This is a genomic window from Streptosporangium sp. G12, from assembly GCF_052983175.1.
On sequence record NZ_JBRIQO010000014.1, the window covers coordinates 111,089 to 226,431 of the forward strand.

Sequence of the window (115,343 nt, forward strand, 5' to 3'; positions counted from 1 at the left end):
TGAGGCCGCTGACCCGGTCCCCCGGAGAGCCGGCCGCGGTCAGCATCAGGACCATCGCGCGGTCGTCCCGTTCGGTGATCATCCGGCAGAGGACGTCGCCGTGGATCCCGGGCACGTCGCGGTCGAGGACCACCACGTCGTAGGCGTTGAGGTCGAGCCTCGCCGCGGCGGCCAGACCGTCGTGGGCGACGTCGACGGCCATGCCCTGATCCCGTAGCCCCTCGGCGAGGATCTCGGCGAGCGGGCGCGCGTCCTCCACCACCAGGATCCTCACGTGGCGACGCCTTCCGGTGCGGGCGCCGGCGGCAGCGATACGGTGACGCGCAGGCCGCCTTCCGGCCGGGCGTGCAGGGCCAGGTCACCGTCGTGCGCGCCGACGACGGCCGCGACGATCGACAGGCCGAGGCCGGTGCCGGTCTCGGAGCCGGTCCGGTCGGCGGCGAGCCGCCGGAAGGGTTCGGTGAGCCGGGCGACCTGCTCCGGGTCGAGAACCGGCCCGTCCGTCTCCACGACCAGCCGCGCCCCGTCGTCCCCGGTCACGGTCGCGAGCCGGATCGAGCCACCGCGCCGGTTGTGGACGACCGCGTTGTCGATCACGTTGTTCACCATGCGGGACAGCAGGGGCGGGCTGCCCCGGGTCCACGCGGTGTCCTGGACGTGCGCCTCGACGGTCAGATCCCTCTCCGCGATGTCCGCCGCGCGGGCGGCCAGTGATTCGGACACCAGGGTGCCGAGCGCGACCGGGACGCGGCCGTGGAGCTCGCCGTGCTGCGCGCGGGCGAGGTCGAGAAAGCCCTCCAGAAGGCTGTCGACCCGGTCGAGTTCGGTGCGCAGCCGGTCGGCGAGCGCCAGCGTCTGCGCCGGTACCGGCACCGGCTTGGCCACGGCCACGTCCAGTGACGCCCTCATGGTCGTCAGCGGTGTCCGCAGTTCGTGGGAGGCGTTGGCGACGAACCGGCGCTGGGCGGCGAAGGACGCCTCCAGGCGTTCCAGCAGCCCGTCGATGGTGTCCGCGAGATCCTTGACCTCGTCGGCGGGGCCCGGCACGGCCAGCCGCTCGTGCAGGTTCTCGGCCGAGATCCGCCGTGTCGCCGCGGTGATCGTCCGCAGGGGGCGCAGGACCCGGCCGGCCACGGCCCTGCCCAGCAGGAACGAGATCACCGCCATCACGACCAGCGCGATCACCGAGCCCACCAGGAGCTGGTGCGACTGAACCGCCTGGACGTCCGAGAGCTGCGCTTCGAGCTGGTGGACGCGCTCCTGGGCGCGGTCGAGGCCGGGCCGCGGAACGGGAGGGGTCTGGCCGGGTACCGGCCGGGTCATGCTGCTCGCGCCGACCAGCAGGTTGGTGAGGGCCAGCAGCCCCAAGCCGGAGAGGAGGAACAGGACAGCGTACAAAATGGTGAAACGCTGCCGTACCGTCCGTCTCGGTGGTGCGGAGCCTCGCGGCTTGCTCATCGAGCCTCTCCCGTTCGCGTGCGGACCTCCAGGATGGGGTGCCCGGCCTAACAGCGGCGTGACAGGGGTGGTTCGGGCCATGTTAGGGCCGGATCCGTAGAACCGGCCGCATGCGAGAAAACCACGAAGACACCACCGAGCCGTCCTTGACCGCACATGTACGCCAGGAGTGGGCGAGGTTCCGCACCCGGGGCCGGGTGATCGCCATGGTGGCCGCGATCCTCGTCACCATCCTGCTCGGACTGCTCCACGCGATCACCCTGGGCAGCGGCACCCACTGCAGCAAGGGCCCGGTGGAGGTTCCCTGTCCCACCGATCCGGTCGGGCCGCACGGCCGGACGGTGAGCGACACGTTCTACTTCGTGCACCGGCCCCTGGGCGAGAACGGCAGCATCACCGTCCGCGTGACGTCCATGACCGGCATCATCACCTATCCGCCGCCCGACCACGACGAGATCGTCCCCGGCCTCGTGCCCTGGGCGAAGGCCGGAGTCATCATCAAGGACGGTGTCGCACAGGGTTCCCCCTACGCGGCGCTGATGCTCACGGGCGCGCACGGCGTGCGGATGCAGCACGACTACGTCCACGACACGGCCGGCCGCGCGGGCGGCGTCTCGGCGGGGACACCGCGCTGGCTGCGCCTGACCCGCGCCGGCGACACCATCACCGGCCACGAGTCGGCCGACGGCACGCGATGGGCGAAGGTCGGCACCGCCCGCCTCGCCGCGCTGCCCGAGACGGTACGGGTCGGGCTCTTCGTCACGTCCCCGGGTGACCTGACGCTCAGACCGGTCGCTCTGGGCGCGAGCCTTCCGGAGTCGCGCTTCACCCAGGCCACCGCCACCTTCGACCACGTCAGCGTGGAGGGCGGCGCGTCCGGCGGCGAATGGAGCCACGGCAGCGTGGGCGAGATGGGACACACCGACTGGGAGAAGCACCACCGGGCGGCCGGGCTCGTCGAGTCGAACGGCGCGTTCACCGTCACCGGAACCGGCGACATCGGGCCGAGCGGCCCCCAGGGCGGCCACCCCGTGGAGAGCGGCCTCGTCGGCCTCGTCATCGGCCTGATCATCGTGCTCGTGGTGGCCGTGCGATTCGTGACCGTCGAGTACCGGCCGGGCGTGACCGGAGGCGCGCCACTCACCGGCCGGACACTGGCGGCGAAGGCCCTCGTGATCGGCGCGGTCACCTTCCTGGCCGGACTGGTCTCCGCGGCGGTCATGGTGACGGCCGGCCCGGCCGTCCTGCGGGCCAACGGCCTCGGTGTCATTCCGGCGTCGGTCCTCACGGGACTGCGGGTCGCCACCGGTGTCGCGGCGCTGCTCGCGATCGCCGCCGTCCTCGCGCTCGCCCTCGGCGCGCTGTTGCGGCGAACCTGGGCGGCGATCCTCGTCGCGATCTCGGTGGTCGTCCTCCCGTACCTCCTGGCGGTCCTGCCGCTCCTGCCCGACGACACGGCCAGGTGGCTGCTGCGCCTCACACCCGCCGCCGGTTTCGCCGTCCAGCAGAGCATCCACGAGTATCCGCAGGTGGTCGCCCATTACGCTCCGTCGGCGGGCTACCACCCCCTCGCCTGGTGGGCCGGGCTCGCCGTGCTCTGCGGCTACACCACGGCCGTCCTCACCCTGGCCGGCCTCCGGCTACACCGGAGCGTTCCGGCAGCACGACCGCGACCACGCTGGAGGTAACGGCCTGCCGGCGCGGGGCGTCCCCACCCGGCGGACGAACCCGGCCGGCGGCACCGCCGCGCCGGCCTCCGGGTGCGGGCCGGGGTCCAAGGAGGGGACGGCCGCGCGGATCCCGGTCCGGCACCGGGTCAGGCCGGAGCCATCCGGGCGACGATCATCCGCCAGAGAGCGAGCTGCAGCAGGGCGAGGAGCACGGTGGAGGGCATCAGGGTCCAGATCCCGGCGCTCTGTCCGACGACGCCGGTCAGCCAGGGAAGCGCCGCGCCACCGATGACCGACACCCCGTTCATGATGCCGATGGCCGTCGGCACCAGCCGGGTCGTGGTCAGATCGGGCACCACCGCCATGGCCGTCGGGAAGATGGGCCCGAGAAAGAAGCCGAGCAGGAAGAAACCGGCGGTGGCCACGACCGCTCCCGGCGCCGCCCAGGTGAGCACCGCGCTCGCCGTCACGCCGGCCAGGCAGGCGTAGGTCATGCCGGCCGCGGTCAGTCCCATCCGGGTGGCGACCGGACTGATCAGGAACCGGCCCAGGGTCAGCCCGAGCCAGTAACCGCTGGAGATGTACCCGGCGGTCAGGCCGGTCTGCGCGTGCTCCTCCACCAGGAAGGTGAACCCCCAGTTGCCCACACTGATCTCCAGGCCGACGTACACGGCGAGGAACACCGAGGCCAGCACCACCGCGGGCGAGCGCATGACGGCGGTCAGCAGACCGCCCCGCTCCGGTTCGGAGTCCTCGGGGACCGTCGGAGGCGCCGGGGCGTCAGGATACGAAGACCCCGCCCTCACGGGGGGCTCGGCCGCGCCGTCACCCGCGGGGGAGCGCCGGGGATAGGCCATCAGGAAGCCGGCCACCAGCGGCAGGCACGCCACCGCCAGTACCAGCCACACAGCCGTCCACGGCAGGAAGGTCAGCATCCAGGCGGCCGTCAACGGGCCGAGCAGCGCGCCGACCCCGAAGAACGCGTGCAGGCGGTTGAGCAGCGTCGTGGCCGAGGGCAGCTCCGCGAGGTAGGCGTTGAGCACCGACTCCAGCACGCCGGTGCCATAGCCGACCAGCAGCTGCACCGCCACGAAGGCCACGAACGGCGGGCGGGTGGCCATGTACAGCGTGGCCATCACGTACAGGCCGCCGCCGACGGCGAGGGCCAGGCGCGTACCGAGGCGCTCGAGCAGCGGACCCGTGGCGGATCCGGCGAGCATGAACCCGGCGGAGGAGGCGAAGAAGGTGATACCGATCGTCGCCATGTCGACGCCGTAGTCGCCGATCAGCGCGGGCAGCAGCACTCCGCCCACACCGGCGTTCAACCCGGCCAGTACGAAGGTCGCGTACGCCAGGACGACCGGTGCCCGCCGCGGGCTGTCAAGGACGGGCACATGCTCTCCAGCGCGGTCATTCGATGCGGATGGCTTCGGAACCGTCCGGTGACGGCCGCTCGCGTTGAAGCCCGGAGCACAACTCGATCATGGTAACCCGGGACCGCCCCGCAGGCCAGATCCTAAAAAACGCCGAAAAATGCCGAAGAGCACCGTCTCCACCACCTTGAAATCCGGCATGAGATCAGACCGGATCACGAGCCGAGGTCTGGCACGAACACCACCGCTGTCATCACCGCCGGCATTCGACCGAGTGGCATTGTCACAACATTTCCTATCTTGCCGAGTGGTACATCTAAGCCAGGATCAAGATCAACCGATCCGGCGCGCGGGCACATCGTCCTCGATGGCCTCGACCACGTCGAGGGGCGTGAGCTCGCTGAGGGACCCGGCCAGGGTGAACCGAGGGCTTGGTGGTCCGCTCCGTAGATCCCTCTCCTGTTGCGGTGTCGAAGGGCGGATCTGGGAGCATTGCGAGATGGCGGACCCGCACATGCACATCAAAGACATCATCATCGACTGTGCCGACCCCGAACGCCTGGCCACGTTCTGGGGAGTGCTCCTTGGAAGACCGATCGCGGGGCGCATGGGCCCGTATGTCTGGCTCGAACGTGAGAACGGCCTGGGAGTGGGTTTCCAGAAGTCCGGCGAGCCGAAGGTCGGCAAGAACCGGGTTCACTTCGACCTCGCGGCGGCGGACCCGCCGGCGGAGCAGCGGCGAGTCGAGTCGTTGGGCGGACGGCGGCTGGAGGGATACGAGGAGGGAGGTTTCCTCGTCATGGCCGACCCCGAGGGAAACGAGTTCTGCATCATCCCCGAGGGCCCGTTCGAGCTTGATGACGAAGGGCGCGCCGACTATCTGGACGATCCCGGCCCGGTCTGAGCGCACCGGTTTCCTCACGCGTTTCAGACGTGCGGAGAACCACTCGCGGTCGACGACCACGGCCCCCGTAAGAGGCGCGCTCCGAGCATTTCGGTGAGTACTGCGACGCAGCATACGGCGCGAGAAGCATGGACGCTGAATGGCTGATCGGGAATGCTTACCCTCCTGGTTCGCAGAGCGGATGGGGAGTCTGGGATGGCGGAAGTTCTCGTCGTGCTCGTAGGCTGGGCGATTTCCGCTGCCGTGTTTTTCTTCATCGTTTACTGGGTGGTGCGGTTGGCGATCCGGCATGAGCGTCGAAGAGTGCCGACGTTACATGAGCGTGTGACGGCCGAGCGCGCGGCTCAACGGCTGGAATGGGCGAAACGCGAGGCTCGGAGGCGGCATGCGGAGCGCGACGAACCATAGTGTCGGCTCGGACTCGCCGGTCACGCGCGAGAACGGCCCCGGGTTCCCCACACAGCGCTTTCCCCGGTGCGGCGGACCGTGGCCCTGCCTCCGTTCGACAGATCACCGCGTGGGAACGACGCTCTTTCCTCGCCCCCTGCACGCGATGGACCACCACCCCTACGAGATCAAACATCCCTCAGGAAGGAACGCACCAGCTCAGTGATCTCTGCGGGAGCGGTCTTCGGCGTCCCGGCGTCGAACGGTGGCTCCGGTGCGTACTCCAACCCGAGCTGGATCGCCATGGCAATGTCCTCGCCGTCCTCGCCCGCCAGCAAGGACGCGAGGTGGAGCGCCATGTCGATGCCGGCCAGCACGCCGCCCGAAGTTATGATCCTGCCGTCCCTGACGAAGCGCTCGTCGACCGGCTGCGCCCCGAACCGCGCGAGCAGGTCGTGGGCCACCCAGTGAGTGGTCGCCCTGACTCCCTCCAGCAGGCCTGCCGCGCCGAGCGTGAGCGAGCCCACGCACACCGAGGTGGTCCACGTGGTGGTCGGGTGCGCCGCCTTCACGTAGCGGATCAACTCCTGATCCGCCGTGCTCCGCTTCACGTCCTTGGTACCCGGCACCACCAGGACATCGGGTCTGGGCAGGTCGGTGAAGGAAGCGGTGGCGGTCAGCGTGACCCCCTCGTCGGCGACGACGCCCGGCCGCTCTGCCACGAAGGTGACCGTCGCACCGGGAACGTTCCGGAGCACGAAGTACGGCCCCAAGGCGTCCATGGCGTCGTAACCCGCGTACAGGGGGATCGCGATGTGCATGTCAGCTCTCCTTGTCATGGAATCTGCGCCGGTACTCTCCCGGTGAGATCTTGAGATGGCGGCGGAAGACGCGATGGAGGGTCTCGGGCGTCCCGAGTCCGACCCGGGCGGCGATCCGGTCGAGCGGCTCATCGGTGCCTTCCAGCAGCCGCCTGGCCGCCGCCGCCCGCGCGTGCTCGACATACCGCGCGGGTGGCATGCCGACCTCGGTCCTGAACACACGTGAGAAGTGGCGGACACTCATGTTCACGCGTCCCGCGAGGACCTCCACCGACAGGTCGGCGTTCAGGCTCTCCTCGATCCACCCCTGCAGGTCGCGCAGAGGCTCACGCTTTGGTGTCCGCGCGCTCAGCGGCGTGCTGAACTGGCTCTGTCCACCTGGTCGCTGCAGGTACACGACCAGCCAGCGAGAGATCTCCCTGGCCAGATCGTGCCCGTGGTCGTAAGCGACGAGGGCGAGAGCGAGGTCGATTCCCGAGGTGACCCCCGCCGAAGTCCACACGTTGCCGTCGCGCACGTAGATACGATCGGCGTCCACCCGCACGTTCGGATGCTCGCGGGCGAGCATGTCCCCCACCGCCCAGTGAGTGGTCACCCGCCGCCCCTCCAGCAGGTCGGCCTCGGCCAGCAGCAACGTGCCCGAGCAGATGGATCCGAACCGGCCTGACTCCCCGGCGAGCCTGCGTACCTCCGGAACCAGTGCCGCCGTGTCGGCGACAACCGTACGGGCCGGGAGACCGCCGACGACCAGCAGCGTGTCGATCGGGCCTTCCACGTTTCGCAGCGGCGTCTCGACGACCACGGTGACGCCGGACAGGGAGCGCACGGCCCCCGCCTCGACAGCCGTGACCTCCACCCGGTAGTCGGCGCTCGGATTCAGCAGTCCGGCCGCGGAGAAGACATCGGCCGGGCCGGCGAGATCGAGCAACTGGAAGCCGTCGAAAAGCATGATGACGACGCGGTGCGACATGTCGTCATACTTGGCCCTGCGCGGTCATGGCCGCAAGGACACATGTCTTGCAGATTCGGCCATGGTGAGGAGCCGCGGACCTCACAGGGCACGCGGGCCAGGTCTACCCGGTGGAGCCGCGGACGACCAGCCGGGTGGGCAGGACCCGCGGGAGAGGGGTGACGCCTTCGTTGATCATCGTGATGACCGCCGCGGCCGCCGCCGTACCGAAGCCCGCCTTGTCCTGGGCCAGGGTCGTCAGCCCCGGCGGCACCAGCGCGGCCAGCTCGATGTCGTCGAACCCGACCAGCGCGATGTCCTCGGGCACCTTCAGCCCCGCCTCGGTCACGGCCCGCAGCGCGCCGATCGCCATCTCGTCGCCCGCGGCGAACACCGCGTCGGGCGGCTCCTCCAGCTCCAGCAGGGCGCGCATCGCGGCCTGACCACTCGACAGGTAGAAGTCGCCCTCGACGACCAGCTCCGGCCGGTGCGCCAGTCCGAGCGCGGCCAGCTCCTCCAGGTAGCCGCGCAACCGCTCCGCGCCCGGTCTGGTGCGGGCCGGGCCGGTGATGGTGGCGATGACCCGGCGTCCGGTCGCGTGCAGGTGACGGACCGCCTCGCGCGCCCCGCCCACGTTGTCGGAGGTCACGTAGGTGGTCCGCGGCCCCTGGACGGGCCGGTCGAGGGAGACGCAGGGCACCTCCGACGCCGCCAGCGGCTGGAGCGAGGGGTCGGCCCTGCCGTTGTCTATGAAGACCACGCCGTCGAGGTTGTGCCTGCGCACGGCGCGGAGAAAGCTGTCGGGCGTGCCGTCCTCGCTGGTGGCGAGCATGAGCAGGTGGTAGCCGCGCTCGCTCAGCGCGGTCTTCAGCCCGATGAGGATTTCCTGGAAGAACGGGTGTCGCCAGCCGGGGCGGCGGTGGTCGGTGTCCCAGATCAGGCCGACCGTGCGGGACCTCTTGGTGGCCAGGGTGCGGGCCGACTCGTTGGGCAGGTATCCGATGCGTGCCGCGGTGCTGAGGATGAGTTCGCGGGTCTGGGCGTTCACCACCTCGGGGTTGTTGAACACGCGGGAGACAGTCGCCGACGACACCCCGCAAAGGCGCGCCAGCTCTCGAATCGTTGCCACGGGCGTACGTTATCGCATCTCGCTGAAACCGGTTTCATGTAACCGGTTGCATGGAAGTTATGTGAGAGCCCGAACCATGTCAACCCACCCCCGTGGATTTCCGCCGCGTGACTTTTCTGTGACTTGACAGAGGGTGCCGGCGATCTGTGAAATGTCCCACTAACAGGCCGATGCCGCACCGTTGCCGCGGGGCTCGGCCTTCTCATCGCATCTCGCAGTCACCATTCCTCTCCCTTCGAAGGAGTCCCAGGTGTCTGCTGGACGAATCCGTCTCGCCGCCGGAGTGCTGGCCGCCGGCATGCTCGCCGCCGGTTGCGGCGGCTCCCCCTCCCCCTCCGCGGGCTCCACGCCGGCCGACGGAAAGATCACCCTGACCCTCAACCTGTTCGGGAACATGGGCTTCAAGGAGCTCTACGCCAAGTACGAGGCGGCTCACCCCAACATCAAGATCGTCGAGAGGACGTCGGCGTACAACGACCACCACCGCAACCTCGCGGCGCACCTGGCCACCCGCAGCGGTACCGCCGACATCGAGGCGATCGACACCGGCTTCGTCGCCCAGTTCAGGAACCAGCCCCAGCACTTCGCCGACCTGCGCCAGCACGGCGCCGACCAGCTCAAGGACCGCTGGCTGCCGTGGAAGTGGGAGGCCTCGCTGGCCAAGTCGGGGGCCCAGATCGGCTACGGCACCGACGTCGGCGGCCTGGCCATGTGCTACCGCCGCGACCTGTTCAAGAAGGCCGGGCTGCCCACCGACCGTGACGAGGTCGCCAAGCTCTGGCCCGACTGGACGTCCTACTTCGAGACCGGCAAGCGCTACACCGCCAAGAAGCCCGAGGGCGCCGCGTTCTTCGACGGCGGCCCCCAGGTGTTCAACGCGATGATCGGCCAGGCCGAGACCGGCTACTACGACACCCAGGACAACGTCGTGGTCGCCACCAACCCGGCCGTCCGCTCCGCCTACGACGAGGTGCTCAAGGCCGTGGCCGACGGCCAGTCGGCCAAGCTCGTCGGCAGCTCGCCCGCCTGGAACACCGGCTTCGCCAAGAGCCAGTTCGCCACCATCGCCTGCCCCGCCTGGATGCTCGCCAAGATCCAGGACCAGGGCAAGGCCTTCGCCGGGCAGTGGGACGTGACCGCCATCCCCGGCGGCGGCGGCAACTGGGGCGGCTCCTACCTGACCGTCCCCGCGCAGAGCAAGCACCTGAAGGAGGCCGTGGAGCTGATCACCTGGCTGACGGCGCCCGAACAGCAGATCGAGGTGTTCACCAAGCACGGCATCCTGCCCTCCACCGTCGCCACCTACGACAAGCCCGAGGTGACCGGGCTCAAGCACGAGTTCTTCAACGACGCGCCGATCGGGCAGATCTTCACCACCGCCGCCCGCAACCTCAAGCCGCAGTACCAGGGCCCGAGGGCCGGCGACATCCAGACCGCCATCCGCGACTCGATCAACCGCGTGGAGGAGGGCAAGCAGGACGGCGCCGAGGCGTGGACGCAGATGCTCGAGGACGTCGAGCGCATCAGCAAGTGACGCGCGTCGATCCGTGAGAGCCGGCGACGGCGGGCGGTCAGGGCCCGCCGTCGTCTTCCTTCCCCCGAGGAGCCGACCGTGACCTCCGCCTTCCCCGAGGAGCCGACCGTGACCTGCGGATCCCCCGAGGAGCCCCGACCGTGACCTCCGTCAGATCAGGGCCCCGGCGCCGCTGGGCCTACCAGCTCGACGTCAAGGGCTCGCCGTACCTCTACATCGCCCCGTTCTTCCTGCTGTTCGGCGTGGTGGGCATGTTCCCGCTGCTGTACACCGCCTACGTCTCCCTCACCGACTGGAACCTGCTGGATCCGGCCCGCGAGTGGGTGGGGCTGGCCAACTACGCCGAGTTGCTGGCCGACGACTACTTCTGGAACGCGCTGTTCAACACCGTCAGCATCTGGCTGTTGTCCACCGTGCCGCAGTTGCTGGCCGCGCTGTTCATCGCGCACATGCTCAACCGCAGGCTGCGTGCCCGCACGCTGTTCCGGATGGGCGTGCTGCTGCCCAACGTGACCTCGATCGTCGCGGTCACGATCATCTTCGCCCAGCTCTTCGGCCGCGACTTCGGCATGGTCAACTGGGCCCTCGGCCTGGTGGGCCTGGATCCGATCGACTGGCAGGCCGGCACGCTCTCCTCGCACGTCGCGATCTCGATGATCGTCATCTGGCGATGGACCGGCTACAACGCCCTCATCTACCTGGCCGCCATGCAGACCATCCCCGAGGACCTGTACGAGGCGGCCCGGCTGGACGGCGCGAGCCAGTTCACCCAGTTCCGGAAGATCACCGTGCCGATGCTCCGCCCCACGATCATCTTCACCGCCGTCGTGTCGACCATCGGCGGCTTCCAGATCATCGCCGAGCCGCTGCTGTTCCAGGCCGGCACCGGCAACCCGACCGGCGGCTCGGACCGCCAGTTCCAGACCGTCGGCCTCTACCTCTACGAGCAGGGCTTCAGCATGTACGAGTTCGGCTACGCCTCGGCGATCGCCTGGACGCTCTGCATGATCATCGTGGTCATGGCGCTCGTCAACTTCGCCATCACGCGCAGGATCAGGAGCAGCTGACATGGCAACCCTCACCGCCGTCCGGCGCGGCCTGAACCCCCGGGCCGTCCGCCGTGGCCTCAATCCCCTGGGGGCGGGGTTCTGGACCTACGCCGCGCTCGTCGCCGTGCTGCTCGGCTCGCTGTTCCCCATCTACTGGTCGCTGATCGTGGCCTCCCACGACAACGACGCCATCGCCAGCGTCCCTCCGGTCCTCACCCCCGGCGGTCACCTGTTCGAGAACATCGCCCGGGTCTTCGACACCACCGCGTTCGGCCAGGCGATGCTCAACTCCTTCCTCGTGTCCGGCTCGGTCACCGTCTCGGTCGTGCTGTTCTCCACGCTGGCCGGCTTCGCCTTCGCCAAGCTGCGCTTCCGCGGGCGCAACGTGCTGCTCGTCATGGCCATCGCCACCACCACCGTGCCGCAGCAGCTCGGCATCATCCCGCTGTACATCCTCATGGCGGAGCTCGGCTGGACCGGCAGGCTCGAGGCGGTGATCGTGCCCGGCCTGGTCACCGCGTTCGGCGTGTTCCTGATGACCCAGTACCTCTCCAGTGCCATCCCCGACGAACTGCTGGAGGCCGGTCGCATCGACGGGTGCAGCACGCTGCGGCTGTTCTGGCACGTCGTGCTGCCCGCCGCCCGGCCGGCCGCCGCCGTGCTCGGCCTGTTCACCTTCATGCAGGCCTGGAACGACTTCTTCTGGCCGCTGGTCGTCCTCACGCCGGAGAACCCGACCGTCCAGGTCGCGCTCTCCAGCCTGGCCAGCGGCTACACCACCGACTACGCACTCGTGCTCACCGGCACCGTGCTCGCGATCGTGCCGATCGTGGCGGTCTTCGCCGCGCTGGGCCGTCAGATCATTGGGGGAATCATGTCAGGAGCGATCAAGGGATGACCCAGGAACGTACCGCCTTTCCCGCCGGCTTCGTGTGGGGGACGGCCACCGCCGCCTACCAGATCGAGGGCGCCGTGGACGCCGACGGGCGTGGGCCCTCGATCTGGGACACGTTCTGCCGCGTCCCCGGCGCGGTGGCCAGGGGCGAGAGCGGCGAGCACGCCTGCGACCATTACCACCGCTGGCGGGAGGACGTGGAACTGATGGACAAGCTCGGCACCGGCGCCTACCGTTTCTCGCTGGCCTGGCCCAGGATCGTGCCCGACGGCGACGGCCGGGTGAACCAGCGCGGCCTCGACTTCTACCGGCGGCTCGCCGACACCCTGTGCGAGCGCGGCATCGAACCGTACGTCACCCTCTACCACTGGGACCTGCCCCAGGCGCTGGAGGACCGCGGCGGCTGGCGCGACCGCGACACCGCCGAGCGCTTCGCCGACTACGCCGAGATCGCGCACGAGGCGCTGGGCGACACGGTGTCACACTGGATCACGCTGAACGAGCCGTACTGCTCGTCCATCGTCGGCTACGCGGAAGGCCGCCACGCACCCGGCGCGCGCGAGGGTCACGGCGCGCTCGCCGCCGCCCACCACCTGCTGCTGGGCCACGGCCTCTCGGTGGCCAGGCTGCGGGCGCGGGCTCAGGCGGGGCAACAGGTCGGCATCACGCTCAACATGTCGCCCACGGTGCCCGCGACCGGTTCGGCGGCCGACGCCGACGCGGCACGCAAGATGGACCTGCTGGTCAACCGGCAGTTCACCGACCCGCTGCTGCTCGGCGCCTACGCGTCCGACATGGCGGAGACCTTCGGCGCCATCAGCGACTTCTCCTTCCGCCGCGAGGGCGACCTGGAGGTCATCGGCGCCCCGCTGGACTTCCTGGGCGTCAACTACTACTACCGCATCCACGCCGCCGCGGCGCCGTACGAGCAGGCGGACCCCGCGCTGCGCTCCGCCTTCGACCTCGGGGTGCGCAGCGTCACCCCGGACGGCGCGGCGACCAGCGGGCTGGGCTGGCCGATGGAGCCGCAGGGGCTCCACCAGACTCTCCTCGGCCTGACCCGGCGCTACCCCGCGCTGCCGCCGATCTTCATCACCGAGAACGGCTACGGCGACGACGGGACTCTCGACGACACCGGTCGCGTCGACTTCCTGCGCGACCACCTGGCCGCCATCCGCACCGCGATGACCGACGGTGTGGACGTGCGCGGCTACTTCTGCTGGTCGCTGCTGGACAACTTCGAGTGGGCCCGCGGGTACGCGGCCCGGTTCGGGCTCGTCCACGTCGACTACGAGACGCAGGTCCGCACCGAGAAGGCGAGCTTCCACTGGCTGCGCGAGTTCATCGGGATACAGGGGTGAAGATCCCGGCACTCGCCTCGGGCGGCCACGCACCGGCCTGAGCACGGGCTGAAGTCGAATCGATCGGGGAATCACCCGCGTTATGCGAAAACGCTCTTTCTGGCCCGACCCATCAAGGGCCGGGCCCACCGTCGCACCTGGGGCTCGGCGATTACGCCGGGTCCGTCGCGGCTGTTACCACCACGCCGTGAAGTGCCACTTGTTGGCCGTCGAATACGTGCAGGATGACACGTTGACCCCTGTCGCCTTGACCGCGGACCTCCAGTAATTGCAGTTACCTGAGTCGGGGTAGCCGCCGTAGAACTTGCTTCCCAGCGCGACGGTCGAGGTCGACGCCGTGCCGGCATGGGCGGTACCCGTCAGGGAGAAAGCCGCTCCGGCGATGGCGATACCGACGATCGCCCTTTTCATAACTCCCATGGTGTGACCCTTTCCGTGGATCCGCGAGAACCTTCCGCTGCCCGTTTATTCTCAACCGGCGATTACCGGCACGCAAGGCCGATCCGGTAATGGAACGTACCATTTGAAGAGATTAACAAATTCGTCCGACGCTTTCGAGTATTTCGAAATCAATGCGATTTCGAACTTTTGACGTCCCGCTTGCGAACGGGAGCCGGTCACCACCTGGGAGGCTCCCCGCCCTGCTCAGGCGTGTGATGGCGGACGCCGGCGCGCGGTGCTGTGCGGCGCTGTCGCTGTACCTCGCCGCCGCACAGGGCTCCGCCTCCACCTGGGTGTTCAGTGGCGAGCGCCCCCGGACGGCGCCCGAGACCTGCCTCCGGTGGCCGGGATGTCGCCGACACGGGGGAGACGACTCCCTCGTGAGAGGGAGCGCTGGGATCGCTCTCCTCGGCGATTACTTTCAGGCCGGAGAAATCCAGGATCGAGGCGTAAGCAAACCACTGAGGAGTCTCCCGGATGAACCCCCGCATCGCATTCGTCGCAGCCCCCCTGCTCGTCATGGCCTATGGAGTGATCCGGATCCTCGACGGACTCGACGGCAGCCGAGGTCCCGGCCTCGCCTGGACCACCGGCCACCTCGCCTTCCTCGCGGCCCTGGCCATGTTCGTCCCCACCTTCCTGCAGATGCGCCGGATGGCGGGGCGAAACACCCTCTCCAATGTGAGCGCCACGATCGGAATCGTCGGCACCCTGGCGCTTTCCGCGCAGTTCGTCATCGACATAGTGGTCGGCCTCCTGTCCGCCGACCGCGCCGGCATGGGCGTCCTCTTCGACCGGATCCAGGCCGCCCCCGGTGTCTCCATCGCCGTCTACGACGGCGGTCCGTTCCTCTTCTACATCGGCCAGCTCGCGCTCGTCGTCCAGCTCGCCGTCACCCGCCGCGTCAAGGTCTGGACGCCCTTCCTGGTCCTGCTCGACCTCCTCCTCCCGTTCGTCGACAAGGACCTCATCCCGCTCGGGGCCGTCCTTCTGCTCGTCTCCTTCGCCCCTCTCGCCGGTCAGGTCTCCCGTACCGCCAAGCCCGTCCCCGCCGTCGCGTGACAGGACGCCAACCGGCGGGCCATCCGGTCCGTCGTTTCGCGTTCCCCGTGTTCGCCGTGCCGGACGGCCGGAAAGAGGAGGCAAGATTGGACGCTGTGTCAGCCTTGCCGTTTTTTGTCCAAGCTCGCAGCTGGTTGAGATCTCTTCCACCCCCATGGCTGGACACAGCGCTCGCCGTACTGGTGATGGGCGTGCAGTTGTGGCCGTTCCTCTCCCGCGAAAACCCGTATGCCGTGCCATGGCACTGGTGGGGATACGCGGTCGTGGTAGCCGCCGCCGTACCGCTGGTGTGGCGACGGCGGGCGCCGGTGGTCGCGCTGGTATGCACCCTCGTCGCGACCTCCCTCTACGACCTCGCGGACGAGGTCCCCTCACAGCCGATCTGGTACGGCGGGCTCATCGCCATGTACACGGTCGCCGCCCACTCCTCGCGCCTGCCCCGCATGATCATGTTCGTCTTCTCGGTCGGCGGGGGCCTGCTCCTGGTCGGCTCCTCGGAGACCGCGCTGCGCGGCGTCGTGCTGTTCGTCGCCGCGTACGCGATCGGCCGCGCCTCCGCCGCCTCCCGCGCATACGCCGCCGCCCTGGAGGAGCAGGCCTCCCGGCTGAAGTACGAGCGCCAGGCCGAGATCGAACGGGCCGCCGAGCGCGAGCGAGCCCGGATCGCCCGCGACATGCACGACATCCTCGCCCACGCGGTCAGCCTCATGGTGGTACAGGCCGAGGCCGGTCCCGTGGTGGTCAGAAGCAACCCGGCCCGCGCCGAGGCCGCCTTCGACGCGATCGCCTCCGCGGGACGCGACGCCATGGTCCAGCTCCGCCGCATGCTGACCGCGCTCAAGGAGGACACGGGGTCGCGCGCGCCGCAACCGACCATCGACGACCTGGCCGAGCTGGCCGACCAGGTCTCCGACGCCGGGCTCGACGTGACCTACTCCACCTCGGGTGAGCCCAGGCCGCTGCTTCCCGACATCGAGGTCGCCGCCTACCGGGTGACCCAGGAAGCCCTCACCAACATCGTCAAGCACGCGGGCGCCACCCGTGCCGACATTCGGCTCCTCTGGCAGGACGGCACACTTATGATCATCATCACCGACGACGGCCGCGGCTCCGGGCCGTCCTTCCCCGCCGGCGGAAACGGTCTCATCGGCATCCGCGAGCGCGCCGCCGCCTTCGGCGGCTCCGCCACCATGGGCCCTCGCCCGGACGGACCGGGTTTCCAGGTGCTCGTACGGCTGCCGCTGGCGCAGGCGGTGACGGCATGACCCTGAGAATCGTGGTGGCCGACGACCAGGAGCTGGTGCGCGCCGGGTTCAGCATGATCCTCGACGCCCAGCCCGACATCGAGGTCGTCGCCGAGGCGAACGACGGTGCCGAGGCCGTCGCGGCGGTCCGTGAGCACCGGCCGGACGTGCTCCTCCTCGACATCCGCATGCCCACGATGAACGGCATCGAAGCGGCCAGGATCGTGTGCGCCGAGACCGACTGCCGGGTGCTCATGCTGACCACGTTCGACCTGGACGACTACGTTTACGACGCGCTACGAGCGGGCGCGAGCGGGTTCCTGCTCAAGGACGTCCGCCGCGACGACCTCGTCCACGCGGTGCGGGTGGTCGCGGCCGGGGAGTCACTGCTCGCGCCTTCCGTCACGAGGAAGCTGATCGCCGACTTCACCTCCAGAGCGGTCACCCGTCCTGTCACCCCATCTGCTGAGCGACTCGCCGTACTCACGGTTCGCGAGCAGGAGACACTTCAGATGATCGCGCGCGGGCTGTCCAACGCGGAGATCGCCGCAGCCATGGTGCTCAGCGAGCACACGGTGAAAACGCACGTCAGCAACGTGCTCACCAAACTCGGGCTGCGTGATCGGGTACAGGCGGTGGTCGCCGCCTACGAGACCGGTCTCGCGGTCCCCGGCGGATCGGCGTGAACGCCGACGACCCGCCGCACCGCTCCGGCCCGAACAGCCGGCAGAAACCGGACGAGCTCGAACGAAGATCAAAAACCGGGTTAGGTCACCCGCGCCTGGCCTGGGTTCTTCGTGTTCCGAGGGTGGTGAAGCCCAGGGGATTCGAGCTCCCCGCTTCCTGCTTGCAAAGGAATGCGAACGCCCACTCCTACGCGGCGCACCATTTCTGCCACCTGCGGCAGGGGTACGGCGAAGTTCGGTCACGGCGTAGGCGTCGACGGCATCCGGGGCCACATCCGTGGCGATGACCGTTGCGGCTTCGGCGCCGTCTTGCAGGATGTGTGCTCGTGCCAGGCGAACTCCGAGCCGGTCCCGCACCCTTTGGAGGGAGAACGGGTCCTGCGCGTGTCGAACTCGAGGTACTCCTCCCGCCCCTCTTCGAAATGCTCAACGATGCCGATCCGGCCGGTGCGCAGGTGAAGCTCGCCTTCCCACATGCGATCCCAGGAGGGAAGCGGGCCGGGCTCGGCGTCCCAGAGTTCGTAGCGGACGTGGATCGGACCACCCCGGCCCGTTTTCCCGCCGGGGGAGACCCCACTGGTGATGTCGACGCCGTTGGGCCCCACCCCTCGAGCTCGGGCGACCAGGGCGGCCGGTCCTCCTCGATCAGCAGGTGCAGGCGCCCGCCGTCCGGCTCGTGGCGGGCGGCGGAGGCCGCGCGGCCGCTCCACTGGAGCAGGTACCGGGGAACCCAGCGATCCTCGTCGAGGCGGTCGGCCTCGAAGGTGTCCTCGAACTCCAGCTCGTAGCCGGCCCACGCCACGCGTTCCCGCCTTCCTGCCGCCGTCTTTCCGGAAAGGACCATACGCTGGGCCGGCCGTCGCGGTCACGGGCAGGCGAAGGGAACCGGCTGGAATCCCCCGGCATCAGTCGTGGGGAGCGCTTGGGTTCAGTGATCGAAGAGCCCTTCGGGGTAGATGGTCTCAGAAGGTGTTCCGGTGGTGTGCATGTTCCACAGGAGGTCGGCCAGCGTGGCGGGGGCGACGGTCTGCCAGTCGGGAACGGGCGCACCGGTTGCCCTCGCGGCCTGCATCTTCTCGTCCATCGCGCTGCCGCCGATGAGGGCGCCGACATAGATCCTGCCGATGTAGACGCCCTTGTCACCAACCTCTGCCTGCAGGGACTGCAGGTAGTTGCGCTGGGCCGCCGTAGCGGGACCGGGGCCGCTCATGTTCGGCACGCCGGCGAGGGCGCTGGCGCCCTGCGCGGTGAGAACGGCTCCCTCACCGCGTTCGAGCATGCGCGGGAGGAACTCCCGCACAAGCGCCAGGGGCGTGTAGACCATCAGGGGCATGAGGTCGGCGAGCTGCCCGGGGGCCGGGTCGGCTGCCGGTGTGAAACCGGCATCGCCACCGGCCGGCCCATAGTAAAGAACATCGAGATGGCCGACGGCAGAGCGGATCTGCTCAGCCAGGGTGGGCACGGCGTCGGTGTCCGAGAGGTCGGCGGTGATGACGTGGGCGATGACGCCGTGGGCGGACAGGTCCTTGGCCAACTGCTCCAGAGGCTCACGGCGGCGGGCGACGAGGACCACGTCGTAGCCCTCGCGCCCGTAGCGGCGGGCAACGGCCTGGCCCAGCCCGGATCCCGCGCCGAACACCGCGATGGACTTGGGCATGCTGTGACCAACGGCCTGGTGCTGCGCGACTGGCCTGAGCCCGCCCGCGAGGACTACGACCGACGCACCCGCATCTTCCTCGACAGCCTCCAGCCGCGCCCTCAAAGCACGTAGACGAACCATGGAAGGCAACGAAATGTAGCTGTACATCTCAGCTGTACGAGCTCGAAGAGACCGCGTTCGCGTCAATGACGGCAGTTGCGCTCTTCTTGCGCGAAGCGCCCCACGTGAAGACCTTCTTGCGGGCCGAATGCATGCCCGGGAAAGAACTCCCGAGCGGAGCGAGGATCATCGGGGCGAGATCCCGTCCAACGAGCGGGCAACGGGTGGGTGGCCTGAGGCCCGCGCCTGCCCGGCCCTTCGACGGTGAAGCCCAGGAGGTTCGAACTCCTGACATCCTGCTTGCGGAGACGCATTCCGATCTTGCTCGACCTGCGAAGACGCGGCCCACAACACTGATCGCGTTCCCCGTGACTCCCCGCTGTTCCCCCTCGTTTATCGCCCCATCGGGCACGCGACGTGCAAGGCCGGCAGACTCGCCATGTGGTCGGGGTCGACGGTCCCTTTCGTCGCATCGGCGATCCTGGCTTCGGGTGCTGAATCCCCGGCCGGGAAGGGCGTGATCCCGAGACCGCCGATCAGGCCGATGCGACCATCACGCTTCCTGACGGCACTCGGCGCCCTGCCACCTTCATGACCCTTGAGACCATCTCCGGGATCATGGATCGCAGGCAGGGTACGGGCGGATGCCTCAACGGCCGGTCTTTCTGGTGCCCGGACCTGGTGATCATTCACAAATCCGGCTTCGTCTCGATGGCTGATGTCGTACAAGTCATGATCGCGACCGGAGAGCTGAAAGCGCGTGCAGTGCGCTGCCGATCGACGACGGTCGGCATCCGGCCTCCCGCCCGGGGCGGAACGTAGGAACGCGGGGTGTCCGGGCCGCCGAACCGCCGTGTTCCGATCTGGTGGCCGGGACGGTTCCATACGGTCCCACCTGGCGGCTTCGCGTGGCCCCGCCTGGAGCCGATCATGATCGCGTGACGTCAGATCCGCCTGTGGACTCGGAGACCGCCGTCCCCGAACCCCTGCCGTGTCGTCGAGCCCTTCGCGGGTGCGTGACCCGGGAGGCGGCGGGCCGAACGCGTGTTCGCCGACCATGCCGCTTGTATGCGGTTCCCATGCGGGAGCTTCCTAGATTGATCCGTGTCGCAGCGTTCGGCTCCCTCGAAGAGAGGAGCCGTCATGAGAGAGAAGGTCAACCGATGCTTCGAACCGTTCGGTCGTTCGCCGACCGATTGCTGGAGAGTCTGGTCCCCGGCACGCAGGCGCAGGCGATGGCGTGCGTCGAGCAGTGGCAACAGTTCACCTGCCCTCCCGTCGGGGGCGTCCCGTACAACACGATAGGCCTGAAGCGGGTCAAGATCTGCAACGGTGTGACGCAGGTGCTGGAGACTCTGCCGTGCGGCACGCCGATCTGCGGCGGGAACAGCTCACCCTACGGGCCCTTCGTTCCCCTCCACCCGTGCCCGCCGTCCACCTGCCCGCCGTTCATGATGTGCTGAGCCGGGCCGCCTCGGCCGGACCCGTCATGTGAGTGACCGCCTCCATCGGGGAGGGACGGGTGCCGCGACTGGCGAAGAGTCGCGGCGCCCCCTCCAGATTAGGGGTTTCCATGGAGTACGTCCTGATCTGCTGCCGGCTTCTGGTCGGTGTGGTCCTCGTGGTCTCGGCGGTGGGCAAGGTGCGCTCCCGCGACGCCTACGCCTCCTTCCGCGCCGCCGCCGGTGAACTGGCACCGCGGCTGCCCCTGGTGCCGAGGGCCCTCGTGCCGCCTGCGGTCGTCGCGGGCGAGCTGGCCGCGGCCGTGCTGCTCGCCGTCCCGTCCACGGCCGGTGCCGGGTTCGTGATCGCGATGGTGCTGCTGGCCGCGTTCACGGTCGCGATCGCGACGGCCGTGCGCCTCCGCCGGCACGTGATCTGCAACTGCTTCGGCCCTTCGTCCACGCCGGTGGGGCCGGGGCGGCTCGTCCACAACGGGGCGCTGCTCGTCGCCTCGCTGGCCGGGGTGGTGCTCTCCTTCGGCACCGCGTCCGCGTCCGTCGCGCTGGAACCGGCCGGTGTCGCGGCGGCGGCGGTCACCGGCCTGGCGGGGGCCGCTCTGGTGCTGCTCGCCGACGACATAACCGAGCTGTTCCGGCCGCTCGTCTGACCGCCGCAGGCGCCGGCGAACGTGTAACCGTGGAACCACTAAGGATGATCATGTTGAATGTCGTTGTGGTGCTCGTCGGCGCAGTCATGGTGCTGTGCGCGCTCGACATCGTTCTCACCGTGGGAGTGGCCCGGAGGCTGCGCGCGCAGGGCGAACTGCTGGCGCGTCAGGCCGCCTCGCTCCCGGCCGGATATCCGCCGCCCGGTGCTCTCCCGCCGGTCATGCGCGAGGCCGGGGATCGGCTGGGCGCCTTCCGTACCGCCGCCGCGGACGGTACGCCTCTCGACGAGGGGTTCTTCGCCAATGCCCCGACCCTCGTGGCGGCGTTCTCCGTCGGGTGCCCCGCCTGCGAGGAACGGCTGCCCGAGTTCATCAGGTTCGCCCCGGCCTTCGCCGGCCGTGAGCGCGTGCTCGCCCTCGTGGTCGGCGCCGACGGCACGGCCGAGAAGGCCACGCTCCTGGAACCGGTGGCCACCGTGGTGGTGGAGAAGACCCACGGCGGGCCGGTATGCGGGTCGCTGGGGGTCAGGGCCTATCCGGCGCTGGCGATCGTCGATCCCGGCGGCGTCGTCCGCGCTTCCGGCACCCTGATCCAGGACGCGGCGGCCGCCCTGGAAACGGTCTGACCCATGCGGAAGATCATCATCGCGTTACGGCTGAGCTGGCAGGCCGGTCCGCTGCTCACCGCCGTCGTCGTCACGCTCACGCTGGCGACCGCGCCGGCACCGGTCGTGACGGCGTGGCTGACCAAACTGGTGCTGGACGACATCACCGCCGGAGCCTCTCCCGGCACGGTCGCGGGGAAAGGCGTCGCGCTCGCCGTCACGATCGTGGTGACCGGTCTGATACCGCACGTCACCCAGTACGCCTCCCGTGAGGTCGAACGCCGCGTCGGGCTGCTGGCCCAGGAACACCTGTTCGTCACGGCCGAGCGCTTCGTGGGCATGGCTCGTTTCGAGGACCCCGTCTTCCTCAACCGGATGCAGATGGCACTGCAGCACGGCGCCACCACCCCTGGGATCATGGTCTCCGCCGCCCTGTCGGTCGTCCGCGCCGTCGTCACCGGTCTGGGCTTCCTGGGGTCGCTGACGGTCATCTCCCCCTGGCTGCCCGCGGTGATCCTCGCCTCGGTCCTGCCGATGCTGGCCGTGGAGCTGTCGATGGCCCGCCGCCGGGCCGGCCTGTCGTGGCGGCTGAGCCCGATCGAACGCCGGGAGATGTTCTTCCGCGATCTGCTGACCAGTGTCCAGGCCGCCAAGGAGATCCGGTTGTTCGCCATCGGCACCTACCTGCGCGAGCTCATGACGGCCCAGCGGCGCCTGTCCAACAGGGAGAACCGCGACATGGACCGCCGCGAGGTCGGCGCCCAGGCGCTGATCGGCCTGGGGAGCGCCGCGGTGTCGGGTGGGACGCTGCTGTGGGCGGTACTCGCCGCCGCCGGCGGCCGGATCAGCGTCGGTGACATCTCGCTGCTGGTCGCCTCGGTGGGCGGCGTGCAGAGCGCGAGCGTGTCACTGGTGCACACCATCGCCCAGTGCCACCGTCAACTACTGCTGTTCGACCACTACCTCCAGGTGGTCGCCACCGAACCCGATCTGCCCGTCGCCCGCTCTCCCAGGGCGATCGCGCCGCTGGCACGCGGGATCGTCTTCCGCGACGTCTGGTTCCGCTACTCTCCCGACCACACCTGGGCGCTGCGCGGCCTCGACCTGACCATCCCCCGCGGCCGGACGGTGGGTCTGGTCGGCCGGAACGGCGCGGGCAAGAGCACCCTGATCAAACTCCTGTGCCGGATGTACGACCCCGAGCGCGGCGCGATCCTGTGGGACGGCGTCGACCTGCGCGAACTGGACCCCGCCGAACTGCGTGCCCGCATCGGCGTGGTCTTCCAGGACTACATGGAGTACGACCTGTCCGCGGCCGAGAACATCGGCCTGGGCGATCTGGAGTACCTGCACGACCGCGAGCGCGTCACCGCCGCGGCCGTCGACGCCGGAGCCCACGAGTTCGTCAGCCGCCTGCCCCGCTCCTACGACACCCTGCTGTCACGGCTGTTCTTCCAGGGAGAGGACACCCCCGAGGACACCTCCGGCGCCATCGGCGTGACCCTGTCGGGAGGCCAGTGGCAGCGGCTGGCCCTGGCCCGCGCGCATCTGCGTACCGGGCACGACCTGATGATCCTGGACGAACCCAGCTCCGGCCTGGACGCCGAGGCCGAGTACGAGATCCACCGCAGGCTGCGGCAGCGCCGGACGGGCCGTACCAACGTGCTGATCTCCCACCGGCTCAACACCGTGCGCGATGCCGACCTGCTGGTCGTGCTCGACGAGGGAACCGTCGTCGAGCACGGCACCCACGAGGAACTGGTGGCCCGCGGCGGCACCTACGCCGACCTGTTCTCCATGCAGGCCGAGGGCTACCTGGAGGTCCTTCCCGGACAGGCCGGTCGGTGACCGCTCCGCTCGCCCTGATCCTCACACCGCTCGCAGCCGGTGCCGCCGCGGTGTTCTGGGCTCGCCGGAACCTCCTGGTGGCGATCATCTCGGGCGCCAGCATGCATCCCACCCACCGGCCCGGCGACAAGGTGCTGGTACGGCGGCTGCCCTCCGACCGGATCCGAACGGGAGACATCGTCGTGGCCGACATCGTGGCCGTCCCGGAGTACGTGGCGGCGCCCTCGTACGGCGGGATCCGGCGCGCCGCGCGTCCCGGCGTGGCCGGAACGGGCAGGCGGCGCGGAGCGGTTCCCCCATGGAAATCCTCTCCCGGCTCCGCCCCCAGCCGGGTCGTCAAAAGGGTCGCCGCCGTCCAGGGGGATCCCGTCCCCGCCTCGGTACCCCGCAGGGCGGGCGAGACCTCGGTCCCCGGCGGGTGCCTCGTCCTTCTCGGTGACAATCCGGGGCAGAGCCTGGACTCCCGCCATTTCGGATACGTGTCCGCGACGGACGTGGTCGGCAAGGTGGTCGGCGCCCTCTCGGCGGCAGGTAGCCGGTGAGGCGTCCGGTCGACGCTCACCGGAACCGCCGTCCGGTCCGCGGGCGATCCCGGCCGGTGCCCGGTCAGGCAGGGTGGCAGCCCATGGCGGGGGCAGCGGAGTTCGCGACGGGCCTCCCGTCGACGGAGAGTCGCCGACGTGGCCACGCGGGGTCGGGACGTGCCGGATCCGGGCCCTCGCTCCGGTGGCGGGAGGAGGGGCCGCGGATGGCGTCGTCGTCCCGGCGAAGGACGGAAAGGTGGAGTTCACGCAGCTCGGCGGAGGGGTCCAGGCCGAGATGATCGCTGAGCGTCGCCGTGGCGGAGGTCCACGCCGAGATCGCTCCCGCTGCGTTGCCGCCGAGATAGTGCGCACGCATCAGGTGTGCCCACGAGGTCTCCCGAAAAGGTGCCGTGGCCAGGATGTCAAGGATCTCGGGAACGAGATCGAGCGTGCGGCCCAGGTCCAACCGGGCTTCCACCAGGCGTTCCCGTACCGTCAGATGCAGTTCGTCGAGGGCGGCGAAGCGGGCTCTCATCTGCTCGGAGGCGGCGCAGTCCTGCCCAGCGGGCCCCTGCCACAGGCCGAGCGACTCCTTGAGCGTCGCCTCGGCCGCGCCGGCGCATCGGGCGCGCAACTCGGCGAAGCCCCGGGCGGCGAGCCGCTTGAATCTGATCGCGTCGACCTCGTCCGGCTCGATGAGCAAGCGGTATCCTCCTCCGCCGCCCCGTAGGGTGATCAAGCGCTCCCGTAGGGAGAACGCCGTCAGCTGGCTCCGTAGCCGGGCCACGTGCAGGCGCAGGTTCTTTCGGGCTGAATCTGGAGATTCATCCCAAAGTGATCTCATCAGCCGCTCCACGGGAACCGATCGCCCCTCGTCGAGGAGAAGGGCCGCGAACACTCCCCTGACCGGCGCCGACCTGATACCGATGGATGTTTCCGCGTTCTCGATCCGAACGCTTCCGAGCAGGCGGAACAGCATTTCTTCAACCCCTCTGGTAATCGATGAAAAGGTTCCCCGCCCGGGGCCGGAAAGGGGGGCGGCCATCCACGCTGACGGTGTGCCCGGGGCGGACCGCCGGCCCGCGGACGTCATGTCGTAAGACGCGGGCGGATGGCGGTTCGCCTATCAGGATGGGGACGCCGCCAGGGAGCGGTCATGAGTAACGATTACTCAATTTCCGGCTGACCCTCGTGCCGTCTCAGGCGTTTCCCCTACATCCTGAAAAGTTCCGGCCATCCAAAATCAGATTATAGTTCGTATATATACGCATTCCTCTGCGGCCGGGTCGGCGCCAGGCCGGAGAAATACATCCGATATCCTGATATTTCTGACATAGCGTCTGAACGGTGCCTGTTACAGAGCCTGCACACCGACGAGTTCGTCCCGGCTGCTGGAGTCGCAGGACTGGCGGAGGTACTACGGGATGAGCCAGGAGAGTTTGCTGGGGCGGTGGCCGCTCATAGGGCGTGCATCGCAACTGGAGAAGTTCGACGAGTCTCTGGAAGACCCTCGGGTCAGAGGCTTCATCGTCTTCGGGCCGAGGGGAGCAGGGAAGTCCCGCCTGATCGAGGAGTGCCTGGAGCGGGCGGAGGGAGCCGGTCGGCGCATCGGCCGCGCGGTGGCCACCGCGGCCGCTGCCTCGATTCCCCTGGGAGCCGTCGCTCATCTACTGCCCGCCGAGGCGGACCTGTCCGACCCGGTCACGGGGTTCGCATCGGTGGCGCGGCTGCTGGCGCGGTCCGGAACGGACCCGGTCCCGATGGTGATCGGAGTGGACGATGTCCACCTGCTCGACGCGACCTCGGTGGTGCTGCTGAGGCAGCTGATGGACGCCGGTGTGATCTTCCTCCTCGGCTCGGTGAGCACCGGGGAGCCGCCCGGCGCGGCGGTGGCGGCGCTGTCGTGCGAGGACTCGGTGCAGCAGATGGACCTTGTCGACTTCAGGCGGCCGCAGGTCGAGGAGCTGCTGGAACGGGTCCTCGGAGGATACGTGGGCAGCAACACGGTCAGCCAGATGTTCATCGCCAGCGGCGGTAATCCGCTCTACCTGCGCGAGCTGGTGATCGGAGCGGTGACCGGCGGGATCCTGACCTGCGACGGCGAGTTGTGGGAGATGACCCCGGGCCGGCTACCGGGGACGCGGCGCCTGACCGATCTCCTGCGCTCCCGGCTCTCCGCCGCGTCGCCCGAGGGCCGTGACGTGCTGGAGGCCCTGGCGCTGTGCGAGCCGCTGTCCGTGGCTCAGCTCACCCTCGACGCCCAGCCCCGTACACTCGACGAGCTCGAACGGGCGGGACTGATCGTCATCGGCCGGGAACGGCGGCGCACCGCCGTCCGGCTGGCGCACCCCCTCTACGGCGAGGTGCTGCGCGCCGACATCACCACGGTCCGGCGCCAGGAAACGCTGCTGCACCGCCTCTCCCTGCTGGAGAAAAGCGGGGCCCGGCGGCGTGAGGACGCGATGCGACTGGCCACCTACCAGCTGGCGGCCACCGGAACGGCGGATCCGGCACTGCTCATGCGGGCCGCGGCCCTGGCCATCCATACACGCGCCTACGCCAATGCGCTCTCCCTCCTGCGCGCCGTACCCGAAGAATGGCACGGCGTTCAATACCGGTTGCTCCTGGGCAAGACGCTGTACGAGACGGGCGAGTTCGGGCAGGCCGAGACCGTGCTGTCGCAGGCGGTCGCGCTGGCCGGCGACGAGCAGGAGACGCTGCTCGTGACGAGCCTGCGGGTGCAGAACCTCATCTGGGGTCTGGGAGCCTCGCAGCGGACGGTCCGCGAGGTCATCGAAGTCGCCCGCCACCGGGTCACAAGCCCTTCCGGCCGCCAGGTCCTCATCGCCACCGAGGCCGCCGGCTGCTTCGCTCTGGGCGAGTTCCCGCGCAGCCTCGCCCTGTGCTCGCGCCTGCCCCTGGACTCCGGGCCCGCACCGGATGTGATGACATGGCTGATCGCCGTGACGACCAGGTCGGCGGCGCTGGCGTTCCTGGGCCGAGGTGAGGAGGCCTTGACCTGGGCCCGACGCGCCACCTCCGTCAGCGCAGCCGTCGACGCCGAGCTGTACTCCATGACCACCCACGAGGCGGCGCACCAGTCCGTCCTCACGCTGGCTCTGGCGGAGACCGGCTGCCTGGCCGAGAGCCGGACAGTGGGCGAGGAGGCCTACCGAACGCTCGCCCAGGGCATGTCGAGCCCCGAACAGAGACTCCTCGCCTTCCAGCTGGGACGTGCCGCGTGGCTGGCGGGCCATCCCGGGCAGGCCCGCCGCTGGTACGCCGAGCTCGTCCGAGCGGCACGCCCCTACACCGCGATCGTCTTGCCGCTGGCACTCTCCGGGCTGGCCGCTTCGGCCGCCCTGCAGGGCGATCTACAGGCGGCCGAAGCGGCCCTGACCGAGTACGACCGGCTGACGTGCGCGGTGCACATGCCCGAAGAGCGGTTGGGAGTGGCCTGGCTGCACGCCGTCCGAGGTGAGCTCTCCCATGCCCGGGCCGTCCTCACCGCGGCGGCGCGGGAGGCCAGGGAACGCGGGCAGATCGCGTTCGAGTCCGTCCTGCTGACCGACCTCGTCCGGCTCGGAGGAGCGTGTGAGGTCGCAGAGCGGCTGGCGGAGATCGCCGAGGCGGTCGACGGCCGGTTCCACCGGGCGCGAGCCGACCTGGCCGCCGCTTGGGCCGAAGGATGCCCCGACCGGCTGCTCGCCGCCGCCGGGGAGATGGAGACCATCGGTGCCGACCTCCTGGCCGCCGAGGCGGCCAGCGTCGCCGCCGGAATCCTGCGGCAGGCCGGTGACTCCCGCCGCGCCCGGGCCGCCGCGCTCCGCGCTCAGTTACTCGCAGCCCGCTGCGAGGGGGCCCGGACTCCCGCCCTCACCACAGGGGGCAGCGGTGCCCGGCTCACCAGGAGGCAGCAGGAGATCGCGCTGCTCGCCTCACAGGGGATGCCCAGCAAGGACGTCGCCGAGCAGTTGGGCATCTCGGCCCGTACCGTCGACAACCATCTACGGCACATCTACGTGGAGTTCGGCATCACCACCCGCCGTGAGCTGGCCACCCACCTCAACGGTGTGGTTCCGTTGGGGCCGCGATCCCGCGGGACGTGACCCGTGTCCGTCTTCGCCGACGAGGGCAAGACCGAACCGGAACCCGCTCTCACCTGAGCTTACGGTCCACGGTGATCCATCGTCGTCCGGCCTCGTCCGTGGTCGTCTTCACCCAGTTGGTCCGGCGGCCTCGAACTGGCGAAGGTCGATGTGGCAGGTGGAGGCCGGCAGCGCCAGCCAGCCACCGGCCGTGAGAAGACGGCGGTGCTCGGCGAACGTCTTCTTGGCGTCGACCAGGTGCGAGACGTACGACAGGTGCCGACGTACCCGTTCCAGCAACTCGGCCGGTGGTGTCGCCTGGTAGGCCATCGCGAGGTCGTCGACGGCCGGCTCCAGCCGGTCAAGCGTTTCGGTGCCCACGTCGCCGGCGGCGACACGACGGGCCGGCTCCAGCGCCTCGATCTCCTCGGCGAAGTGAGGACTGTCCGACGCCGTGCTCTCCGGCTCCTCGCTGAACAGCTCGGCTTCTTCCGCGCCGAACACCCGACAGTAGAGCAGCCGGTGGAACACCTCTTCAGGCGTGAGTCTGGCGATGAAAGTGAAGCAGAACTCTGGCCAGCGGGACTGGCCCCACCACGCATAGTCACTGGTGGCGGCCTTTCTCTTACCGAAAGTGTTCAAGATTCTTACTTCCTTAGGAGGCTGAGTACAGAAATCAGCGGTGGGCGGTGGCTCAGTAGGTGCGGTTGGGCCAGTGCGGGTCCTCCCAGCGAGCGGGGCCGGTGAGACCGAGCAGCCGTACCCGGTGGAGCAGTTCTGCGGGAGCGTTCTGGGCACGGAGCCGGACAGGGGCGTGGCAGATCAGCCAGGCCGTCAACTCGGTACGCGTCTCCTCCTCGTTCCCCCAGTTCCAGCTTTCCCAGGGAAGTTGATCCCCCAGTAAGCGGTACTCCCAGTGCGCCACCGCTTCGGCCAGGTGCTGGTCGGCCACGGCGTGCGTGTGTGCTTCCCAGGTGTGCAGCCATGGGCTGAGCGTGGTGGAGGCTTCTGCACACAGGGCGAGGACCTCGTGCGCGGGCACAGCGGGATCCGGGTCGGTGAGTGTGGGCCCACCAGGCGTGCAGGAATTCCCGCACCGCTGCGGCCTGCTCGGCGGGCCACTGCCACCACTCGCCCAAAGCAAGTGAATACCCGACCTCCTCGATGCCGAACAAGGACTCGGCGCGGCCGCCGGCGAGGGCCGTGGAGAGCTGGGGCAGGATGCGGCGCAGCACGGATGCGTGGTCATCCCAGTCCTCGGCCTGCCAGGCGGCACGCAGACGGTCAGGGCTCAACTCCGCATCCGGCACCTTCAACCGGGCGAGGTCTTCCGCGCCGCCCCAGTGGCACTCGCAGTTCTGCTCGTCGGGACGGGCGGTCATGCCGCGGAAAGTGACGGCCACTCGGTCCAGCGCGGCGTCGAGACGGAGGCGCTCGGGCGTCCGGTCAGGGTTCATCCTGGGTGTTCGCCTTCAAGGACTCCGGGAGCCTGAGCCAGCCGAAGATCGCTACCTTACCGGGCCCATGGTCTGCCCGGCCGCATCGGCATCTCATGGGACCGGACACCCGATCAGCACCTGTACTGATCTTCGAAAGGCTTCAGATCATCAAGACGATGCCGTCGTCGGCGAGTTCTTCGGGGGTGAACACCGCGCTGGTGTCGTCGGCCGGCTCGGCGCTGTAGCCGATACGGCCGGCCGGTTACCAGTTGTCCCAGCCTTGGTAGCCGTACCAGCGGTCCTTCAAATGGCGGTAGCTGCTGTCGGAAGTCTCGACCGGCTCACCGAAGGGCAGCCAGAGGAAGCCCTTGTTGTCGTGCAGGAACCAGTCCTGGGCGCTGAACTCCGCACTGCCGGGCACCTTTTCTCCGGTATCACCATTAAAGTGCTGTTGTCCACCGCACACGTAGTACAGGCCCACCCACTGACAGGGCTCTTCGCGGTCGGGATTTTCGGCAACGGCTTTGGCGTAAGCCTCCATGCTGGGTGCGGAGAGCGTGAAGCGTATCCAGAACGGCGCGTCGGTTATGAGGGCGAGCATGACGCCGCCCGCGACGAACCACGGGATGATCCAGCGGCCGCTGGAGGAGCTTCCCAAGGTTCCCTTGCGCTCGGCCCACACCATTCGAATGGCCCAGTAAGCGAGCAGCAACACACCAACGGGGATCGTGAACAGGAACATCTCGATCCCGTACCAGTACGGGTAGCTGGCCCATGTCAAGACGACGGCTGCCGCGGCTGAGAAAACGACCACGAAGGGCAACCCAGGCGGCTTGCTGATCACGACGTCACCTTAACGCTCATCCCCGCGACACCGGGCAGTCGGAGCGACGGGCCTTGTGCGGCGCCAGGTCGGCGGCGGGCGGGCGGACCGTGGTGATCCCCGAACTGATCATCGAGGACCTGCGGGCGCACGTGAAGGACTCCACCCGGGACGGCGACAACGGGCTGATCCTCGCGGGACCGGATGACGGGCCACTCCGGAACACCGACTTCAACCGCCGCGTCTGGGCTCAGGCTCTCGTGAGCGCGGGCCTTCCGAAGATCCATTTTCGCGACCTGGTCATTCACGCAAACGGCTTCCATGGTGCGAGCGTCTTCTCCGAGCGAGCGGGCGCGGCCCGTTTCGAACCCGCCGGATCGCGAAACCGATCAGCGACATCTGCACGGCCAGCACCGGAACCGCCGACAGCGCCCCGGTGGTGAAGGCTTCCCCCGTCGCGGGCGAGCCACCGCAGTCCAGGACGCCTCCCCGCTCGTACTGCTCACACTGGATGGCACGGATGACAGACGTCGCGACGACCCAGTTCACGAACGCGAGCACCGGCAGCGACATCACCGCGAAGAAAGCGACGCAGCCCGCCCTGCCCTCCCTCGTTGTGTCTGTTCGGGCCGGAACCGGCTCAAGACGCCGCCCCAGGTCCCGTTCCTGTCCCATGGGCGGAGCCAAGCATGGAGGTGTGCTGAAACCGAGGAGAGGAGGTGAAGGTTCTGCACGATCAGGTCTGTCCACGTTGCGTCTCGCATCAATGAGCGGCATCCGCGCAACGTGGCCACCGCCGGCTCGAAGTCCTTCTTGGCCCCCGAGCGGTACCTCCGCAGGCTCTCCTCGGCGTACGGCCCCACCCTGCCCTCGGTGAACGTCACGGACGCGTACCGCACGCCCCGCTTCCTCTGCGTGCCGTTGCGCCGGGCGTCGAAGGGCTCTTGATGCAAGCCTGATGCTTTCGACCGGTTTCCCGGGTTGTGGCTATTTATTGGCTTCGGTTCGACGAACGATCTCGTCAACGACGTGCGCGAGCGGCGCGGTGGCGTCGATTGGGACGCCGTTTTTCGGGATGTCCTCTTTCGTTCGGTGCAACCGCACGATGAGTTCCCTTTCCACCGGCTTGCTGCCCCACTCGTCTTCCGGTCGCTGGTCAAGTCGCTGATTCAGCGTGTCGAGGTCGACCTCCAGGACGAAAACGCCGTCAAACAAATCAATGAAATGAGAAAAATTCCTGGAACCACCGCAGAAGAATGTCATCGCCTCATCCGGGTCGGCGACCAGGGCTCTTACCTTGTCTACCTGCCAAATGTGGTTCTCGTGCGCCAGGCTATCCGTTGGCCTACCTGTTTCCGGATCGCCCTGATAAGCCAACTCGGTGTCACCGTTGATGGCGTGGTAGCCGCGCCGCCGCAACTCTTTGCAGACCGACGTCTTGCCCGTGCAGGAAACTCCTTCGACCAGGTAGTTCCTGATGCCCATCGCCACAGGATAATCGAGGACGTACTCGCCCCCTCGATGTCGTCACCGATCGATTCCGGGCCGCCGACGGCTCGATGTCGCAGCGGTTTCTGTCTCCGCCCGTCCACGTCGAAGTCCTGCGGCCGTGCGGTCATGCTGGAGTCTCCTCTCCCCTCTCATAGAGCCTACGGACTTCCGACGGGAGGGCTCAGAAGTCCAGGCATCGGGGAGCGGCTGGATACCGGCGACGGACCGGCTGTGGTGCGGGTGGACGTGCGTGGTGTGCCATCCGGCACTGTCAGCTTTCACACCGATCGCGGGAAGGTGTACCGCGAATCGTCGCCCGTCGACGGATCAGGGTCCTTGGAGTGGCGTACCAGCGCGGAGGAGTCGGCGTTCGTTCGCATCGAGGTGCGTCATCCCGGCGGGCACATGGCGGCGCTCACCAACCCCATCAACCTGAGCTGAAACGCTGCAATGCCGACGCGCCGTTGGAGCGGGCGGCGGGAGTCTCACCGGCACCGGGATCTGGGCCTCTTCGTGCCCGTGAGGATGGTGGCGCCCAGGAGATTCGAACTTCTGACGTCCTGTTTTCAAAGCAACCCAGGCGGGGGCGGGACCATGGGCTATACCCGCTCCCACCTGGGCTTACGGTCCACGGTGATCCGCCGTTGTCCAGCCTCGTCCGTGATCGTTGTCACTCAATTGCTCACCCAGAGGTCCGGTTTTTGGCATGGCTCAGATACTGAAACCGTTGGTGCCCATCGGGCGTTGCCGTACCGCCGTCGTATTAAGCAGGATCATGGCCACTCAACACGGATGAGACACACCTCACGCTGCTCGTCCAGGACCACGTACGTCGCGAGCCCTGGCTCGCCGAACGCGTGAGTGAGCATGTCGGCCTTGGGGTTGGTCGGGTCTCCCTGCTCATAGCGCTTACAGACTTCCTACGGGATGGCTCGGAAATCCAGGACGTCCCCCACGCGTGGCGATACGGATCCTCCGCCACAGCCAGATCTCAGTGACCATGAACATTTACAGCGAGGTCTCGTCAGAGGAAACGCGCAGGGCACTCAAACGGCTGGGTGAGCAGCTCGGTTCACAGTCACTCCTGCACCAGACAGGCCACTTCTCGATCAGGGAGGTGGCCCTTGGTATGCGACCGGTCGCTATCGCAAGCTGAATCTGTCTGTTGTCATACCTGCTCGCTACGATCAACATGTGTTCGATCTGGATCAGGTTCGCTTGATTCTCTTTCTTCTCCTCCTCATGATCGTTGGATTCGGGATCCGTCACTGGAGAGCAAGGTCCAACGTGGTACGCGTCCACATCGATCTGGGCCTTGTCACTCCTGTCGGAGTACAGGTCCGAGCGCACGACCTCATCGAGGCGGGCAGGTTCACGGACGCCATTGAGCTGATCAGGAAGGAGAGCCAGGTATCTCAAGACGAAGCAGAGGATGTGGCGAAAACCCTGCGAGCCGGGCATGTTCTGCCGGACTTCCCGATGCCCTGGGAAGGTGACCTTCCCACCAGGGTTCGCAACCTGGTCTCCGCCGGCCGCCGGAAGGAGGCCGTGTTCCTTGTACGGAGCAAAGAGGGCATGAGCCAACCCAAGGCTGAAGCGTTCGTCGACTCTCTCCCCTCGGAACCGAGTGCCCCCGCCGGAGGTTGTGTTTCCAGTCGGCACAATGGGCTACTTCGGCATTACCAGGGAGATGAACAGCACGAGGGCTGTGAGGAGAGTGAGGATGATGCCTAAGCCAAACAGGAAACCGGGTCCTCCGAACCCTTTCCTGTTGGGGTCGCTAAGATCAACCACGACGGTTCCGGCAATCACGTCATGTAGGCATTGGCGCTTCGGGCCGACGAATATCCACAGCGCGTCGACCAGGTTGATCAGCACCCCGGAATACGGCGTCAACATGAGGGCTGGGTGGACAAGGGCTCGAATTCCCGCCTGGCTGAGGCCCGGTGGTTCTCCAGTTGTACTGGACACCACCTTCAAGCGGTAAAGTCGCTTGCCGAGCGTCTGGCCCCACAGTGCGTGTTGCAGCCAGAAATAGACAGCCAACAGGACGGTGACCGCGACTTCGATTGGCCAATTGGAATTCCCGGCGTACGGGTTGAGATAACTGATGAGGACCGATTCTTCAGACACCTCGGGGTCTTCAACAAGCAGCGGATAGATTGGCGAGATTGCTATGTAAAAAATCAGGTTATCGATAAGGAGAGCTATAAAACGGTGACGCCTTGCAGCGAGAGTTCGTGTTACCAGGGATGGGGGGGCCGTCGTCATGCCAGTCAGTGTGACGGATGAAACTAGAGCGGCGGGAGATCATGAGGGGCGACGCGGCGCTGGGGTCGGCGGATTCGTTGGGTACGGCGGGTGCGCGGTACGGCTACGGCCCGGGTCGCCGCTGGCCGGGACCGGCGCCCACGCCGCACGCCCGGACGGCGTGCGACAGAGGGCCGGGTACGGCGGCGCGCCGCGCCGCCGCCTTGAACTGGAGGGGGTAGAGATGCTGCTCGGTCCGCCCAAGTCCCGGGCCGGCCGGCGGATCATCGGCCGGGGAGAACGATGGCGGCGAGACGGCCACAGCGGCCTGAGTGAGCTAATGGCCCGTTAATGGCCCGGATGCCTCATACCAGGATCAGGGGATGGGTGTTTTGGCTGTGGAGCCCAGGAGATTCGAACTCCTGACATCCTGCTTGCAAAGACGGATACCGATCTTGCTCAACCTGTGAAGACGCAGCTCACAGCCCTGATCGCGTTCACCGTGACTCCCCGCTGTTCCCCCTCGTTTCCCGTCCCATCGGGCACACGACGGGCACGCCGTACGAGTAAGGGGTGTGTCTAGGACCTGCGCCTGTTTCCAAGCTCCTTCATCTGACGACCCGCATGGTTGATCGTTTTGAGAATGGCTTGGATCTCGTCTCTGCGGAAGCCCATGCGCGTGTGAAGGTCGGCGTCATCTAGGTGGATGCCGTTACAGACCTCGTTGAGCGCGTTGTTGATCAGGGAGACATCGTCGCGGCTCAGAATGACGACAACCTCGTCCTCAGTTATTGCGTTGATCTCCACATCCAAAGCATCGCAGACCTGCCCTACCCGATCTTCTCGGTTGCTATTTCCTCCGGAGCGGCCTTCTTCTCTGGGGCGGACGACGGGAATCGAACCGCGCTGTCAGCTTGGGAAGTCTCTAGCGCACCTGGTCGCTGATCTGGGGAAGCACTGACCTGCGGGGGAGAGGGCCGAGTATCCGTGGTTCCCCGTGAGTCCCCCTTGGTCCCCCTCCTGACGGGCACGCAACGGGCACGAGGAGGGCACGGGGAACAGTTGCCCCTTCATCGCCCTGGTGCCCGGCGGGCTGGGGCTGAGGAACGAAGTCCCAGACCTTCGATCGCCCCCGACCCTGAACGGAGATCAGCCCTCATCAGGCGATCGTGAGGGCTGTACTCGTACTTCAAAGCCCTGACTTCATCGGGTGGAGGCTCCAGCCGGGAGTGCAAACGGCCTTGACCAAGCTCGTCCGGGCGAACACTGTAGAGGCCAGTGATCTCGCCTGGAAGGGACGTGCATGTTTGGTCTGGGCTGGCTCGAAATTTTATTTTTTGTGGTTGTGGCCGTCGCTGTTTTCTTAGTGATGCGAGCTCGACGGCGATAGATGGGGCGGCGGTGCGGCCTCGGTGCGGTGGGTTGGCCGGGTACGGCGGGTGCTGGGTGCGGCGCGCGGCCCTGAGTCCCGCCGTCGGCTGGGACCGGCCCCCAGGCCGCATGCCCGGCCGGCGGGCGGGCGGCGGGCCGTGCGGCGGCGCGCCGCGCCGCCGCCTTGATACCCATAAGAACAATTCGGCAGTTACTCGTGAAGCTGTGAAGATCCGAGTAGACGGGTGCCATCGTGGTGGCGGATGGCCGGCGCCTGGTGCTGATGCATGGCGTCGAGGACGCGGATCGCGAATGCTTCGGATGCGAGTGATGAGACCTCGTCCGCGGTGACCCAGCGGAAGGCGCGGGCTTCGTCGGTTTCGGTGAGGTGGCCGCTGATGACCTTGCAGCGGAAGACCAGGGCGACGATGCCGCGTGTCATGTTCTTGTAGACACCGGTCAAGGTGACGGGCTCGACCGTCAGGCCGGTCTCTTCGTGGATCTCTCGAAGTAGGCCGGTGGTGATGTCCTCGTCGCGTTCGAGGACGCCGCCGGGTGCTTCCCAGTGGTCGTTGTCTCTGCGCTGGGTGAGGAGTGCTCGGCCTTGGTCGTCGATGATCACGCCTGCCACGCTGACGGAGTGCTGCGGGTGGTGATCCATCGGATGTCCTCCGGGGCGGCTGATCGCTATTCTCAAGCTGCGGTACACGTATGTACGAGTTGAGGAGTTGGTCGTGGCCGAGCTGCCGTTGCCGGGTCTGGACCCGACCAGTGATCGGGCTGTCTTTCGGCAGATCGCCGACCACATCAGGCATGCGATCGAGCAGGGCGTCCTGGCCGAAGGTGACAAGGTGCCCTCGGAAGCTCAGCTCATGCAACATTACGGCGTCGCGCGGATGACCATCCGCAACGCACTCCAGGTCCTTCAAAGCGAGGGGCTGACCGTGGCCGAGCACGGACGCGGCGTCTTCGTCCGCTCGCATCCTCCGGTGCGGCGGCTGGCCTCCGACCGGTTCGCTCGTCGTCATCGGGAGCAGGGCAAGGCGGCGTTCATCGCGGAGACCGAAGGGGCCGGCGGCAAGCCGTCCGTCGACTCCATCGAGATCACCGAAGAGCGGGCGTCGGCGGAGGTGGCCGAGAAGCTCGGGATCTCTTCGGAGGATCACGTGATCCGACGCTCACGTCGGTATCTGATCAACGGTCAGCCGGTAGAGACGGCGGTGTCGTACATTCCGGCGGAGATCGCGCGGGATACGCAGATCGCGCAGCCGGACAGTGGTCCGGGTGGGATCTATGCCCGCCTGGAGGAGTTGGGGTTTCGGCTGGATCACTTCGTGGAGGAGATCCGTTCGCGGATGCCGCTGCGTGATGAGGTGCGGGCGCTGAAGCTGGCGCCGGGTGTTCCGGTGTTTCGCCTGGTTCGTACGGCGTATGCCACCGATGGTCGCGCGGTGGAGGTGTGCGACACGGTGATGTCCAGCGATGCCTATGTGCTCTCGTATGAGTTGCCTGCGCGGTAGGACTTGACGTACTCCTCTAGAGGAGTCATAAATGTCTTACGCACTACTCCTCTAGTCGAGCAGACGTCTATTGGAGGCTGATCGATCAGGCGTAGGGATTGAGCTGAGGAGGTCGCACGGCGTGACGGAGCAACCATGCATCTCATGCGGCGGCAAAGGGTGGAAGTACGTCAGCCAGCGACGTGGCCTGATCGGCGGTCTACCGGGGGCGGCCCTGGCTTTCATCCGTGTCCGGGATGACTGCTCGCTGTGTCAGGGACAGAAGGTCAATCCGGCGTCGCTGATGCGGACCGGCACATGAGTCTCCTGCTGCCTACGGGACGGCTGATCCTCGGCGATGCCTGTTCGCCAGTGAGAGCGGCGGATTCTCTGCGGGCGGCGTTGGGACGGTGTGGGATCAATGCCGACGTCAACGACGGTTACGGGCTGGCCGTGGTGTCGGTCTGGACGGGATTGACGGTCTGGTCCGATGGCCTGACCTTCTGGTGGAGTACGGGGCGCTTGGACGCCAGGCGCGGACGGGTGCTGTACGCCTGGCATGCGGCGGAAGAACCTGACCGGGCCGCGCGGCGGGTGGCGTTCCGCTACGCCGATCTTCGGAAGGCTTATCCGCTGCCTGCTGAGAGGGCGGGGGGTCATCGTGCTGACCCTGTCTGATGAGTGCCTCGGGATCAGTCCGCATGTGCTTCTGGTTCAGCGTGATCATGTGCGCCTGGAGTGGCGGAAGCCGAACGGGGCTTTGGGGAGGGCGCAACCGGAGTCCTGGACGTGTGGGTGTCGAGCCACGATCTACGAACTCCATGTTGGTGCCGGCCAGGGGTTCATCAGGCGGACCGTTCGACGCGATGGCGATCATCAGATCCATGACACCCGTCCGTGGAGGATCACTGAAGCTCGGGCTGTTTGGTCGGCGTTGCTGGCTGGGCGGGCTCGGTAGACGAGTGTGGTGGTGCGGTGACTGGTTGCGGAGGGCGCCGGAGGTCTCGCATCACCACACTCCCCACCTGCGAGGGTGCTCGCTTTTCAAGTCGGGAGTTCGCATCTATGCTGACGATAAGTCGAGTAGTTGGGTTGTTAATATGTCTGTTTCCGGCGAGGAGTACGCGCCTCCGAAGTACGCCCAGATCGTTGCGCAGATCCGGCAGAAGATCACGGACGGCACCTATCCGCCCGGTTCCTTGCTGCCCTCGGAGACGCAGCTGATCCGGGAGTTCGCGGTCAGTCGTCCCACTGTGGTGCGAGCACTCCAGGTGTTGCAGCTGCGGGGCTTCATCGATCGGGAGCATGGCAAGGGCTCGTATGTGAAGATGGCGCCCCCGCTGGCTGAGGAGGACTTCTCCCGGCCTGGCCGTGCCGTCTTGGATCGCGCGGAAGCCAACCAGGGCGCTGCGGTACTGGAGGCGGGATCGCGTCCGGCTCCGGCGAACATCGCGGCGACGTTGGCTCTGCCCACCGGGGCGCCGGTCATGATGCGCCGGGTCTTGTTGAGCGACGGTGATCAGCCGTGCGAGTTGGTCACCTTCTGGTGTCCGATCGAGCTGGCCGAGGGAACCGATCTTGGCAAGGCGTTGCCGTTGACGGTGGGCATTCGCCAGCACGTGCAAGCGGTTAAGAGCCTGCGGCTGGATCACGTCATCGAGCGCTTGGCGGCTCGTCACCCTACGGCCGATGAGATCAAGCTGTTGGGGCTGGGCAAGAGTGCGGCGGTCATGGGGGTGACGGCTCGGGTCTTCGCTGGGAACCGTCAGGTCATGGTCATCGAGGTCGCCCTACCGGGGACGCTTCACGAACTGGAAGACACCTACTCTCTGTAGTGTGACGTAGGACACACATCTGAACGGAAACTCGTCTTGTCGAGCACCCGTTCATCAATTAGCTTCAACTCGACAGTACGAGTTAGCGATAGACCGACTAGACAACAGGAGAACACATCATGGCCATCCAAGGCCCCATCCCCGTCAGCTTCGACCAGGTCTTCCCGCACGGCTGCTACATCGTCGGCGACGTCGAGCAGGTCAAGGACTTCACCGCCTCCACCGGCGGACGCACCGTCTACGCCAAGGACAAGACCACCGGCGAACTCGTCTGGCAGGTCGCCGTCATGGACGCAGACCCCACCCTCAAGGCCACCCAGAAAACGGTGGCGGTCAAGATCCTGGCCCCGGTCCAGCCGGTTCCCCCGCCCGCGCTGCCCAACATGCCGTTCGTCCCGGTCGAGTTCGACGGCATGACCGCCACCGCCTACGTCGCTGAGAAGACCGGCCGGCTGGCCTGGTCTCTGCGCGCCAGGGCGATGCGCGCTCCCCGATCCGCTGCGGCCTCGACCAAGCAGAGCGCTGCGGCCTGACACGAAAGCGGGGCCGCTGGAACTGGCATTCCGGCGGCCCCTCGGTTCTCCCTCTCACGCGAACTCAAGGAAGAGGCTCCAGCCTAATGTTCAAAAAACTGCCCGGTGACGAGGCACGCACCCTCGTCACCACGACCCCCGACACTGCTGTGGTGTTTCGCCCGGCCGTGGTGCGGACCCCCGCCATCTTCACCATCACGATCTTCCTGTGGCGTCTGCTGGTCGGGGTGATCCGGCTCGTCTGGCGTCACCCGGTCATCGTGACCCTGCTTGCTGTTCCCGCCGTGCTCGGCCTCCTGTACGGCTGGGAATTCGCCGTCGTTCCGCTCGCCGTGCTCGTCCTGAACACAACCCTCTGGGCGCTGCTGGATCGGGCTTCGTTCCTGCGCTGGGTGGGCTGGCGCCTGCTGGCCTGGTGGCGCCTGGTGTGGATCTACCGCCGTCACTGGCAACCAGTAATGATCATCTCCGGCTTAGGTCGTCACCTCCAGGGCCGCGACTACCTTCCCCACCTCGTCCGCATCCGCTGTACCTCCTGGGCCGACGTGGTCACGGTGAAGATGATCAGCGGCCAATCGGTCAAGGACTGGTCCGACCGCATCGAGAACCTCGCCCACGGCTTCGGCGCCTCCTCCTGCCGGGTGGCCATCGTGCGGGCCGGTCGCCTCCAGCTGACCTTTCCCCGCCGTGACCCGCTGGCCGTCCCGCTGCCGGCGGTTCCGCTCCCGGTGATTGCCTCGGTGGGGCCGGTGGAAATCGGTACATGTGAGGACGGCCATCCGTACCTGCTCAAGGTCCACGGCACACACGTGCTGATCGCGGGCGCGACCGGCGCGGGCAAGGGCTCATTCCTGTGGTCGGCCATCCGTGGCCTCCTCCCGGCGGTCCAGGCGGGCATCGCTGAGGTCTGGGCACTCGATCCCAAGCGAATGGAACTGTCCTACGGACGCGAAATCTTCGCCGACCGCTACGCCGCCGATCCAGCCGCCTGCGCCGATCTGCTGGAAGCAGCCGTGAAGATCATGCAAGAGCGGGCCGACCGCTACGCCGGACTCCAGCGCTCCCACACCCCCACCCTCGATGACCCGTTCGTCCTGGTGCTCGTCGACGAGGTGGCGTTCCTGACCGCCTACCAGTCCGACAAGGGCCTCAAGCTCCGCATTTCCGCTGCGCTGGCGACGCTGACCACCCAAGGCCGTGCGGTCGGGTTCGGCGTGATGGCCGCTCTCCAGGACCCGCGCAAGGAGGTCGTGAACATCCGCAACCTGTTCCCCGACAAGATCGCACTCCGCCTGGACGAGTCGGAACAGGTGGACATGGTCCTCGGCGACGGCGCACGCGACAGGGGAGCGCTGGCCGATCACATCTCACCCATCCCCGAACAGGGCGCGGGCGTCGCCTACGTCCGGCTGGAGACCTCACCCGACCCGATCCGGATCCGCGCGGCCTACGTCTCCGATGCCGACATCAGAGACATGGCGGCCCTAGTCACCAGCGACACCCTGCCGATCGAAATGGACGGGGCGGCCTGATGCGCATCATCCTGCACGCCACCCCCGCCCAGATCGAGGGTCTTCCCTTCCGGCGACTGCGCACCGTTGACGGCTCCGACCTCGCAGAGGTGACGGTGATCGTTGACCTGGACTCCGCGCGGCTGCGCAAACACCCCTACCGCGACACCTACCGGATCTGCGCCGACCTCGTCGACCCGAAGGGGGCCATGTGACCGACACCCTCACTCCCTCCCCGACCGACACCCCTTCAACCGACACCCCGCCGAACGGCGCTGACCGCACCCTTCCCCGCCTCGTCCGCGACACCCTGCCCGTCGCTCTGGACGTGGCCATCGAGGTCGCCAAGCTCAATGGCGTGTGCATCCGCCCCATCGAGATGCGACGCCTGGACACCCACACCGGCCAGAGTGAACCGTTCGACATCCCCTGCGGCACCACGCAGGAAGCCAAGTGCCCGCCGTGCGCCAAACGCAATCAGCAGCTCCGCCGGGCGCAATGCCGGGAAGGCTGGCACCTCGACCACGAACCCGTCGCCGCCCCCCACCCCTCCACCGATGACCAGAAATGGCTGATCGAGTTCCGGGCCGACGTGGAAGCCAAACGGGATGCGGCCGAGAGGAACGGCGAAGAGGTCGCCGACTGGGACGAGGCCATCGCGGGCATCGATGCGGAGATCAACGCCGCCGGGATGCGCGGCAACGTCCTCGGCGGGCGGACAACTCCCAAGCGGTCGCGGTCGACCAGGCGTCGCCAGGATGCACCGGACCTGCCCAAGCGGGCCAAGCAGGACACCACCCTCGGCCGGACCTTCATCGCCCCCGATGGCAAGGTCTACCGGCCGTCGCTGTTCGTCACCCTCACCCTTCCCTCGTACGGCAAGATCCGCTCCGGCCTGGGCGTGCCGGCCGATCCGAGCACCTACGACTACGCGGCGGCTGCCCGTGACGCCCTGCACTTCTCCAAGCTCGTCGACCGCTTCGTGCAGAACCTCCGGCGGGTGGCGGGTTACGACGTGCAGTACTTCGCCACCGTCGAACCACAAAAGCGGCTCGCCCCGCACCTGCACATGGCAATCCGCGGCACCATGCCCCGCGCGGAGATCAAGGCGATTGCCGCCGCGACCTACCACCAAGTGTGGTGGCCATCGGTCACTGAGGTCCGCTTCGACGGGGAGCACCTGCCCATCTGGGCACCACGGGCCGACCTGGGCGAGGGCGCCACCTACCCGGACGGACAGAGCGGCGACTACCTCGACCCCGCTACCGGGGAACTGCTGCCCACCTGGGACGAGGCCCTCGACCAGCTCGACCAAGACGACGAGGCCGAACCCCTGCACGTGCTGCGCTTCGGTGCTCAGGTCGATGTTCAGGGCCTCGTCGCCGGATCACCGGACGCGCACAAGCGCATCGGCTACCTCACCAAGTACCTGACCAAGAGCCTCGGCGACCCCCTCGACCCTGACGACCCCGCCACCGAGAACCCCGCACGCCGTGACCACGCCACCCGGATGGTTGAGGCGCTGCGCTACGAACCCTGCTCGGCCACCTGCCCGAACTGGCTGCGCTACGGCATCCAGCCCAAGGGCGCCAAAGCGGGCATGCTGCCGGGCCGGTGCAAGGGCAAGGCCCACAAGGCCGAACACCTCGGCTACGCCGGACGCCGCGTCCTGGTCTCGCGCAAGTGGTCGAACAAGACCCTGCGCGAGCACAAGGCCGACCGCCGGGCCTGGGTCCTCGACATGCTCGGCCTGCCCGACGACACCGTGACCGACTCCCACCGCTATGTCTGGCGGCCGGTCTCGACCAGCGACCCCAACCGCACCCCTCTGGCCAAACGACTGCTACGCGGGGTCGCCGACCGCCACCGCACCAAGGCACGCCTGGCCGAACTTCAGGCCAGAGCAGACGGCATCCCTGTTCCAACTCTTTCGGCAACTCCGGCCCTGGGGGTGGCGGCATGACCAGGAAGACCAGGCAAGAGCCTGTCTCGCTCCTCCCGGAACTCGCACGGGGCCGGCTGCTCACCGTCGAAGAGGCGGCCGAACGGCTGAACACCTCGGTCCGCTTCCCTCGTCGCCTGATCGAAGAACGTCGTATCGCCTTCATTCACATCGGGCGCAACGTCCGTATCCCCGAAGCGGCTCTTGAGGCGTTCATCGCTGCCGGGCTGGTCGAGCCGATCACCACCACACGTCGCAGGAGGGCCGCGTAATGGCCAGGACAACACCGGCTACTTCTGACGAGGAACCCCGACGTTCGCGTAAGAGGAAGCCTTCCAAGAGGCGCTTCGGACGCGTTCGGCAACTGCCCTCCGGCCGGTTCCAGGCTCGTTACACCGGTCCGGATGGGGTGGACCGCCCCGCACCGGAGACCTTCACCACCAAGACCGACGCTGAGGTCTGGCTGACCAGAAAAGAAGCGGAGATCCTCGATGACGAGTGGATCGATCCTGACGCAGGAAAGATCACGCTAGGGGAGTACGGGCGGGCCTGGATCGACGAGCGGCCGAATCTCCGCCTGCGTACGGTCGAGCTGTACGGTTATCTCCTCCGCGCCCACCTCGTCCCGACCTTCGGCGAGAAGGCACTGAGCGAGATCAAGGACCCGCACATCCGGCGGTGGCGGAAAAAGCTGCTGGACGCGGGGGTCAGTGAGGTCACCGTGGCGAAGGCGTACCGGCTCCTGAAGGCGATTCTCACCACGGCCGTGGATGATCAGCTCATCAAGAGGAACCCCTGCCGGATCAAGGGCGCCGGTCAGGAGAAGTCGCCGGAACGGCCGGTGCTCACGGTGGCCCAGGTCTACGAGCTCGCTGACACCATCGAGCCGCGTTACCGAGCGCTGGTGCTGCTGGGAACTTTCGGCAGTTTGCGGTGGGGGGAGCTGGCCGGCCTTCAGCGCCGAGACCTCGACCTGGACGCCGGGACCGTGCGCGTGGAACGTCAGTTGATGCAGCTCACCGGCAAGGGGCTCGTCTTCACCGAACCCAAGTCGGCGGCGGGCAAGCGGACGGTGGTGATCCCCGAGTTGATCATCGAGGACCTGCGGGCGCACGTGAAGGACTTCACCCAGGACGGCGACAAGGGGCTGATCTTCGCGGGGCCGGATGACGGGCCGCTTCGGAACACCAACTTCAACCGCCGTGTCTGGGCTCAGGCTCTCGTGAACGCGGGCCTTCCGAAGATCCACTTTCACGACCTGCGGCACACCGGAAACACCCTCGCCGCGAACGCCGGGGCATCGATCCGGGAGCTGATGGAGCGCATGGGCCACTCCAGCACGCGGGCCGCGATGGTCTACCAGCACTCGACCGACGAGCGGCAGCGGGAGGTGGCACGGAAGCTCGATGGTCTCGCCCGTGGGGCATTGGCGAAGGGATCGGGCACGCAACGGGCACGGGAGCGGAAGAAGGCCGAATGAAGATCAAAGCCCAGGTTGCGGCAACATGCCTGACCTGGGCTTCTGTCTGTCCGAGAGGGAGTGGAGCCTAGGAGATTCGAACTCCTGACATCCTGCTTGCAAAGCAGGCGCTCTGCCAACTGAGCTAAGGCCCCGAGATTCAAGCCGGTGGCCTGGGGAGACACCCTCGCACACGACCTGCTTCAGTCGTACACGGTAGCAACAGGAACCGCTCCTACGCCACTTGGATCCGCGTGGCGGGGCGGGCTTCAGTGAACGGCGGCGACGACGGGGGGTGCGACCGGCGTGACACCGAGGAGGAGTTCGGGGAGGTCCGCGACGGAGTCGAGAAGGTGGGTGGCTCCGCCGTTGAGGAGACGCTCCTTGCTGTGGACGCCGGTCAGGATGCCGGCCACCACCGAGGCGCCCGCGCGGCGGCCGCAGAGCATGTCGCTCTCGGAGTCACCGGCGACCGCGACCTGGCGGACGTCCTCGACGCCAAGGCGCATGACCGCGGTGAGGACCATGTTGGGCAGGGGGCGACCATGTCCGGCGTCTTCGGGGCACAGGGCGAGGTCGATCTTTTCGGACCAGCTCAGGGTGCTCAGCACGCGGCTGAGCGTGGTGCGGCTGAAGCCGGTGATGAGGCAGACCTTGATGTCGGCACCGCGGAGCTTGTCGAGTGCCTCGACGATCCCGGGCAGCGGGACCAGGCCCGCGCGTGCGATGGCGCCCTCGTAGGAGCGCTCGAAGGTCAGATTGGCCGCCTGGGCCTGGGCCTCGTTGTCCGGGAAGATCCCCCGGAAGACATCGATCGTGGAACATCCCCGGGACCGGTGCACGTGCACCATGGCGCGAGCGTACGCACCGGTCCCGGGGACGATGCCCTGCGTGGCGATCGCCTCGGCGAACGCCCGCTCGACCATGGCGACATCGCCGATCGTGGTGCCTGCCAGATCCAGGCAGACAAGCCTGATGGGTGTTATTCCATCTTGGGCAAGGACCATGAAAGCACCCGAATCGGTAGCCGCGTCTGTCAGTTTTCGCTGCCGGTGGCTTCGGTCCACAGGTCAAGCTCGGCGCGGTCGGCCTGCACCTTGCGCCAGACCAGCAGCCCCCCGAGGGCGACGAGCGCCAGAACGAGCAACTTCTTCACGGTGTGACCCCACTTCTTGAGAAGTCTCACCTGCCGGGGTGAGACAACGCCCGGTTCGAACGGTTCCCTGCAGCCTAGCAAGGGATCGGGCCATGATCCGGTCTGCACGACAAGCCACCAGGGCCGATCCACACCAACCGGGTGATTTTCAGTATCATGCCGCACGGCACGCGTTCCGACGATCACAATCTGCCGTGAGTCTTATCGCGAAACCGTCCTGGTTCTCACGATAACCCCCGTGACGCTCCCGCTTTACCTTCCGGGAAGTTCCGGTCTCCGTCCGGCCGGGAATGATGCCGCCCGCCATGACCACGACCAGCGCATTCGCCGGCTCCGGCCTGATTACGCGGAGCGCGAATGACACAAACCCGCTTGGTATGAAGCTTTTGGGCCCGCCGGGCCTACCGGGCCCGCCGGTCCTGCCGGGCCTACCGGATCGGTGGAGCCTGCAAACAGGGCCGCCGGGCCTGCCGGGCCGGTGGAGCCTCAAGGTCGGAGCGGTCAGGCGCTCTCGACGAGATCGGCATAGTCGGGATGACGGTCGATCCACTCCCGCACGAACCAGCAGAGCGCGACGACCTTCGCGTTCTCCGCGCGGGCCGCGTCCAGCGCCGTACGGACGAGGGCGGACCCCACCCCCCTGCCCTCGTACTCCGGCTGGACCGTGGTGTGCGGGTAGACGATGACCCCGTCACGCCGGATGAACTCCAGTTTCCCCGCCTGCCTGCCGTCCACCTCCACCACGTAGGAATCACCGCCGGGGGAGAGCTTGACGTCCGCCTGCATGGAGGTCCTCCTTCGCCAGGCCGCCGTACGGTCGTACGGCGGTTCCTCGGTCAGCCGATCCCGCGCGGCGTTCATTCCCGGTCCCCGCCTACCCGCTCCCGCACCGGGTGTCCCCGCCGGGCGGCGAGCCGGAGAACCTCGCCGGGGAGCGGGCGGCGGAGGTCTCGGCCGCGAGGAGGTATCCGATCGAACACGCCGGGTAGCCGACTCTCGAGGCACGAAACTCGCAGGCTGTGAAACGTACCGGTAGCCGTCCGATTGAAGGATGATGGGAACAGGTGTCCGGCATGGCCGGCACCCCATGGCGATCAGCCGACCCATCTGTGCCGACACGACAGATGTTGACTGACCTTCATGCGCACCCAGAAGGTGATCGCGATGACAGGTGACGTCGACCACGGTTCACTGCGCATTCTCTTCACCGACCGACCCGCCGGTGTGCACTGCGAGGGAGACATCGACCTCTGCACGCGGCGCGTCCTGGTACGGGCGCTCGCCATGGCCGTGGAACGGACCGATGGCGATCTGTACGCCGACCTCCGCAGAGTCGACTTCGTCGACGTCGGCGGCCTGAGAGTGCTGGCGGAGACGGCGTTCGGGATGGCGGGCGGCCGGAAGTTGATCGTCGAGGGTCTTCGTCCGCACACGCGGCGGATCGTCGAGCTGTGCGGCTGGACAGAGGTGTTCAGCGTGGGTCCGGGCACCGTAACCACAGTGGGATAACGGCTGATTGCTCCTCAGTTGTACCGTAAGGGTTCTCTAGAGGAATTCGGGGGATCGTACGCTGAGAGTGACCAGAACGGCTCTCGGTCCCAAGGGGATCGTGATCGGGCCACCGCCTTCCGGTTCCGGTTCGAGCGCCACGCCCGGCGGCTGCCCCCCGGCCGAGTCTTCCTCCCATCGACTGTCTGCAGAGGTATATCCGTGAGCGCTGCCGTCCGCGTGACCGACGTGTCCGACCCCGCCGTGGAGGAGATGCTTCTTCTGGCCCTGGCCGGCGAGCTCGACTACAGCAACGCCGAGCGGTTCCACCACGACCTGCAGGAGGCCATCGGCCAGGGCCGGCGCGATCTCGTCATCGACCTGACCGATCTGACCTTCTGCGACTCCACGGGGATCCAGAGCTTCCTGACCACCCGCCAGACCGTCCAGGACCGCGGCGGCAGCATCATCCTGGTCAATCTGCACCCCCGCCTCGAGAGGCTCTTCCACCTGACCGGTCTCGCCCAGGCCTTCGGCGTCCAACCCACCGTGGCCGACGCCCTCAAGGTGCTGCGGCCGAGCCGGCCGTCGTAGCGGATCCCGGGCCCCGATCGGCCGTCGCTTCCCAGGAGACGACCGAGCGAACATCTGTTGGCTCAGGCGGTCGTAAGTTGGCAATGAGCGGGCAGGTGTCTAGCATCGTGTAACTCGTCAGCAACGCCCTGATTCTGGAGCAAGTCGGCTCGCCCCCCGGTGACTGCCAGACAAGGCGACCTCAAGGGGGTGTCGTGACCGGCGACCACGGCCAGCAGTGGCCGATCGACGAGGATCTCAGCGCTCTGCGGGATCGTCTCCAATATCATGCCGTTCGAGCCGGCATGCGGGGCGAACGGCTGGACGACCTCCTTCTCGTCACGAACGAGGCGGTCATCAACATCCTGGAGCACGGCGGGGGCAAGGGCACGCTGGCCATCTGGCAGAACGAGACCTATCTGACCGTCGACGTCACCGACACCCTGGGTCTCCTGAGCCGCTGGCACGTCCCCAGCGAACGCCCCACGGGCACCGTGCGAGGGTTCGGCCTGTGGCTGATGAACCAGCTGTGCGACGAGTTCACCATCGAGCAGATGGAGGAGGGGTCGCGCGTCCGCCTGCGCATGCGACTCGGCCTTCCGGCGGCCCGGAGCGGGGCCGCCGGTTCGGCCGACTCCGCGCAGGACGACCTCGACGACCTCAACACATCCAGCACATCCGGCACACCCGGCACACCCGATCCCGTGCGGAGCACCGCCGATTCCGTACGGGAGGATCCCGGCCAGGGCGAGCTCCAGGTTTCGTTCTGAGAGATCCCGGGAGGTCCCGGGGGTTTGACGGCCCTCCCTGATGATCGCCACGTGGTCACCCCGAGCCTCGACCTCGGTCAGGCGTGGCCGGGGAGTGGGACCGCGCGCCGGCGAGCATCCTCGGCGGGCGTGAGGTCGGCGCCCGTGGCGTGGATGAGCTGCGCCCGCGGCGTCCGGCCCCCGGCTTCATCGTGGCGAGACGTGTCACGCGTCATCTTTCCGTCATCGATCCTCTCTCTCCGTACGCAATCCTTGACCGTCCTCTGGCGCAAGGACGATGTACCGGCCGAATGTCCGGGTTAGCCTATTTAGGCAGGTCAGCGCCTTAACAGGTGGTGTCACGGGGGGATGTCTGATGTTCTCCGGAATCGGCCGGGGACATCGTCCCACCCCGGAACCGCACGCCCAGTCCTTCGTGTCCGCCGCTTCTCCCGCCCTTTCGAGGGCTTCGGAACCCTTCGAACCCCACAGAGTCCCCGGCCGCACGCGGAGCCGCCCGCCGGGACAGGCGCCAGGGCCGCCGCCCGCCGGAATCGACCTCGCCGTCCCGGTTCTCTCCGTCTCACTCAGCCGTACGAAGGTTCGGAAGGGATGGTCCGTATGAGGGTCGTCGTCGACCTGGCGCGATGCCAGGGATATGCGCAGTGTGCCTTCCTGGCTCCGGACACGTTCCGGATGCGGGGGGAGGAGGCGCTCATGTTCCACTCCAGTCCGGATGAGGCGCAACGGGACCAGGTCCTGCGCGCGGCGGCGGCCTGCCCGGTCCAGGCGATCCTCGTCGACTGGCTGGACGTGACCGCGATCCTGCCCGCGATGACCACCGGAACGGCGACGTCCGCGACAGCGGCGTCCGGCACGGGGCCAACGGCCGCGACAGCGAACGGAACGGCGACGGCGTGACCAGCGAGCGGAGCGAGGAGATGTTCAGGCGCGAAGGCCGCATCGTCATCGTCGGCGCCTCACTCGCGGGACTGCGGGCCGCGGAGGCGCTCCGTGACGAGGGCTTCACGGGCTCGCTGACCCTCGTCGGGGACGAGGCGTGCGAACCCTATGACCGGCCCCCGCTGTCCAAGCAGGTCCTGACCGGCTGGGTGCCCGCGAACGGCACCGCGCTGCCCCGGCGCCGCGAGATCGGCGCGGAGTGGCTGCTCGGCGTGCCCGCCTCCGCGCTGGACCTCGCGGGCAAGCGGGTCGAGCTCGCGGACGGGCGGGAGATCCCCTTCGACAAGTTGCTGATCGCCACCGGTGTGCGCGCCAGACTTTGGACCGACGAGGCCGAGGCCGCCCTGGACGGCGTGTTCGTGGTACGCACGTGCGACGACTCCGGCCGCCTGCGGGAGCGGCTGGCCGCCGGACCCGGCCGGGTACTCGTCATCGGAGCCGGTTTCGCCGGCTCCGAGATCGCCTCCGTGTGCCGCGAGCGCGACATACCGGTGACCGTCGCCGAGGTCGCCGAGGCCCCGCTGGTGGGAGCGCTCGGAAGCATGATCGGCTCGATCGCCGCGAACCTCCAGCGTGCCCACGGCGTCGATCTGCGCTGCGGCGTCAAGGTCGCGCGGCTGGAGGGAGACGAGCGGGGGCGGGTGCGCCGCGCCCACTTCTCCGACGGCGGCACGGTCGACGCCGACGTGGTGGTGGTCGCGCTCGGCGGGGTGCGTAACACCGAGTGGCTGCGGGACTCGGGGCTTGCCGCCGGTGTCTGGGGCGTGGCCTGCGACTCGGGCTGCCGGGCGTTCGACGTCAACGGCCTGGTCACCGACGACGTCTTCGTCGCCGGGGACGTGGCACGCTGCCCGCACCCGGTCTACGAGTACCGGTTCCTGTCGCTGGAACACTGGGCCAACGCGGTGGAACAGGCCCAGGTCGCGGCCCACAACATGGTCAGTTCCCCGACCGACCGCTGGCCGCACCTGTCCATGCCGGCGTTCTGGTCGACGCAGTTCGGCGTCAACATCAAATCCGTCGGTGTCCCGGTCCTGTCGGACGAGGTCGTCGTGACGCAGGGATCGGTGGAGGAACACCGGTTCGTCGCCGCGTACGGCTACCGCGGCCGGGTCACCGCGGCGGTCAGCTTCGACAACGCCAAGTGGCTCGACCACTACCGGCATCTGATCGAGACGGCGGCGCCCTTCCCGCCTCCCTGCCCAACACCCGACCAGCCCGCCGACATGAGGCCCGTGCCCGCCCACTTCCCCGACCCGGTGATCATCACCCACGGAGCAACGGTGATGGTCACCGGCCACGAGCCGAGCGAGCGGCGCGTGGCGTTCGCACGGCCGGGCGGCTGACCAGGTTCGACCGGCCTCGAACGAGCTTCACCCGGCTTCACGGGGCTCAACCTAGATCAACCGGTCTCGACCGGGTTCGATCGGTTCCGACCAGGGACGGTGGAACTCCGGGCGGCCGGAAGCGGCACAACCGAGGAGAAGCGGTCATGACAGTCACCCAGGCGTCCAGCACTTTCCAGCGGATTCTCGACCATTCCAGCCGGGCCGATCCGTACCCGCTCTACGCCGAACTGCGCAGGACCCCGGTGGCCCGGCAGGAGGACGGCGGCTACGTCGTCAGCACCTACCGGGAGATCACCGCGCTGCTGCACGACCCGCACCTCAGTTCCGACGCGCACAACCTCGACCAGCCGGGGCCCACCCTCGCCATGCGCGGGGACACCCCGGCGTTCATCGGCCTCGACCCGCCACAGCACGACCGGCTGCGCCGCATGGCGATGCGGCACTTCGGCCCCCCGCACTCGCCCACGCTGGTGGACGACCTGCGGCCCGACCTGAACGCCGTCGTCACGCGCCTGATCGACAACCTGGTGAGCAAGGAGGAGATCGACGTCGTCGACGACTTCGCCTACCCCTTCCCCGTCACCGTGATCTGCCATCTGCTCGGCGTACCCCGCGAGGACGAGCCGCGGTTCCACGGCTGGGTCGAGGCGATCGTCGCCATGCTCGACGTCGACCCCGCGACGGACTCCGAGGACCGCATGCGGGAGGGCGTGCGGGCCCGCGAGAGCCTCAGGGCGTACCTCGCCGAGCTTCTGGAGAGCCGCCGCGGCCGGCCCGCGGGCGACGACCTGCTGTCCCGGATGGCCGACGACGACGGGCCCGACGGGCGCATGACGGACGAGGAGATCGTCAGCACCGCCAACCTGCTGCTCATCGCGGGCCACGAGACGACCGTCAACCTGATCACCAACGGCGTGCTGACGCTGCTGCGCCACCCCGACGTGCTGGAGCGCCTGCGCCGCGAACCGGAAATGATCATCCGGACGGTCGAGGAGCTGCTGCGCTACGAGCCTCCGGTGCAGCTCATCCCCTGGCGGGCCGCGTACAGCGACCTCACCGTCGCGGACACCGTCATCCCGAAGGGCTCGCGGATCACGCTCGTGCTCGCCTCCGGCAACCGTGACCCCGCCTACTTCCGCGACCCCGACCGGTTCGACCCCGACCGGCCGGACATCCAGCACCTCGGCTTCGGCGCAGGCGTCCACCTGTGCTTCGGCGCCCCCCTGGCCCGGCTGGAGGCGCAGATCGCGCTGAACGAGCTCTTCCGCAACCTGGAGAGTCCCCGGCTCGTCGCCGACCCGCCCCCGTACCGGCAGAGCGCGGTCCTGCGCGGGCCGCGCCACCTCCTCGTCAGGCAGGAGTGACGGTGCGGACCCGGGCCGGGAGGCAGGGCTCGCGCGTCACCGGGTCCACATCCCGATCCGTACCGGCACCCCGGACGAGGCGTGCAGCACGGGAGCGTGATCCGGGGCGTCGAGCCCTCCCGCCTGGAGCAGGTCCTGGTCCAGGTGGATCAGCCGGGCGTGGCGCAGCGGCCAGTCGGGGTGCTCGATCTGGGCCGTGGCCGTCCTGCCCGCGACCGTGGTGAACAGCCGGTAGCGGGCGGTCAGGAAGTGCGCCAGCTCGTCACGCTCCGGCTCCGCGAGCGGCGGTCCGAACTCCACGACCGCGTCGCAGCGCGCCCCCACGGGCCCCGGCAGGCGCCGGCGGCAGCGGTAGCCGCGCCGCTCGCCGACGGCGCTGACGGCCATCCGGGACCAGAAGTAGGGCAACCGGTACCCGGCCCGCGCGCCGAGCACCGCGAGCAGCCGCCCGGCGTCCAGCGACAGGAACCAGACACCGTCCCGCCCCAGCTCGTCGCGTACGTACGTGCGCACGTTCGTCTCGGGAAACCGCGACAGCCACGGCAGCGCGGGCACGCCGGGCGCCCGTACGTCCTCCATCAGGAAGGTGGTGAGGCCGACCCAGGCCGCGCCGTCGAAGGTGTCGACCGTGAGCCCGGGGGGCAGCAGCCGCTGGATCGCGGCCGGCGGGTACCGCCAGTGCATGAAGGTCATCTCGGACCAGCGGTGGTACATGACCGGGCGGGTGAGGTGGGGGGACGGCGGAGCCTGCATGATCCGCTCCTTCTCGGGTCGCGGCGGCGCCCGGGTGGCGCGTCCGCCACTCATCTTGGCCATGGCGCCGGGTATCGTCCCGCGCGACACCCGGGAGCGGACATCCGTCTTGATTTTCGGCAGAGCCACGACAGAGCCATGATTTCCACGGAACCGCGATTCCGGCGGAACCATGATTTCGACAGATCCGGCATCTCGCCGGAGCCGGAACAGAGCTGAAGAGGCCAACCAATGATCTTCATCGCCGTCAAGTTCACCATCCGTCCCGAGCGCGCCGAGGAGTGGCTCTCGCTCGTCGACGACTTCACCCGGGCCACCCGGGACGAGCCGGGGAACATCTTCTTCGAATGGTCCAGGAGCGTCGACACACCCGGCCAGTTCGTCCTGCTGGAGGCGTTCGCCTCGTCCGCCGCGGGCGCGGCGCACGTGGGTTCGGACCACTTCAAGACCGCGATGGCCTGGATGCCCGAGGTGATCGCGAGCACGCCGGAGATCATCAATGTCGAGACGCCCGGTGAGGGATGGTCGCGGATGGCGGAGCTGACACCGGCCCAGGGCTGAACCATCCAGGGCTGAACCACTCAGAGCCGAGCGCCCCTGAACCGACACCGGTCCAGAGCCGAGCGGCCGTCCGCCCCAACCGTCCGGAAGGCCGGGCTTCACCCCCGGTGCCGCGTCTGTCGCAGGCACCTCCGCCGAGCACCGGGGGCGTCCGGCCCTGGAGACGGTCTAGCTTTCAGAACTCTCCGTAAAACAGTTCTCACAGCGTGCGCAGCGACGCGAGGCCGCGGGTGGTCACGGGATGTAATCGTCCCGGGCCCAGGAGCCCGTCGGCCGGTCACCGCCAGAAGTGGCCGGCGACCGAACACACGGGGGATTCATGCGTACACGGAGGAACGTCACGAAGCGTGAGGCGCCGCGGCCTGGCGTGATCCGCGGGGCCGGGCTGCGGGTGCTGGCAGTGGGGATCTTGATGGCCGCCCCGCCGCTGGCCTTCGCCGGGCCCGCGCTGGCCGACACCAACGTGGCCGTGACCGGAAGCCTGCTGTCCGTCAACGCGGGGAACCTGGCCGACGACATCAGCATCGACATCGACGCCGACGGCTCGCTCCTCATCAGGAACTCCACCGACACGCTCTCCACCGGAGGGACCTGCCAGAAGGTCGACGACAACACGGTCCGCTGCCCCGCCACCGGGATCACCGGCATCCAGGCCAACCTCCAGGGGGGCGCCGACACCCTGCGCAACAACACCGCCCTGTCCATGCGCGCCTTCCTGGGCGCCGGCAGGGACGGCTTCTCCGGCGGCGCGGCCCGCGACATCGTCTCCGGCCAGACCGGCGGCGACACCATGAACGGGAACGACGGCGACGACGTCCTCGAAGGCAACGCGGGCGCCGACTCCGTCGTCGGCGGGGCGGGCAGGGACTTCTGCGCCGCCGAAATCAAGGAGTCCTGCGAGAGCTGACGTCTCGAAGACCGGGGCGGACGGCCTCCGTATCCGTACGTCCTTCGAACGTCCGCCGGGGCGGCTGTCACCATGACGCCCGCATGACGCGGGGAGCCACGATGACAGACCGCCCCGAACCGTGCCTGGAGTTTCCGGTAGCCCGCAGGACACAAATCACTCGCGGACGCGTGGTGGATTAACACCCCAGAAACATATAGAACTGGTTCCACCCCCCGAGTGTGAGGAAAATCACATGAATAAGAAAGGCTCAGTTGGATCCAGTCCCAAAGGCATATCGCGTCGCGGATTCATAAGTGGAACTGGTTCCATACTGGGAATCACGGCCCTCGCGGGTCACACCACCGCGGCGCAGGCGCAATCCGTCACCGCAGCCGCTCCGATCGCCGACGGCGCTCACGTCCCAGCCCTGGTGATCGGCACCGGCTACGGAGGCTCCGTCGCCGCCCTGCGTCTCGCCCAGGCCGGTGTCAGCGTGCACATGATCGAGATGGGCATGGCCTGGGACACCCCGGGCTCCGACGGCAAGATCTTCTGCACCACGACCGCGCCGGACCACCGGTCCTACTGGCTGCGGACCAGGACCAAGGCCCCCCTCAACTACTTCCTCGGCTTCCCGATCGACAGGGACATCACCCGCTACACCGGGATCCTGGACGCCGAGGAGTTCGGCGGCATCACGGTCTACCAGGGCCGCGGAGTCGGCGGCGGGTCGCTGGTCAACGGCGGCATGGCCGTCACCCCCAAGCGCGAGAACTTCAGCGCCGTCCTCCCGTCGGTGAACGCCGACGAGATGTACGACACCTACTACCCGCGCGCCAACGCCGGACTCGGGGTCACCTCCATCGACCCGGCCTGGTTCGACACCACCGCCTGCTACCAGTACAGCCGGGTCGGCAGAAAGCACGCCCAGCGTTCCGGCCTCCCGTTCGTCTTCGTGCCCAACGTGTACGACTGGAACCACATGAAGCAGGAGGCGGCCGGAACCGCCACCAGGTCCGCGCTGGCCGGCGAGATCCTCTACGGCAACAACCACGGCAAGAAGTCGCTGCAGAAGACCTACATCGCCCTGGCCAAGGCCACCGGCAACGTCACCGTCTCACCGCTGCACAGGGTCACCTCGGTCGCCCCGGCGGCCGGTGGCCGCTACACGGTCGTCATCGAGCAGATCAACACCGGCGGCGACACCACGGCCACCAAGACCGTGACCGCGGACAAGGTGTTCTTCGCCGCCGGCAGCGTCGGCACCAGCAAACTGCTGGTCAAGCTGAAGGCCACCGGCGCGCTGCCCGACCTGAACAACGAGATCGGCAAGAACTGGGGTGACAACGGCAACGTCATGTGCGGCCGCGCCAACCACCTGTGGGACCCGACCGGCGGCCTCCAGTCGACCATTCCCTGCTCCGGCATCGACAACTGGGCCGCCGGCGGCGCGTTCGCCGAGGTCGCGCCGCTGCCGGTCGGCATCGAGACCTTCGCCTCGTTCTACCTGTCGATCACCAGGAACCCCAACCGCGCCCAGTTCTCCTGGAACGCCGCGACGGGCAAGGTCGACCTGAACTGGCAGACCTCCTGGAAGCAGCCGTCCATCGACATGGCCAAGACGATCTTCGACAAGATCAACGCCAAGGAGGGGACGATCTACCGGACCGACCTCTTCGGCGTGTACAAGATCTGGGGCGACCACCTCACGTACCACCCCCTCGGCGGCGCGGTCCTGAACAGGGCCACCGACAACTACGGCCGGCTCACCGCCTACCCCGGCCTGTACGTCATCGACGGTTCGCTGATTCCCGGCAACACCACCGTCAACCCGTTCGTCACCATCACGGCGCTCGCCGAACGGAACATCGAGAAGATCATAGCCACCGACCTGTGACGACGATCCGACGAGGCGGCCGGCCCCATCCTCGGCGAGGAGCAGCCGCGTGCCGTGGTGGTTCCGGTTCGATCTCCTCCCCCTCGTGAACGAGGGGGATTCCACCGGTCCGTCCCGGGGGGCAACGGCCTGCCGTCCTCGTCGCACACGTGGATTCGCGTCCCGTCGGCCGGGCATGGACACCCACCTACAACCCCGGGGCAGGTGGGACCAGGCGCCCGGGTCACCTTGAAATCACCGTCCGACACCGCCTAGTACCGCCATGCTCAACCTCACTTTTCGGCCCGCCCGAATGCGCGTCATCGTCGACAAAGAGCGCCCGCATGTGGCTTTTACCTGCTGGTTAATTCGAATATCGCATGATCGCTCCTCAATCGACGCGTAGGTTTCGGTCGGCGTTAACCCTTTCTGGCAGGGCGTTTTGTAGCGTACGGCTCTAACAAACGTCCCTGGCCGGTGCAAGGAGATCTCGGTGAGATTGAGCGGATGACATCAGTGTCTCCCCTGCCGGTTGCCGACCGGCGGACTCATGGATCTCTTGACGTAGTCGCGCCGTAGATCAGCCACGCGCCGACGGGCGTGGTCGGCACGCCCCAGGACGACGCCGACACTCCCGAGCAGGAACGGGACGCGGTCCTGCCCCTCCCAGCGATCAGGCCTGATCTTTTTCTCCCCCATGTACGACTACCTGTCCGAGGAGACGCATGTCCACGGAAACCTTGACGTCTGCCGGCGCGCCCGCAGACGCGTACGGAACTCCGCTGATCGACGCCAAGGGCCTCCTCCCCGGAGCTCGCATCCTGATCAAGGACGAGAGCCGGTACGCCTCCGGCAGCCACAAGGAGCCGGCGGCTCGTGCGGTGGTGGCCCGCGCCGCCGCCGGCGGGTACCGGCGTGTGGTGATCGCGACCTGCGGCAACTACGGTCGCGCGATGGCGATCGCGTGTCAGGCCGCCGGCATGGCCTGCACGGTCGTCCTGCCGGAGGGCTGGAGCGACGGCGGCGCGTGGATGCGCGACGCGGGGGCCCACGTCGTCACGGTGCGCGGCGGCTACGAGGAGGCGGTGGACGCGTCCCGCAGGCTGGCCGAGGAGGAGGGCGCGGTCGACGGCAACGTGGACGGTCCGTACGTGGACGCGGTGTTCGAGGGACACGGCACGGTGGTGCCCGCGCTGCGTGAGGCGCTCGACGCGCCGCCCGCGGCGTTGTGGATCCCGGTGGGCAACGGCACCACGACCATCGCCGTCCATCGTCGGATGCGAGCGCTCGGCTGGCTCAGCGTGATCAACGGCGTGTGCTCCGCGGGCAACAACCCGGTGGTGACCAGCTGGCCGGACGAATACCGCATGCTGCCGCCGGACGCCGTCACGACATCCGATCACAACCAGCCGCTGGTCAACTGGCATGCCCTGCAGGGACCCGAGGCGATGGCCGCCATCGCCGACACCGGCGGCGAGGTGTTCGGGGTGAGGGACGAGGAGTTGATCGAGGCCAAGGCCATGCTCGTCCCGTACGGTGCGAACCCCACCTCAGCCGGAGCCGTCGCCCTCGCCGGGCTGCTCGCGCACGCCCGCATGACGGGCTCGCTGTCCGGAACCCACGTCGTGTTGCTCAGCGGACGTTGACATACCCCGACGACCGCACCTGATCGAGGAAATGATGACCGCAGTCACCCAAGACGGCCCCACGCTGCTCTTCGCACGTACCAAGGTGAACCGGAACGACCAGTGGGTCTTCGTCGCCAAGCTCGCCGCGCTCGCGGTGCTGACGGCAGTGGGGGTGGTCCTCGCGCTGCGCCCGGAGCCGCCGCTGATCGTTCTGGGCGTGGTGATCCTCGCCGCCATGTACACGCACGCCGTCGAGTTACAGCACCAGTGCCTGCACCACTCGGCGTTCCGCAAGTCCTGGCCGCACCGGCTGGTGGGTCTCCCCCTGGGCATTCCCCTGTTGGTCGTCTACAGCCACTACCGTCTACGCCACCTGCAACATCACCGCCATCTCGGCACTCCCCAGGACACCGAGTTCTTCGGCTTCGACATGCGGGCCCCGCTGACCGTGTCGCACCTGGCACGCGGGCTGTTCGACTACCGGCGGCTCGGCACGGTCCTGTGGGAGGTCGTGCTCGCCGCCACGGGACGCTGGACGTACGGGTTCGGGCCGGTCAGCCCCACCATGCGCCGCCGCATCGTCGTCGATCACCTCGTTCTGGGCGGCGCCGTCCTGGTCGCGCTCTGCGTCACCGCGGCCGGGTACGGTGACTACCCGCTGCGGCTGTGGGTGCTGCCGCTCCTCCTCGCCGTTCCGATGCACTTTCTCGTGGAACTGCCCGAGCACGTCCTCTGCGACACCGACAGCACCGACGTGCTGCGCAACACCCGGTCCATCAGGGGAAGCCGGCTGAGCACCTGGTTCACCAACGGCAACAACCTCCACATCGAGCACCACGCCGCGATGAGCGTGCCGATCAGCCAACTGCCCGAGCGGCATGACGAGACCCGGCTCTACGCCCTCCACGTCGAGCGCACCTACATGGACTTCTACCGCACCCTCTGGGCGGCCCTCAGCGGGAAGGGCAAGGCATGAGTGACGTGCGCGTCGCCGGTCCGGCGAAGGCGGAACGACACCCCGGTTCCGCCACCGCGTCGCAGAGCCCGCCCTTCGACGTGCTCGCCGCCATCAGGGAACAGGCGCGCAGGGCGCCCGACGCGCCGGCGCTGATCGACGCGACAGGCCGGACGACGTACGCGGAACTGGTCGCCGAGGTGGACCGCATGGCCGGTGCGCTGGCCGGCTCCGGGGTCGAGCCCGGCGGTCTGGTCGGGCTGTGCCTGCCGCGCGGACGAGCGGCGGTGACCGCGATGATGGCGGTGCTGCGCGCCGGCGCCGGCTACGTGCCGCTCGACCCCGGCTATCCGACGGCGCGACTGGCCCTGATGCTGGAGGACACCCGACCTCGGGTCGTGCTGGTACCGATGGACGCCGATCCGCCCCTGCCTGCCGGCACGCCGGTGCTGCGCCTGGGAGCGGCAGGCCCGGCCACCGCACCACCACCCGCCGACGTCGCCTCCCCGGACGACACCGCCTACGTCATCTTCACCTCCGGCTCCACCGGCCGTCCCAAGGGTGTCGTGGTGCCCCGGCGCGGCTGGTCGCACTTCTGCGGGGCCGCCCGGGACGAGTACGGCATCACGCAGGACGACCGCGTGCTCCAGTTCGCCTCGCTCAGCTTCGACGCGAGCGTTCAGGAGATCTTTCCCGCGCTGACCGCGGGCGCGGCCGTCTTCGTACGCGACGACGACATGATCAGCCGGCCCGACCTGTTCCTGGACGGCTGTGCCGACCTGGGCATCACCGTGCTCCCCATGGCCACGGCTTACTGGAGGGAGCTCGTCTCCGCGATCGACAGGGAAGAAGCGGCGCTGCCGGCGAGCGTTCGCATGGTGATCATCGGCGGGGAGGCCGTACACGCGCGGACCGTCGAGCGCTGGCACGCGCGCGTCCGCCGGCGCGTGCGGCTGCTCAACACCTACGGCCCGACCGAGGCGATCGTCACGGCGACCGCCGCCGATCTGACGACCTGGCACGGTGACGACCCGGTGCCGATCGGCCTTCCACTGCCGGGGGTGACCTGCCGGGTCGTCACGCCGCACGGCGCCGAGGCCGACGACGGCCGGCCGGGCGAGCTGTACATCGGCGGCGCCGCCCTGGCCACCGGCTACCTGCACCGGCCCGAGCTGACCGCGGAGCGGTTCGTCTCCGGGCCGGGAGGATCACCCGAATACCGCACCGGCGACCGCGTGCGACGGCTTCCCGACGGGACGCTGGAGTATCTGGGCCGGTTCGACCGGCAGGTGAAGATCCGCGGTTTCCGGGTGGAGCCTGCCGAGGTGGAAGCCGCGCTGCGCAGGATTCCCGGCATCACCGACGCGGTGGTACTGGTCGACGAGAGCGGCGGGCAGGCGCGGCTGGTGGGACACCTGATCGCGGACATCGGTGGCCCGGACACGGCCGAGGTGCGGCGGCGCCTGCGTGAGGAGGTGCCGCACTACCTCGTGCCGGCCGTGATCTCCCTGCACGCCTCCTTCCCCCTCAACATCCAGGGAAAGGTCGACAGGGCCGCGCTGGCGGCCGTACCGCTCGCATCCGACGGCGTGGCCGTCCGGGAGGCCGGTCCGCAAGACTCGGTCGAGGCGCGCGTCCGCGCGCTGTGGGAGAGCCTGCTCGGCGTCACCGGCATCGGCCCCGACGAGGACTTCTTCGCGCTCGGAGCCGACTCGCTCCACGCCATCCGCATGATCAGCAGGCTCCGCCGGGAGTGCGGGGCGGAGCTGGCGCTCAGCGAGCTGTACGCCGCCCCGACGTTCGCCGAGGTGGTGGCCGCGGTCCGTGCGGCCGACGCGCCGCGGGCTCCCCGCGTCGTCCTGGACACGCCGGAGGAGGGACCGGCCGAGGGCCCTCGGGTGCTGCCGCTCACGGGGCTGCAGCGGACGTTCTGGATGACCGAGCAGTTGAGCGCCGAGCTGCCGGCGTACACCCTCGGCATCCGGTACGGATGGGCCGGTACGGCACGGGCGGACCTGATCGAGGCGTGCCTCGCGGAGCTGGCCCGCCGGCACCCCGCGCTGCGTGCCCGCTTCCCGTTCCAGGACGGGGAACCTGTCATGGTCGTCGACCCCACGGGCACCGTGCCCCTGACCGAGATCGATCTGCGGGACCTGCCACGGGAAGAGCGGGCGTCAGGCGCCGAGCAGGCGCGCCGCCAGGCCGTGCGGGAGCCGATGGACCTCGCGGAAGGCCCGCTGGCCCGCATGGTGCTGCTGCGCACCGGCGGCGACGACGAACTGCTCCTCGTCGTCCACCACCTCTGCTTCGACGGCTGGTCGGCCGGCGTGCTCGCGGACGAGCTGGCGGAGCTGTACCACGACCTGGCGGAAGGCCGCGAGCCGGTCGAGACCCCGCCGGACAAGCTGCTGGAGCTCGGTCTCCGCAAGGAGTCCCGGGCCGCGGACACCTCCCTCGCCGCCTACTGGCGGGACCGGTTCGCCGACGCCGACCTGGACATGGAGCTCCCGGCGGACCGGCCGGCCCCCGCCGTACGATCCTTCGCGGCCGAGCGGGTCTCCCGCAGGCTCTCGCCCGCTCTGCTCGACCGGCTCGGCTCCTGCGGGCGGGAACACCACGCCAGCCTCTTCATGGTGCTGCTGGCCGGAGTGCAGGCCGTGATCGGCAAGTACACCGGGCGCAGTGACGTGACGGTGCTGGCACCGGTCGCCGGGCGCGACGACGTCGACCTGGAGAACCTGGTGGGCGCCGCCCTCAACATCCTGCCGCTGCGCGGCGACGTCGGAGGCGATCCCACCTTCGCCGACCTGCTCTCCCGGGTCCTGGAGTCCGTCGTACGGGACCTGGAGCACCAGGATCTGCCGCTGCCGGACATCATGGCGGCGATCGGCCAGACGCAGGCGGGCAGGGTCAACCGGCTCAGCGGAATCAGCGTGACCGTGCACAACACCCCGGCCCCGCGCCGCCCGCTCATGAGATACGCCGGTGACGAGCCGCCTGCCGCGATGATGGTGGATCTCGCGTTCGGCCTGCACTTCCCGCTGGACGGCCCGGTCCTCACCGTCGACTACGTCACCGAGCTCTTCGACGCCGAACGCGTCGAGGCCCTGGTCGACCACCTGCTCACCCTGTTGCAGGCGGCGGCCGGGGCACCGGCCACGTCGCTGAGTCAGCTGCCCCTGCTCACCCCCGTCGAGCAGCACCGGATCCTGCGGGAGTGGAACGACAACGCGATCCGGCTGCCCGCGGCGGACACCGTCCACGAGCTGTTCGAGCGATGCGCGGCGTCGGCCCCCGACGCACCGGCGCTCACCTCAGGCCCGGCGACCGTGAGCTACGGAGAGCTGAACGAGCGGGCCAACCGGCTCGCGCGGACGCTGCGCCGGCACGGAGTGCGCCCCGGCGTACGCGTGGCGATCTGTCTTGACCGGGGCATCGAGCTCTTCGCCGCGATGTGGGCCGTGCTCAAGGCGGGCGGCGCGTACGTCCCGCTCGATCCCGCCTACCCGCCGGACCGGCTCGCCTACATGGTGGAGGACAGCGGCGCGACCGCTCTCGTCACCAGGTTCGACCTGCCCGCGGCCGGGCCCGCGCCGGAGGGCGTGGCGGTCGTCGCCCTGGACCGGGACGCGGAGCGGATCCTCGCCGAGAGCGGCGAGGACCTGGAGGCGACGGCGGGACCGGCCGACCCCGCCTACGTCATCTACACCTCCGGTTCCACGGGCCGGCCCAAGGGAGTGGTCGTCACCCATGCCAACCTCGTCCACGCGGTGGCCATGTGGCAGGATGCCTACGCCCTCGAGCCGAGCTGGACGTACCAGCAGGCCGCCAGCTTCTCCTTCGACATGTTCGTGGGCGAGACGCTGCGCGCGCTGTGCACCGGAGGCAGGCTCGTGGTCGTGCCGCGCGAGGTGTTGCTCGACCCGGCGGAGCTGTACGCGCTGATGCGCAGGGAACAGGTCGACTCCACGGAGCTGGTGCCCGCCGTGTTGCGGAACCTGCTCGCGCACGTCGAGGCGACCGGGGAGAACCTTGACTTCGTCCGGCTGCTGATCGGCGGCGGTGAGAAGTGGCCGGTGCGGGAGTACCGGCAGGCGCAGCGGCTGGTGGGTCCCGGCAACCGGGTGGTGAACGCCTACGGCGTGACCGAGGTGACGGTGGACAACGTCTACTTCGACGGTGACGTCGCCGGCCTCTCGCCTGACGCGCCGCTGCCGATCGGCCGGCCGTTCCCGAACAACCGCGTCTACGTCCTGGACCCGCACGGCAAGCCCCTTCCCCCCGGCGTGGTCGGCGAGTTGTACCTCGGCGGAGCGGGCGTCGCTCTCGGCTACCACGAGCGGCCCGAACTGACCGCCGAGCGGTTCGTCGCCGACCCGTTCGACGACGAGCCGGAAGCCCGGATGTACCGGACCGGGGACAGCGCCCGCTACCACCGGGACGGGAAGGTCGACTTCCTCGGCCGCCTGGACGACCAGGTCAAGGTCAACGGCTACCGGATCGAGCTGGGCGAGGTGGAGACCGCGCTCGCCGGGCTGCCGGAGGTACTCGCCTCCGCCGCCGCGGTGCACCTGCCACCCTCGGGGATCGCCCAGCTCGTGGGCTACGTGGTGCCGCGACCGGGGAACGAGGTCACCGAGGCCGTGGTCCGCGAGACCCTGTCCACGAGCCTGCCGGTCCACATGGTGCCCACCCGGCTGGTCGTGTTGCCCCGGCTGCCTCTCACTCCCAACGGCAAGCTCGACCGGCGGGCGCTGCCGGCTCCGCCGGACTCGGAGGCGGCCTCTGCCGGCACCACCCCGAGGACGGCCACCGAGCGTCGCGTCGCGGCCATCTGGTCGGAGACGCTGGGCATCGACGAGTTCGGCATCGACGACGCCTTCTTCTCCCTGGGGGGCGACTCCTTCAGCGCGCTGCGGCTCGTCCGGCGCATCGATCCCTCTTTGGCGCTGGTGGAGCTGTACCGGCAGCCCACCGTGCGCGGCCTCGCGACCCTGCTCGACGAGCGGTCGGCGGAGCCTGACGCGAGACCGCGACGACTGCTGCACCGGCTGACCTCGTCCGACGCCGACCAGGCGGCAGGCGGTGTGACGGTGGTGGCGATCCCTTACTCCGGCGGGAGCGCGATCTCCTACCAGCCCCTGGCGGAGGCGCTTCCCGCTCACTGGTCCCTCTACGCGGTCGAGCTTCCCGGCCACGACCAGAGCCGGCCGGACGAGCTTCTGCTGCCCGCCGCCGACGTGGCCGAGCTCGTACTCGCCGAGCTCCGGTCGCTGTCCGGGCCGGTGCTGCTGTACGGTCACTGCCTCGGCAGCGCGGTCACGATCGAGGCCGCCCGGCGGGCCGAGGAGGCCGGCGTCGAGGTGGTCGGTGTCGGTCTCGGTGCGAGCTTCCCCACCGCCCGGCTGCCCGGACGGTTCTTCGACTGGTTCCACAGACTGGTCCCGACCGACCGGTTCACCTCCGACCGGGAGTACGTCTCCTTCCTACGTGCGCGCGGCGGCTTCACCGATCTGGACAGTCCCGAGCAGGAACGGTTCGTGCTGCGCAACGTCCGGCACGACGCCCGAGACGCCGAGGAGTACTTCACCGCCGCCTATCAGGGGGCCGGGCAGGCGCGGCTGCGGGCACCGGTGCTCAGCGTCGTCGGCTCCCGGGACCGCGTCACGGAGCTGTACGAGGAACGCCACCACGAGTGGCGGCACTTCGCCGACACCGTCGAGCTGGCTGTGCTGCCCCGGGCCGGCCACTTCTTCGTGAAGACCCACGCGGAGCCTCTGGCCCGAGCCCTGGTCGAGCACGCCGGACGCCGGCCGGGCGGGGACGCGCCGCGGCAGGAGGTCCAGCGGGAGCCCGTGGACCCGGCACCGGTCCGCGGCCGCGTACCCCGTCAGGCGGCGCCCGGCCTGTCCCGGTTCGCGCTGGTGGCGCTCGGCCAGTTCGTTTCGATGATCGGCAGCAGTCTCAGCACGCTTGTCCTGAGCATCTGGGTCTACCAGCAGACCGGCTCACTCACGGAATTCGCGTTGATCAACGCGATCGGCATGCTGCCGGGAATCGTCGCCGGGCCGGTGGCGGGTGCGGTGGCCGACCGGTGGGATCGCCGGCGCGTCATGCTGGCCGGCGACTCCGCGGCGGCCCTGGCGATGGGAGTCCTCGGCCTGCTGGTGTTCGCCGGCGGGCTGCAGATGTGGCACATCTACCTCGTCGTGTCGGTCGCCTCGGTCGCCGGCGCCTTCCAGCGACCGGCCTACGTGGCCGCGGTGGCGCAGTTGGTGCCGAAACGCTACCTGGGCCACGCCAACGGGATCACCCATCTCGGCATGGGCTTGGGAACGGTGGTCGCACCGATGATCGGCGCCGGCCTGATCGGGGTCATCGGCATCGAGGGCGTCGTTGCGCTGGACGTGCTCAGCTTCCTCGTGGGCGCCTCGACCCTGCTCGCGGTCCGGTTTCCCGACATGCTCTTCCGCCACCGCGACGAAAGCTTCCTCAAGGAGATCACGAATGGCTGGCGTTACATCGTCCAGCGACCGCCCCTCCTCCGCGCGATGCGTTTCTTCGTCGTCCATCACGTCCTTTACATGATCGGTTTCTCTGTCATCGTCCCGATGCTGCTGACCGAACGATCCACCGGAATGCTCGGTGTGGCGCTGGCGGCGGGCGGTCTGGGAGCTCTGTGCGGCAGCCTGGCCATGGGCCTGTGGGGCGGCACTCCCCGCAGGACCACCGGACTGATCATCGCCCTGGGCGTGTCCGGCGTGGGAATGTTCGTCACCGGTATCGAGAGCCCGTACCTTCCCGTGATCGGCCTGTTCACCATCTGGTTCTGCGACTCGATCGCCGAGGGACACTGGCTGGCCCTGGTGCAGGCGAAGGTCGGGCTGGAACTGCAGGGCCGGGTGCTGTCCCTTTTCATGATGACGATGATGATGACGATGCCGCTCGGTTATCTGGTCATGGGGCCCCTGGCCGAGCGTTACGTCCAGCCGCTGCTCGAACCCGGCGGGGCCCTCGCCGGCACGGTCGGCTCCGTGATCGGCACAGGGCCGGGCCGTGGCCTGGCGCTGCTGGTCGTCCTCAGCGGCCTGCTGCAGCTGATCTGGGTGGTCTACGGCTGGCGCGACCGCCGGCTGCGCTTCATGGAGGAACAACTGCCGGACGCCGTGCCGCCCGCGGACCTCGGCAACCTGGACGACCTGCAGCGGGAGGCCGACGCCCGGCTCGCCGCCCGTACCTGACGCGTGGACGAGAGCATGGACGGTGGGAGCTCGCGGCCGGCGTTCTCGCCCCGGCCGTGACTCCGCCTTCTCCTTCGTCCACGGCGAAGCCGGCCGGGCGAGCCGCCTCGAGCACATCGAGACCGACCGGACCGGCATGCGGCCCAAGAGCCTGATCGCCCGGATGGACGACGCCTCCTGACCGTGCCGCCTCGGACGCGGCATGAGCTGCGGCCACGAACCACCCTCTAGAGGACTTCGAGCAGGCGTCCGGCCAGTTCGGCCGCCGAGGCGGGGTTCTGCCCGGTGAGCAGGTTGCGGTCGGCCACCGTGTAGGGCTTCCACATGTCGCCCTTGGTGAAGTCGACCCCGAGCTCGATGAGCTCGTCCTCCAGCAACCAGCGGGCTCTGGGGGCGAGCCCGACCGCGTTCTCCTCCTCGTTGGTGAACGCGGTGACGCGGTAGCCGGCGAAGGGCGACACGCCGTGGATCCTGGTCGCCAGCATCGCGGCCGGGGCGTGGCAGACGATGGCGAGGGGCTTGCCGGAGGCCAGCGCCGCGGTCAGCAAGCGGCCGGCGTCCGCGTCGGCGCACAGGTCTTCCATGGGGCCGTGGCCGCCGGGGAGGTAGACGGCGTCGTAGTCGTCCAGGCGGGCGTCCGCCAGCTCGATCGGTCGCCGCATCACCTCCGCGGAGCGGATGATCTCTTCCAGATCGATCGCCGCCTGCGCGCCTCCGGCCATCTCGGGGCGCAGGCTCATCATGTCCACGTACGGCACCACCCCGTTGGGCGTGGCGACCACGATCTGGTGGCCGGCGTCGGTGAGCGCCTTGTAGGGGGCCGCGAACTCCTCGGCCCAGTATCCCGTCGCGTGCCTGGTGCCGTCCTTGAGCGTCCAGTACGCCGTCCCCGTGATCACGAAAAGGAGCCTCGCCATCGGACAATCGCCTCCCCCGTTATAGGAACCATCCTATGTACGGCTGTGATCGAGGTCACATGAGGGGTTCGCCGGCCGCCGGCCTCGCGGGTCAGGCGGGGATCTCGGCGGTGGCGACCAGGACGGCGCGGCCGAGGATGTGGCTCGCGATGATCCAGCCCAGCCAGCCGGGAGTGGCGTCGGCCGGGACACCGATGGTCTCGACGTCGAGGGCGTGCACCACGATGAAGTAGCGGTCCTGGCCGCCTCCCGCCATCGGGGCCGCGCCCATGAAACGCGCCGCGCGGGTGTCGTTGGGCAGCTGGTAGGCGCCCTCGGGAAGGCCCGAGCCGGTCTCGTCCCCCGCGCCTTCGGGCAGATCGAGCGTGGTGGCGGGGATGTCGGCGACGGCCCAGTGCCAGAACCCGGAGCCGGTCGGCGCGTCCGGGTCCAGCACCGTCACGGCATAGCTCTTCGTCCCCTCGGGTGCGCCGCTCCATGACAGCTGCGGAGAGACGTCCCTGCCGCCCGGGACGCCGGCGTGCATCTGCTCGGCGGGCCAGGGTGCGCCGTCGGTCAGCGTGGTGCTGGTGACGGTGAAGGAGGGCACCTCGGGCAGGCGGGCGAAGGGGTCGTTGAGGTTCACCGCCTTGCTCCTTTCGGCTCCTTTCGGCCATTTCAGCCTAGTGACGCGGCAAAGGCAGAGCGCCACGGCGAGGTAATGCCTTCCCCTCGTCTGCACAGGCGTGCATGACCCGACGGTCGCCGCCGGCATGAAGGCAAACCAGGATTGCCCGCCTTTTTGTCTGTTTCATGGTGTTTAACGCCACTTTGAGGGTGTACGCATGCCTTTACGGCCATCTGATCTGAACAGAATGCGGGAGGCGTCACCATGCGCGCAGCGCGGATGCACGGCTACAAGCAGCCACTGCAGATCGACGAGGTTCCGGTTCCCGAACCGGGCCCGAACGAGGTTCTCATCAAAGTCCGGGCCACGGGGATGTGCCGCAGCGACTTCCAGCTCGTCGACGGCTACTTCCCGCTCGATCTGGAGTTCCCCTACATTCCCGGCCACGAGATAGCGGGCGAGGTCGCTCGGCTCGGCGCGGACGTTCCCGCTTCGGCCGGCCTGTCAGAGGGGGATCTGGTGGTCGTGAACCCCGCCTGGGGCGACGGGACCTGCCGGCAGTGTCACGAAGGCAACGAGCAACTGTGCACCGGCAGCGGGGGGTGGATCGGCTTCGGACCACCCGGAGGCTTCGCCGAGTACGTCACCGCTCCCAGCCGCCATCTCATCCGCGTCGACGCGAACGCGGGCCTGAAGCCCGAGTACCTCGCGCCGCTGGTGGACGCCGGACTGACCCCCTACCGCGGGATGAAGAAGCTCCGCGCCACCGGAAGGCTCGGACCGGGACGCACGGTGGCCGTCAGCGGCATCGGCGGGCTCGGAAGCTACGGCGTGCAGTACGCCCGGCTGCTCGGCGACGGAGCCACCGTGGTCGCCTTCGGCCGCAGCGACGACAAACTCGCGGTGGCCGAGCACAACGGCGCCGACCACGCGATCAACACCCGGGGCAAGGTACCCGACCAGGTACGGGCCGAACTGGTGGAGCTGACCGGCCGCGGCGAGATCGACGGCGCCCTGGACTGCTCCGGAGCCTCACCGTCACTCGAGCTCAACGCCGCGCTCCTGGCCCCCGAAGGAAGCCTCGTGTCGGTGGGCCTGATGGGCCGGCGCGTCGAATTCCCGATATTCCCGTTCGTCTCCGGCGAGAGAACCTTCTCCGGGTCCTTCTGGGGCAACCACAACGACCTCACCGAGGTCCTCGCCTTGGCCGGCCAGGGCCGGATCAAGCACACCGTCACACCGATCGAGCTCGACGACCTCAACGACAGGCTCGACGCGCTGGCCCGAGGCGACGTGATCGGCCGCCAGGTCGTCGTCTTCGGCTGACAACCGACCCATCGTTTCCAAGCGGGCCGCCCCCGGTGCCACCACGAGCCGGAAGTGGACCGCACCCGCCGTTCCAGCCCTCCGGTCAAAGCCCAAGACCCGGGTACCGTCGGCGTGGCCGCGCGCCGACTCTTAAGTATGATCACACCACGCGCTTGGACGAGCCCCGCAAGGCGCGATCACACCCTGGGAACCGGTGCGGAGGTGCGCTACGGGTGAGCGCTGACACGTCCGGGTCGCCGCAAGAGCGAGCCCTCCGCCATGTCACAGCCCTGTCGTCAGGTGGACCACTTGACCCCCACATGCGTGTGACCCTGAACTTCCATCCGGACCGGCTGGTGGGTGGCCGGCTGATTCTGCTCGGACTCGCGGACGACGGCCTCTACCACTCGCAGTTCGTCACGGGCACGAGCAATGGCGGTCTGACCGCTCATCCAGGCGGGGACCGGTGGCGCTGGGAGAGTCGGATCTTCGGCGGCGCATACGACCACGCACCCGCTCACGATCGCCCTGTCTACGGCGCACTGAATTTCCGCGGCAAGCCCATCGGTGCGGCGCCGAGGTTCGGATCCGCCCACTTCAGGCTGACCGAAGAGGCCCTTTCACGAGCCACGTTCTGTTATCCGGACAGTTTCTTCGAACCGTCGGCCTTCGGCGTCGTGTCTCGCATGGCACTCATCGAGTTGGCCGATGCCGATGATTCGGACGCCCTGGACGACTATGTCGAGGCGCAGGTACACGGATCGGTCAGGCTCGACCGTGACGTGGAAGCCCTGGTCCTGGATCCGAGTTATCGCGGAACGGCCGTGCAAGCCGCGGCTCAACGGCTTCCATGCCCCGTTGAATGGCACGCCGGGTTTCGGCTGGCCATTGATCAACTGCGACGCTACCCGGATTACCGCGGGCAGGAATATGTCGATCTGGGTACGGAGATCGCCGTGGACGGTCACCTGGACCCGCGGATCATCGGAGATGCGGCCCGCACGGGCCGCTATGACCCGCAGGCACTCAAAAAGGTCTGGCACTGCCTGGCGCGTTTCGGCTCGCCATTCGACGCGAGCCAGGCGAAGGCTCGTCGCGGTGTCGTCAGCTTGGGAAGTGCATCGAGTACGGCAGGTGAGACGGCTGCTCCGGGCCTTTGACCGGTCGTGAGTGACCGTGATCGCCCCCTCGTCACCCCGGCAGATCCGGTCGACAGTCGCTTGGTGCCACCTGAGCGCGACCATCCATTCGTCGCGTGCCTCGATATCGATGCACCGCAGGAGAACTTCGTCCTCATACCGCCAGGTCGCTGCCCAAGAAACCTGGCGTCGCGCCGCGTGACGCGATGGAAATCCTCGGGCACAGCCGCGTCTCGGTCACGATGGAGATCTACACACATGGGGACGGCGAGAGTCGCCAGGACGCCCTCAAGAAGGTCAACGGACTGTTCGCATGAGGCCGTTGCAGCAAAAAGCCCCGAAGAATGATCACTTCGGGGCGTTCGTCGAAGTGGGGCTACCAGGACTTGAACCTGGGACCTCTTCCTTATCAGGCAAGACGGGCGGGGGCGGGACCATGAGTTACACCCGCTCCCACCTGGGCGTACAGTCCACGGTGATCCACCGACGTCCAGCCTCGTCCGTGGCCGTTGTCACCCAGTTGGTCACTCATCTTGAGATTCAACCTCCGCCCCGGTCGCTTTGGAAGACCTGGCATAGTGGGCCCGTGCGGGCAGAGATGAAGGACTGGCCTGAGCCGGTGTCGACGTGCTGGAACCACTGGATCGCGATCCCCACCGGCGATCAGGCGGGCGTCATGGAAGTCCTAGGCCTGTCATCGCCCAGACCGATCACGTTCACCGAGGCCCAAGAAGTGATCGACACCGATGCGCACGGTGACCTGGATGACCGCCGTCACCTGTCGCGGGTCTTTGTCACCCCTGAAGTGGACGGCTGGACCCTGGTCATCGGAGCCTGGTGCGATCCTTGCGACAGCGAACGCCAAGAGGACGTGCTCAGATTGTGCGAGGCGCTCAGTGCCCGCTACGGAAGGGCCCAGGCCTACTACTACGGCGCGCAAGGAGACGGCTCGGCATGGCTGGTAGCCGAACACGGCAGCGTCGTACGCCGGTACGCGGCAACCGGCGAGCTCGATGACGCACTGCTCACCCTCGGCGAGCCGCTGCCCCAGGAACGGGCACGGCGCTCGGAACTGGGGCTTCCGGCCGACGGAGACCTGCAAGCCGCAAGCAGTGAACAGATCGAGGAATGGACATGGGCCGCCTTCCACCTGGCCCCCGAGATCGCCGCCGCGTACGGCGTCAGCCCGTTTACCTTGACGCGCGAGACAGAGGTCAGGGGAACCGGCGTGCTCGCGCTGACGCCGGACGCGGCCAGCCACGGAATCTAAGGCACGAGAGTCAGGGAACACCGCCCAGTCATCCCACGGTGGTACCGGTGTTGCGGAACCTCATCTCTGCTCTCATGCTGGATCTTCTTCCGTCCTTTTCAGCCGATGTACGGCGAGGCCGCCCCATCGAGAAAGTGCCCGATCCGGAGTCGCTGGGTGTCGTGCATCGACAGCGTGTCAACCTCTTCCCTGCTGACCCAGCGGACGTCGGTCGACTCGTCACTGATCGCGAGCGCTCCGCCGACGACGCGGGCCGTCAGACAGACGTTGAACTGGCGGCGTACCTCCCCATCGCTGTACGCGATGATGTGTCGGGCGTCGGTGTAGAGGCCGACCATGCCGGTCACCTCGACGTCGTAGCCGGTCTCCTCCTTCACCTCCCGTACGGCCGCCTGGGGCACCGACTCGGTGAGGTCCATCCCGCCGCCGGGCAGCGCCCACAGCCCGTTGTCGGTGCGCCGCTGCATGAGGATGCGTCCCTCGTCGTCGACGACCACGGCGGACACTCCCACGACCAGGCTGCTCGAAGTCACTGACGCTCGACCAGGCGGCGTCGGTGCTCAAGGCCGCCGAGGGGGCGATCCTGTACGCCTACGTCGTGGTGTCGCTGCTCATCGGCGCCAGGACCGAGGAGTTACAAGCACTCACCTGGGCGCATGTGGACCTGGACGGCCAGCCGGACGCGGATCCCCCGCTCCCACCGTCGATCATGGTGTGGCGCTCGGTACGAGTCGGGGGAGACACCAAGACCGAGAAGTCCCGGCGAACGCTCGCTCTCCCCAGGCTGTGCGTGGACGCGCTGCACGGGCATCGCGAGCGGCAGGCGCTTGCACGGGAGAAGGCAGGCGACCTGTGGCAGGAAAACGATCTCGTCTTCGCGAGCAAGCACGGGACCGAGCTGGACGCGGCCAACGTCCGCCGGGCCTTTCGGGTGATCCTCAAGAGGACCGATCTCAACGAGGACGAGTGGACTCCTCGGGAGATGCGGCACAGCTTCGTCTCGCTGCTGTCGGACTCCGGCATGGCCCTGGAGAACATCTCCCGCCTGGTCGGTCACAAGGGCACCGTGGTGACGGAGAAGGTCTACCGCAAGCAACTCCGGCCGGTGCTGCTCGATGGGGCCGAGGCGATGGACATGATCTTCCCCATTGAAGTCAAGGGAGCGTAGTCACTCGGAAGATCGAAAAAGGCCACTTCCCTGCCGGGAAATGGCCTCTGAGCTGGGTGGGGCTACCAGGACTTGAACCCTGGGACCTCTTCCTTATCAGGACCATCCCGGCCATGGTCAGGGGCTTACGACCTGCTCCCGAATGGTGCTAGGCGGGTGTGGTCGTGAGCCGTTGTGAGGGGCTGTTGCAGTACTCGTTGCAGTACTGCCCCATCTCCCTGATCCATGTCCTATCGGATCTGCGTCATGTATAGCCTGGCGCACTCCCGTAGCCATGAGGAAGGATTGCGACGTGGATCTTCCGCTGATGGAGTTCGACCCCAGCAGCAACGCTCTGATCACCCCGACTCCTCCAGCGTTGACCGAACCACTGCCGGAGCGGGTCGTGATGTGCTTTTTCCCCGAGGTGGTCGCTGGCCTGGTAGACACCCACGGAGGGCGACACATCGGTGAATTCTCCCGCGAGCTCGGGGGCCACGAGATCTATCAATTGATCCACGATGAGATCCCTGTAGCCGTCTTTCACCCAGGCGTTGGTGCACCGTTGGCTGTTCAGCACTTCGAGAAAGCGATCGCTGCCGGCGGCCGATCCTTCGTCGCCTGTGGCGGTGCGGGGGCCATCCAGCCAGGCCTCGCCCTCGGTCATATCGTTGTCCCAGAAGCCGCCGTGCGAGATGAAGGCACCTCCTATCACTACGCTCCACCCGCGCGGGTCATTCGGGCCGACCCGTCAATGGTGGACACGGCCGTGGCTACCCTCGCTGAACGCGGAATCCCGTGCACTACCGGCACGACCTGGACCACGGATGCTCCCTTCAGGGAAACTTCGGCCCGGGTTCACGCCCGGCGAGACGAAGGCTGCGTCACCGTCGAGATGGAGACCGCAGCTTTCCTAGCCGTCGCCCAGTTCCGGGATGTGCGTTTCGTTCAATACCTCTACGCCGGAGACGACCTCAGCGGTGAAGCCTGGGACCACCGCGGATGGACCATGGCCAACGTGCGTGCCGAACTTCTCCAACTCGCCATCGAGACAGCCGCAAAGCTCTAACCGACCACGGACGTTCGCCTAATGAGCAGGAGTTCCAGTCAATCCCGCGACCAGAGCCAGCGAAATGCCGTAGGTGCACGTAGAAGGGAAATGAACCCCTGACCACCAGTTTGGAAGACTGCGGCGCATGATCGCTTGTCCTGCCTCGACGCATCTCAAAGGCGGTATCGGCTTCCCCTCGGCTCCCCGCCGCTTCCCCTCCTTACGGGCACGTGACGGGCACGCCGGGCACAGTCCTCAGCTCCGTTACTCGGTGGACTGGGGCTGAGGCACGAAGCCCTAGACCGTCGATCGTCCCCAGCCACGCACAAAGATCAGCCATCCTCGGGCGATCGCCAGGGCCGCACTGGTCCACTACCGGGTTTTGGGTTCGATGGCACTGCCGGGGTCGATGGCATGATGGGTGACCGGATGGATTTGCAGCAGACCCCCAGGGTTTTCTGCACTACCGAAGGTTCAGTGCAAAATCCCGCCGGATCGCCTCCATGAGAAGACCCTTGAGGTGTGGCTTTACTCTGGGTCTTCATCGCCCCTACGAAGGGCGCAACCGGCGTCGGCGCTAAGGCCGTGGGCGGCGGAGCCCTTTGCCAGAGGCGAACGATTCCGGCAGCTCCCTAAGTGGTCGCTGTCACCGGATAATCTGCCTGCCGACAGCAAGGCGGATAAGGGGTTAGGGGGCGTCGGGTCATGGGCGTTTGGGACGTTAAAAGCGACGAGGAGCGTGATCACTGGAACTTCATCCCGTTGGCCAGCGTGGGACCGCTCCGGTTTGGGATGAGTTGCGACGAGGTGGTCGAGGCGCTGGACCCAGACCGACCAGGCGTCTCCGACGTCTTTCCGAGCCTGCGAGCGTCCTCTGAGATTCCGTTCACTTACATAGGCGTGACAACCTACTACGCGGACGGGCTGCTGTACTGCGTTGCGATCGACGCGCACAACGGCCCACAGGTCACGCTGGCCGACGCGGCGCTGGTCGGACGTGTGCCCTCTGAGGTGGAGCAGTGGGCGTGGGATTACGCGAAAAGGCACGGGCTGGAGATGCGTTACACACACGCGGCAGATCCGGAGTTGGCGGACCTCGGGTTAATTATCCGCGCCCAGCGGGCGGGCGATGTCGTTCTCAGCCGGCCGGTCTTCCTCCAAGAACGGGCAGAGGTCACGTGGGACTACGTACCCGACAGAGAGTGGTCCCGTTTCTGAAACCGCAGCTCAGAGCTGATGGGGAATACGGGCTGTGGCCCGGGGGTGAACAGTCATCAGCCCCTGCTGAAGGCTTAGGGAGAGCATCGTCGCAAAGTCGGAGACAGGTATACCAGCGCCCTTCGCCATACTTTCAACCGCATGCTTGGTTGTCCGTTCCGCTGCCTTCAAAACGGCGAGCTCTACGACGAATCAGCAGTCTTCGGAGTCCGACTCACGGCCGCAGCTTGACGCCTTACGGCCATCGGATGTCTGTGAGGGGCGGCGGTGCGGCCCCGGTGCGGCGGCTGAGAGTCGAGTGCGGCGTGCGGGTAGTGCGGCGGGCGGCCCGTGGTTCCGCCGCCGTCCGAGACCGGCGCCCACGCCGCACGCTCGGGCGGCGTTCGGGCGGCGGGCCGTGCGGCGGCGCGGCGCGCCGCCGCCTTGACTACTGGCTCAACGACGTTGCCCGTCACTCGATCCGCAAGACCACTTACGCCAAGTACGAGACGATCGTCCGTCTCTACCTCAAGCCGGGGCTCGGCCGGAAGAAGCTCGACAGGCTGACCGTCGCGGAAGTCCAGACGTTCCTCAACGGCAAGATCAATGGGGAGGAGCATGCGATCGGGACCGTCCATGTGATGCGGAACGTCCTCAGCGCGGCCCTGACTCAGGCGATGCGGGAAGAGATCATCTCCCGCAATGTCGCACGTCTGGCGACTCTTCCGGCAATCGACTCCCAGCGTAATCAGCCCTGGACAGCCGACGAGGCAAGGGCCTTCCTTCGGGTCGCGCGCTTCGATCCGCTGTATCCGGCCTTCGTGCTTCTGCTGCTGTACGGCCTGCGCCGGGGTGAAGTCCTGGGGCTTCGCTGGGTAGATGTGGACTTCGACGAGGGACACGTCAACATCCGCCGCCAACTCGTCCGTGTCGGTAAGGAGCTGCACCATGGGCCGGTGAAGACCAGGGCAGGAAACCGCTCGCTGCCTCTCCTCGGTGTCGTCCGTGAAGCCTTGGAGATCCAGCGGGGCGGGCGGAAGATCCGCCAGGAGGAAGCGGGCGAGGACTGGGTGGACACCGGGCTTGTGTTCACAACCAAGTCGGGCCGGCCGATCGAGCCGCGCAATCTCGCCCGGTCCTTCGCCCGGATCGTGGAGGCGAACAAGCTGCGGCTGACCCGGGTTCACGACCTGCGGCACACGGCCGCGTCGCTGCTCAAGAAACTAGGTGTCGCGCCGCGTGACGCGATGGAGATTCTCGGGCACAGCCGTATTTCGGTCACGATGGAGATCTACACACATGGGGACGGCGAGAGCCGCCAAGACGCCATCAAGAAAGTCAACGAACTGTTCGAATGAGGCCGTTGCAGTACCCGTTGCAGCAAAACGCCCCGGAGCATGATCGCTTCGGGGCGTTTTCGCTGGTGGGGCTACCAGGACTTGAACCTGGGACCTCTTCCTTATCAGGGAAGCGCTCTAACCGTCTGAGCTATAGCCCCTCATCACACAGACGAACGGTCTCGCATCCGTTTGGTGGAGGCGAACCCGTTCGCTCGAACAGGGAAAAGCTTACCCTGTTTCGGTGCCTGCTCGCGCCATGTCCCCGGCCGCGAACGGGCGGGAACATGGCGGGAACACGCGACGGGCCGGCTACTCGGCCTCGCTGAAGGTGACCTCCACGCCGCCGACCAGGTCGGAGGCGACGTTGTAGATCACCGCACCGAGGGTGGCGAGGGCGGTGATCAGCACGACGTTCACCGCGCCGATCAGGGCGGTGTAGCCGAGGATGCGGACCGGCTCGAACCAGGAGGCGATGTCGACGCCGCTGGTGGCCTTGCCGTCGGCCGTCGTCAGCTGGGTGACCGTCTGGATGATGTTCTCGAAGACCCCGAGGCCGGACAGCACCATGTAGAGCACCGCGACCGCGATGAACAGCACCACGAAGCAGACCAGCGACACGACGAAGCTGAACTTCATCGCCGACCACGGCTCGACCCTGCGCAGCACCAGATGCGCCTTGCGGGGCGACCTGGGGCCGCCGACTTCCGGGGCCTTCTTGCCGGACGCCTCAGGGGCCTGGGGCGACGACAGGCTGCCGGGCGACCACGGGGCGCGGTTGTTCTGCTGTCCGGCCGGGGAACGGCCCTGCTGTCCCCCGGGCGGCGGCGCGGGCGGGGCGACAGGGGAACGACCCTGCTGCCCTCCCTGCGGAGGTGAATTCTGCGGCGGAGGCGGCGTGGGCGACTGCAGCGATGGCGCCGAGGGTGGTGGGGATCCGCTTGGACGGATCCGCACCGTGGTGTCGGCCTGCTTGCCGTCCTCTGTCGTCACTTTTTTCCTGCCCTTGCGATCGTCGGATACCGATTCATCGGTTTCCGGCGCGGGCGCGCTACCGTTAACCGGTGACGAGGCCGCCTCGACGTCCTTCGTTCCAGCGGTCTTGTCCATCTTCTCCGTCGCCTGATCGCGTGTCGACGAGGTGGCGGGGCGCGATCTCGGTTTGCCCTGAGCACTCACGGATTCTCCCCTTCCCCGTTCTCGCCGGTCTCCACCTGCGACTCGGCATCTTCCTCGGTCGCCAGGTTCTCCCCGGCCTCCAGCGCCTCCGCATTACGGGCCAGCGCCACGACGCTGTCCCCCTCCGCCAGATTCATCAGCCGAACCCCCATCGTCTGGCGGCCAGACTGCTTGATCTCCCCGGCACTCGTCCGGATAACCCCTCCGGCGGACGTGATCGCGAAAACCTCGTCCTCGGGTCTGACCATGACCGCGCCAACCAGCTTGCCACGAGCGCTGACGATCTTGGCGGTCAGGACTCCCTTTCCGCCCCTTCCCTGAAGAGGGTACTGATCCACGGGAGTGCGCTTGGCGTATCCACCCTCGGTCGCGATGAGCACGTTGTCGCCGTCGGCGATCCGGTTCATCGCCAGGAGCTCGTCACCGTCGAGGAAACGCATGCCGATCACACCGCTGGTCGCCCTGCCCATCGGACGCATGGCCTCGTCGGAGGCCGTGAAGCGGATGGACTGGGCGCCACGCGAGACGAGGAGGAGGTCGTCGTCCTCCGACACCAGCCTGGCGGCGATCACCTCGTCATCTTCTCGCAAATTGATCGCGATGAGACCACCCGTGCGCGGCGAGTCGTACTCGGAAAGGCGCGTCTTCTTCACCAGGCCGCTGCGGGTGGCCAGCACGAGGTACGGGGCGACCTCGTAGTCGCGCAGGTCGAGGACCTCCATCACGACCTCGTCCGGCTGCATGGCCAGCAGGTTCGCCAGGTGCTGCCCGCGCGCGTCGCGGCCGGAGTCGGGCAGCTCGTACGCCTTGACCCGGTAGACGCGGCCCTTGTTCGTGAAGAACAGCAGCCAGTGGTGCGTCGTGGTGACGAAGAAGTGGTCGACGATGTCGTCCTGGCGCAGCTGCGCGCCCCGCACGCCCTTGCCGCCGCGCTTCTGCGCCCGGTAAAGATCCGTGTTGGTTCGCTTGGCGTAGCCGCCGCGGGTGATCGTGACGACCATGTCCTCCTCGGCGAGGAGGTCCTCGATCGACATGTCGCCCTCGTAGGCGATGATCTCGGTCTTGCGCTCGTCGCCGTAGCGCGCGGTGAGCTCGGAGAGCTCGTCCTGGACGATCGTGCGCTGCCGCTCGGGCGAGGCGAGGATCGTCTGGTACTCGGTGATCTGCGCCATCAGCGAGTCGTGCTCGTCGGTGATCTGCTGGCGCTCCAGGGCGGCCAGCTTGCGCAGCTGCATGTCGAGGATGGCCTGCGCCTGGATCTCGTCGATCTCCAGCAGCGTCATCAGGCCGCCCTGCGCCGCGGACGCCGAGGGCGACTGGCGGATCAGGGCGATGACCTCGTCCATCCGCTCCAGGGCCTTGAGCAGCGCGCGCAGGATGTGCGCCCGCTCCTCGGCCTTGCGCAGCAGGTATCGGGTCCTGCGGACCACGACCTCGATCTGGTGCGCCACGTAGTGGCGGACGAACTGGTCGAGCCTGAGCGTCCTCGGCACGCCGTCGACCAGGGCCAGCATGTTGGCGCCGAAGGTGGTCTGCAGCTGGGTGTGCTTGAAGAGGTTGTTCAGCACGACCTTGGCGACCGCGTCGCGCTTGAGCACGATCACCAGGCGCTGGCCGACGCGCGAGGAGCTCTCGTCGCGGACGTCGGCGATGCCGCTGATCCTGCCGTCCTTGACCGCCTCGGCGATGGTCAGCGCGAGGTTGTCCGGGTTGACCTGGTACGGGAGCTCGGTGACGACCAGGCACTGGCGGCCCTTGGCGTCCTCCTCGACCTCGACGATCGCCCGCATGGTGATCGAGCCGCGCCCGGTGCGGTACGCGTCGTCGATGCCGCGGCGGCCGACGATCAGCGCGCCGGTGGGGAAGTCGGGCCCCTTGATCCGGGAGATCAGCGCCTCGAGGAGCTCCTCGTCGTCGGCGTCGGGGTTCTGCAGGCACCAGGCGATGCCGCCGGCCACCTCCCGCAGGTTGTGCGGCGGGATGTTGGTGGCCATGCCGACCGCGATGCCCGCCGCCCCGTTGACCAGCAGGTTGGGGAAGCGCGAGGGCAGGACGAGGGGCTCCTGGGAGCGCCCGTCGTAGTTGGGGACGAGATCGACGGTGTCCTTGTCGATGTCGCGCAGCATCTCCATCGCGATGGGCGCGAGCTTGCACTCGGTGTAGCGCATCGCCGCCGGCGGGTCGTTGCCCGGCGAGCCGAAGTTGCCCTGCCCGTCGACCAGCGTGTAGCGCAGCGACCAGGGCTGGGCCATCCGCACCACGGTGGCGTAGATCGACGTGTCGCCGTGCGGGTGGTAGGAGCCCATGACGTCGCCGACGACGCGGGAGCACTTGAAGTAGCCGCGGTCGGGCCGGTAGCCGCCGTCGTACATGGCGTACAGCACGCGGCGGTGCACCGGCTTGAGGCCGTCACGGACGTCCGGCAGCGCGCGCGAGACGATGACCGACATCGCGTAGTCCATGTAGCTGCGCTGCATCTCGGACTGGATGTCGACCGGCTCGACGCGGTCGGTCGGAGGGCCGGGCGGAGTGTTGACTTCCGTCACAGGTCAAGATCCTTTTCTGGTACGGCTACCGCTACACGTCGAGGAAACGGACGTCCCTGGCGTTCCTGATGATGAAGGAACGGCGGGCTTCGACGTCCTCACCCATGAGCACGCTGAACAGCTCGTCGGCCTGGGCCGCGTCGTCGAGGGTGACCTGGAGGAGAAGGCGGGTGTCGGGGTTCATGGTCGTGTCCCAGAGCTGGTTGGCGTTCATCTCGCCCAGTCCCTTGAAGCGCTGCACGTTGTCGCGCGGCCGGGGGTCGGGCTTGCCCGCGTCGATGCCGGCCTGGATGACCACGTCACGCTCGCGGTCGGAGTAGGCGTAGGAGGCGTCCTCGCCCTTCCGGTCCCACTTGATCTTGTACAGGGGCGGCTGGGAGAGGTAGACGTGCCCGGCCTCGATCAGGGGACGCATGAAACGGAACAGCAGGGTCAGCAGCAGCGTGGTGATGTGCTGGCCGTCGACGTCGGCGTCCGCCATCAGGATGAGCTTGTGGTAGCGGAGCTTGGCGATGTCGAACTCGTCGTGCACGCCCGTGCCCATGGCGGTGATCAGCGCCTGGACCTCGTTGTTCTGCAGGACCTTGTCGATCCGGGCCTTCTCGACGTTGAGGATCTTGCCTCGGATCGGGAGGATCGCCTGGAACTTGGAGTCGCGGCCGCCCTTGGCGGAGCCGCCCGCCGAGTCACCCTCGACGATGTACAGCTCGCACTTCTCCGGGTCGCTCCACTGGCAGTCGGCCAGCTTGCCCGGTAGCCCCGAGCCCGACTCCAGCAGCGACTTGCGCCGGGTCAGGTCGCGGGCCTGGCGGGCCGCGAGGCGGGCGCGGGAGGCCTGCAGGGACTTCGTGATGATGTCCTTGGCCTCGCCGGGGTTGCGCTCGAACCAGTCGCGCAGGTGGTCGTTGCAGGCCTTCTGGACGAACGACTTGGCCTCGGTGTTGCCCAGCTTGGTCTTGGTCTGGCCCTCGAACTGCGGGTCGGTCAGCTTCACCGAGATGATCGCGGTGAGGCCCTCGCGGATGTCCTCTCCGGCGAGGTTGTCGTCCTTGCCCTCCTTGAGGAACTTCTGCTCGCGCGCGTAGCGGTTGACGATGGACGTCAGCGCCGCGCGGAAGCCCTCCTCGTGGGTGCCGCCCTCGGCCGTGTTGATCGTGTTGGCGAAGGTGTAGACGGACTCGCTGTAGGAGTTGTTCCACTGCATCGCGATCTCGACGGCGATGCCCTCGCCCTGCTCCTCGAAGTCGATCACCGAGAGGTGGGCCGGCTCCTTCTTGGAGTTGAGGTGCTTGACGAAGTCGGACAGGCCGCCCTCGTAGTGGAAGGTGGCCTCCCTGGGCTCGCCCTCGTCGCCCTCGGCGAAGTCGGGGCGCTCGTCCCTGATGGAGATCGTCAGGCCCTTGTTGAGGAAGGCCATCTCCTGGAAGCGGCGCGCGAGGGTCTCGAAGTGCCAGGTCGTGGTCTCGAAGATGGTCTCGTCGGCCCAGAAGGTGATCGAGGTGCCGGTCTCGTCGGTCTTCTCGCCCTTGGCCAGCGGGGCGGTGGGCCTGGACTCGACGTAACTCTGGCGCCAGTGGTGTCCCTCGGTGCGGATCTCCACGTCGAGCTTGCTGGACAGCGCGTTGACGACGGAGACGCCCACGCCGTGCAGGCCGCCGGAGACCGCGTACGACTTGTCGTCGAACTTGCCGCCCGCGTGCAGCACGGTCAGGACGACCTCGACCGCGGGACGGTTCTCGCCGGGGACGTTCCCGACGGGGATGCCACGGCCGTTGTCGACGACCCGCACGCCGTTGTCGGCGAGCAGGGTGACCTCGATCCGGTCGGCGTGTCCCGCCAGCGCCTCGTCGACGGAGTTGTCCACGACCTCGTAGACGAGGTGGTGCAGACCGCGCTCGCCGGTGGAGCCGATGTACATGCCGGGGCGCTTACGGACCGCCTCGAGCCCTTCGAGAACGGTGATTGAGCTAGCGTCGTAGGACAAGTGCGAAATCCTCCTGCCGCGGACACGCGGCAGGGAGACAACATGTAGCCCCGCCGTGCCCGTCACCGTCGTGAATGCCCCGATGCGTTCACCCAGGGGAACCGGCATGCGCGCCGGGGGTGACACGCAAACGGACGTGTCCGGAATTCGATTTCATTCTAGCGGCTCAGAGCACATCATGTGGCATTGACGGCCTCTGGAATGGCCTGTCGCGCGACGATCATCGCCTTGAACATCCCCCTACGGGGACGGGGTCCGCCGCGCCAGAAGGGCCACTGATCCGTTTTCGGGCTTCGGATCAGCCGTACGTGTCGCCCGGGCCGCGACTTCCGGTGACGCGCAGGCCGCCGCTGGAGCGGGGACCGTTCTGCGGCCCACGAACTTTTACCTTTTGCACTGTTCCGTCCCCGAGTTCCTCATTCAATCGCCTGACGAGCGTCCTCGCCAGCAAACGCACCTGGGTGGCCCAGGCGGTGGAGTCGGCGACCACCACGACCTCGCCCTCGGCGAAGGTCTCCGGCTTGGTGTGGGCCGCCATGTCGGCACCGACGATCTCGTGCCAGCGACCGAAAACCCCGCCGATCGCGGCGGGCTGCTCCCAGCCGCGGTCGGACAGCAGGTCGGCGATGGCCCTGCCGAAGAGCTGGGGGTCACCGGAGTCCCTGCGCGCCCCCGACGCCCTGCGCCGCGGCTCGCGGCGGGGGAGCTGCCCCCGTCTGGCGGCGTCCGACTTGGCCTGGGCCAGCTTCTCCCTGGCCAGCGCGGCCCCCTTGGCGGCCGCGCTCCTCGCCGATCCGGCGGCCACTCCGTCCACCCCCGTACCGCCGGTACCGCCCGGCGCGGGTGCCGCCCCGGACGGCCCGCTCGGCGCGGCCTCCCGGCCCTCGCCGCCCCGCTCCTGACCACCTCGCGCGGCGCCGCGCCGTCCCGGCTCCGGGGCCCGCGGTCCTGGCACCGGGCCGCCCGCACCCTCTCCATCGTCATCGGACACGGGCCACGCCCCCCTCGGTCACGTCGAAACGGCTCCCGGCCAGCTCCCCCGGCACGTCGTCGGGGACCGCGGCGGTGATCAGCACCTGCTCCGCGGGGGCGACCATCTCGGCCAGGCGGCGCCTGCGCCTGTTGTCCAGCTCGGCGAAGACGTCGTCCAGGATCAGGACCGGGTCGCCGCCGTCGGCCCTGAGCAGGTCGTAGGCGGCCAGCCTGAGCGCCAGCGCGAACGACCACGACTCGCCGTGGCTGGCGTAGCCGCGCGCCGGCAGCTCGCCCAGACCGAGGAACAGGTCGTCGCGGTGCGGGCCGACGAGGGTGACGCCGCGTTCGAGCTCGGTGGCGCGGACCTCCAGCAGGCAGGCCCGCAGCCGCTCCGCCAGCTCGGCGCGATCGGTCCCGGCGTCCGGGGGCAGGGTGCCGCGGTACTCCAGCCCCGCGGGGGCGGAGTCGGGCGCGAGCGAGGCGTACGAGGCGGCGACCAGCGGGCGCAGCGTCTCGACCAGCTCCAGCCTGGCCGCGAGCAGCTCGGCGCCGTGCGTCGCCAGGTGGGCGTCCCAGACCTCCAGGGTGCTGAGCGGGTCTCCCGCCCCGGCCTCGGCGAACGCGGCGTCGCTCTCGGCCCGCCGCGCGCTCCGGCTCCGTCCGGAGCCCCGCCGGGCCTGCGCGGCGGTGCGCAGCAGGGCGCCGCGCTGCTTGAGCACCCGGTCGTAGTCGGCGCGCACCCCCGCGAACCTGGGCGTCCTGGCCACCAGGAGGTCGTCGAGGAACCGGCGCCGCTCGGAGGGGTCGCCCTTGACCATCGCGAGGTCCTCGGGGGCGAACAGGACCGTGCGCAGCAGGCCGACGACGTCGCGGGGGCGGGAGACGGGCGAGCGGTTCAGCCTGGCCCGGTTGGCCCTGCCCGGGTTGATCTCCAGCTCGATCAGCGCGCGCCGGTCGTCGCGCACCACCGACGAGCGGACGATCGCCCGCGCCGCGCCCTGCCGGACCAGCGGCCCGTCGTTGGCGACCCGGTGGCTGGCCTGCGTCGCCACGTATCCCAGCGCCTCGACCAGGTTGGTCTTTCCCATGCCGTTGGGCCCGACGAAGGCCGTGACCCCCGGCTCCATGCCGAGGTCGACGGTTTCGTAGGACCGGAAGTCGGTCAGGGAGAGATGGGCGACATGCACCCCAGGAAGATTAGTCGGCCCCGCCCGTCACCGGGGCACCCCGCGTCCGTACGGCTCGCGCCCTGTGGAAAAGGTATGGCGCGAGCCGCGAGGGGACGGCGGGTCAGCCGGCCGTCTCGACCGGGGGGGTGACGTCGGCGCCGGGAGAGTCGGCGCCCTTCTCGGCCGCGCCCGCCTTGGAGGTGACCGCGTGGCCGCCGAACTGGTTGCGCAGGGCCGCGACGACCTTCATGGCCGGCGAGTCGTCCTGGCGGGAGGCGAACCTGGCGTACAGGGCGGCGGTGATGACCGGCAGCGGGACCGCGTGCTCGACGGCGGCCTGCACCGCCCAGCGGCCCTCGCCCGAGTCCTGCGCGTAGCCCTCCAGCTCCGCCAGGGACGGGTCCTCGTCGAGCGCGCGGACCATCAGGTCGAGCAGCCAGGAGCGGATGACCGTGCCCTGCCGCCAGCTCTTGAAGGAGCCGGCCACGTCGGTCACGATGTCGGAGGCCTCGAGCAGCTCCCAGCCCTCGGCGAAGGCCTGCATCATGCCGTACTCGATGCCGTTGTGGACCATCTTGGCGAAGTGGCCGGCGCCGACCGTGCCGGCGTGCACGAAACCGTCCTCGCCCTCGGGCTTGAGGGTCTCGAAGATCGGCATCACCCGCTCGACGTCGGCCTTCTCTCCGCCGACCATGAGCGCGTAGCCGTTCTGCAGCCCCCAGACACCGCCGCTCACGCCGCAGTCGACGAAGCCGACACCCTTGGCGGCGAGCTCGGCGCCGTGCTTCCGGTCGTCGACGTAGTGCGAGTTGCCGCCGTCGACGAGGATGTCGCCGGGCGACAGCAGGCCGCCGAGCGCCTCGACCGTGGCCCGGGTCGGGTCGCCGGAGGGCACCATGACCCACACGGTGCGCGGCGCCTGGAGCCGCTCCACCAGCTCCTCGAGGCCGGAGACGTCGCTGACCGCGGGATCGCGGTCGTACCCGATGACGTCGTGGCCGCCGCGGCGCAGGCGCTCAGCCATGTTGCCGCCCATCTTGCCCAGCCCGACCATGCCGATCTGCATACGAGACCCCCTTCAGGGTTTCATCATTCACCTACGCCAGACGTGCCCGCGCAAGCCTTACCAACTCGGCGTTCCCGCCGACGGGGTCACCCACAGGGCTGTGGAGGACGTCCTCCAGGCCGATGCGCGTGGCGAGTCCAGACTGCCCCGCCTCGTCCAGGAGAATCCAGGCGGGGTCCCCTTCACCGTGAAGCAGTCGCGGACCGGGGACGCCCAGCTCGGCGAGGCGGTCCAGAACGGCGCGTGCCCGGGAGACGGCGGTTTCCGCGGGGCCGCCGAGGATCTCGACGAGCACCCGCACACAGTCCAGGCCGGTCGCGGCGAGCGCGTCGGCGTCGTCCACCGACCAGACCCCGGCCTCCACCCCCACCCCGAGCCGTCGCAGATCATGCCACAGGGCGTCGAAGCCGGGTTCGGAGAGGTTCACCGAGGCGAAGTCCGGCAGCTCGCCGGGGGCGAGCGCGGCCCAGCCGCGGACGGCGTCGCGCCGCGCGCCCACATCCCCGCCGGTTATCCACAGCCCGGTGCTCACCCCCACGGGGAGGCCGGGGCAGGCCTCGCGCACGGCGCGTACGGCCGCCCCGATGTGGGCGGCGCTGAGCGACTCGCTGCCCGCCTCGTCGCGCGGATGCAGGTGGACGGCGTCCGCACCCGCCCCACGCGCCTCACGGGCCGCCTCAGCGAGCTCCAGGGGGGTCAGGGGGAGGGCCGGGTGGTCGCCGGGCCTCCTGGCGCCGTTCAGGCACGCCTTGAGCCACGTCGCCTCCTCCCGCCGCCCCGCCGTCCCATCGCGCGTCTCCGCGCCCGCGCCCGCCGCCGTTCCCGGCGCGGGATCACTTCCGGGACCCGTCGGGGGATTCACCGGGTGATCCCCCGCGCCGGGCCGTCGCGGGGCCTCCATCAGCTGGACAGGCGGATGGGCATGATCAGGTAGCGGTAGTCGGGAACACCGCCGTCGTCCGCGGGCTTGCCGCCGGTGAGGATGGCGGGCTTGGTGGACGTGGTCATCTGCAGGCGGGCCACGTCGGAGTCGATCGCGCCGAGCCCCTCCAGCAGGAACTGGTGGTTGAAGGCGATGTTGATGTCGTCGCCCTCGAAGTCGACGGGGAGCACCTCGACCGCCTGCGCCTCGTCGCCGCTGCCCGCCTCCAGGACGACCTCGTCGCCGCGGAAGGCGAGCCGTACGGGCGTGTTGCGCTCGGCGACCAGGGCCACGCGCTTGACGGCCTCGACGAAGGCGGCCGTCGGCAGCTCCGCGCGGGCGGAGAACTCCGTCGGCAGCAGCGAGCGGTACTTGGGGAACTCGGGGTCGAGCAGCCGGGTGGTGGTGCGGCGCCCCGCGCTGGAGAAGCCGATCATGCCCTCGCCGGTGCCGCCCGCGGAGCTCATCGCGATCTCGACCTCGGCGCCGGTCCCGCCCAGGGCCTTGGCCGTGTCGGCGAGAGTCCTGCCCGGGATCATCGCGATCGCCGAGAAGTCGGGCTGGCCCGGCTGCCACTTCAGCTCCCGTACGGCGAGGCGGTAGCGGTCGGTCGCCGCGAGCGTGACCGTGTCGCCCTCGATCTCCACGCGAACGCCGGTGAGCATCGGCAGGGTGTCGTCCTTGCCCGCGGCCACCGCGACCTGGCCGACGGCCGAGGCGAACACGTCGCTGCCCACCCGGCCGGCGGCGGGGGGCATGGTCGGCAGGGAGGGGTAGTCCTCCACAGGCATGGTCAGGAGTGTGAACCGGGCGCTGCCACAGGTGACGACCGCCTTGGCTCCCTCCACCACGAAATCCACAGGCTGCGCGGGGAGCGCCCTGGTGATCTCGGCGAGGAGCCTGCCGGAGACGAGCACCACGCCCGCCTCGCCCGTCTGCAGTTCGAGGGTCACCTCGGCGGAGACCTCGTAGTCGAAGCCCGAGAGCTTGAGCTGCCCGTTCTCCGTGACCTCAAGACGCATGCCGGCCAGCACCGGCACGGAGGGACGCGCCGGCAGGCTGCGCGCCGTCCATGCGACCGCCTCAGCGAGCACGTCTCGGTCGACCCGGAACATCACGTGGATCCGCCTCCTGTGTGTCGAGCGCCATCCGCTCGGTGCCTGGGGTTCAAGTGTTCACTGTCGCGCACCTGCGCTCCCTCGGAACCCCTCTTATGGCTCTTGGGTTTCCTAGTTAGAGATACAAGTGGCCTTCGTATTAGGGGCTGTGGATACTGTGGAAAGCCATTGTTTCCGCAGGTCAAGTGCTGTTTTTTCATCCACCGGGGCTGTGGGTGGAGACTGTGGACAACTCTTGGGGCTGGGGAGAACCTCGGAGTACACACAGGCCGTCCCCAGATTCGGTGCCCTCTGTCCCCAAGTTTTCCACGAGGTTTCCCCAGGTTATCCACGGGGTAGGAGGTCGTTTTGTCCTTGTGGAAAACTCTCCCCACAGGACGTCCCCAGGTTATCCACGAGTTGTCCCCAGGTTGTCCCCAAGTTCTCCCCAGGGTTGTCCACATGCGCCGAACAACGTTCGGACCAGCGGGTTTCCGGATGATCATGGTTCGACGCCCCGGAGCCTCCCCGGCCCCCACGAACCGTTGATCCACAAGGTTTTCCACAGCCTGTGCATCACGGGGTGAAAAACCTCATCATCCATTGCGGGACTGCTGCTTGATCCGGGTCGTCAGCTCGTTGACCTGGTTGTAGATCGAACGGCGCTCGGCCATCAGGGAGCGGATCTTCCGGTCGGCGTGCATGACCGTGGTGTGGTCGCGGCCGCCGAACTGCTGGCCGATCTTCGGCAGCGACATGTCGGTCAGCTCCCGGCACAGGTACATGGCGATCTGGCGGGCGGTCACCAGCACCCGTGAGCGCGACCCGCCGCACAGGTCGTCGATCGACAGCCCGAAGTAGGCGGCGGTGGACGCCATGATCGTGGCGACCGTTATCTCCGATCCCGCGTCCTCGGTGATCAGGTCCTTGAGCACGACCTCGGTGAGCTGCAGGTCCACCGACTGCCGGTTCAGGCTCGCGAACGCGGTCACCCTGATCAGGGCGCCCTCCAGCTCGCGGATGTTGGTCGAGATGCGGCTGGCGATGTACTCCAGCACCTCGGGCGGCGCGGCCAAACCCTCCTGGATCGCCTTCTTGCGCAGGATCGCGATCCGGGTCTCCAGCTCGGGCGGCTGGACGTCGGTGATCAGACCCCACTCGAACCGGTTGCGCAGCCGGTCCTCCAGCGTGACCAGCTGTTTCGGCGCCCGGTCGCTGGAGATGACGATCTGCTTGTTGGAGTTGTGCAGCGTGTTGAAGGTGTGGAAGAACTCCTCCTGCGTCTGCTCCTTGCCCTCCAGGAACTGGATGTCGTCCACCAGCAGGATGTCCACGGCCCGGTAGCGACCCCGGAAGTTGTCGGCCTTGTGGTCGCGGATGGAGTTGATGAAGTCGTTGGTGAACTCCTCCGAGCTCACGTATCTCACCCGCGCGCCGTCGTACAGGCTCTGGGCGTAGTGGCCGATCGCGTGCAGCAGGTGGGTCTTGCCCAGGCCCGAGTCACCGTAGATGAACAGGGGGTTGTACGCCTTGGCCGGGGCCTCGGCCACCGCGACCGCCGCCGCGTGCGCGAACCGGTTGCTGGAGCCGATCACGAAGGTGTCGAAGGTGTACTTCGGGTTCAGCCGGGCCGGCTCCCCCTGCGTCCGGCTCCCGCGGCCGTCCCACCTGTTCTGCACGCCACCGGCGCCGCCCGCGGCGGGCACGGGGGGCGCGCCGCGGTCGAACGAGTCGGGCTCGGACCGCGGCGGTGGCGGCTGCGGGGTGTAGCCGCGGCCGTATCCGGGACTCTGCTCTCCCTGCGCGGGCGTCTGCGAGGGCTCCGCGGACAGGTACGGCTGGGGAGACTCCTCGCCCTGCTGGTACGGGTAGGAGAACGGCTGTGCCTGTGGATAGTCGGTGGACGGCTGCGCGGGCTGGTTGCCCCCCGGATAGGGGTGCTGGAGCCCGGAACCCCCGTGGTGCTGGGGCGGAGCGGGCTGTGCATAACCCTGCCGGTCCCCGCCGGCCTGTGCATAACCCGGCGGCTGGGCCTGGGGATAAGCGTCCTGGCGGGGGGTGAGCCCGGACTCGGGGCCCGCGGCGCTGGGGTCGACCATGACCGCAACCCGCATCGGGCGGCCGAACTCCTGGGAGAGCGCCTGGCTGATGAGCGGACGAAGCTTGTTCTCCAGGACATCTCTGGCGAAATCCGTGGGTGCGGCGAGCACCACGGTGTCGTTCATGAGACCGAAGGGCCGGGTCATGTTGAGCCAGACCCGCTGCTGGGACGGGACGTTCTCGTTCAGGGAGTTCTCAAGAGCCCTCGCCCAGACCGCGCTGAGGTCCGTTCCGTCCATGGTCCGGCTCCCCTCCTCCCGACGCGGCCCCGCTGGCCCACCGCGATCTGTTTATCCACAATGGTGGCCGCCGGGCGCACCGGATCTCGTCGTTGTCCACATGCCGGGAGTCCCGTGGCCCCGTCGTGGGCGCCATACGAAATCCACATCGAATCCACAGGCTGTGCACAGCCCGTTACCTGCGGTCCGACGCGTCCTCGCAGCGGAGAGAGGGTCTGGAAGGGCCGACAGTAGCCCTGTCCACAGCTGTGTACAAGACGTTGTCCACAGCCTAGTGGCGTACGGGAGGGACGGAGCGCACATCCTGTGGACGGCGAGGCGCCGGTGGATAACGTGCCTGTGGAAACGTGGATAACCTGTGTGTGCGTGCTTCAGAACACTCTCCGGTTTGACCTGGGACACGCCTGACCCGTAACGTACGACGGTCGGCTTGCCACGCGGCGGCTATTTCGCATGCCCCGCATCCGGCAAGCCAGCCACTGTCGAGCGTCCCCATGTGCTGGGGATGCGTCTTGAGCCTGGAGCCCACTCGTGAGCAAGCGTACTTTCCAGCCGAACAACCGCCGTCGTGCGAAGACCCACGGCTTCCGGCTCCGCATGCGCACCCGCGCCGGCCGCGCCATCCTTGCCGCTCGCCGTCGCAAGGGCCGCGCCGAGATCTCCGCCTGACGCATCCGTTGCGCCCGGTTCGCCGGGCCTAGGCAGTAGCGCCCGTCGCCCGCCGGCATCGCTGCCGGCGGGCGACGGGCGTACCTGCCCAGGGTCACCAAGATCTCTCGTGCTGCCGTCCGGGTCCCGCATGCGCCGGGGCGACGAGTTCGCCGGCGCGATCAGAAGGGGAAGCCGAGCAGGCCGCCCCACCCTGGTCGCGCACCTTGGCATGCGCTCTGACAGGGATGCTCCCCCCCTGGTCGGATTCGTGGTGAGTCGTGCCGTAGGAGGCGCGGTCATCAGAAATCGGGTTAAACGTCAGTTGAGACACCTCATGCGAGACCGTCTCGACCGGCTTCCGAGAGGTAGCCTGCTGGTGGTACGCGCCAATCCACCGGCCGCGTCCGCGCGAAGCGAGCGCATCGCCGCCGAACTCGACGTCGCGCTGGATCGTTTACTCAGGCGGCTGGAGCCCCCTGGGGCTCGCATGGATGGGCGATGATGACGGCGCAGCAGACCGCTGGAATTTCTCCGGCTGCCAGGATCCTGATGGCTCCGATCCGGTTCTACCGGGCCTTCGTGAGTCCTCTGCTGGGTCCCCGTTGCCGCTTCCACCCCTCGTGCAGTGCCTACGGCCTCGAGGCCGTGGCCGTTCACGGCGCGCTGCGCGGCACATGGTTGACGATCCGGAGAATCGGGCGTTGCCACCCATTCCATCCCGGAGGCTTTGACCCGGTGCCCTCGCGCCCGGGCCGGTCCGACGAAACGCAAGGGAGCTAGCTCGGTGGAGCTGTCCTGGCTGAACTGGCTTTACACAGCCGTCGCCCATGTAATCACCTGGATTCACCAGGGCTACAGCACCTTCATCCCGAAGGACAACGGGCTCAACTGGGCGCTGACCATCATCACGCTCACCGTGCTGATGCGGCTGCTGATCTTCCCGCTCTTCCTCAAGCAGATGCGCTCGTCGAAGAAGATGCAGGAGCTGGCGCCGAAGGTCCAGGAGATCCGTAAGCGCTACAAGAACGACAAGCAGCGCATGAACCAGGAGGTCATGGCGCTGTACCAGGGGCAGGGGGCCAACCCGCTGGGTGGCTGCCTCCCGATCCTGGCGCAGTTCCCGATCTTCATCTCGATGTTCACCGTGCTGCAGGCCATGGCCGCGGGCCAGGCCAAGTTCGGGATGTCGCAGGACCTCGTCAACAGCGCCCGGGCCGCGCACATCTTCGGCGCCCCGATTCCCGCGACGTTCTTCACGAGCTCGGCCGACATCCTCAAGCTGGACGCCGACCCGATCGTCACCAAGGTCGTGCTGGCCATCTTCGTGGCGGTCAGCTCGCTGACGACCTTCCTCACCGTCCGGCAGAGCGTGACCCGCTCGATCGCCCAGATGCCGGACAACCCGATGGCGCAGCAGCAGAAGATCCTGATGTACGTCTCGCCGCTGTTCGCGATCTTCTCGCTGAACTTCCCCCTCGGCCTGATCCTCTACTGGGTCACCACGAACGTCTGGACCCTCGGCCAGCAGCACTGGTTCTACAGCCGTAACCCCTCCCCGGTGGTCGACGCCAAGGGCAACGTCACGACTCCCGAGCCCAAGCCGAGCCTGCTGAGCAAGGTCAAGAAGACCGCCCCCGAGCCTGAGGCGCCGCCCGTGCCGGAGGCCAAGGTGATCCGACAGCAGCCCACCCGCCAGCCCCGCAGCAAGCGGACCGGTAGCAAGAAGTCCTGACGTCTCATCCCGACAGCACGAAGGAGTGGCCGGACGTGACCGAGGCCGAGGCCGAGAAGGAGCCCGCGAAGACGGCTCCCGATCTCGCCGCCCTGGAGCAGGAAGGCGAGATCGCGGCGGACTACGTCGAGGGTCTGCTCGACATCGCCGACATCGACGGTGACATCGACATGGATGTCGAAGGCGATCGCGCCGTGGTGTCGGTCGTCGACATCAAGGGCGGCGACCTGGTCGGCCCCAACGGCGAGGTGCTGGAGGCCATCCAGGAGCTGACCCGCCTCGCGGTCCACCGCCAGACGGGTGAGCGCTCGCGCCTGATGCTCGACATCGGCGGCTACCGCGACCGCCGCCGGAGCGAGCTGAGCGAACTCGGCACCAAAATCGCGGCGGACGTCAAACGGAACGGCGAGCCCAAGTCGCTGCAGCCGATGACCCCGTTCGAGCGGAAGATCGTGCATGACGCCGTCGCGGCGGCGGGCCTGCGGAGCGAGTCCGAGGGCGAGGAACCCCGCCGTTTCGTGGTGGTGCTTCCCGTTTAGCGCCGCTTGGTGATGGCGTGGGCCGGCAGAGGCCGCCGCCCCCGGTTCCCCGGGGACGGCGGCCTTTTTCGTGGACCGCTCTCGTGGCCCGCTTTGTGAGGCCTTTTCGTAGCTCGCTTCGTTGCCGACGCCGTACGGCCGTCGCGTCCCGGAGACCTCTGCCCGCCGTGTCCCGGGATCCTGCTTTGCGGCGCCGGGAAGGCCGTGACTCTCACCACATGATCCGTCCGATACCGTCCGCACGCGTCGCACGGCATCGTGTCCCGCGTGCCGGCTGCGGCGTCGCCACCCCGTGCTGTACGACGGCGCCGAAGCGGGCCGTTAGCCTTGAGATCGGCCTGACCCCGATATCTCCGAGGGAAGAGTGAGCATCGAGTGAGTGACCAGATCCCCGAACCGCCCGAGGTCGCGCGCGAGGTGTTCGCCGGCGACGCCTGGGCCAGAGCGGAGGCCTTCGCGGAGCTGCTGGCCGGTCCCGGGGTGGTGCGCGGGCTGCTCGGCCCGCGGGAGGTGCCGCGCATCTGGGACCGCCACCTGCTCAACTGCGCGGTGATCGCCGAGGCCGTGCCCGCCGATGTGCGCCTGGTCGACATCGGTTCCGGTGCCGGCCTGCCGGGCCTGGTCCTGGCGATCGTACGGCCCGACATCACCGTCACCCTCCTGGAGCCGCTCCTTCGCCGGACGGTCTTCCTGGAGGAGTGCGTGGAGTCGTTGAAACTCGACAACGTCGAGGTACTGCGCGGCCGGGCCGAGGAGTTCGCGGGCAGGCGGGAGTTCGACGTCGCCTCCGCCCGCGCGGTGGCGCCGCTCGATCGCCTGCTGAAATGGGCGCTGCCCCTGCTGCGCGAGGGGGGTGAGCTGCTGGCCATGAAGGGCGAGCGTGCCGCCGAGGAGTTGGCGGACGCCGAGCCGCAATTGCGGGCGAGTGGGGTGCAAACCGCTGAGCTTACATCGGTCGGGCACGGTAAGGTCGAGCCGCCCGCAACTCTCATCCGAGTGGTCGCCGGTCGGGCTCCCGAAGGAGCACGGAAGGCCTCCCGCCGGAAGGATCGTGCCTCGCGAGGCAGGTAAGCGCGAGGTCACCAGGTAAATCGAGCAAAGCGAGTACGAGGCCAGTGAACGACCGTTCGAGTGCGATCGCCAGCGCGAGGAGCGGTCTCGGCTGGCCCGAGGTTCCCGCCGTTTTGCCCCATGGACGCCTTTCCGGTCTGGGCTGGCCGGCAGCGGCACCCGGTGCCGTAGTCAGGCCGGTTGAAAGGAAGACGACCGTGACCCAGACCCCCCTTAATCCCGGCGACTCGCCGCTGGTACGAGAGGCACTCAGCTCAGTGGTTTCACGTGAAACATCGGCCCAGAAGTCCGCCGCCGCCCCCGGAGGTTCCACCGGGGTCCGGGACGGTGACTGGCCCCGCCCTTCCAAGACCCGGATCTTCACCGTCCACCACGTCGGTCAACCTGGCGGCGGCGCTGTCCATGCACGGCCAGCGGGTGCTCGTGGTCGACCTCGACCCCCAGGGAAACGCCTCGACGGCCCTGGCCGTCGAGCACCGCGGTGACGTACCGGACATGTACAAGGTGCTCGTGGAGGACCTGCCGCTCGCGGAGGTCGTGAAGGAGGTCCCGGACATGCCGGGCCTCTACTGCGCTCCCGCCACGATCGACCTGGCCGGTGCCGAGATCGAGCTGGTCTCCATGGTCGCCCGCGAGGCCCGCCTGCAGCGCGCGCTGGCCGCGTACGACGCCGTCGAGTTCGACTACATCCTCATCGACTGCCCTCCCTCGCTCGGCCTGCTGACGGTCAACGCGCTGATGGCCGCGAACGAGCTGCTGATCCCCATCCAGTGCGAGTACTACGCGCTGGAAGGCCTCGGCCAGCTGCTGAGGAACGTGGATCTGGTCCGCGCCCACCTGAACCCCACGCTCGACCTCTCCACCATCCTCATGACGATGTACGACGGGCGCACCCGCCTCGCCTCCCAGGTCGCCGACGAGGTTCGCTCCCACTTCGGCGCGACGGTGTTGAGCACGCTGATCCCCCGAAGCGTGCGTGTCTCCGAGGCTCCGAGCTACGGTCAGTCGGTCATGACGTACGATCCGGGCTCCAGTGGCGCGATGGCCTACATGGACGCCGCCCGCGAGATCGCTTACCGCGGTGCGGCCGTATGAGCACCGCGAGCCCCGTGGCCGCGGCCACGGGTATGTCAGGGAGTGCGACACCTTGAGTCTCGGGAGGGGCAGTGAGTAAGCAGCCGAGAGGGCTGGGCAGGGGACTGGGGGCGCTCATCCCCACGGGGCCGGCCGCCGTCGCGGAGACGCCCGTGTCGATGACCGTGACCATGGTCGCCCCCGAGCCGGTGGTGCCGGAGCAGCCGGGCCCCAAGCCGGTCGTGGGAGCCTACTTCCTCGAGATCCCCGTCGACGACATCGCGCCCAACCCGCGCCAGCCCCGCGATGTCTTCGACGAGGAGGCCCTCCAGGATCTGGCCGCCTCGATCAGCGAGGTCGGCCTGCTCCAGCCGGTCGTGGTACGGGCCACGGGTGAGGGGCGTTACGAGCTGGTCATGGGCGAGCGCCGCTGGCGCGCCTCCAAGCTCGCCGGGCTCTCCGAGATCCCCGCGATCGTGCGGAACACCCAGGAGGACAAGCTCCTGCTCGACGCGCTCATCGAGAACCTCCAGCGCGAGCAGCTCAACGCCCTGGAGGAGGCGGCGGCCTACCAGCAGTTGCTCGACGACTTCGGCGCGACCCACGAGCAGCTCGCCTCACGGATCGGCCGTTCCCGCTCGCACGTGACCAACACGCTGCGCCTGCTGAAGCTGCCACCCGGGGTGCAGCTCAGCGTCGCGGCCGGGACGATCAGCGCGGGCCACGCCCGAGCCCTGCTCCGGCTGGACGATCCCGCGGCCCAGGAGCATCTCGCCCGCCGGATCGTGGCCGAGCTGCTCTCGGTCCGTGCGGTCGAGGAGATCGTCGCCGTGGGCGACGCCAAGGCGGCCCCGGCACCGGCTCCGCGTGCTCCCCGGGCGAAACCCGAAGAGGAGCCCGCCCTCCGGCATCTGGCCGACCGTCTCTCCGACCGCTTCGAGACCCGGGTGAAGGTCGACTTCGGTCGTCGCAAGGGGCGCATCGTGGTGGAGTTCGCGACCATCGACGACCTGGAGCGCATCATCGGCACGATGGCTCCGGGCTCGCTGCAGGCGATGGAAGGATGATCGAATCGGCTCCGGAAGCCCGGGAAGGCGAGTCCGTGGCGCACTCGCCGGGGCGGTGAATCTCTCCCGAGGCCCCTTCCGGGATGGCTGCCTTCCGGGATGACCCCCGGCGGCCGACCTTCCCGGACGGTTCCCCGACGACGAACGGCCTCCCTGTTTCACGTGAAACAGGGAGGCCGTTCGCGTTCTCCCCGGCTCGCGTGTACCGGTCGCTCCCGCGTGCTCGGTCGTTCTCCCCGGCTCCCCCTCTGGTTCAGCTGGTTCGACCGACTCTCCGCCCCCCGCTCCGCCGGTCCGCCTTCCCTCGGCTGCTTCCCTCCCATGCGCAGCCCTTTCCCGCGCTCGGCCTTCCCACGCTCCCGCTTTCCCTGCCATCCGTGCCCTTCCCGCATCCAGGCGCCCGGGACTTCCTTCTTCTCCGTTCATCGCCCTGTGCTCGCCGCACGGCGTTGCGATGATCGACTGGGCCCCTGCCCCTCAAGATGCGTTCAACACGCACGCATGCGCGGTTCCAGGGGCGTAGAGCCCGCTTCGACGAGACCGTCGCGCGTGGAGTGCCGCATCCCGGCGGGGGCTTTCGTGTGGCTGGCGGTCGACCGCATCTCACGGCCGCCTCGTCGGGTGGTCCCGCTGCCGGTCATCGTGGAGGCGGCGTCGTTTCACGTGAAACATGAAGCGGTGGGATGCGCGAGCCGGACCTCGGCAAGGTGGACCGGCGAAGCGGGGGCGAAGCCCTCGCCCATGAAGAACGGGCGAGATCTTGACGTACGGGAGAAGGAGGCGGCCCGGAGACAGCGGCCGGTGTTTCACGTGAAACGTCACCGTCTCTGGAGCCAGGCCGTTTCACGTGAAACAGACGTCGTTCAGGAGCCGAGGTTCTCCTGGACGGCGAGACGGATGTCGGCGACGAAGGCGTCGACGTGCTCGGGGGTGGTGTCGAAGGCGGTCACCCAGCGGACCACGTTCTCGGCCGCGTCCCAGACATGGAAGAGATAGCGCTGCTGCAGTTCCGCGATGGCCTTCTCGGGGAGGGCCGGGAAGACGGCGTTGGACTGCACGGGATAGCGCAGGGAGACGCCCGGGAGGTCTGCGACGCCGTCGGCCAGGCGGTGGGCCATGGCGTTGGCGTGGGCGGCGTTCTCGCGCCAGAGGTCGTCGGTGAGGAGGGCGGTCAGCTGAGCGGAGACGAAGCGCATCTTGGAAGCGAGCTGCATCCCCTGCTTGCGTAGGAACAGCGCCGGGGAGTCCAGCTCCGGGCGGAGGACCACGAGCGCCTCGGCACCCATGGCGCCGTTCTTGGTGCCCCCGAAGCTGAGCAGGTCCACCCCCGCGTCCGTGGTGAGGGAGCGGAGTGAGCAGCCGAGTTCGGCCGCCGCGTTGGCCAGCCGGGCGCCGTCCATGTGCAGGAAGAGGCCGTGCGCGTGCGCGAACTCCGCGAGTTCGGCGATCTCGTCGGCGGTGTAGCAGGTGCCGCACTCGGTCACCTGGGAGATGGAGATGACCCTGGGCTGGGAGTGGTGCTCGTCCCCCAGCACGGACAGCTGGCCGCGGACGTCATCCACGGAGATCTTGCCGTCTTCGGTGGGAAGGGTGACCAGCTTGGCGCCCAGCACGCGTTCCGCGGCACCGCACTCGCTGGTGCTGATGTGGGCGGTGGCCGGGCAGAGCACCGCGTCGTACGCCCGCAGCACGAGTCCGAGGCCCACCACGTTGGCGCCGGTGCCGTTGAACATCGGGTAGGCGGTCGCGCGTGCGCCGAACTCGGCGCGGAAGGCGTCCTCCATCGCGGTGGTCCAGGCGTCCCCGCCGTAGGCGAGGGCGTCTCCGGTGTTCGCTTCGAGGATGGCGGTGATAACCGCAGGATGCACGCCCGCGTGGTTGTCACTGGCGAAGCTCTTGGGGAATGGGGTGGAGGTCAGCACACGGCCAGCGTAGGGGGAGGCCCGGCCCGCCCGCCGACCAGGCCCGCCGGGTCCGTCCGCCTACCAGTCCCGCCGAGCCGGCCCGCCGGCCCGGCACCATGCCGGCCCGGCCCGCGCCCGCGGTGTGGTTCACGCGGGGGAGCCGGGCGAGAGGTCAGGCGCCGCGGGCGGCGGCCTGTTCCAGGAGAACGCGGCAGAGGGTGCCGAGGTCCTCCCCTGCGGCCTCGGCCGCCATGGGGAGAAGGGACGTCTCGGTCATGCCCGGGGCGACGTTCACCTCGAGGAAGTAGGGCAGGCCGTCCGCGTCGACGATCAGGTCGGTACGGGAGATGTCCCTGAGGCCGAGGGCGGTGTGCGCGGTCACGGCCATCTCGGCGCAGGCGTCCGACGCCTCGGGCGACAGGCGTGCCGGGGCGAAGAACTCGGTGTGTCCGGCGGTGTAGCGGGCCGCGTAGTCGTACACGCCCTCGTTGGCGACGATCTCCACGGGGGGCAGTGCCACCGGCCCGCTCCCGAGGTCGACCACGGAGACGGCGACCTCGACCCCCTGGATGCAGCGCTCGATCAGCGCGGTGTCGCCGTAGGCGAAGCAGCCGACCATGGCGGCGGGGAACTCCTCGGCGCTGCGGACGATCGACGCGCCGAGCGCCGAGCCGCCGCGGGACGGCTTGACGAACAGGGGAAGGCCGAGGCGGTCCACGATGCGGGCCAGCACCGCGGAGGCGCCGAGGTCGTGGAAGGTCTCCTTGGGCAGCGTCACCGACTCGGGGGTGCGCAGCCCGACGGAGCGGACGACGGTCTTGGCGGTGGGCTTGTCGTAGGCGACCCGGCAGGCGTCGGGGCCGGCGCCGACGTACGGGACGGAGAGGAGTTCGAGGACCGAGCGGATGGCGCCGTCCTCGCCCGCCCCGCCGTGCAGGGTGACGAAGACCGCGTCCGGCGGGTCCGCGAGCACGGCGGGGACCAGCGACGCGTCGGTGTCGCGGGTCTCCACGGAGACGCCCGCGCCGCGCAGCACCTCGCTCACCCGGCGGCCGGAACGCAGCGAGACCTCCCGCTCGTAGGAGAGCCCGCCCGCCAGGACGAGCACATGGCCCAGGTCACTCATCCGACATACCTCTCGTCAAGGCCCGCTCCGAGCCTGTCCTGTCGCTCTCGTCACGCGCGGTCCGGCTGTCCCGGCGAACCGGATCGATCACCGCGCACCGGCGCAGGAAGTCACCGTACGGTACCGGCGGGGAGGAGCTCATGCCGGAGGCGCCCCGTGGCACGGAGCACCTACCGGACGGCGGGGTGTGGCGGGGTCACGCGAGGTCGGGTCCCGGAGTGTCGATCCCGGCGCGCTCGGTGGGCGAGCCGGTCCCGAAGGTGTCGCGGACGCGGAGCTCCTGCCCGATCACCCCGGCCAGGCGGCGGACGCCCTCGCGGATGCGCTCGGGCTCGGGGTAGCAGTAGGAGAGCCGCATGTGCCGCGCGCCGCCGCCGTCGGCGAAGAAGCCGGTGCCCGGTACGAAGGCCACCCGCTCGGCGACCGCGCGGGGCAGGAGCGCCTTGGAGTCGAGCCCCTCGGGGAGGGTGGCCCAAACGAAGAACCCGCCACCGGGGCGGGTCCAGGTGACGCCGTCGGGCATCAGGGCCTCGAGCGAGGAGAGCATGGTGTCGCGGCGCTCGCGGTAGAGCTCCCTGAACGACTTGATCTGCTCGCGCCAGGGCTGGGTGGCGAGATACTGGCCGACGGCCAGCTGCGTGAAGGAGGAGTGCGACAGCACCGCGGACTCCATCGCCAGCACCAGTTTCTCGCGGATGGCGTGCGGGGCGAGGGCCCAGCCGACCCGGAAACCGGGGGCCAGGGTCTTGGAGAACGAGCCGAGGTAGACGATTCCGTCGGCGTTGTCGGCGCGCAGCGTCCGCATGGGGTCACCGTCGAAGCCGAGCATGCCGTACGGGTTGTCCTCGACGATCAGCACGTCGGCCCGCTGGCAGATCTCCAGGACCTGCTGCCTGCGGGCGACGCTGAGCGTCACGCCCGCGGGGTTCTGGAAGGTGGGGATCGTGTAGAGGAACTTGATCCGGTTGCCCGCGCTCTTCAGGGCGTAGATGGTCTGGGCCAGCGACTCGGGGATGATCCCCTCGCTGTCCATCGCGATGTGGATGACCTTGGCCTGGTAGGCGGAGAACGTGCCCAGGGCTCCGACGTAGGAGGGGCCCTCGGCGAGCACGACGTCACCCGGGTCGATGAAGATCCGGGTGATCAGGTCGAGGGCCTGCTGGGAGCCGACGGTCACGACGACGTCGTCGGGGTTGGCCTCGATGCCCTCCATCCGCATGACGTCGCAGATCTGCTCGCGCAGGTGCGGGTCGCCCTGCCCCGAGCCGTACTGGAGCGCGACCGGGCCGCGCTTGGCGATCAGGTCGGCGACCAGCTCCCCCACCACGTCCAGGGGGAGGGCGGTGACGTACGGCATGCCGCCGGCGAGCGAGACCACCTCGGGCCTCGACGCGACGGAGAAGAGAGCTCGCACCTCGGAGGCGACCATCCCGGTTGCCCGTGCCGCGTAACGGTCGACATAGGCGTCGATGCGCGACCCTTGGGTGGGGGCGATGGTCTGACCGTGTTCGTTGTCCTGGGGCACGGTCCACCTCCTAGGTAGTGTGGAGCGCAAAGCGCTCATACTAGAGAAACCAGGTTACGTCAGGGGCTGCAGTCGTCTGCGTGTGGGGACGGGACCTCCTGAAACCAGGACCCGCACTGGGCTACGATGCCAGCTGGAGACGCCGTTTTCGCGCGTTTTTCGCCATGGCTTGCACTCGTCTCGCCAGGATTGGGGCCAACAGGTGTCGCGTCGGCTGGCAAACGTCACCCTCGACAATCTCGACGACCTGCCGCGCCGCTGCCGCCGGTGCGTCTTCTGGGAGCTCGATCCCGTCAACGCGGACCGGGCCGTGAAGGTCGGTGATCCGGGACTGGAGAAGGAGGCCTGGATCTCCTCCACCCTGCTGGAGTGGGGAAGCTGCGGAAAGATCGTCTATGTGGACGGGGTGGCGGCCGGCTTCGTGCTCTACGCGCCGCCCCACTACGTGCCGCGCTCGGTGGCCTTCCCGACCTCTCCGGTCAGCGCGGACGCGGTGCTGCTGATGACCGCGCACATCATCCCGGAGTTCTCCGGGGGCGGCCTGGGCCGGATGCTGGTCCAGGGCGTGGCCAAGGACCTGACCCGGCGCGGGGTGCGGGCGATCGAGGCGTTCGGCGACCTGAAGTGGGAGCAGCCGGGCGCGTGCCTGATGCCCGCCGACTACCTGCTCTCCGTGGGGTTCAAGACGGTCCGCCCGCACCTGCGTTTCCCCCGCCTCCGCCTGGAGCTCAAGAACGCCGTCTCGTGGCGTGAGGACGTCGAGGTGGCACTGGAGAGGCTGCTCGGGTCGATGAGTCCCGAGAGGGCCCTGCGGCCCGTCTGAGACCATCTGGAGCCCGTACGGCACGCTGTGGGGGACGAACGCGCCCTCCGGGGTCCGTAAGCACCCCTCCGGGAGTCTCGCGAGCCCCCCGGCGCGTGCCGGCAGCCCTGGGTGTGTGCCCTGTACGGGTACCCGGTGCATGTGAAAGCCCCCCGCGGTGGGGCGGGGGGCTTTCAGTGGGTGGGTGTGCCGCTCGGAAGCGGGTGATACGGGCGGACGCCGTGGGGGGCGGCCGACCCGCAGGGGGCCTAGATGATGCCCTCGAGCTCGCGAAGCAGCATGGCCTTCGGCTTGGCGCCGATGATCTGCTTCACAACCTCTCCGTTCTTATAGACGTTCAGAGTGGGAATCTGGAGTACGCCGTAGTTTGTCGCCGTTGTCGGATTCTCGTCGACGTTCAGCTTGACGACGGTGAGCTTGTCGGCCTGCTCACCGGCGATCTCCTCCAGGATCGGCGCGACCTGGCGGCACGGGCCGCACCATTCGGCCCAGAAGTCGACGATCACGGGCTTGTCGCTCTTGAGGACGTCGGCGTCGAAGCTGGCGTCGGTCACGTGCTTGATGGTGCCCAAGGTTCCTGCTCTCCCTCTTGTCCGAGGACGTGTTCCTGATGACGTTGCTCATGGGTGACCGGTGTGCGCACGGTGCCGTCCGGCGGGGGTGCGACGCGCGCCCGAGGCCTGCCTCGCGGGGGCGTCACACCCGGCCGTGCACCCTGTCGTCACACGCCGTCGTCACGCGCCGTGGTGCTCGGCCAGCCAGCGCTCGGAGTCGAGCGAGGCGGCGCACCCGGTGCCGGCGGCGGTGATCGCCTGGCGGTAGGTGTGGTCGACGACGTCACCCGCGGCGAAGACGCCCTCCAGGTTCGTGCGCGTCGAGGGCGCCTCGACCTTGATGTAGCCCTCGTCGTCCAGCTCCACCTGGCCCTTGACCAGCTCGGTGCGCGGATCGTGGCCGATCGCGATGAACAGCCCGGTGGCCGCCAGCTCCGCCTCCGCGCCGGTCTTGAGGTTGCGTACCCGCACCCCGCTCACCTTGTTCTCGCCGAGCACGTCGACGACCTCGCTGTCCCACAGGAAGTGGATCTTCTCGTTCGCGAACGCCCGATCCTGCATGATCTTGCTGGCGCGCAGCTCGCCACGACGGTGCACCACCGTCACCGAGGCCGCGAACCGGGTCAGGAAGATCGCCTCCTCCATCGCGGTGTCCCCGCCGCCGACGACCACGATGTCCTGGCCGCGGAAGAAGAACCCGTCACAGGTGGCGCACCACGACACCCCGTGGCCCGACAGGCGCTTCTCGTTGGGCACGCCCAGCTCGCGGTAGCCCGAGCCCATCGACAGGATGACGGACGTGGCGTAGTAGGTGTCGGTGGCGGTCTTGACGACCTTCGGGTTGGCGGCCAGGTCGACCTCGACCACGTCGTCGGCGACCAGCTCGGCACCGAACCGCTCGGCCTGCTTGCGCATCCCGTCCATCAGGTCCGGGCCCATGATGCCGCCGGGAAAGCCTGGGAAGTTCTCCACCTCGGTGGTGTTCATCAGGGCGCCACCGGCGGTGACCGACCCCTCGAAGACCAGCGGATTCAGCTCGGCACGCGCGGAGTACACCGCGGCCGTGTAACCCGCGGGTCCCGACCCGATGATGATCACATTCCGGACGTCCATCAGCGCTCGCGCCTCTCCCTCTGTCGATGCCACCGGCGTCAACAGATCCTAGGCGCCGCTGATTCCCGCCCGGCGCGGTGACGGATCCCCCGGTGGAACCCGAAAGCCCGGCACGGACGAATCCATGCCGGGCACCCACGGTGGAAGCGAGGGTTTTGGCAGCGGATCACCCGCCGCGGATCACCCCGGGATCCTTGTCACCGGTCTGTCACCGGTCGTCCCTCGGGATTCTTGTCACCGGTCATCCCGGGTGTTTCGCCGCCGGCCGTCCCGGATGGCCTGTCGAGGTCACCCGGGACGGCACCGCCGGTCACTTCCAGCGTGCGAGGCCTGGCTTGCGCACGTCGTCACACTGCGGGCCCACGACGTGGACGCGCACCGTGTTCTTGGCCTGGTCCTGCCAGAAGAGCAGGATGTTGGCCTCCTGCCCGTTGTAGAACCCCTGGTCCACGGCGAAGGGCGAGATGCCGACCTGCGCCGAGACCTGCCGGACACACTTGTCGATCCCCGAGTTCTCGGTCGTCCCGAGGATGGTCCCGGGACCGATGTAGTCGAGCAGCGAGCCGCGAAGCTCGGCGTCGGTGTAGTTGTAGTTGCTGTCGGTCAGCGCGTACTGGATCGTGTCCGCCGGCGCGGACTGAGCGATGGGCGCCGGGGCCGGGCCGGACGCCGTCAGCGTCCCGGTGGCCAGCGCGGTCGCGCCGATCACCGCCGCCGCCACGCCCGCCGCCGCGGCGGGCATCGCCCACCGGCGCCGCAGGTTCGCGCCGCGACGCCTGGCCGCGGCCGCCGGGACCACGGTGCCGTCGTCGCCGACGACCCCCAGCCGCACCGGCTCGAGCTCAGGCTCCTGCTGCGGGAGCGGGGCCCGCAGAGGGGTCGTCTCCCATGGCGCCGGTTCTGCGGGAGAGGACGTCTCCCACGGCGCGTCACGCATTATGTCGTCCCAGGCCGGTGCTTCCACCAGGCCCACTCCACCTCCACGGAAGCTGTCTGCCTCAGCGGCCAGTGCGCGGTCGATCCTCAGCGCGACTCCCATCGGCATCGCCGGTGTAGGAGTCGCCGCCAGCACCTCACGAACTGCCGCGAGGTCGGCGAGGCTCTCACCACAGGGATCGCAGATCGCGAGATGCTCGCGTACCCGCATGGCCGTGGCGGCGTCGAGGAGCCCCTCGGCCAGTTCGGCCAAGATCTCCAGGTCGTAGTGCGTATCACCCGTCACGAAGTTCTGCTCCCTTCGCGGATGAGACGCGAGACAGGTCTGATCGGTTCCGTAAATGGGAAAGAATCGGGGCGAGTTTCGCCCTTCCGCGCGCACACCGGCTCTTCACCGTGCCGCTCGGCACCTCCAGCACCTGGGCCGCGTCCTCGACCGAGTAGCCCATCATGTCCACGAGGACCAGCGCGGCGCGCTGGTCGGAGGGCAGCAGCTTCAGGGCCGCCGAGACCTCCATGGACACCTCGCGCTCGGCCGTCTGGTCGAGCACCGGGGTCTCGCGCTCCGCGGCCTCGACGAGCTCGTCGTCGGCCACCGGGCGCACCGATTTCCTGCGCATGCGGTCGAGGCAGGCGTTGACCACGATGCGATGCAGCCACGTGGTCACCGCCGCCTCGCCGCGGAAGCTCCCGGCCTTGCGATAGGCCGAGACGAAGGCGTCCTGAACGGCGTCGGCCGCCTCATCGGGATCGCCCAGCGTGCGCAGGGCGACCGCCCACATGCGGTCTCTATGTCGCTTGACTATTTCACTGAAGGCGTGCGGATCCCCGGCGATGTGCCGGGTGAGCAGGTCGGCGTCGGACACGGGGGCCTTCGCCGTCTGCTCGTCCGCCGCTGGCGGGGTCTCGGGTGGGGAATTCACAAGGAGAGTCCTGCTATACCGATCCGGGGAGAACACCTCTACGGGATAGATGGTGCCACGGATTCTCCGATGATCTGTAAGAAGCCGGGTAAAACAGATCAAATCGGAGCGGTGTCACTTGGTCGCGAGGACCTTCATGTCCAGCACCTGGCCGCGGAACTTCCCCTGGTAAGTGGGCATCTTGGTGAACCAGACGAGCACGTAGCGACCCTTCTTCGGGCTCTCCGCGGTGAACGTCTTCTTGCCGGAGACTCCGTTGATCTTCTGCAGGACGGACAGGTCGTCGAGCTGGGGGGAGTCGCCGACCCTGAGTTCCACGGTGCCTCCCGAGGTGCCGCCGAACTCCACCGTCACCTGCTTGACCGGGACGCTCTGGCCCATGTCCAGCAGGAGGCCCACGCCCGTCTTGAGCCGGCCGAAGTCGGCGGAGTCGTACGACTCGGAGTGCCAGTCGGTGGACTCCTTGCCGTCGGTCGCGTTGACGGCCAGCTCGCCGCGCTCCTCGTTGTCGCCCAGCGGGTCGAAGCCGGTGACCGAGGAGGGCTTCACCTCCCGGGTGCCGACGGCCGCGGTCGGCGTGGGCGTGGTGCTCTCCTCGCCGGGCGCCGGAGTGCCGGCGTTGCCGATGCTGCGGCCGAGCGTCCAGGCGCCCAGGCCGACGGCCACCATCACCAGCAGCACGACGACGGTCATGGCGACCTTGTTGACCATGCCGCCGCCCGTCTGGCGGGGCATCGGGCGGTGCTGGTTCTGGTGGTGGTGCTGGGGAGGGGGCGTGTGGCGCTGGGGCGCCGCGGTGTCGATGCCCTCGGAGCGGGAGGCCGCCACCGGCAGCGCCGTCATGGGCATCGGCGTCGGCATCGGCAGGGGACTGGGCCGCGACACCGAGGCCAGGGCCTCGGCGACCTCGGCGGGCGTGGTCAGCGGTTCGAGCCCGCGCCTGGTCTCCGGCAGCAGTGCCCGGCAGACGATGGCGTCCAGGTAACCGGGGACACCCGCGGTGACCTGGCGCGGCGTGCAGAAGTGCCCGTCGCCCATGGGCGCGACGGGCAGGCCGCCGCCGTCCTGCTCGTCGCCCGGCCAGTGGCCGGTCAGCCCGGCGTACAGCAGGCGGCCGAGGCCCTCGGCGTCCTCGCGGGCGGGGTCGTCGCTCGTCACGTCGTCCAGGACGGCGTCGACTCCCAGGCCGAGCAGCTTGACGGTGCTGCCCGCCGTCCACACCAGGTGCTCGGGGGTGAGGCAGAGGTGGGCGAGGTTCGCCTCGTGCGCGTGGGCCAGCGCCTCGGCGGCCTCGGCGACCATCGCGGCGGCCCGCTCGGGGTCGAGCGGCCCGTTCGCGATCATGTCGCCGAAGGACTCGCCGCTCACCCACTCGCTGACGACGTAGGAGTGGCCGTCGTCCTCGGTCGCGTCGAAGACCTGGGTGAGGCGGGGGTCGGTCAGCCGGCTGGCCACCCTGGCCGCCGTGACGACCTCGTTCAGGCGGGGGAAGTCGGGATCGAAGGTGTGGACGGCGACGGGCCTGGCGAGCACCTCGTCGATGGCCTTCCACAGCGTGGCGCCGCCCGACTCGTGGACGCGGTCCTCGAGCCGGAAACGCTCGGCCAGCTTGGTGCCGGGCTCGACGGCGGGGGAACTCACGAGGACCCCGTACCTGAGAACACGACAGCACCATGCCCGGTCAGCACATCACGACACATCACACGATGCTGGGTGGATCCGCCCACGCCCTCCTGCTTCCATTAGCCGCATGTCACCACACGCGTCGCACCATGGTAGTCCCGCGCCGGTTCCGCCCGTGTTCGTCTTGTCAGACGTTTGAGACAAGTCTTTGGGTTACCGGCCTACCCGTCCTGCCACCATTCCAACGATCGAACTCACCTCGGGGATGCGCATCCGGTGGGCGATCGCCAAGTAAAGAACCATACCGAGTCCGCCGCCCACCGCCAGCATGATGGCCGCGCTCAGCGCGTCCAGCCCCGTGAGCTCCTGCGTGAGCCACAGAACGCCGAGCGCGAGCGCCGCCGAGGGGAGCGCGGCCACGTACATCCGGGACAGCCCGGCGGCCACCCTGCGCCCCGCCAGGCCCCCCACGCGGCGCGCCGCCAGGATCCAGGCGACCGCCGCGCCGACCACGTAGGCGACGGTGAACGCGAAGGCCAGGCCCATCACGATGTACCGGGGGGGCAGGGCGTAGTAGGCCGTGAGGCTGAGCGTGGCGTTGACCGCCACGTTGCCGAGGGCGAGGAAGGCCGGGGTGCGGGTGTCGCCGAAGGAGTAGAAGACGCGCAGCAGCAGCTGGAAGATCGAGAACGGCACCAGCGCCAGCCCGAAGACCTGCAGCACGTTGCCGATGTGGACCGCCGAGTCGACGGTCATGTTGCCCCACGAGAAGATCAGCACGGTCACCGCGGGGCCCAGCACCATCAGCAGCAGCCCGGCGGGCACCAGCAGCACCGACACCAGCCGCACCCCCGAGGCGAACTCCTCGCGGACCGTGTCGAGCTGCCCGTCGGCCACCCCCCGGCTCATCCTGGGCAGCATCGCGGTGATCACCGAGACCGCGATGATCCCGTACGGGAGCTGGAAGAACTGGTAGGCGTAGGCGTAGGCCGAGTTGCCGGCACCGGGCGCGCGCTCGCCCGCGCCCGAGGCGAGCTTGGTGGTGATCAGGAAGCCCAGCTGGCTGATCCCGACGTAGGCGAAGGTCCAGGACGCGGTCCGGCCCATCTCGCCGAGACCGGCGTTGCGCAGGTCGAACCGGGGCCGGAAACGGAAGCCGACCCGGTGGAGCGCGACGATCAGCACCACGCACTGGGCCACGATGCCGGCGGTGGTGCCGAGCCCGAGCAGCAGCAGGTCGCCGTCCGTCACGGTGTCGATGTCGGTGCCCGACCCGCCCAGCTTCACGTAGTAGACGATCGCGACGCCGATCATCACGATGTTGTTCAGCACCGGCGCCCACATGGGCGCGGCGAACCTGTCACGGGTGTTGAGGATCGCGCCCGCGATCGCGCCGATCCCGAAGAAGGCGATCTGCGGCAGGATGTATCGAGCCAGGGTGACCGCGACCTCGGTCTTCTCCGTGCCCCAGTCGGCGCTGTAGAGGCCGATCAGCGGCCTGGCCAGCGCCACCGCGACCAGCGCCATCAGCGTCAGCGCGACGACCCCGAGGGTCATCAGGCGCTGCTCGTAGGCCCGGCCGCCGTCGGGGTCCGACCGCTGCCGCCTGACGATCATCGGAACCACGACGCTGCTCAGGATCCCGCCGATGAGCAGGTCGAACAGGATGAGCGGGATCGTGTAGGCCACGTTGTAGGCGTCGCCCAGCGCGAAGGTGCCGATGGCCGCCGCGAGCACCGCCGTCCGGACGAAGCCGGTGACGCGGGAGACCATCGTCCCCGCCGCCATGATCGCGCTCGCGCGCAGGACCCTGCTCATGCGCTTTCCTTCGCTAGGTGCTCGGAGCGCCGGGCGCTCACGATTCGGTGCCGGCGGGCTCGCGCTCGCGCTCCGGCGGCGGGGCGGCCGCGGGACGGCGGCCTCCCCTGCGGCGCAGGACGCGCAGGACGACGGCCGCCAGCATCACCACGAGAGCCGCCCCCACGATCACCAGGGCGACCCCGGTGTAGCCGGTGGTCCGCACGGTCAGCTCGATCGGCTTGCCGTACTTGCGGCCGTCCTCGGTGGTGAGCTGGACCGTCACGGTCGTCTGGCCGCTGGACCTGGAGGTCATCGGGATCCGGATGGTCTGGTTCTGGCCGCCGCGGATCTCCAGCCTGTCCTCGTACGGCTCGATCTTGAGCAGGTCGGGCTGGTCGGAGGTCACCTTGAGCCGGACCGCGACCGCGACCTCGCCGGCCTCGCCGCTCAGCTCGTTGCGCACGCTGATCGGCACGTCGCCGTTGCTGCCGGCCAGGGTGCGCAGCCGCGACTGCTCGCTGCCGGTGATGTTGACCATGGCGATCCGGCTGTCGATCGCCTCGGCGACCTGCTGGACGTACGGCGTCGCGGCGCCGGTCCGGCCGCGCCACGCCGAGGAGGTCAGGCGCAGCAGCGCCAGGTCGAAGACGTCGAGGTCCTGGGCGGTGGTGATCGCGGCGGTCAGGTCGGCGCGGGCGCCGACGCGCTTGACGCCGGTCAGGTACTGCTTGGGGAGTTCCAGCTTCCGGTCCTGGTCGGTGTAGGTCAGGCCGGCCCGCGGGACCGGGGGGACGCCCTTGGCGCGCTTGACCGTGTCGAGCGTGACGGGCGCCAGCCAGGGCAGGGTGGCGGCCGTCTCGATCAGATCGGTCACGTACTCCGGATCGGGGTCCCAGCGGCGGTGCGGGACGGCGATCACCGTCCTGGCCGGGGCGCCGGGCTCCGAACTGATCATCGCCGTCTCCGCGATGAACCGCTGGCGGTTCGCCAGCGCCGCGCCGGGGGCGGAGGTGTCGGCGCCGACCGTCTCGCTCAGCGCCGCGTCGGCGACCAGGGCGGTGACCGGGCCGTTCACGCTCTCCAGCGTCGCCGAGGCGTCGGGGGTGGTGACCGGGGGCGTCACCGGCGGCAGGTTCGACACGTTCAGCAGCACGGTGCCGACGCCGCCGGTGGCCAGCAGGTCCAGCCCGTCGTAGTCGATCAGGCCGCCCACCGGCCAGTTCACATTGGTGATCACGTCGCGGCCGAGGGTCTGCCTGGCGACGATCCCGGCCGCGGCGATCCCGGTCCCGGTGGCGTCGTCGACGCCGTTGTGGGCGAGGGCCGCCACGTCGGGGTCGCCGTACGGGGTCGCCACCACCGGGTGGTCGGCGACGGCCTCGCGGAAGTCGTTCAGCCACTGGGCGGTCTCGGGGGTCGCGGGGCGCTGCTGGGTGCGGTCCTTGACCCTGACCGCGTGGGGCTCGCCCATGGCCCGCGCGTCGTCGAGCAGGGCGGGGTCGACGATCCAGGTGAGCCCCTTGGCGGACGACGTGTCCTGGGCGATCTTGAGCAGGTCGCCCAGCCGCTTGCCGGGGGCCATGGCCGCGGGCAGGCCCTCGTCGACGAAGGTGGAGTCACCGGCCCGGCGCGGCTGGTCGACGATGGGCAGCACCGTGGCGAGCCGGGTGCGGGCCACCCTGGTCTCCCTGGGCATGTAGGTCACCGTGGTGCGCAGGGTGCCCTGCTGCCCGAAGGCGTTGAGCACCTCGACCATGACCGGGTAGACGCCGAAGCCGGAGAACTTCAGCTCCTGCGGCGTGAAGGAGAACTCCCACGGCAGCTTGCCCGAGGGCGCGATCGGCGCCTGGACGAAACTCTCGCAGCACCACGAGTTCGGGAGGGTCTGTCCCGCCTGGTAGGCCTCCAGGTCGGCGCGCCGGGCGAACGGCTGGGGGGAGTAGTGCATCCGGATGCGCAACCCGTTCAGGGTCTCGGTGCCGGAGTTGACCAGGGAGCCGGACAGTTTGATCTCGGTGGTCGGGTCACGGGGGGCGTCGGGGCCGATCGCCTCCAGCACGACCTGGAGGCCCGCCCGGCTCACCGAGGTCGTCCGGGCGTTCGCCGTACCCGGAACGACCACGGCCGCGGGAACGAGCAGCGTGGTGGCGAGCAGGGCGAGGAGCGCGGCCTTGTGGATCACGTGCCGGCCAGGGGTCGAGTACGGCGCACGCCGGTAATGCTATGGCCTAACCGGCGAGAGGAAAGGTCGCCGGCTCCCTGCGGGAGCCGTGCCGGGTCAGGTCGACGATCTTTCCTGACACCAGTGTGAGCAGATGGTCGGCACGGATCAGGAGTGCCGTACGACGCTCCCCGGTGGGCACGTAAACGGGTGTGACGGTACGGGTGAGCCGCTCGTCCACCAGCACGGTGAGCGTGGCGGGCAGCAGCAGCGGGCAGACCAGGCCCGAGGCGTAGTCGGTGGCGGAGTTGACGGTGAAGGCCGAGGCCTGCCGGACCCGCCGGGCCTCCAGGATGCCTGCGACCACGCCGGGGCGCGGCGGGGAGCCGACGGAGGTGACGACCGCCACGGGTTCGCGGCCGATCCGCGTCGTGACCTCGAGGACCGTGACTCCCACGCAGATCTCGGGACTCGCCGACAGCACCTCGGGGAGTTCGTCCGAGCATGTCATCGCGCGCGGAAGGCGTACGATCTCATGATGGACCTGGTGTGCGAGGAGCCAGCGGTGGATCGCGAGCGCATCCTTCATGTGTGTGCTCCTTGCCTCGACGCACAGTCCCCGAGGTTCCCTGACCGACCGTAACCTGGTGATCGCTTCAGGTGTATCCCCGCAGGGGAACATGTTCCGTAACCGAAGGACCTACCCGGCTTGTCCCTTTCAAATCTGACCCAGAGCCAGCGCCACGGCATGAGCGAGCTGTTCCGGAAGATCGCACCCGTGGCGGACGAGCTCGGCGAGCTCTTCGCCGCCAGGGGATACCAGATCGCCCTCGTCGGCGGCTCCGTACGCGACGTCTTCCTGGGCAGGATCGGCAACGATCTCGACCTGACCACGGACGCGAGGCCCGAGACGGTCCTGGAGCTCGTCCGCGACTGGGCCGACTCCATCTGGACGATCGGCATCGACTTCGGCACCGTCGGCGTCCGCAAGGGCGGGTGGCTGCTGGAGATCACCACCTACCGCAGCGAGTCGTACGATCCCAAGTCGCGCAAGCCCGACGTGGCCTACGGCGACACGCTGGAGGGTGACCTGGCCCGGCGCGACTTCGCGGTCAACGCGATGGCGCTGCGTCTGCCGTCCCGCGAGTTCGTCGACCCGCACGGTGGCCTCGACGACCTGCACGCCAAGGTGCTGCGCACCCCGGGCCCCCCCGAGCGCTCCTTCGGCGACGACCCGCTGCGGATGCTCCGCGCGGCCAGGTTCGCCAGCCAGCTCGGCTTCGCCGTCGACCCGGCGGCGCTCGCCGCGATGGGCGCGATGGCCGACAGGATCGACATCGTCTCCGCCGAGCGCATCCGCGACGAGCTGGACAAGCTCATCGGCGGCGACCACCCCCGCGAGGGCCTGCGGCTCCTCGTCGAGTCCGGGCTCGCCGACCACGTGCTGCCCGAGGTGCCCAAACTCCGTCTGGAGATCGACGAGCACCACCGGCACAAGGACGTCTACGAGCACTCGCTGATCGTGCTGGAGCAGGCGATCGACCTGGAGGAGAGCGGTCCCGACCGGATCCTGCGCTGGGCCGCGCTCCTGCACGACGTGGGCAAGCCGAAGACCCGCCGCCACGAGCCCGGCGGCCGGGTCTCCTTCCACCATCACGAGGTGGTCGGCGCCCAGCTCGCCAGGAAGCGCATGGCGGAGCTGAAGTTCCCCAAGGACGTGGTGGCCGACGTCTCCCGCCTGGTGGAGCTGCACCTGCGCTTCCACGGGTACGGCACGGGCGAGTGGACCGACTCGGCCGTGCGCCGCTACGTCCGCGACGCCGGGCACCTGCTGGAGCGCCTGCACAAGCTGACCCGCGCCGACTGCACCACCCGCAACCGGCGCAAGGCCCAGGCGCTGTCGCAGACCTACGACCAGCTGGAGGAGCGCATCGCCCGGCTGGCCGAGGAGGAGGAGCTCGGCAAGATCCGCCCCGAGCTCGACGGCAACGAGATCCAGGAGCTCCTCGGCGTCCCGCCGGGCCCGGTCGTGGGCCGCGCCTACAGGTTCCTGCTGGAGATGCGTCTCGACCGGGGTGTCCTCGGCAAGGAGGCCGCCGCGGACGCCCTCCGCGAGTGGGCACGGGCGAACGGGGTCGACGGCCGGACCGGCGACGTGGGCGGTGAAGCGGGCGACGCCGGCGGTGAGGTGGACCCTGAACGGCGTCCCTGACCTCGGTGGCCCCGGTGGCCTCGGTGGCCTCGGCGCTCCCGGTCCTCGTCCCAGCCGGGACGGTCGCGGCGGTCCCGGCGGCCTTGACGAGATCGCGGGAACGGCCGGGGGCGCGGAGATCGCCCCGGCGGAGATCGCCCGGCTCGACCGTGAGCACGTGTGGCACCCCTACGCGGCCACACCCCAGCCGGTGGCGCCGCACGTCGTCTCCCGCGCGGACGGGGTGCGGCTGACGCTCGCCGACGGGCGCGAGCTGGTCGACGGCATGTCGTCCTGGTGGGCGGCCGTCCACGGCTACAACCACCCCCGGCTCAACCGGGCGCTGAAGGACCAGCTGGAGGACATGGCGCACGTCATGTTCGGCGGGCTCACCCACGAGCCCGCCGTGCGGCTGGCCGCCACGCTCGCCGCGATGACCGGGCTGCCGAAGGTGTTCCTCGCCGACTCGGGGTCGGTCGCCGTCGAGGTCGCGATCAAGATGGCGTTCCAGTTCACCGGCAGGGGACGGCTGCTCACGGTGAGGGGCGGTTACCACGGCGACACCTTCGGGGCGATGTCGGTCTGCGACCCGGTCAACGGCATGCACCACCTGTTCTCCGGCGTGCTGCCCGAGCACGTGTTCGCCGACCGGCCGCCGCGCGAGTACGACGAGGGTTACGCGGCCCGGCTGGCGGACCTGGTCGCCCGGCACGCCGGCGAGCTGGCCGCGATCATCGTGGAGCCGGTCGTCCAGGGGGCGGGCGGCATGCACTTCTACCACCCGGCCTACCTGCGGCTGCTCCGCGAGCTGGCCGACGAGCACGGCGTCCTGCTGATCGCCGACGAGATCGCCACCGGGTTCGGCAGGACCGGGGAGCTGTTCGGCTGCGACCACGCCGGGATCAGGCCCGACATCATGTGCCTGGGAAAGGCCCTGACCGGCGGCTACATGTCGCTGGCCGCGACGCTGTGCACCGAGCGGGTGGCCGGGGGCGTCGGCGTGCTGACGCACGGGCCGACGTTCATGGGCAACCCGCTGGCCGCGGCCGTCGCGAGCGCCTCCCTGGAGCTCCTGCGGGAGCGCCCGTGGCGCGAGGAGGTCGGCCGGATCGAGGCCGGTCTCCTCGCGGGCCTGGCCGGGGCCTCGGGGGCACCCGGGGTGAGCGACGTGCGGGTCCTCGGCGCGATCGGGGTGATCGAGGCCCGCGAGCCCGTCGACGTCCCCGCCGTCCAGGACCTCGTCATGCGGCACGGCGTCTGGCTCCGCCCGTTCGGACGGCTGATCTACGCGATGCCGCCCTACTCGATCGGCGACGACGACCTGGAGAGGGTCACGACGGCGATGACGGCGGCGGCCCGGTCACTGTGAGGGTGGCGACGGCGATGACGGCAGCGGCTCGATGACCCGGGCCGGCGTGACGATCCGGTAGATCACCGCGCCCGCGACGTATCCGGCGGCGATGACCACCAGCACGAGCAGCGACCTGCCGTCCGGCGGGAGCAGCGCCGCCGCCAGGGCCGCGGCCAGCACGTAGCTGCCGTTGAAGAGCATGTCGTAGATGGAGAAGGCCCGGCCGAGGTAGGCGTCCTGCAGGTCGCGCTGGACGGCGGTGTCGGCGCAGATCTTGATGCTCTGCCCGGCGATGCCGAGGACGAAGCCCGCGGCCGCGAACCCCCACTGCTGGAACGGCGCGCAGAGCGCCAGCGTCAGCACCCCGGCGGTGACCAGCATGGCCGGGACCCACCGTTCGATGCCGAAGCGCTCGGTGGCCCACGGCGTGACCAGGATGGCCAGGAAGTAGCCGACCCCCGAGGTGGCGACCACGATGGAGACCGCGTTCAGCGCGTCCTCGGCGTTCTCGGCGAAGTAGTAGCGCGACAGCAGCACGAGCATGGCCGTGCACATGCCGTACATGAACCGGTGGGTCGCCATCGCGCCCATCGCCGCGGCGGCGGCCCGGTGCCGGGCGAGGTGCCGCGCGCCGTCGGTCAGGCCGGTCAGCACGTGGCGCACGGCCTCGCGGGCCTGCGGCCGGTCGGGGTCGTAGGCGGGACCGAGCAGCCGCCTGCCCATGGTCATGGAGATGAGCGCGCTGAGCCCGAAGACGAGGCCGGAGACGACCAGCAGCACCGCGGTGCCACGGTGGTCGGAGCCGAAGACCGCCCGGAGCAGGTAGCCGGCGCCGATGCCCACGAAGGTGAGCACGGTGCCCGAGGTCGGGGTGACCGCGTTGGCCACCATCAGCCGGTCGGCCGGCACGACGTGCGGGAGCGAGGCCCCCAGCGCGGCCAGGAAGAAGCGGTTCACCCCGAGCACGCCGAGCGCGGCGGCGTAGAAGATCCCGTCGGGGGCGTCCGCGGCGACGAGCGCCGCCGCGGCGAGCAGCAGCGCCCCGCGGACCAGCGGCGCGATGACCAGGATCTGCCGCCGCGACCAGCGGTCGATGAACACCCCGACGAAGGGGCCCAGGATCGAGTACGGCAGCAGCAGCACGGCCAGCCCGGCGGCGATCTCCACCGCGCTCGTGCTCTTCTCCGGGCTGAAGAACGCGAACCCGGCCACGGCGAACTGGAAGATCCCGTCGGAGAACTGCGAGACCAGGCGGGTCGCGTACAGCCTCCGGAAGTCCCGACCTTCCAGGACCACGCGTAGATCGGATACGAATGACACGCGCTCAGCCTATGTGCGACGGCGATGGGCGGGCATCGGGAACATCCCTGATGGGGTAGTTGGACATTTCGTACCTTTGCCTACGTATCGCTTAGGGGGCGCGGTAAACCGACATGATCACGTACCCTCGGTCGAGTGACACCTGATGAACACGTTGTGCTCGTCGACACCGAGGGAAACGCGATCGGCACGGCGGCCAAGGCCACGGTGCACGGTCTCGACACTCCCCTCCACCTGGCCTTCTCCAGTTACGTGTTCGACGAGCAGGGGCGGGTCCTCCTGTCCCGCCGCGCACTGCACAAGATCACCTGGCCGGGGGTGTGGACCAACAGCTGTTGCGGCCACCCCCTGCCCGGCGAGCCGCTTCCCGAGGCGGTGACCCGCAGGCTCTCCCACGAGCTGGGCCTCGCGGCCGGCCAGGTCGATCTCCTCCTGCCCCGCTTCTCCTACCGCGCGGTCATGGACAACGGCACCGTCGAGCGGGAGCTGTGCCCGGTCTACCGGGTGCTCGTGACCGCGGAGGCGGCGCCCAACCCCGACGAGGTCGACGACGTCCGCTGGATGCCGTGGAAGGAGTTCACCGACGGGGTGCTCGGCGACCGTCTGGCGATCTCCCCCTGGTGCCGCGAGCAGATCCCCCAGCTGGCCGAGCTCGGCGCCGACCCGCTCGCCTGGCGGGCCGCCGACCCCGCCGATCTCCCGCCCGCCGCCCGCTGACCCGTCCGCGGCCCGCCATACCGGCGGCCGCCCTACGGCGAGAGCCCCCGGCCCGTGTGGGCCGGGGGCTCTCGCCGTCCGCTCGATCGTCGTGCGACGCCGGCAGGTCAGCGCTCGACCTCGCCGCGGATGAACTTCTCCACGTAGTCGCGCGCCTCGTCGTCGGAGTACTGCTCCGGCGGTGACTTCATGAAGTACGAGGAGGCGGACAGGATCGGGCCGGAGATGCCCCGGTCAAGGGCGATCTTGGCGGCGCGCACCGCGTCGATGATGATGCCGGCGGAGTTGGGGGAGTCC

105 protein-coding genes, 2 tRNA genes and 1 pseudogene (2 of these 108 running past the window's edge) are annotated in these 115,343 nt (G+C 68.8%); 59 read left to right on the plus strand and 49 right to left on the minus strand.

Annotated elements, in window-relative coordinates; translation table 11 throughout:
- Positions 1-274: the 5' portion of a response regulator gene (locus tag ACVCAG_RS22000; RefSeq protein ID WP_440085337.1), read on the minus strand. The gene continues 401 nt to the left of window position 1, outside the view; 274 of the gene's 675 nt are visible here — the first part of the coding sequence; its start codon is at positions 272-274; its stop codon lies off the left edge, out of view.
- Positions 271-1,458, minus strand: coding sequence for a sensor histidine kinase (locus tag ACVCAG_RS22005; protein ID WP_447190211.1), 1,188 nt, complete (start codon positions 1,456-1,458; stop codon positions 271-273). Before ACVCAG_RS22005 ends, ACVCAG_RS22000 begins: the two co-directional genes overlap by 4 nt.
- A 110-nt stretch (positions 1,459-1,568) precedes the next feature.
- Here ACVCAG_RS22005 and ACVCAG_RS22010 point away from each other — a divergent pair, with 110 nt between their 5' ends.
- Positions 1,569-3,146, plus strand: a complete 1,578-nt coding sequence (locus ACVCAG_RS22010) for a hypothetical protein (RefSeq protein WP_447190212.1) — start codon at positions 1,569-1,571, stop codon at positions 3,144-3,146.
- Between the two features lie 128 nt (positions 3,147-3,274).
- Here ACVCAG_RS22010 and ACVCAG_RS22015 read toward each other — a convergent pair whose 3' ends face one another.
- Complete coding sequence (locus ACVCAG_RS22015; RefSeq protein WP_440085340.1) at positions 3,275-4,522, minus strand: MFS transporter; 1,248 nt, start codon at positions 4,520-4,522, stop codon at positions 3,275-3,277.
- A 478-nt stretch (positions 4,523-5,000) separates the two neighbouring features.
- Between ACVCAG_RS22015 and ACVCAG_RS22020 the strand changes: the two genes are divergently transcribed.
- Positions 5,001-5,405, plus strand: coding sequence for a VOC family protein (locus tag ACVCAG_RS22020; RefSeq protein ID WP_447190213.1), 405 nt, complete (start codon positions 5,001-5,003; stop codon positions 5,403-5,405).
- 195 nt (positions 5,406-5,600) lie between these two features.
- Complete coding sequence (locus ACVCAG_RS22025) at positions 5,601-5,813, plus strand: hypothetical protein (RefSeq protein WP_440085342.1); 213 nt, start codon at positions 5,601-5,603, stop codon at positions 5,811-5,813.
- Between the two features lie 167 nt (positions 5,814-5,980).
- Here ACVCAG_RS22025 and ACVCAG_RS22030 read toward each other — a convergent pair whose 3' ends face one another.
- The 3 genes from ACVCAG_RS22030 to ACVCAG_RS22040 all read right to left on the minus strand — a co-directional run bounded on the left by ACVCAG_RS22030 (position 5,981) and on the right by ACVCAG_RS22040 (position 8,691).
- Positions 5,981-6,613 carry a DJ-1/PfpI family protein gene (locus ACVCAG_RS22030; RefSeq protein ID WP_447190214.1) on the minus strand — a complete coding sequence of 211 codons (633 nt, stop codon included), beginning with the start codon at positions 6,611-6,613 and terminating at the stop codon, positions 5,981-5,983.
- 1 nt (position 6,614) lies between these two features.
- On the minus strand, positions 6,615-7,583 hold the full coding sequence (locus tag ACVCAG_RS22035) for a GlxA family transcriptional regulator (protein ID WP_447190215.1): 969 nt from the start codon (positions 7,581-7,583) through the stop codon (positions 6,615-6,617).
- A 103-nt stretch (positions 7,584-7,686) separates the two neighbouring features.
- The gene (locus ACVCAG_RS22040; protein WP_440085345.1) at positions 7,687-8,691 is read right to left on the minus strand and encodes a substrate-binding domain-containing protein; all 1,005 of its coding nucleotides are present in this window, start codon (positions 8,689-8,691) and stop codon (positions 7,687-7,689) included.
- 250 nt (positions 8,692-8,941) lie between these two features.
- On the opposite strand from ACVCAG_RS22040, the gene ACVCAG_RS22045 reads away from it, so the two are divergent.
- The 4 genes from ACVCAG_RS22045 to ACVCAG_RS22060 all read left to right on the plus strand — a co-directional run bounded on the left by ACVCAG_RS22045 (position 8,942) and on the right by ACVCAG_RS22060 (position 13,530).
- Positions 8,942-10,225 carry an extracellular solute-binding protein gene (locus ACVCAG_RS22045; protein ID WP_440085346.1) on the plus strand — a complete coding sequence of 428 codons (1,284 nt, stop codon included), beginning with the start codon at positions 8,942-8,944 and terminating at the stop codon, positions 10,223-10,225.
- Positions 10,226-10,365: 140 nt separating this feature from the next.
- Positions 10,366-11,292 (plus strand): carbohydrate ABC transporter permease, encoded by a 927-nt coding sequence (locus ACVCAG_RS22050; protein ID WP_344744927.1) that lies wholly within the window; start codon positions 10,366-10,368, stop codon positions 11,290-11,292.
- Between the two features lies 1 nt (position 11,293).
- Entirely contained in the window at positions 11,294-12,172 is an 879-nt protein-coding gene (locus ACVCAG_RS22055) for a carbohydrate ABC transporter permease (protein WP_350968579.1), read from the plus strand.
- The gene (locus tag ACVCAG_RS22060; RefSeq protein WP_440085347.1) at positions 12,169-13,530 is read left to right on the plus strand and encodes a GH1 family beta-glucosidase; all 1,362 of its coding nucleotides are present in this window, start codon (positions 12,169-12,171) and stop codon (positions 13,528-13,530) included. Before ACVCAG_RS22055 ends, ACVCAG_RS22060 begins: the two co-directional genes overlap by 4 nt.
- A gap of 174 nt (positions 13,531-13,704) precedes the next feature.
- Here the strand turns inward: ACVCAG_RS22060 and ACVCAG_RS22065 are convergent, their stop codons facing one another.
- A complete protein-coding gene (locus ACVCAG_RS22065) occupies positions 13,705-13,950 on the minus strand; it encodes a hypothetical protein (protein WP_440085348.1) in 246 nt (81 codons plus the stop codon).
- 498 nt (positions 13,951-14,448) lie between these two features.
- Here ACVCAG_RS22065 and ACVCAG_RS22070 point away from each other — a divergent pair, with 498 nt between their 5' ends.
- From ACVCAG_RS22070 to ACVCAG_RS22080, 3 genes are all read left to right on the plus strand, one after another.
- Positions 14,449-15,033, plus strand: a complete 585-nt coding sequence (locus tag ACVCAG_RS22070; protein WP_440085349.1) for a hypothetical protein — start codon at positions 14,449-14,451, stop codon at positions 15,031-15,033.
- A gap of 134 nt (positions 15,034-15,167) precedes the next feature.
- Positions 15,168-16,298: a histidine kinase gene (locus ACVCAG_RS22075; protein ID WP_440085350.1), complete on the plus strand. Its 1,131-nt coding sequence runs from the start codon at positions 15,168-15,170 to the stop codon at positions 16,296-16,298.
- On the plus strand, positions 16,295-16,963 hold the full coding sequence (locus tag ACVCAG_RS22080; protein WP_440085351.1) for a response regulator: 669 nt from the start codon (positions 16,295-16,297) through the stop codon (positions 16,961-16,963). The genes ACVCAG_RS22075 and ACVCAG_RS22080 overlap by 4 nt, the downstream gene beginning before the upstream one ends.
- 928 nt (positions 16,964-17,891) lie before the next feature.
- On the opposite strand, the gene ACVCAG_RS22085 is transcribed toward ACVCAG_RS22080, so the two are convergent.
- Positions 17,892-18,620, minus strand: a complete 729-nt coding sequence (locus ACVCAG_RS22085; RefSeq protein WP_447190216.1) for an SDR family NAD(P)-dependent oxidoreductase — start codon at positions 18,618-18,620, stop codon at positions 17,892-17,894.
- Between the two features lie 1,265 nt (positions 18,621-19,885).
- On the opposite strand from ACVCAG_RS22085, the gene ACVCAG_RS22090 reads away from it, so the two are divergent.
- The 5 genes from ACVCAG_RS22090 (at position 19,886) to ACVCAG_RS22110 (ending at position 23,827) form a co-directional block, all read left to right on the plus strand.
- A complete protein-coding gene (locus ACVCAG_RS22090) occupies positions 19,886-20,185 on the plus strand; it encodes a hypothetical protein (protein WP_440085353.1) in 300 nt (99 codons plus the stop codon).
- A gap of 110 nt (positions 20,186-20,295) precedes the next feature.
- Positions 20,296-20,832: a MauE/DoxX family redox-associated membrane protein gene (locus ACVCAG_RS22095; protein ID WP_447190217.1), complete on the plus strand. Its 537-nt coding sequence runs from the start codon at positions 20,296-20,298 to the stop codon at positions 20,830-20,832.
- Positions 20,833-20,882: 50 nt separating this feature from the next.
- Positions 20,883-21,458, plus strand: coding sequence for a hypothetical protein (locus tag ACVCAG_RS22100; protein ID WP_447190218.1), 576 nt, complete (start codon positions 20,883-20,885; stop codon positions 21,456-21,458).
- 3 nt (positions 21,459-21,461) lie between these two features.
- A complete protein-coding gene (locus ACVCAG_RS22105) occupies positions 21,462-23,285 on the plus strand; it encodes an ATP-binding cassette domain-containing protein (RefSeq protein WP_440085356.1) in 1,824 nt (607 codons plus the stop codon).
- Positions 23,282-23,827 carry a S26 family signal peptidase gene (locus ACVCAG_RS22110; RefSeq protein ID WP_440085357.1) on the plus strand — a complete coding sequence of 182 codons (546 nt, stop codon included), beginning with the start codon at positions 23,282-23,284 and terminating at the stop codon, positions 23,825-23,827. The genes ACVCAG_RS22105 and ACVCAG_RS22110 overlap by 4 nt, the downstream gene beginning before the upstream one ends.
- A gap of 64 nt (positions 23,828-23,891) precedes the next feature.
- On the opposite strand, the gene ACVCAG_RS22115 is transcribed toward ACVCAG_RS22110, so the two are convergent.
- Positions 23,892-24,512 (minus strand): BTAD domain-containing putative transcriptional regulator, encoded by a 621-nt coding sequence (locus ACVCAG_RS22115; RefSeq protein WP_440085454.1) that lies wholly within the window; start codon positions 24,510-24,512, stop codon positions 23,892-23,894.
- A 24-nt stretch (positions 24,513-24,536) separates the two neighbouring features.
- Positions 24,537-24,902 (minus strand): annotated as a pseudogene (locus tag ACVCAG_RS22120) (AfsR/SARP family transcriptional regulator); the annotation flags it as partial.
- 331 nt (positions 24,903-25,233) lie between these two features.
- On the opposite strand from ACVCAG_RS22120, the gene ACVCAG_RS22125 reads away from it, so the two are divergent.
- Positions 25,234-27,918, plus strand: coding sequence for a LuxR C-terminal-related transcriptional regulator (locus ACVCAG_RS22125; RefSeq protein WP_447190219.1), 2,685 nt, complete (start codon positions 25,234-25,236; stop codon positions 27,916-27,918).
- Positions 27,919-28,026: 108 nt separating this feature from the next.
- On the opposite strand, the gene ACVCAG_RS22130 is transcribed toward ACVCAG_RS22125, so the two are convergent.
- The 4 genes from ACVCAG_RS22130 to ACVCAG_RS22145 all read right to left on the minus strand — a co-directional run bounded on the left by ACVCAG_RS22130 (position 28,027) and on the right by ACVCAG_RS22145 (position 30,732).
- The gene (locus ACVCAG_RS22130) at positions 28,027-28,539 is read right to left on the minus strand and encodes a hypothetical protein (protein WP_447190220.1); all 513 of its coding nucleotides are present in this window, start codon (positions 28,537-28,539) and stop codon (positions 28,027-28,029) included.
- 52 nt (positions 28,540-28,591) lie between these two features.
- On the minus strand, positions 28,592-28,939 hold the full coding sequence (locus ACVCAG_RS22135) for a hypothetical protein (protein ID WP_447190221.1): 348 nt from the start codon (positions 28,937-28,939) through the stop codon (positions 28,592-28,594).
- A gap of 659 nt (positions 28,940-29,598) precedes the next feature.
- Entirely contained in the window at positions 29,599-30,180 is a 582-nt protein-coding gene (locus ACVCAG_RS22140) for a hypothetical protein (protein ID WP_440085361.1), read from the minus strand.
- 279 nt (positions 30,181-30,459) lie between these two features.
- Positions 30,460-30,732: a hypothetical protein gene (locus ACVCAG_RS22145; protein ID WP_440085362.1), complete on the minus strand. Its 273-nt coding sequence runs from the start codon at positions 30,730-30,732 to the stop codon at positions 30,460-30,462.
- 213 nt (positions 30,733-30,945) lie between these two features.
- Here ACVCAG_RS22145 and ACVCAG_RS22150 point away from each other — a divergent pair, with 213 nt between their 5' ends.
- Positions 30,946-31,107 carry a hypothetical protein gene (locus ACVCAG_RS22150; RefSeq protein WP_440085363.1) on the plus strand — a complete coding sequence of 54 codons (162 nt, stop codon included), beginning with the start codon at positions 30,946-30,948 and terminating at the stop codon, positions 31,105-31,107.
- 39 nt (positions 31,108-31,146) lie between these two features.
- Here the strand turns inward: ACVCAG_RS22150 and ACVCAG_RS22155 are convergent, their stop codons facing one another.
- Positions 31,147-31,644, minus strand: a complete 498-nt coding sequence (locus ACVCAG_RS22155) for an AAA family ATPase (protein WP_440085364.1) — start codon at positions 31,642-31,644, stop codon at positions 31,147-31,149.
- Between the two features lie 1,200 nt (positions 31,645-32,844).
- Between ACVCAG_RS22155 and ACVCAG_RS22160 the strand changes: the two genes are divergently transcribed.
- Entirely contained in the window at positions 32,845-33,384 is a 540-nt protein-coding gene (locus tag ACVCAG_RS22160) for a hypothetical protein (protein ID WP_440085365.1), read from the plus strand.
- Here ACVCAG_RS22160 and ACVCAG_RS22165 read toward each other — a convergent pair.
- From ACVCAG_RS22165 to ACVCAG_RS22175, 3 genes are all read right to left on the minus strand, one after another.
- A complete protein-coding gene (locus tag ACVCAG_RS22165) occupies positions 33,319-33,921 on the minus strand; it encodes an RDD family protein (RefSeq protein ID WP_440085366.1) in 603 nt (200 codons plus the stop codon). The two genes, ACVCAG_RS22160 and ACVCAG_RS22165, sit on opposite strands and share 66 nt — an antisense overlap.
- A gap of 558 nt (positions 33,922-34,479) precedes the next feature.
- Complete coding sequence (locus ACVCAG_RS22170; protein WP_440085367.1) at positions 34,480-34,707, minus strand: hypothetical protein; 228 nt, start codon at positions 34,705-34,707, stop codon at positions 34,480-34,482.
- Between the two features lie 775 nt (positions 34,708-35,482).
- A complete protein-coding gene (locus ACVCAG_RS22175) occupies positions 35,483-35,932 on the minus strand; it encodes an NUDIX domain-containing protein (RefSeq protein WP_440085368.1) in 450 nt (149 codons plus the stop codon).
- Positions 35,933-36,005: 73 nt separating this feature from the next.
- On the opposite strand from ACVCAG_RS22175, the gene ACVCAG_RS22180 reads away from it, so the two are divergent.
- From ACVCAG_RS22180 to ACVCAG_RS22220, 9 genes are all read left to right on the plus strand, one after another.
- The gene (locus ACVCAG_RS22180; RefSeq protein WP_440085369.1) at positions 36,006-36,791 is read left to right on the plus strand and encodes a UTRA domain-containing protein; all 786 of its coding nucleotides are present in this window, start codon (positions 36,006-36,008) and stop codon (positions 36,789-36,791) included.
- A 297-nt stretch (positions 36,792-37,088) separates the two neighbouring features.
- Positions 37,089-37,448: a hypothetical protein gene (locus ACVCAG_RS22185; protein WP_440085370.1), complete on the plus strand. Its 360-nt coding sequence runs from the start codon at positions 37,089-37,091 to the stop codon at positions 37,446-37,448.
- A gap of 422 nt (positions 37,449-37,870) precedes the next feature.
- Complete coding sequence (locus ACVCAG_RS22190; protein ID WP_440085371.1) at positions 37,871-38,605, plus strand: GntR family transcriptional regulator; 735 nt, start codon at positions 37,871-37,873, stop codon at positions 38,603-38,605.
- A 119-nt stretch (positions 38,606-38,724) separates the two neighbouring features.
- Complete coding sequence (locus tag ACVCAG_RS22195) at positions 38,725-39,138, plus strand: plasmid replication, integration and excision activator (RefSeq protein ID WP_440085372.1); 414 nt, start codon at positions 38,725-38,727, stop codon at positions 39,136-39,138.
- Positions 39,139-39,224: 86 nt separating this feature from the next.
- Complete coding sequence (locus tag ACVCAG_RS22200; RefSeq protein WP_440085373.1) at positions 39,225-40,670, plus strand: FtsK/SpoIIIE domain-containing protein; 1,446 nt, start codon at positions 39,225-39,227, stop codon at positions 40,668-40,670.
- Positions 40,670-40,864, plus strand: coding sequence for a hypothetical protein (locus tag ACVCAG_RS22205; protein WP_440085374.1), 195 nt, complete (start codon positions 40,670-40,672; stop codon positions 40,862-40,864). Before ACVCAG_RS22200 ends, ACVCAG_RS22205 begins: the two co-directional genes overlap by 1 nt.
- Entirely contained in the window at positions 40,861-42,612 is a 1,752-nt protein-coding gene (locus ACVCAG_RS22210; protein WP_440085375.1) for a replication initiator, read from the plus strand. The genes ACVCAG_RS22205 and ACVCAG_RS22210 overlap by 4 nt, the downstream gene beginning before the upstream one ends.
- A complete protein-coding gene (locus tag ACVCAG_RS22215; RefSeq protein ID WP_440085376.1) occupies positions 42,609-42,863 on the plus strand; it encodes an excisionase family DNA-binding protein in 255 nt (84 codons plus the stop codon). Before ACVCAG_RS22210 ends, ACVCAG_RS22215 begins: the two co-directional genes overlap by 4 nt.
- 137 nt (positions 42,864-43,000) lie before the next feature.
- A complete protein-coding gene (locus ACVCAG_RS22220) occupies positions 43,001-44,071 on the plus strand; it encodes a tyrosine-type recombinase/integrase (RefSeq protein WP_440085377.1) in 1,071 nt (356 codons plus the stop codon).
- A 61-nt stretch (positions 44,072-44,132) separates the two neighbouring features.
- Here the strand turns inward: ACVCAG_RS22220 and ACVCAG_RS22225 are convergent.
- The 4 genes from ACVCAG_RS22225 to ACVCAG_RS22240 all read right to left on the minus strand — a co-directional run bounded on the left by ACVCAG_RS22225 (position 44,133) and on the right by ACVCAG_RS22240 (position 46,067).
- A tRNA-Ala gene (locus tag ACVCAG_RS22225) sits at positions 44,133-44,205 on the minus strand.
- 114 nt (positions 44,206-44,319) lie between these two features.
- Complete coding sequence (locus ACVCAG_RS22230) at positions 44,320-45,057, minus strand: HAD family hydrolase (protein ID WP_447190222.1); 738 nt, start codon at positions 45,055-45,057, stop codon at positions 44,320-44,322.
- Between the two features lie 29 nt (positions 45,058-45,086).
- Positions 45,087-45,206: a DLW-39 family protein gene (locus ACVCAG_RS22235; RefSeq protein ID WP_211264163.1), complete on the minus strand. Its 120-nt coding sequence runs from the start codon at positions 45,204-45,206 to the stop codon at positions 45,087-45,089.
- Between the two features lie 501 nt (positions 45,207-45,707).
- Entirely contained in the window at positions 45,708-46,067 is a 360-nt protein-coding gene (locus ACVCAG_RS22240; protein ID WP_440085379.1) for a GNAT family N-acetyltransferase, read from the minus strand.
- A gap of 279 nt (positions 46,068-46,346) precedes the next feature.
- On the opposite strand from ACVCAG_RS22240, the gene ACVCAG_RS22245 reads away from it, so the two are divergent.
- From ACVCAG_RS22245 to ACVCAG_RS22270, 6 genes are all read left to right on the plus strand, one after another.
- A complete protein-coding gene (locus ACVCAG_RS22245; protein WP_447190223.1) occupies positions 46,347-46,715 on the plus strand; it encodes an STAS domain-containing protein in 369 nt (122 codons plus the stop codon).
- 201 nt (positions 46,716-46,916) lie between these two features.
- Complete coding sequence (locus tag ACVCAG_RS22250) at positions 46,917-47,288, plus strand: anti-sigma factor antagonist (protein ID WP_440085381.1); 372 nt, start codon at positions 46,917-46,919, stop codon at positions 47,286-47,288.
- A 194-nt stretch (positions 47,289-47,482) separates the two neighbouring features.
- Complete coding sequence (locus ACVCAG_RS22255; RefSeq protein WP_447190224.1) at positions 47,483-48,037, plus strand: ATP-binding protein; 555 nt, start codon at positions 47,483-47,485, stop codon at positions 48,035-48,037.
- A 600-nt stretch (positions 48,038-48,637) separates the two neighbouring features.
- Positions 48,638-48,937 (plus strand): ferredoxin, encoded by a 300-nt coding sequence (locus ACVCAG_RS22260; RefSeq protein ID WP_447190225.1) that lies wholly within the window; start codon positions 48,638-48,640, stop codon positions 48,935-48,937.
- Positions 48,934-50,325, plus strand: a complete 1,392-nt coding sequence (locus ACVCAG_RS22265; protein ID WP_440085384.1) for an FAD-dependent oxidoreductase — start codon at positions 48,934-48,936, stop codon at positions 50,323-50,325. The genes ACVCAG_RS22260 and ACVCAG_RS22265 overlap by 4 nt, the downstream gene beginning before the upstream one ends.
- A 146-nt stretch (positions 50,326-50,471) precedes the next feature.
- The gene (locus ACVCAG_RS22270) at positions 50,472-51,692 is read left to right on the plus strand and encodes a cytochrome P450 (protein ID WP_447190226.1); all 1,221 of its coding nucleotides are present in this window, start codon (positions 50,472-50,474) and stop codon (positions 51,690-51,692) included.
- Between the two features lie 36 nt (positions 51,693-51,728).
- Here the strand turns inward: ACVCAG_RS22270 and ACVCAG_RS22275 are convergent, their stop codons facing one another.
- Complete coding sequence (locus ACVCAG_RS22275) at positions 51,729-52,445, minus strand: YqjF family protein (protein WP_447190227.1); 717 nt, start codon at positions 52,443-52,445, stop codon at positions 51,729-51,731.
- Between the two features lie 231 nt (positions 52,446-52,676).
- Here ACVCAG_RS22275 and ACVCAG_RS22280 point away from each other — a divergent pair, with 231 nt between their 5' ends.
- From ACVCAG_RS22280 to ACVCAG_RS22310, 7 genes are all read left to right on the plus strand, one after another.
- Positions 52,677-53,006, plus strand: coding sequence for an antibiotic biosynthesis monooxygenase (locus ACVCAG_RS22280; RefSeq protein ID WP_440085387.1), 330 nt, complete (start codon positions 52,677-52,679; stop codon positions 53,004-53,006).
- Between the two features lie 319 nt (positions 53,007-53,325).
- Positions 53,326-53,913, plus strand: a complete 588-nt coding sequence (locus tag ACVCAG_RS22285) for a calcium-binding protein (RefSeq protein WP_447190228.1) — start codon at positions 53,326-53,328, stop codon at positions 53,911-53,913.
- 412 nt (positions 53,914-54,325) lie between these two features.
- Complete coding sequence (locus tag ACVCAG_RS22290; RefSeq protein WP_440085389.1) at positions 54,326-55,792, plus strand: GMC oxidoreductase; 1,467 nt, start codon at positions 54,326-54,328, stop codon at positions 55,790-55,792.
- Positions 55,793-56,496: 704 nt separating this feature from the next.
- Positions 56,497-57,417 carry a pyridoxal-phosphate dependent enzyme gene (locus ACVCAG_RS22295; protein ID WP_440085390.1) on the plus strand — a complete coding sequence of 307 codons (921 nt, stop codon included), beginning with the start codon at positions 56,497-56,499 and terminating at the stop codon, positions 57,415-57,417.
- Between the two features lie 31 nt (positions 57,418-57,448).
- Entirely contained in the window at positions 57,449-58,375 is a 927-nt protein-coding gene (locus tag ACVCAG_RS22300; protein WP_440085391.1) for a fatty acid desaturase, read from the plus strand.
- Entirely contained in the window at positions 58,372-65,595 is a 7,224-nt protein-coding gene (locus tag ACVCAG_RS22305; RefSeq protein WP_447190229.1) for an amino acid adenylation domain-containing protein, read from the plus strand. The genes ACVCAG_RS22300 and ACVCAG_RS22305 overlap by 4 nt, the downstream gene beginning before the upstream one ends.
- A 22-nt stretch (positions 65,596-65,617) precedes the next feature.
- Positions 65,618-65,776 (plus strand): hypothetical protein, encoded by a 159-nt coding sequence (locus tag ACVCAG_RS22310; RefSeq protein ID WP_440085393.1) that lies wholly within the window; start codon positions 65,618-65,620, stop codon positions 65,774-65,776.
- A 46-nt stretch (positions 65,777-65,822) separates the two neighbouring features.
- On the opposite strand, the gene ACVCAG_RS22315 is transcribed toward ACVCAG_RS22310, so the two are convergent.
- Entirely contained in the window at positions 65,823-66,512 is a 690-nt protein-coding gene (locus ACVCAG_RS22315; RefSeq protein ID WP_440085394.1) for a DJ-1/PfpI family protein, read from the minus strand.
- Between the two features lie 91 nt (positions 66,513-66,603).
- A complete protein-coding gene (locus tag ACVCAG_RS22320; protein ID WP_440085395.1) occupies positions 66,604-67,137 on the minus strand; it encodes a YbhB/YbcL family Raf kinase inhibitor-like protein in 534 nt (177 codons plus the stop codon).
- A 246-nt stretch (positions 67,138-67,383) separates the two neighbouring features.
- Between ACVCAG_RS22320 and ACVCAG_RS22325 the strand changes: the two genes are divergently transcribed.
- The 3 genes from ACVCAG_RS22325 to ACVCAG_RS22335 all read left to right on the plus strand — a co-directional run bounded on the left by ACVCAG_RS22325 (position 67,384) and on the right by ACVCAG_RS22335 (position 70,836).
- The gene (locus ACVCAG_RS22325; RefSeq protein ID WP_440085396.1) at positions 67,384-68,445 is read left to right on the plus strand and encodes an NAD(P)-dependent alcohol dehydrogenase; all 1,062 of its coding nucleotides are present in this window, start codon (positions 67,384-67,386) and stop codon (positions 68,443-68,445) included.
- Between the two features lie 302 nt (positions 68,446-68,747).
- Complete coding sequence (locus ACVCAG_RS22330) at positions 68,748-69,587, plus strand: DUF3626 domain-containing protein (protein ID WP_440085397.1); 840 nt, start codon at positions 68,748-68,750, stop codon at positions 69,585-69,587.
- A gap of 565 nt (positions 69,588-70,152) precedes the next feature.
- Positions 70,153-70,836 carry a hypothetical protein gene (locus tag ACVCAG_RS22335; RefSeq protein WP_440085398.1) on the plus strand — a complete coding sequence of 228 codons (684 nt, stop codon included), beginning with the start codon at positions 70,153-70,155 and terminating at the stop codon, positions 70,834-70,836.
- Between the two features lie 98 nt (positions 70,837-70,934).
- Here ACVCAG_RS22335 and ACVCAG_RS22340 read toward each other — a convergent pair whose 3' ends face one another.
- Complete coding sequence (locus ACVCAG_RS22340; protein WP_440085399.1) at positions 70,935-71,369, minus strand: NUDIX domain-containing protein; 435 nt, start codon at positions 71,367-71,369, stop codon at positions 70,935-70,937.
- Between the two features lie 23 nt (positions 71,370-71,392).
- On the opposite strand from ACVCAG_RS22340, the gene ACVCAG_RS22345 reads away from it, so the two are divergent.
- The 4 genes from ACVCAG_RS22345 to ACVCAG_RS22360 all read left to right on the plus strand — a co-directional run bounded on the left by ACVCAG_RS22345 (position 71,393) and on the right by ACVCAG_RS22360 (position 75,589).
- Positions 71,393-72,004: a tyrosine-type recombinase/integrase gene (locus ACVCAG_RS22345; RefSeq protein WP_440085400.1), complete on the plus strand. Its 612-nt coding sequence runs from the start codon at positions 71,393-71,395 to the stop codon at positions 72,002-72,004.
- A 292-nt stretch (positions 72,005-72,296) separates the two neighbouring features.
- Positions 72,297-73,052 (plus strand): nucleoside phosphorylase, encoded by a 756-nt coding sequence (locus ACVCAG_RS22350; protein ID WP_440085401.1) that lies wholly within the window; start codon positions 72,297-72,299, stop codon positions 73,050-73,052.
- Between the two features lie 687 nt (positions 73,053-73,739).
- Positions 73,740-74,252 carry a hypothetical protein gene (locus ACVCAG_RS22355; protein ID WP_440085402.1) on the plus strand — a complete coding sequence of 171 codons (513 nt, stop codon included), beginning with the start codon at positions 73,740-73,742 and terminating at the stop codon, positions 74,250-74,252.
- A gap of 305 nt (positions 74,253-74,557) precedes the next feature.
- Positions 74,558-75,589, plus strand: coding sequence for a tyrosine-type recombinase/integrase (locus tag ACVCAG_RS22360; protein ID WP_447190230.1), 1,032 nt, complete (start codon positions 74,558-74,560; stop codon positions 75,587-75,589).
- A gap of 63 nt (positions 75,590-75,652) precedes the next feature.
- On the opposite strand, the gene ACVCAG_RS22365 is transcribed toward ACVCAG_RS22360, so the two are convergent.
- The 10 genes from ACVCAG_RS22365 to dnaA all read right to left on the minus strand — a co-directional run bounded on the left by ACVCAG_RS22365 (position 75,653) and on the right by dnaA (position 88,845).
- A tRNA-Ile gene (locus ACVCAG_RS22365) sits at positions 75,653-75,729 on the minus strand.
- A 151-nt stretch (positions 75,730-75,880) separates the two neighbouring features.
- The gene (locus tag ACVCAG_RS22370; protein ID WP_440085404.1) at positions 75,881-76,561 is read right to left on the minus strand and encodes a DUF3566 domain-containing protein; all 681 of its coding nucleotides are present in this window, start codon (positions 76,559-76,561) and stop codon (positions 75,881-75,883) included.
- Positions 76,562-76,743: 182 nt separating this feature from the next.
- Positions 76,744-79,293 carry a DNA gyrase subunit A gene (gene gyrA / locus ACVCAG_RS22375; RefSeq protein WP_440085405.1) on the minus strand — a complete coding sequence of 850 codons (2,550 nt, stop codon included), beginning with the start codon at positions 79,291-79,293 and terminating at the stop codon, positions 76,744-76,746.
- Between the two features lie 31 nt (positions 79,294-79,324).
- Positions 79,325-81,256: a DNA topoisomerase (ATP-hydrolyzing) subunit B gene (gyrB, locus tag ACVCAG_RS22380; RefSeq protein ID WP_447190245.1), complete on the minus strand. Its 1,932-nt coding sequence runs from the start codon at positions 81,254-81,256 to the stop codon at positions 79,325-79,327.
- A 319-nt stretch (positions 81,257-81,575) separates the two neighbouring features.
- Positions 81,576-82,268, minus strand: coding sequence for a DUF721 domain-containing protein (locus ACVCAG_RS22385; protein ID WP_440085407.1), 693 nt, complete (start codon positions 82,266-82,268; stop codon positions 81,576-81,578).
- Positions 82,258-83,439, minus strand: a complete 1,182-nt coding sequence (recF, locus tag ACVCAG_RS22390) for a DNA replication/repair protein RecF (protein ID WP_440085408.1) — start codon at positions 83,437-83,439, stop codon at positions 82,258-82,260. The genes ACVCAG_RS22385 and recF overlap by 11 nt, the downstream gene beginning before the upstream one ends.
- Before the next feature lie 103 nt (positions 83,440-83,542).
- Entirely contained in the window at positions 83,543-84,487 is a 945-nt protein-coding gene (gene gnd, locus ACVCAG_RS22395; RefSeq protein WP_440085409.1) for a phosphogluconate dehydrogenase (NAD(+)-dependent, decarboxylating), read from the minus strand.
- Between the two features lie 31 nt (positions 84,488-84,518).
- The gene (locus ACVCAG_RS22400; RefSeq protein ID WP_440085410.1) at positions 84,519-85,349 is read right to left on the minus strand and encodes a 3-keto-5-aminohexanoate cleavage protein; all 831 of its coding nucleotides are present in this window, start codon (positions 85,347-85,349) and stop codon (positions 84,519-84,521) included.
- Positions 85,350-85,387: 38 nt separating this feature from the next.
- Positions 85,388-86,527, minus strand: a complete 1,140-nt coding sequence (gene dnaN, locus ACVCAG_RS22405; protein WP_440070683.1) for a DNA polymerase III subunit beta — start codon at positions 86,525-86,527, stop codon at positions 85,388-85,390.
- Positions 86,528-87,102: 575 nt separating this feature from the next.
- The gene (dnaA, locus tag ACVCAG_RS22410) at positions 87,103-88,845 is read right to left on the minus strand and encodes a chromosomal replication initiator protein DnaA (RefSeq protein WP_440085411.1); all 1,743 of its coding nucleotides are present in this window, start codon (positions 88,843-88,845) and stop codon (positions 87,103-87,105) included.
- A 531-nt stretch (positions 88,846-89,376) separates the two neighbouring features.
- On the opposite strand from dnaA, the gene rpmH reads away from it, so the two are divergent.
- The 8 genes from rpmH to ACVCAG_RS22450 all read left to right on the plus strand — a co-directional run bounded on the left by rpmH (position 89,377) and on the right by ACVCAG_RS22450 (position 94,979).
- Positions 89,377-89,514, plus strand: a complete 138-nt coding sequence (gene rpmH / locus ACVCAG_RS22415; protein ID WP_329088117.1) for a 50S ribosomal protein L34 — start codon at positions 89,377-89,379, stop codon at positions 89,512-89,514.
- Positions 89,515-89,623: 109 nt separating this feature from the next.
- Complete coding sequence (gene rnpA, locus ACVCAG_RS22420) at positions 89,624-89,998, plus strand: ribonuclease P protein component (protein ID WP_440085412.1); 375 nt, start codon at positions 89,624-89,626, stop codon at positions 89,996-89,998.
- On the plus strand, positions 89,995-90,276 hold the full coding sequence (gene yidD, locus ACVCAG_RS22425) for a membrane protein insertion efficiency factor YidD (RefSeq protein ID WP_440085413.1): 282 nt from the start codon (positions 89,995-89,997) through the stop codon (positions 90,274-90,276). The genes rnpA and yidD overlap by 4 nt, the downstream gene beginning before the upstream one ends.
- A 4-nt stretch (positions 90,277-90,280) precedes the next feature.
- The gene (yidC, locus tag ACVCAG_RS22430) at positions 90,281-91,228 is read left to right on the plus strand and encodes a membrane protein insertase YidC (protein WP_440085414.1); all 948 of its coding nucleotides are present in this window, start codon (positions 90,281-90,283) and stop codon (positions 91,226-91,228) included.
- A gap of 35 nt (positions 91,229-91,263) precedes the next feature.
- Entirely contained in the window at positions 91,264-91,767 is a 504-nt protein-coding gene (locus ACVCAG_RS22435; protein ID WP_344744242.1) for a Jag family protein, read from the plus strand.
- A 375-nt stretch (positions 91,768-92,142) separates the two neighbouring features.
- A complete protein-coding gene (gene rsmG / locus ACVCAG_RS22440; RefSeq protein WP_440085415.1) occupies positions 92,143-92,838 on the plus strand; it encodes a 16S rRNA (guanine(527)-N(7))-methyltransferase RsmG in 696 nt (231 codons plus the stop codon).
- 327 nt (positions 92,839-93,165) lie between these two features.
- The gene (locus tag ACVCAG_RS22445) at positions 93,166-93,933 is read left to right on the plus strand and encodes an AAA family ATPase (RefSeq protein WP_440085416.1); all 768 of its coding nucleotides are present in this window, start codon (positions 93,166-93,168) and stop codon (positions 93,931-93,933) included.
- Positions 93,934-94,004: 71 nt separating this feature from the next.
- Positions 94,005-94,979 carry a ParB/RepB/Spo0J family partition protein gene (locus ACVCAG_RS22450; RefSeq protein ID WP_440085417.1) on the plus strand — a complete coding sequence of 325 codons (975 nt, stop codon included), beginning with the start codon at positions 94,005-94,007 and terminating at the stop codon, positions 94,977-94,979.
- Positions 94,980-95,842: 863 nt separating this feature from the next.
- Here the strand turns inward: ACVCAG_RS22450 and ACVCAG_RS22455 are convergent.
- From ACVCAG_RS22455 to ACVCAG_RS22465, 3 genes are all read right to left on the minus strand, one after another.
- Complete coding sequence (locus ACVCAG_RS22455) at positions 95,843-96,901, minus strand: threonine aldolase family protein (protein WP_447190231.1); 1,059 nt, start codon at positions 96,899-96,901, stop codon at positions 95,843-95,845.
- Positions 96,902-97,055: 154 nt separating this feature from the next.
- Complete coding sequence (locus tag ACVCAG_RS22460; RefSeq protein ID WP_440085419.1) at positions 97,056-98,009, minus strand: D-alanine--D-alanine ligase; 954 nt, start codon at positions 98,007-98,009, stop codon at positions 97,056-97,058.
- Positions 98,010-98,205: 196 nt separating this feature from the next.
- Positions 98,206-99,438, minus strand: coding sequence for an aminotransferase class I/II-fold pyridoxal phosphate-dependent enzyme (locus ACVCAG_RS22465; RefSeq protein ID WP_440070719.1), 1,233 nt, complete (start codon positions 99,436-99,438; stop codon positions 98,206-98,208).
- A 298-nt stretch (positions 99,439-99,736) separates the two neighbouring features.
- On the opposite strand from ACVCAG_RS22465, the gene ACVCAG_RS22470 reads away from it, so the two are divergent.
- Positions 99,737-100,357 (plus strand): GNAT family N-acetyltransferase, encoded by a 621-nt coding sequence (locus tag ACVCAG_RS22470; protein WP_440085420.1) that lies wholly within the window; start codon positions 99,737-99,739, stop codon positions 100,355-100,357.
- A gap of 248 nt (positions 100,358-100,605) precedes the next feature.
- Here the strand turns inward: ACVCAG_RS22470 and trxA are convergent, their stop codons facing one another.
- The 8 genes from trxA to ACVCAG_RS22510 all read right to left on the minus strand — a co-directional run bounded on the left by trxA (position 100,606) and on the right by ACVCAG_RS22510 (position 110,056).
- A complete protein-coding gene (gene trxA, locus ACVCAG_RS22475; RefSeq protein WP_362688192.1) occupies positions 100,606-100,929 on the minus strand; it encodes a thioredoxin in 324 nt (107 codons plus the stop codon).
- A 162-nt stretch (positions 100,930-101,091) separates the two neighbouring features.
- Complete coding sequence (gene trxB, locus ACVCAG_RS22480; RefSeq protein WP_362688760.1) at positions 101,092-102,027, minus strand: thioredoxin-disulfide reductase; 936 nt, start codon at positions 102,025-102,027, stop codon at positions 101,092-101,094.
- A 307-nt stretch (positions 102,028-102,334) separates the two neighbouring features.
- Entirely contained in the window at positions 102,335-103,246 is a 912-nt protein-coding gene (locus ACVCAG_RS22485; protein WP_440085422.1) for a zf-HC2 domain-containing protein, read from the minus strand.
- Positions 103,236-103,883 (minus strand): RNA polymerase sigma factor SigM, encoded by a 648-nt coding sequence (gene sigM / locus ACVCAG_RS22490; RefSeq protein WP_329088091.1) that lies wholly within the window; start codon positions 103,881-103,883, stop codon positions 103,236-103,238. Before sigM ends, ACVCAG_RS22485 begins: the two co-directional genes overlap by 11 nt.
- A 114-nt stretch (positions 103,884-103,997) precedes the next feature.
- Positions 103,998-105,524 (minus strand): protein kinase family protein, encoded by a 1,527-nt coding sequence (locus tag ACVCAG_RS22495; RefSeq protein ID WP_440085423.1) that lies wholly within the window; start codon positions 105,522-105,524, stop codon positions 103,998-104,000.
- Positions 105,525-105,719: 195 nt separating this feature from the next.
- Positions 105,720-107,324, minus strand: coding sequence for a murein biosynthesis integral membrane protein MurJ (gene murJ, locus ACVCAG_RS22500; RefSeq protein ID WP_440085424.1), 1,605 nt, complete (start codon positions 107,322-107,324; stop codon positions 105,720-105,722).
- Between the two features lie 37 nt (positions 107,325-107,361).
- Entirely contained in the window at positions 107,362-109,488 is a 2,127-nt protein-coding gene (locus ACVCAG_RS22505) for a DUF6049 family protein (RefSeq protein ID WP_440085425.1), read from the minus strand.
- 46 nt (positions 109,489-109,534) lie between these two features.
- Positions 109,535-110,056, minus strand: a complete 522-nt coding sequence (locus ACVCAG_RS22510; protein WP_362688175.1) for an aminoacyl-tRNA deacylase — start codon at positions 110,054-110,056, stop codon at positions 109,535-109,537.
- A 159-nt stretch (positions 110,057-110,215) separates the two neighbouring features.
- On the opposite strand from ACVCAG_RS22510, the gene ACVCAG_RS22515 reads away from it, so the two are divergent.
- Both ACVCAG_RS22515 and ACVCAG_RS22520 read left to right on the plus strand, forming a co-directional pair.
- Positions 110,216-111,679, plus strand: coding sequence for a CCA tRNA nucleotidyltransferase (locus ACVCAG_RS22515; RefSeq protein WP_447190246.1), 1,464 nt, complete (start codon positions 110,216-110,218; stop codon positions 111,677-111,679).
- Positions 111,680-111,812: 133 nt separating this feature from the next.
- Positions 111,813-113,027, plus strand: coding sequence for an adenosylmethionine--8-amino-7-oxononanoate transaminase (locus tag ACVCAG_RS22520; protein ID WP_440085457.1), 1,215 nt, complete (start codon positions 111,813-111,815; stop codon positions 113,025-113,027).
- Here the strand turns inward: ACVCAG_RS22520 and ACVCAG_RS22525 are convergent.
- Complete coding sequence (locus ACVCAG_RS22525; RefSeq protein WP_447190232.1) at positions 113,019-114,329, minus strand: MFS transporter; 1,311 nt, start codon at positions 114,327-114,329, stop codon at positions 113,019-113,021. The two genes, ACVCAG_RS22520 and ACVCAG_RS22525, sit on opposite strands and share 9 nt — an antisense overlap.
- Before the next feature lie 135 nt (positions 114,330-114,464).
- Here ACVCAG_RS22525 and idi point away from each other — a divergent pair, with 135 nt between their 5' ends.
- Positions 114,465-115,046 carry an isopentenyl-diphosphate Delta-isomerase gene (idi, locus tag ACVCAG_RS22530; protein ID WP_447190233.1) on the plus strand — a complete coding sequence of 194 codons (582 nt, stop codon included), beginning with the start codon at positions 114,465-114,467 and terminating at the stop codon, positions 115,044-115,046.
- A gap of 107 nt (positions 115,047-115,153) precedes the next feature.
- Here the strand turns inward: idi and ACVCAG_RS22535 are convergent, their stop codons facing one another.
- Positions 115,154-115,343, minus strand: the 3' portion of a protein-coding gene (locus ACVCAG_RS22535; protein ID WP_362688163.1) for an inositol-3-phosphate synthase. 890 nt of this gene lie beyond the right edge of the window; 190 of the gene's 1,080 nt are visible here — the last part of the coding sequence; its start codon lies beyond the right edge, outside the window — the gene reads right to left on this strand; it ends in the stop codon at positions 115,154-115,156.

What these genes read in the sequence shown, in the direction of transcription:
- ACVCAG_RS22005 (WP_447190211.1), bottom strand. Translation starts at nt 1,458, where the DNA reads ATGAGCAAGCCGCGAGGCTCCGCACCACCGAGACGGACGGTACGGCAG.
- ACVCAG_RS22010 (WP_447190212.1), top strand. Translation starts at nt 1,569, where the DNA reads ATGCGAGAAAACCACGAAGACACCACCGAGCCGTCCTTGACCGCACAT.
- ACVCAG_RS22020 (WP_447190213.1), top strand. Translation starts at nt 5,001, where the DNA reads ATGGCGGACCCGCACATGCACATCAAAGACATCATCATCGACTGTGCC.
- ACVCAG_RS22025 (WP_440085342.1), top strand. Translation starts at nt 5,601, where the DNA reads ATGGCGGAAGTTCTCGTCGTGCTCGTAGGCTGGGCGATTTCCGCTGCC.
- ACVCAG_RS22030 (WP_447190214.1), bottom strand. Translation starts at nt 6,613, where the DNA reads ATGCACATCGCGATCCCCCTGTACGCGGGTTACGACGCCATGGACGCC.
- ACVCAG_RS22035 (WP_447190215.1), bottom strand. Translation starts at nt 7,583, where the DNA reads ATGTCGCACCGCGTCGTCATCATGCTTTTCGACGGCTTCCAGTTGCTC.
- ACVCAG_RS22055 (WP_350968579.1), top strand. Translation starts at nt 11,294, where the DNA reads ATGGCAACCCTCACCGCCGTCCGGCGCGGCCTGAACCCCCGGGCCGTC.
- ACVCAG_RS22060 (WP_440085347.1), top strand. Translation starts at nt 12,169, where the DNA reads ATGACCCAGGAACGTACCGCCTTTCCCGCCGGCTTCGTGTGGGGGACG.
- ACVCAG_RS22065 (WP_440085348.1), bottom strand. Translation starts at nt 13,950, where the DNA reads ATGGGAGTTATGAAAAGGGCGATCGTCGGTATCGCCATCGCCGGAGCG.
- ACVCAG_RS22070 (WP_440085349.1), top strand. Translation starts at nt 14,449, where the DNA reads ATGAACCCCCGCATCGCATTCGTCGCAGCCCCCCTGCTCGTCATGGCC.
- ACVCAG_RS22080 (WP_440085351.1), top strand. Translation starts at nt 16,295, where the DNA reads ATGACCCTGAGAATCGTGGTGGCCGACGACCAGGAGCTGGTGCGCGCC.
- ACVCAG_RS22085 (WP_447190216.1), bottom strand. Translation starts at nt 18,620, where the DNA reads ATGCCCAAGTCCATCGCGGTGTTCGGCGCGGGATCCGGGCTGGGCCAG.
- ACVCAG_RS22090 (WP_440085353.1), top strand. Translation starts at nt 19,886, where the DNA reads ATGCTTCGAACCGTTCGGTCGTTCGCCGACCGATTGCTGGAGAGTCTG.
- ACVCAG_RS22095 (WP_447190217.1), top strand. Translation starts at nt 20,296, where the DNA reads ATGGAGTACGTCCTGATCTGCTGCCGGCTTCTGGTCGGTGTGGTCCTC.
- ACVCAG_RS22100 (WP_447190218.1), top strand. Translation starts at nt 20,883, where the DNA reads ATGTTGAATGTCGTTGTGGTGCTCGTCGGCGCAGTCATGGTGCTGTGC.
- ACVCAG_RS22105 (WP_440085356.1), top strand. Translation starts at nt 21,462, where the DNA reads ATGCGGAAGATCATCATCGCGTTACGGCTGAGCTGGCAGGCCGGTCCG.
- ACVCAG_RS22125 (WP_447190219.1), top strand. Translation starts at nt 25,234, where the DNA reads ATGAGCCAGGAGAGTTTGCTGGGGCGGTGGCCGCTCATAGGGCGTGCA.
- ACVCAG_RS22145 (WP_440085362.1), bottom strand. Translation starts at nt 30,732, where the DNA reads ATGTCGCTGCCGGTGCTCGCGTTCGTGAACTGGGTCGTCGCGACGTCT.
- ACVCAG_RS22155 (WP_440085364.1), bottom strand. Translation starts at nt 31,644, where the DNA reads ATGGGCATCAGGAACTACCTGGTCGAAGGAGTTTCCTGCACGGGCAAG.
- ACVCAG_RS22165 (WP_440085366.1), bottom strand. Translation starts at nt 33,921, where the DNA reads ATGACGACGGCCCCCCCATCCCTGGTAACACGAACTCTCGCTGCAAGG.
- ACVCAG_RS22175 (WP_440085368.1), bottom strand. Translation starts at nt 35,932, where the DNA reads ATGGATCACCACCCGCAGCACTCCGTCAGCGTGGCAGGCGTGATCATC.
- ACVCAG_RS22185 (WP_440085370.1), top strand. Translation starts at nt 37,089, where the DNA reads ATGAGTCTCCTGCTGCCTACGGGACGGCTGATCCTCGGCGATGCCTGT.
- ACVCAG_RS22190 (WP_440085371.1), top strand. Translation starts at nt 37,871, where the DNA reads ATGTCTGTTTCCGGCGAGGAGTACGCGCCTCCGAAGTACGCCCAGATC.
- ACVCAG_RS22195 (WP_440085372.1), top strand. Translation starts at nt 38,725, where the DNA reads ATGGCCATCCAAGGCCCCATCCCCGTCAGCTTCGACCAGGTCTTCCCG.
- ACVCAG_RS22200 (WP_440085373.1), top strand. Translation starts at nt 39,225, where the DNA reads ATGTTCAAAAAACTGCCCGGTGACGAGGCACGCACCCTCGTCACCACG.
- ACVCAG_RS22205 (WP_440085374.1), top strand. Translation starts at nt 40,670, where the DNA reads ATGCGCATCATCCTGCACGCCACCCCCGCCCAGATCGAGGGTCTTCCC.
- ACVCAG_RS22215 (WP_440085376.1), top strand. Translation starts at nt 42,609, where the DNA reads ATGACCAGGAAGACCAGGCAAGAGCCTGTCTCGCTCCTCCCGGAACTC.
- ACVCAG_RS22230 (WP_447190222.1), bottom strand. Translation starts at nt 45,057, where the DNA reads ATGGTCCTTGCCCAAGATGGAATAACACCCATCAGGCTTGTCTGCCTG.
- ACVCAG_RS22240 (WP_440085379.1), bottom strand. Translation starts at nt 46,067, where the DNA reads ATGAACGCCGCGCGGGATCGGCTGACCGAGGAACCGCCGTACGACCGT.
- ACVCAG_RS22245 (WP_447190223.1), top strand. Translation starts at nt 46,347, where the DNA reads ATGCGCACCCAGAAGGTGATCGCGATGACAGGTGACGTCGACCACGGT.
- ACVCAG_RS22260 (WP_447190225.1), top strand. Translation starts at nt 48,638, where the DNA reads ATGAGGGTCGTCGTCGACCTGGCGCGATGCCAGGGATATGCGCAGTGT.
- ACVCAG_RS22270 (WP_447190226.1), top strand. Translation starts at nt 50,472, where the DNA reads ATGACAGTCACCCAGGCGTCCAGCACTTTCCAGCGGATTCTCGACCAT.
- ACVCAG_RS22275 (WP_447190227.1), bottom strand. Translation starts at nt 52,445, where the DNA reads ATGCAGGCTCCGCCGTCCCCCCACCTCACCCGCCCGGTCATGTACCAC.
- ACVCAG_RS22280 (WP_440085387.1), top strand. Translation starts at nt 52,677, where the DNA reads ATGATCTTCATCGCCGTCAAGTTCACCATCCGTCCCGAGCGCGCCGAG.
- ACVCAG_RS22285 (WP_447190228.1), top strand. Translation starts at nt 53,326, where the DNA reads ATGCGTACACGGAGGAACGTCACGAAGCGTGAGGCGCCGCGGCCTGGC.
- ACVCAG_RS22295 (WP_440085390.1), top strand. Translation starts at nt 56,497, where the DNA reads ATGTCCACGGAAACCTTGACGTCTGCCGGCGCGCCCGCAGACGCGTAC.
- ACVCAG_RS22300 (WP_440085391.1), top strand. Translation starts at nt 57,449, where the DNA reads ATGATGACCGCAGTCACCCAAGACGGCCCCACGCTGCTCTTCGCACGT.
- ACVCAG_RS22305 (WP_447190229.1), top strand. Translation starts at nt 58,372, where the DNA reads ATGAGTGACGTGCGCGTCGCCGGTCCGGCGAAGGCGGAACGACACCCC.
- ACVCAG_RS22315 (WP_440085394.1), bottom strand. Translation starts at nt 66,512, where the DNA reads ATGGCGAGGCTCCTTTTCGTGATCACGGGGACGGCGTACTGGACGCTC.
- ACVCAG_RS22325 (WP_440085396.1), top strand. Translation starts at nt 67,384, where the DNA reads ATGCGCGCAGCGCGGATGCACGGCTACAAGCAGCCACTGCAGATCGAC.
- ACVCAG_RS22330 (WP_440085397.1), top strand. Translation starts at nt 68,748, where the DNA reads ATGCGTGTGACCCTGAACTTCCATCCGGACCGGCTGGTGGGTGGCCGG.
- ACVCAG_RS22355 (WP_440085402.1), top strand. Translation starts at nt 73,740, where the DNA reads ATGGGCGTTTGGGACGTTAAAAGCGACGAGGAGCGTGATCACTGGAAC.
- gnd (WP_440085409.1), bottom strand. Translation starts at nt 84,487, where the DNA reads ATGCAGATCGGCATGGTCGGGCTGGGCAAGATGGGCGGCAACATGGCT.
- dnaA (WP_440085411.1), bottom strand. Translation starts at nt 88,845, where the DNA reads ATGGACGGAACGGACCTCAGCGCGGTCTGGGCGAGGGCTCTTGAGAAC.
- yidD (WP_440085413.1), top strand. Translation starts at nt 89,995, where the DNA reads ATGATGACGGCGCAGCAGACCGCTGGAATTTCTCCGGCTGCCAGGATC.
- ACVCAG_RS22460 (WP_440085419.1), bottom strand. Translation starts at nt 98,009, where the DNA reads ATGAGTGACCTGGGCCATGTGCTCGTCCTGGCGGGCGGGCTCTCCTAC.
- ACVCAG_RS22465 (WP_440070719.1), bottom strand. Translation starts at nt 99,438, where the DNA reads ATGGTCGCCTCCGAGGTGCGAGCTCTCTTCTCCGTCGCGTCGAGGCCC.
- murJ (WP_440085424.1), bottom strand. Translation starts at nt 107,324, where the DNA reads ATGAGCAGGGTCCTGCGCGCGAGCGCGATCATGGCGGCGGGGACGATG.
- ACVCAG_RS22510 (WP_362688175.1), bottom strand. Translation starts at nt 110,056, where the DNA reads ATGAAGGATGCGCTCGCGATCCACCGCTGGCTCCTCGCACACCAGGTC.
- ACVCAG_RS22515 (WP_447190246.1), top strand. Translation starts at nt 110,216, where the DNA reads ATGAGCGAGCTGTTCCGGAAGATCGCACCCGTGGCGGACGAGCTCGGC.